Origin of the sequence: Rouxiella sp. T17, assembly GCF_036663475.1 — a bacterium.
In the GTDB taxonomy this organism is placed as follows: domain Bacteria; phylum Pseudomonadota; class Gammaproteobacteria; order Enterobacterales; family Enterobacteriaceae; genus Rouxiella.
The window spans coordinates 1-115,343 of the sequence record NZ_JAWUEA010000040.1 but is presented as its reverse complement, the minus strand read 5'-3'; the positions used below and the strand labels follow the sequence as shown (position 1 = coordinate 115,343).

At 51.6% G+C, this 115,343-nt stretch carries 109 protein-coding genes, 3 tRNA genes and 1 pseudogene (1 of these 113 running past the window's edge); 43 read left to right on the top strand and 70 right to left on the bottom strand.

Going from position 1 to position 115,343, the window contains the following annotated elements; translation table 11 throughout:
• A pseudogene (locus SC206_RS18215) lies at window positions 1-730 on the top strand (phage integrase Arm DNA-binding domain-containing protein) (it extends 394 nt beyond the left edge of the window).
• A 123-nt stretch (window positions 731-853) separates the two neighbouring features.
• On the opposite strand, the gene icd reads toward SC206_RS18215, so the two are convergent.
• Window positions 854-2,107, bottom strand: coding sequence for an NADP-dependent isocitrate dehydrogenase (gene icd, locus SC206_RS18210; protein WP_332739431.1), 1,254 nt, complete (start codon window positions 2,105-2,107; stop codon window positions 854-856).
• A gap of 132 nt (window positions 2,108-2,239) precedes the next feature.
• Here icd and rluE point away from each other — a divergent pair, with 132 nt between their 5' ends.
• The 3 genes from rluE to mnmA all read left to right on the top strand — a co-directional run bounded on the left by rluE (window position 2,240) and on the right by mnmA (window position 4,658).
• Complete coding sequence (gene rluE / locus SC206_RS18205) at window positions 2,240-2,866, top strand: 23S rRNA pseudouridine(2457) synthase RluE (RefSeq protein WP_332739429.1); 627 nt, start codon at window positions 2,240-2,242, stop codon at window positions 2,864-2,866.
• Window positions 2,859-3,317: an NUDIX hydrolase gene (locus SC206_RS18200; RefSeq protein WP_332739427.1), complete on the top strand. Its 459-nt coding sequence runs from the start codon at window positions 2,859-2,861 to the stop codon at window positions 3,315-3,317. Before rluE ends, SC206_RS18200 begins: the two co-directional genes overlap by 8 nt.
• Window positions 3,318-3,548: 231 nt before the next feature.
• On the top strand, window positions 3,549-4,658 hold the full coding sequence (mnmA, locus tag SC206_RS18195; protein WP_332739425.1) for a tRNA 2-thiouridine(34) synthase MnmA: 1,110 nt from the start codon (window positions 3,549-3,551) through the stop codon (window positions 4,656-4,658).
• A gap of 123 nt (window positions 4,659-4,781) precedes the next feature.
• Here mnmA and SC206_RS18190 read toward each other — a convergent pair whose 3' ends face one another.
• Window positions 4,782-5,213 carry a lysozyme inhibitor LprI family protein gene (locus SC206_RS18190; RefSeq protein WP_332739423.1) on the bottom strand — a complete coding sequence of 144 codons (432 nt, stop codon included), beginning with the start codon at window positions 5,211-5,213 and terminating at the stop codon, window positions 4,782-4,784.
• A gap of 312 nt (window positions 5,214-5,525) precedes the next feature.
• On the opposite strand from SC206_RS18190, the gene hflD reads away from it, so the two are divergent.
• From hflD to SC206_RS18165, 5 genes are all read left to right on the top strand, one after another.
• On the top strand, window positions 5,526-6,152 hold the full coding sequence (gene hflD / locus SC206_RS18185; protein ID WP_332739421.1) for a high frequency lysogenization protein HflD: 627 nt from the start codon (window positions 5,526-5,528) through the stop codon (window positions 6,150-6,152).
• A 75-nt stretch (window positions 6,153-6,227) separates the two neighbouring features.
• The gene (gene purB, locus SC206_RS18180) at window positions 6,228-7,598 is read left to right on the top strand and encodes an adenylosuccinate lyase (protein WP_332739419.1); all 1,371 of its coding nucleotides are present in this window, start codon (window positions 6,228-6,230) and stop codon (window positions 7,596-7,598) included.
• A gap of 279 nt (window positions 7,599-7,877) precedes the next feature.
• Complete coding sequence (gene phoP / locus SC206_RS18175) at window positions 7,878-8,552, top strand: two-component system response regulator PhoP (RefSeq protein ID WP_332739417.1); 675 nt, start codon at window positions 7,878-7,880, stop codon at window positions 8,550-8,552.
• A gap of 5 nt (window positions 8,553-8,557) precedes the next feature.
• Window positions 8,558-10,012 carry a two-component system sensor histidine kinase PhoQ gene (phoQ, locus tag SC206_RS18170; protein ID WP_332739415.1) on the top strand — a complete coding sequence of 485 codons (1,455 nt, stop codon included), beginning with the start codon at window positions 8,558-8,560 and terminating at the stop codon, window positions 10,010-10,012.
• Between the two features lie 112 nt (window positions 10,013-10,124).
• The gene (locus tag SC206_RS18165; protein ID WP_332739413.1) at window positions 10,125-11,246 is read left to right on the top strand and encodes a ribosomal protein uL16 3-hydroxylase; all 1,122 of its coding nucleotides are present in this window, start codon (window positions 10,125-10,127) and stop codon (window positions 11,244-11,246) included.
• A 44-nt stretch (window positions 11,247-11,290) separates the two neighbouring features.
• Here the strand turns inward: SC206_RS18165 and pepT are convergent, their stop codons facing one another.
• The 5 genes from pepT to lolC form a co-directional block, all read right to left on the bottom strand.
• Window positions 11,291-12,523: a peptidase T gene (gene pepT, locus SC206_RS18160; protein ID WP_332739411.1), complete on the bottom strand. Its 1,233-nt coding sequence runs from the start codon at window positions 12,521-12,523 to the stop codon at window positions 11,291-11,293.
• A 133-nt stretch (window positions 12,524-12,656) separates the two neighbouring features.
• Window positions 12,657-13,487, bottom strand: a complete 831-nt coding sequence (cobB, locus tag SC206_RS18155; protein WP_332739409.1) for a Sir2 family NAD+-dependent deacetylase — start codon at window positions 13,485-13,487, stop codon at window positions 12,657-12,659.
• Between the two features lie 44 nt (window positions 13,488-13,531).
• Window positions 13,532-14,773 carry a lipoprotein-releasing ABC transporter permease subunit LolE gene (gene lolE, locus SC206_RS18150; protein WP_332739847.1) on the bottom strand — a complete coding sequence of 414 codons (1,242 nt, stop codon included), beginning with the start codon at window positions 14,771-14,773 and terminating at the stop codon, window positions 13,532-13,534.
• 8 nt (window positions 14,774-14,781) lie between these two features.
• Window positions 14,782-15,486, bottom strand: coding sequence for a lipoprotein-releasing ABC transporter ATP-binding protein LolD (gene lolD, locus SC206_RS18145; protein WP_332739407.1), 705 nt, complete (start codon window positions 15,484-15,486; stop codon window positions 14,782-14,784).
• Complete coding sequence (gene lolC, locus SC206_RS18140; RefSeq protein WP_332739405.1) at window positions 15,479-16,681, bottom strand: lipoprotein-releasing ABC transporter permease subunit LolC; 1,203 nt, start codon at window positions 16,679-16,681, stop codon at window positions 15,479-15,481. Before lolC ends, lolD begins: the two co-directional genes overlap by 8 nt.
• A 223-nt stretch (window positions 16,682-16,904) precedes the next feature.
• Here lolC and mfd point away from each other — a divergent pair, with 223 nt between their 5' ends.
• On the top strand, window positions 16,905-20,354 hold the full coding sequence (gene mfd / locus SC206_RS18135) for a transcription-repair coupling factor (protein WP_332739845.1): 3,450 nt from the start codon (window positions 16,905-16,907) through the stop codon (window positions 20,352-20,354).
• Between the two features lie 109 nt (window positions 20,355-20,463).
• Here the strand turns inward: mfd and SC206_RS18130 are convergent, their stop codons facing one another.
• The 22 genes from SC206_RS18130 to yceD form a co-directional block, all read right to left on the bottom strand.
• A complete protein-coding gene (locus SC206_RS18130) occupies window positions 20,464-21,006 on the bottom strand; it encodes a glycine zipper 2TM domain-containing protein (protein WP_332739403.1) in 543 nt (180 codons plus the stop codon).
• 217 nt (window positions 21,007-21,223) lie between these two features.
• Window positions 21,224-22,528 (bottom strand): NAD(P)/FAD-dependent oxidoreductase, encoded by a 1,305-nt coding sequence (locus SC206_RS18125; RefSeq protein WP_332739401.1) that lies wholly within the window; start codon window positions 22,526-22,528, stop codon window positions 21,224-21,226.
• 243 nt (window positions 22,529-22,771) lie between these two features.
• Entirely contained in the window at window positions 22,772-23,806 is a 1,035-nt protein-coding gene (nagZ, locus tag SC206_RS18120) for a beta-N-acetylhexosaminidase (RefSeq protein ID WP_332739399.1), read from the bottom strand.
• Between the two features lie 24 nt (window positions 23,807-23,830).
• Window positions 23,831-24,694, bottom strand: a complete 864-nt coding sequence (locus tag SC206_RS18115) for a phosphotransferase (RefSeq protein WP_332739397.1) — start codon at window positions 24,692-24,694, stop codon at window positions 23,831-23,833.
• Window positions 24,678-25,292, bottom strand: coding sequence for a penicillin-binding protein activator LpoB (lpoB, locus tag SC206_RS18110; RefSeq protein ID WP_332739395.1), 615 nt, complete (start codon window positions 25,290-25,292; stop codon window positions 24,678-24,680). Before lpoB ends, SC206_RS18115 begins: the two co-directional genes overlap by 17 nt.
• Window positions 25,293-25,313: 21 nt before the next feature.
• Window positions 25,314-25,682 carry a YcfL family protein gene (locus SC206_RS18105; RefSeq protein WP_332739393.1) on the bottom strand — a complete coding sequence of 123 codons (369 nt, stop codon included), beginning with the start codon at window positions 25,680-25,682 and terminating at the stop codon, window positions 25,314-25,316.
• Window positions 25,683-25,803: 121 nt separating this feature from the next.
• Window positions 25,804-26,151 carry a purine nucleoside phosphoramidase gene (gene hinT / locus SC206_RS18100; protein ID WP_332739391.1) on the bottom strand — a complete coding sequence of 116 codons (348 nt, stop codon included), beginning with the start codon at window positions 26,149-26,151 and terminating at the stop codon, window positions 25,804-25,806.
• A 185-nt stretch (window positions 26,152-26,336) separates the two neighbouring features.
• Window positions 26,337-30,248 carry an inverse autotransporter beta domain-containing protein gene (locus tag SC206_RS18095; protein WP_332739389.1) on the bottom strand — a complete coding sequence of 1,304 codons (3,912 nt, stop codon included), beginning with the start codon at window positions 30,246-30,248 and terminating at the stop codon, window positions 26,337-26,339.
• Window positions 30,249-30,662: 414 nt separating this feature from the next.
• Entirely contained in the window at window positions 30,663-32,096 is a 1,434-nt protein-coding gene (gene ptsG / locus SC206_RS18090; RefSeq protein WP_332739387.1) for a PTS glucose transporter subunit IIBC, read from the bottom strand.
• A gap of 400 nt (window positions 32,097-32,496) precedes the next feature.
• On the bottom strand, window positions 32,497-33,291 hold the full coding sequence (locus SC206_RS18085; RefSeq protein ID WP_332739385.1) for a metal-dependent hydrolase: 795 nt from the start codon (window positions 33,289-33,291) through the stop codon (window positions 32,497-32,499).
• 52 nt (window positions 33,292-33,343) lie between these two features.
• Complete coding sequence (holB, locus tag SC206_RS18080) at window positions 33,344-34,318, bottom strand: DNA polymerase III subunit delta' (protein ID WP_332739383.1); 975 nt, start codon at window positions 34,316-34,318, stop codon at window positions 33,344-33,346.
• Window positions 34,315-34,965: a dTMP kinase gene (gene tmk, locus SC206_RS18075; protein WP_332739381.1), complete on the bottom strand. Its 651-nt coding sequence runs from the start codon at window positions 34,963-34,965 to the stop codon at window positions 34,315-34,317. Before tmk ends, holB begins: the two co-directional genes overlap by 4 nt.
• Window positions 34,955-35,980 (bottom strand): endolytic transglycosylase MltG, encoded by a 1,026-nt coding sequence (mltG, locus tag SC206_RS18070; protein WP_332739379.1) that lies wholly within the window; start codon window positions 35,978-35,980, stop codon window positions 34,955-34,957. Before mltG ends, tmk begins: the two co-directional genes overlap by 11 nt.
• Window positions 35,981-36,032: 52 nt before the next feature.
• Window positions 36,033-36,836: an aminodeoxychorismate lyase gene (gene pabC / locus SC206_RS18065; RefSeq protein WP_332739377.1), complete on the bottom strand. Its 804-nt coding sequence runs from the start codon at window positions 36,834-36,836 to the stop codon at window positions 36,033-36,035.
• A 250-nt stretch (window positions 36,837-37,086) separates the two neighbouring features.
• Window positions 37,087-38,328, bottom strand: coding sequence for a beta-ketoacyl-ACP synthase II (fabF, locus tag SC206_RS18060; RefSeq protein ID WP_332739374.1), 1,242 nt, complete (start codon window positions 38,326-38,328; stop codon window positions 37,087-37,089).
• 102 nt (window positions 38,329-38,430) lie between these two features.
• Window positions 38,431-38,667: an acyl carrier protein gene (gene acpP, locus SC206_RS18055; protein ID WP_332739372.1), complete on the bottom strand. Its 237-nt coding sequence runs from the start codon at window positions 38,665-38,667 to the stop codon at window positions 38,431-38,433.
• Window positions 38,668-38,819: 152 nt separating this feature from the next.
• Window positions 38,820-39,554 (bottom strand): 3-oxoacyl-ACP reductase FabG, encoded by a 735-nt coding sequence (gene fabG, locus SC206_RS18050; RefSeq protein WP_332739370.1) that lies wholly within the window; start codon window positions 39,552-39,554, stop codon window positions 38,820-38,822.
• A gap of 13 nt (window positions 39,555-39,567) precedes the next feature.
• Window positions 39,568-40,497, bottom strand: coding sequence for an ACP S-malonyltransferase (gene fabD, locus SC206_RS18045; protein ID WP_332739367.1), 930 nt, complete (start codon window positions 40,495-40,497; stop codon window positions 39,568-39,570).
• A 79-nt stretch (window positions 40,498-40,576) separates the two neighbouring features.
• The gene (locus SC206_RS18040; RefSeq protein ID WP_332739365.1) at window positions 40,577-41,530 is read right to left on the bottom strand and encodes a beta-ketoacyl-ACP synthase III; all 954 of its coding nucleotides are present in this window, start codon (window positions 41,528-41,530) and stop codon (window positions 40,577-40,579) included.
• Window positions 41,531-41,536: 6 nt separating this feature from the next.
• Window positions 41,537-42,583 (bottom strand): phosphate acyltransferase PlsX, encoded by a 1,047-nt coding sequence (gene plsX, locus SC206_RS18035; RefSeq protein ID WP_332739363.1) that lies wholly within the window; start codon window positions 42,581-42,583, stop codon window positions 41,537-41,539.
• A gap of 64 nt (window positions 42,584-42,647) precedes the next feature.
• On the bottom strand, window positions 42,648-42,815 hold the full coding sequence (gene rpmF, locus SC206_RS18030; RefSeq protein ID WP_002210931.1) for a 50S ribosomal protein L32: 168 nt from the start codon (window positions 42,813-42,815) through the stop codon (window positions 42,648-42,650).
• A gap of 12 nt (window positions 42,816-42,827) precedes the next feature.
• Window positions 42,828-43,352: a 23S rRNA accumulation protein YceD gene (gene yceD, locus SC206_RS18025; protein ID WP_332739359.1), complete on the bottom strand. Its 525-nt coding sequence runs from the start codon at window positions 43,350-43,352 to the stop codon at window positions 42,828-42,830.
• A gap of 141 nt (window positions 43,353-43,493) precedes the next feature.
• Between yceD and SC206_RS18020 the strand changes: the two genes are divergently transcribed.
• Complete coding sequence (locus SC206_RS18020) at window positions 43,494-44,099, top strand: Maf family protein (protein WP_332739357.1); 606 nt, start codon at window positions 43,494-43,496, stop codon at window positions 44,097-44,099.
• 105 nt (window positions 44,100-44,204) lie between these two features.
• Here SC206_RS18020 and rluC read toward each other — a convergent pair whose 3' ends face one another.
• Entirely contained in the window at window positions 44,205-45,161 is a 957-nt protein-coding gene (gene rluC / locus SC206_RS18015; protein ID WP_332739355.1) for a 23S rRNA pseudouridine(955/2504/2580) synthase RluC, read from the bottom strand.
• Window positions 45,162-45,782: 621 nt separating this feature from the next.
• On the opposite strand from rluC, the gene rne reads away from it, so the two are divergent.
• Window positions 45,783-49,409, top strand: coding sequence for a ribonuclease E (gene rne / locus SC206_RS18010; protein WP_332739353.1), 3,627 nt, complete (start codon window positions 45,783-45,785; stop codon window positions 49,407-49,409).
• 134 nt (window positions 49,410-49,543) lie between these two features.
• Here rne and SC206_RS18005 read toward each other — a convergent pair whose 3' ends face one another.
• Window positions 49,544-49,831: a putative quinol monooxygenase gene (locus SC206_RS18005; RefSeq protein ID WP_332739351.1), complete on the bottom strand. Its 288-nt coding sequence runs from the start codon at window positions 49,829-49,831 to the stop codon at window positions 49,544-49,546.
• Between the two features lie 246 nt (window positions 49,832-50,077).
• On the opposite strand from SC206_RS18005, the gene pyrC reads away from it, so the two are divergent.
• The 5 genes from pyrC to SC206_RS17980 all read left to right on the top strand — a co-directional run bounded on the left by pyrC (window position 50,078) and on the right by SC206_RS17980 (window position 54,178).
• The gene (gene pyrC / locus SC206_RS18000) at window positions 50,078-51,127 is read left to right on the top strand and encodes a dihydroorotase (RefSeq protein ID WP_332739349.1); all 1,050 of its coding nucleotides are present in this window, start codon (window positions 50,078-50,080) and stop codon (window positions 51,125-51,127) included.
• Between the two features lie 118 nt (window positions 51,128-51,245).
• Window positions 51,246-51,503: a DNA damage-inducible protein I gene (dinI, locus tag SC206_RS17995; RefSeq protein WP_332739347.1), complete on the top strand. Its 258-nt coding sequence runs from the start codon at window positions 51,246-51,248 to the stop codon at window positions 51,501-51,503.
• A gap of 268 nt (window positions 51,504-51,771) precedes the next feature.
• Window positions 51,772-52,026 (top strand): biofilm formation regulator BssS, encoded by a 255-nt coding sequence (gene bssS, locus SC206_RS17990; RefSeq protein ID WP_332739344.1) that lies wholly within the window; start codon window positions 51,772-51,774, stop codon window positions 52,024-52,026.
• 139 nt (window positions 52,027-52,165) lie between these two features.
• Complete coding sequence (gene solA / locus SC206_RS17985) at window positions 52,166-53,287, top strand: N-methyl-L-tryptophan oxidase (RefSeq protein ID WP_332739342.1); 1,122 nt, start codon at window positions 52,166-52,168, stop codon at window positions 53,285-53,287.
• A gap of 231 nt (window positions 53,288-53,518) precedes the next feature.
• Complete coding sequence (locus SC206_RS17980; protein WP_332739340.1) at window positions 53,519-54,178, top strand: response regulator transcription factor; 660 nt, start codon at window positions 53,519-53,521, stop codon at window positions 54,176-54,178.
• Between the two features lie 118 nt (window positions 54,179-54,296).
• Here the strand turns inward: SC206_RS17980 and proP are convergent, their stop codons facing one another.
• Both proP and trhO read right to left on the bottom strand, forming a co-directional pair.
• Entirely contained in the window at window positions 54,297-55,772 is a 1,476-nt protein-coding gene (gene proP / locus SC206_RS17975) for a glycine betaine/L-proline transporter ProP (protein WP_332739338.1), read from the bottom strand.
• Between the two features lie 520 nt (window positions 55,773-56,292).
• Complete coding sequence (trhO, locus tag SC206_RS17970; RefSeq protein ID WP_332739336.1) at window positions 56,293-57,360, bottom strand: oxygen-dependent tRNA uridine(34) hydroxylase TrhO; 1,068 nt, start codon at window positions 57,358-57,360, stop codon at window positions 56,293-56,295.
• Window positions 57,361-57,551: 191 nt separating this feature from the next.
• On the opposite strand from trhO, the gene SC206_RS17965 reads away from it, so the two are divergent.
• From SC206_RS17965 to mdtG, 3 genes are all read left to right on the top strand, one after another.
• A complete protein-coding gene (locus SC206_RS17965; RefSeq protein ID WP_332739843.1) occupies window positions 57,552-58,649 on the top strand; it encodes an NADH:flavin oxidoreductase/NADH oxidase in 1,098 nt (365 codons plus the stop codon).
• A 563-nt stretch (window positions 58,650-59,212) separates the two neighbouring features.
• Window positions 59,213-60,133: a Kdo(2)-lipid IV(A) acyltransferase gene (locus SC206_RS17960; protein ID WP_332739334.1), complete on the top strand. Its 921-nt coding sequence runs from the start codon at window positions 59,213-59,215 to the stop codon at window positions 60,131-60,133.
• A 247-nt stretch (window positions 60,134-60,380) separates the two neighbouring features.
• Window positions 60,381-61,619: a multidrug efflux MFS transporter MdtG gene (mdtG, locus tag SC206_RS17955; RefSeq protein WP_332739332.1), complete on the top strand. Its 1,239-nt coding sequence runs from the start codon at window positions 60,381-60,383 to the stop codon at window positions 61,617-61,619.
• Window positions 61,620-61,678: 59 nt separating this feature from the next.
• On the opposite strand, the gene SC206_RS17950 is transcribed toward mdtG, so the two are convergent.
• The gene (locus SC206_RS17950; RefSeq protein WP_332739330.1) at window positions 61,679-62,083 is read right to left on the bottom strand and encodes a hypothetical protein; all 405 of its coding nucleotides are present in this window, start codon (window positions 62,081-62,083) and stop codon (window positions 61,679-61,681) included.
• Between the two features lie 269 nt (window positions 62,084-62,352).
• On the opposite strand from SC206_RS17950, the gene SC206_RS17945 reads away from it, so the two are divergent.
• A complete protein-coding gene (locus SC206_RS17945) occupies window positions 62,353-62,760 on the top strand; it encodes a MysB family protein (protein ID WP_332739328.1) in 408 nt (135 codons plus the stop codon).
• A 158-nt stretch (window positions 62,761-62,918) separates the two neighbouring features.
• Here the strand turns inward: SC206_RS17945 and SC206_RS17940 are convergent, their stop codons facing one another.
• Complete coding sequence (locus SC206_RS17940) at window positions 62,919-63,137, bottom strand: YceK/YidQ family lipoprotein (RefSeq protein WP_332739841.1); 219 nt, start codon at window positions 63,135-63,137, stop codon at window positions 62,919-62,921.
• Window positions 63,138-63,491: 354 nt separating this feature from the next.
• Between SC206_RS17940 and opgB the strand changes: the two genes are divergently transcribed.
• Window positions 63,492-65,390, top strand: coding sequence for a phosphatidylglycerol--membrane-oligosaccharide glycerophosphotransferase (gene opgB, locus SC206_RS17935; protein WP_332739326.1), 1,899 nt, complete (start codon window positions 63,492-63,494; stop codon window positions 65,388-65,390).
• Window positions 65,391-65,646: 256 nt separating this feature from the next.
• Here the strand turns inward: opgB and mdoH are convergent, their stop codons facing one another.
• Both mdoH and SC206_RS17925 read right to left on the bottom strand, forming a co-directional pair.
• A complete protein-coding gene (gene mdoH / locus SC206_RS17930) occupies window positions 65,647-68,229 on the bottom strand; it encodes a glucans biosynthesis glucosyltransferase MdoH (RefSeq protein WP_332739324.1) in 2,583 nt (860 codons plus the stop codon).
• Complete coding sequence (locus tag SC206_RS17925) at window positions 68,222-69,757, bottom strand: glucan biosynthesis protein G (RefSeq protein WP_332739322.1); 1,536 nt, start codon at window positions 69,755-69,757, stop codon at window positions 68,222-68,224. Before SC206_RS17925 ends, mdoH begins: the two co-directional genes overlap by 8 nt.
• 323 nt (window positions 69,758-70,080) lie before the next feature.
• On the opposite strand from SC206_RS17925, the gene mdoC reads away from it, so the two are divergent.
• Window positions 70,081-71,271 (top strand): glucans biosynthesis protein MdoC, encoded by a 1,191-nt coding sequence (gene mdoC, locus SC206_RS17920; RefSeq protein WP_332739320.1) that lies wholly within the window; start codon window positions 70,081-70,083, stop codon window positions 71,269-71,271.
• A gap of 171 nt (window positions 71,272-71,442) precedes the next feature.
• Here the strand turns inward: mdoC and SC206_RS17915 are convergent, their stop codons facing one another.
• Together SC206_RS17915 and SC206_RS17910 are read right to left on the bottom strand one after the other, a co-directional pair.
• Window positions 71,443-72,471: an HlyD family secretion protein gene (locus SC206_RS17915; RefSeq protein ID WP_332739318.1), complete on the bottom strand. Its 1,029-nt coding sequence runs from the start codon at window positions 72,469-72,471 to the stop codon at window positions 71,443-71,445.
• A 90-nt stretch (window positions 72,472-72,561) separates the two neighbouring features.
• Window positions 72,562-74,178, bottom strand: a complete 1,617-nt coding sequence (locus tag SC206_RS17910) for an MFS transporter (RefSeq protein ID WP_332739316.1) — start codon at window positions 74,176-74,178, stop codon at window positions 72,562-72,564.
• A gap of 175 nt (window positions 74,179-74,353) precedes the next feature.
• Here SC206_RS17910 and SC206_RS17905 point away from each other — a divergent pair, with 175 nt between their 5' ends.
• Window positions 74,354-75,133, top strand: coding sequence for an IclR family transcriptional regulator (locus tag SC206_RS17905; RefSeq protein ID WP_332739314.1), 780 nt, complete (start codon window positions 74,354-74,356; stop codon window positions 75,131-75,133).
• Window positions 75,134-75,179: 46 nt separating this feature from the next.
• Entirely contained in the window at window positions 75,180-75,626 is a 447-nt protein-coding gene (locus tag SC206_RS17900) for a universal stress protein (protein ID WP_332739312.1), read from the top strand.
• Window positions 75,627-75,749: 123 nt separating this feature from the next.
• Here the strand turns inward: SC206_RS17900 and SC206_RS17895 are convergent, their stop codons facing one another.
• Window positions 75,750-76,085, bottom strand: a complete 336-nt coding sequence (locus SC206_RS17895; protein ID WP_332739310.1) for a DUF2502 domain-containing protein — start codon at window positions 76,083-76,085, stop codon at window positions 75,750-75,752.
• Between the two features lie 327 nt (window positions 76,086-76,412).
• Window positions 76,413-76,544, bottom strand: coding sequence for a hypothetical protein (locus tag SC206_RS17890; RefSeq protein WP_332739307.1), 132 nt, complete (start codon window positions 76,542-76,544; stop codon window positions 76,413-76,415).
• 227 nt (window positions 76,545-76,771) lie between these two features.
• Here SC206_RS17890 and SC206_RS17885 point away from each other — a divergent pair, with 227 nt between their 5' ends.
• Window positions 76,772-76,984: a YccJ family protein gene (locus SC206_RS17885; protein ID WP_332739305.1), complete on the top strand. Its 213-nt coding sequence runs from the start codon at window positions 76,772-76,774 to the stop codon at window positions 76,982-76,984.
• An 88-nt stretch (window positions 76,985-77,072) separates the two neighbouring features.
• Here SC206_RS17885 and SC206_RS17880 read toward each other — a convergent pair whose 3' ends face one another.
• From SC206_RS17880 to SC206_RS17870, 3 genes are all read right to left on the bottom strand, one after another.
• Complete coding sequence (locus SC206_RS17880) at window positions 77,073-77,333, bottom strand: hypothetical protein (RefSeq protein ID WP_332739303.1); 261 nt, start codon at window positions 77,331-77,333, stop codon at window positions 77,073-77,075.
• Window positions 77,334-77,401: 68 nt separating this feature from the next.
• Entirely contained in the window at window positions 77,402-77,680 is a 279-nt protein-coding gene (locus SC206_RS17875) for a hypothetical protein (RefSeq protein ID WP_332739301.1), read from the bottom strand.
• 177 nt (window positions 77,681-77,857) lie between these two features.
• On the bottom strand, window positions 77,858-78,361 hold the full coding sequence (locus SC206_RS17870) for a YlaC family protein (protein WP_332739299.1): 504 nt from the start codon (window positions 78,359-78,361) through the stop codon (window positions 77,858-77,860).
• Between the two features lie 151 nt (window positions 78,362-78,512).
• On the opposite strand from SC206_RS17870, the gene SC206_RS17865 reads away from it, so the two are divergent.
• Window positions 78,513-78,971, top strand: coding sequence for a GyrI-like domain-containing protein (locus tag SC206_RS17865; RefSeq protein WP_332739839.1), 459 nt, complete (start codon window positions 78,513-78,515; stop codon window positions 78,969-78,971).
• On the opposite strand, the gene deoR is transcribed toward SC206_RS17865, so the two are convergent.
• Entirely contained in the window at window positions 78,965-79,732 is a 768-nt protein-coding gene (deoR, locus tag SC206_RS17860) for a DNA-binding transcriptional repressor DeoR (RefSeq protein ID WP_332739297.1), read from the bottom strand. The two genes, SC206_RS17865 and deoR, sit on opposite strands and share 7 nt — an antisense overlap.
• Before the next feature lie 60 nt (window positions 79,733-79,792).
• Window positions 79,793-80,629 carry a metallophosphoesterase gene (locus SC206_RS17855; RefSeq protein WP_332739295.1) on the bottom strand — a complete coding sequence of 279 codons (837 nt, stop codon included), beginning with the start codon at window positions 80,627-80,629 and terminating at the stop codon, window positions 79,793-79,795.
• A 208-nt stretch (window positions 80,630-80,837) separates the two neighbouring features.
• Here SC206_RS17855 and SC206_RS17850 point away from each other — a divergent pair, with 208 nt between their 5' ends.
• The 3 genes from SC206_RS17850 (at window position 80,838) to SC206_RS17840 (ending at window position 83,808) form a co-directional block, all read left to right on the top strand.
• A complete protein-coding gene (locus SC206_RS17850; RefSeq protein ID WP_332739293.1) occupies window positions 80,838-81,110 on the top strand; it encodes a hypothetical protein in 273 nt (90 codons plus the stop codon).
• Between the two features lie 329 nt (window positions 81,111-81,439).
• Window positions 81,440-82,057: a cupin domain-containing protein gene (locus tag SC206_RS17845; RefSeq protein WP_332739291.1), complete on the top strand. Its 618-nt coding sequence runs from the start codon at window positions 81,440-81,442 to the stop codon at window positions 82,055-82,057.
• Between the two features lie 332 nt (window positions 82,058-82,389).
• Window positions 82,390-83,808: an MFS transporter gene (locus SC206_RS17840; RefSeq protein ID WP_442976123.1), complete on the top strand. Its 1,419-nt coding sequence runs from the start codon at window positions 82,390-82,392 to the stop codon at window positions 83,806-83,808.
• A gap of 64 nt (window positions 83,809-83,872) precedes the next feature.
• Here SC206_RS17840 and SC206_RS17835 read toward each other — a convergent pair whose 3' ends face one another.
• The 12 genes from SC206_RS17835 to SC206_RS17785 all read right to left on the bottom strand — a co-directional run bounded on the left by SC206_RS17835 (window position 83,873) and on the right by SC206_RS17785 (window position 96,077).
• Window positions 83,873-85,921 carry an FUSC family protein gene (locus SC206_RS17835; protein WP_332739289.1) on the bottom strand — a complete coding sequence of 683 codons (2,049 nt, stop codon included), beginning with the start codon at window positions 85,919-85,921 and terminating at the stop codon, window positions 83,873-83,875.
• A gap of 249 nt (window positions 85,922-86,170) precedes the next feature.
• Entirely contained in the window at window positions 86,171-88,243 is a 2,073-nt protein-coding gene (locus SC206_RS17830; protein WP_332739287.1) for an FUSC family protein, read from the bottom strand.
• 211 nt (window positions 88,244-88,454) lie between these two features.
• Entirely contained in the window at window positions 88,455-90,458 is a 2,004-nt protein-coding gene (locus tag SC206_RS17825) for an Ig-like domain-containing protein (protein WP_332739285.1), read from the bottom strand.
• A gap of 58 nt (window positions 90,459-90,516) precedes the next feature.
• Window positions 90,517-90,735 (bottom strand): Rz1-like lysis system protein LysC, encoded by a 219-nt coding sequence (gene lysC / locus SC206_RS22100; protein ID WP_442976122.1) that lies wholly within the window; start codon window positions 90,733-90,735, stop codon window positions 90,517-90,519.
• Window positions 90,632-91,051 carry a hypothetical protein gene (locus tag SC206_RS17820; protein WP_332739283.1) on the bottom strand — a complete coding sequence of 140 codons (420 nt, stop codon included), beginning with the start codon at window positions 91,049-91,051 and terminating at the stop codon, window positions 90,632-90,634. The genes lysC and SC206_RS17820 overlap by 104 nt, the downstream gene beginning before the upstream one ends.
• A complete protein-coding gene (locus SC206_RS17815) occupies window positions 91,048-91,542 on the bottom strand; it encodes a lysozyme (RefSeq protein WP_332739281.1) in 495 nt (164 codons plus the stop codon). The genes SC206_RS17820 and SC206_RS17815 overlap by 4 nt, the downstream gene beginning before the upstream one ends.
• A gap of 202 nt (window positions 91,543-91,744) precedes the next feature.
• Complete coding sequence (locus SC206_RS17810; RefSeq protein WP_332739279.1) at window positions 91,745-92,137, bottom strand: hypothetical protein; 393 nt, start codon at window positions 92,135-92,137, stop codon at window positions 91,745-91,747.
• Window positions 92,138-92,246: 109 nt separating this feature from the next.
• A complete protein-coding gene (locus SC206_RS17805) occupies window positions 92,247-93,455 on the bottom strand; it encodes an Ig-like domain-containing protein (RefSeq protein WP_332739277.1) in 1,209 nt (402 codons plus the stop codon).
• Between the two features lie 134 nt (window positions 93,456-93,589).
• On the bottom strand, window positions 93,590-93,913 hold the full coding sequence (locus tag SC206_RS17800; RefSeq protein ID WP_332739275.1) for an Ig-like domain-containing protein: 324 nt from the start codon (window positions 93,911-93,913) through the stop codon (window positions 93,590-93,592).
• Between the two features lie 182 nt (window positions 93,914-94,095).
• Complete coding sequence (locus tag SC206_RS17795; RefSeq protein WP_332739273.1) at window positions 94,096-94,527, bottom strand: antiterminator Q family protein; 432 nt, start codon at window positions 94,525-94,527, stop codon at window positions 94,096-94,098.
• Between the two features lie 25 nt (window positions 94,528-94,552).
• A complete protein-coding gene (locus tag SC206_RS17790; RefSeq protein ID WP_332739272.1) occupies window positions 94,553-95,326 on the bottom strand; it encodes an ATP-binding protein in 774 nt (257 codons plus the stop codon).
• Window positions 95,310-96,077: a helix-turn-helix domain-containing protein gene (locus SC206_RS17785; RefSeq protein ID WP_332739271.1), complete on the bottom strand. Its 768-nt coding sequence runs from the start codon at window positions 96,075-96,077 to the stop codon at window positions 95,310-95,312. The genes SC206_RS17790 and SC206_RS17785 overlap by 17 nt, the downstream gene beginning before the upstream one ends.
• A gap of 144 nt (window positions 96,078-96,221) precedes the next feature.
• Here SC206_RS17785 and SC206_RS17780 point away from each other — a divergent pair, with 144 nt between their 5' ends.
• The gene (locus SC206_RS17780) at window positions 96,222-96,854 is read left to right on the top strand and encodes a LexA family protein (protein WP_332739269.1); all 633 of its coding nucleotides are present in this window, start codon (window positions 96,222-96,224) and stop codon (window positions 96,852-96,854) included.
• A gap of 72 nt (window positions 96,855-96,926) precedes the next feature.
• Here SC206_RS17780 and nadS read toward each other — a convergent pair whose 3' ends face one another.
• The 3 genes from nadS to SC206_RS17765 form a co-directional block, all read right to left on the bottom strand.
• Window positions 96,927-97,220, bottom strand: a complete 294-nt coding sequence (nadS, locus tag SC206_RS17775) for a NadS family protein (protein ID WP_332739267.1) — start codon at window positions 97,218-97,220, stop codon at window positions 96,927-96,929.
• A gap of 3 nt (window positions 97,221-97,223) precedes the next feature.
• Window positions 97,224-97,499, bottom strand: a complete 276-nt coding sequence (locus SC206_RS17770; protein ID WP_332739265.1) for a type II toxin-antitoxin system RelE/ParE family toxin — start codon at window positions 97,497-97,499, stop codon at window positions 97,224-97,226.
• Between the two features lie 157 nt (window positions 97,500-97,656).
• Entirely contained in the window at window positions 97,657-97,860 is a 204-nt protein-coding gene (locus tag SC206_RS17765; protein WP_332739263.1) for a hypothetical protein, read from the bottom strand.
• A 342-nt stretch (window positions 97,861-98,202) separates the two neighbouring features.
• On the opposite strand from SC206_RS17765, the gene SC206_RS22095 reads away from it, so the two are divergent.
• Complete coding sequence (locus SC206_RS22095) at window positions 98,203-98,421, top strand: Hok/Gef family protein (protein WP_442976121.1); 219 nt, start codon at window positions 98,203-98,205, stop codon at window positions 98,419-98,421.
• 285 nt (window positions 98,422-98,706) lie between these two features.
• Here the strand turns inward: SC206_RS22095 and SC206_RS17760 are convergent.
• The 6 genes from SC206_RS17760 to uvrY form a co-directional block, all read right to left on the bottom strand.
• Window positions 98,707-98,793 (bottom strand) — tRNA-Leu (locus SC206_RS17760).
• An 11-nt stretch (window positions 98,794-98,804) separates the two neighbouring features.
• Window positions 98,805-98,878: transfer RNA gene (locus tag SC206_RS17755), tRNA-Cys, on the bottom strand.
• A gap of 84 nt (window positions 98,879-98,962) precedes the next feature.
• Window positions 98,963-99,038: transfer RNA gene (locus tag SC206_RS17750), tRNA-Gly, on the bottom strand.
• A 147-nt stretch (window positions 99,039-99,185) separates the two neighbouring features.
• On the bottom strand, window positions 99,186-99,734 hold the full coding sequence (gene pgsA, locus SC206_RS17745; RefSeq protein ID WP_332739261.1) for a CDP-diacylglycerol--glycerol-3-phosphate 3-phosphatidyltransferase: 549 nt from the start codon (window positions 99,732-99,734) through the stop codon (window positions 99,186-99,188).
• 57 nt (window positions 99,735-99,791) lie between these two features.
• Window positions 99,792-101,627 (bottom strand): excinuclease ABC subunit UvrC, encoded by a 1,836-nt coding sequence (gene uvrC, locus SC206_RS17740; RefSeq protein ID WP_332739260.1) that lies wholly within the window; start codon window positions 101,625-101,627, stop codon window positions 99,792-99,794.
• The gene (gene uvrY, locus SC206_RS17735) at window positions 101,620-102,276 is read right to left on the bottom strand and encodes a UvrY/SirA/GacA family response regulator transcription factor (protein WP_332739259.1); all 657 of its coding nucleotides are present in this window, start codon (window positions 102,274-102,276) and stop codon (window positions 101,620-101,622) included. The genes uvrC and uvrY overlap by 8 nt, the downstream gene beginning before the upstream one ends.
• Before the next feature lie 760 nt (window positions 102,277-103,036).
• Here uvrY and SC206_RS17730 point away from each other — a divergent pair.
• From SC206_RS17730 to SC206_RS17720, 3 genes are all read left to right on the top strand, one after another.
• Complete coding sequence (locus SC206_RS17730; RefSeq protein WP_332739258.1) at window positions 103,037-103,261, top strand: DUF2594 family protein; 225 nt, start codon at window positions 103,037-103,039, stop codon at window positions 103,259-103,261.
• A 166-nt stretch (window positions 103,262-103,427) separates the two neighbouring features.
• Window positions 103,428-103,598: a hypothetical protein gene (locus tag SC206_RS17725; RefSeq protein ID WP_332739257.1), complete on the top strand. Its 171-nt coding sequence runs from the start codon at window positions 103,428-103,430 to the stop codon at window positions 103,596-103,598.
• Between the two features lie 41 nt (window positions 103,599-103,639).
• Window positions 103,640-104,434: an AraC family transcriptional regulator gene (locus tag SC206_RS17720; RefSeq protein WP_332739256.1), complete on the top strand. Its 795-nt coding sequence runs from the start codon at window positions 103,640-103,642 to the stop codon at window positions 104,432-104,434.
• A 25-nt stretch (window positions 104,435-104,459) separates the two neighbouring features.
• On the opposite strand, the gene leuA is transcribed toward SC206_RS17720, so the two are convergent.
• Entirely contained in the window at window positions 104,460-106,127 is a 1,668-nt protein-coding gene (gene leuA, locus SC206_RS17715; protein ID WP_332739255.1) for a 2-isopropylmalate synthase, read from the bottom strand.
• Window positions 106,128-106,520: 393 nt separating this feature from the next.
• On the opposite strand from leuA, the gene cycA reads away from it, so the two are divergent.
• Window positions 106,521-107,936, top strand: coding sequence for a D-serine/D-alanine/glycine transporter (gene cycA / locus SC206_RS17710; protein WP_332739254.1), 1,416 nt, complete (start codon window positions 106,521-106,523; stop codon window positions 107,934-107,936).
• 6 nt (window positions 107,937-107,942) lie between these two features.
• On the opposite strand, the gene rutR is transcribed toward cycA, so the two are convergent.
• The gene (gene rutR / locus SC206_RS17705; protein WP_442976120.1) at window positions 107,943-108,611 is read right to left on the bottom strand and encodes an HTH-type transcriptional regulator RutR; all 669 of its coding nucleotides are present in this window, start codon (window positions 108,609-108,611) and stop codon (window positions 107,943-107,945) included.
• 261 nt (window positions 108,612-108,872) lie between these two features.
• On the opposite strand from rutR, the gene rutA reads away from it, so the two are divergent.
• Genes rutA through rutG form a run of 7 tightly spaced genes read left to right on the top strand, consistent with a single transcriptional unit; the run spans window position 108,873 to window position 114,540 of the window.
• Window positions 108,873-109,973: a pyrimidine utilization protein A gene (rutA, locus tag SC206_RS17700; RefSeq protein WP_332739252.1), complete on the top strand. Its 1,101-nt coding sequence runs from the start codon at window positions 108,873-108,875 to the stop codon at window positions 109,971-109,973.
• Window positions 109,970-110,725, top strand: a complete 756-nt coding sequence (gene rutB / locus SC206_RS17695) for a pyrimidine utilization protein B (protein ID WP_332739835.1) — start codon at window positions 109,970-109,972, stop codon at window positions 110,723-110,725. The genes rutA and rutB overlap by 4 nt, the downstream gene beginning before the upstream one ends.
• A 30-nt stretch (window positions 110,726-110,755) precedes the next feature.
• Window positions 110,756-111,142 (top strand): pyrimidine utilization protein C, encoded by a 387-nt coding sequence (gene rutC, locus SC206_RS17690; RefSeq protein WP_332739251.1) that lies wholly within the window; start codon window positions 110,756-110,758, stop codon window positions 111,140-111,142.
• 43 nt (window positions 111,143-111,185) lie between these two features.
• Entirely contained in the window at window positions 111,186-112,025 is an 840-nt protein-coding gene (gene rutD / locus SC206_RS17685) for a pyrimidine utilization protein D (RefSeq protein ID WP_332739833.1), read from the top strand.
• Window positions 112,010-112,600 (top strand): malonic semialdehyde reductase, encoded by a 591-nt coding sequence (locus tag SC206_RS17680; RefSeq protein ID WP_332739250.1) that lies wholly within the window; start codon window positions 112,010-112,012, stop codon window positions 112,598-112,600. The genes rutD and SC206_RS17680 overlap by 16 nt, the downstream gene beginning before the upstream one ends.
• Window positions 112,601-112,619: 19 nt before the next feature.
• Entirely contained in the window at window positions 112,620-113,159 is a 540-nt protein-coding gene (gene rutF, locus SC206_RS17675; protein WP_332739249.1) for an NADH-dependent FMN reductase RutF, read from the top strand.
• 52 nt (window positions 113,160-113,211) lie between these two features.
• A complete protein-coding gene (gene rutG / locus SC206_RS17670) occupies window positions 113,212-114,540 on the top strand; it encodes a pyrimidine utilization transport protein G (protein WP_332739831.1) in 1,329 nt (442 codons plus the stop codon).
• A 119-nt stretch (window positions 114,541-114,659) separates the two neighbouring features.
• Here the strand turns inward: rutG and SC206_RS17665 are convergent, their stop codons facing one another.
• Window positions 114,660-114,923 (bottom strand): hypothetical protein, encoded by a 264-nt coding sequence (locus SC206_RS17665; protein WP_332739248.1) that lies wholly within the window; start codon window positions 114,921-114,923, stop codon window positions 114,660-114,662.
• Between the last annotated feature and the right edge of the window lie 420 nt (window positions 114,924-115,343).

The window sequence follows — 115,343 nt, the reverse complement described above, 5'->3', positions numbered from 1 at the left end:
CTAAAGATATTGCAGCACTTATTGACGTGTACAAAGAAAAAGGCCAAAGGAGAATGGCGCAAATAGTCAGAATGGTTTTAATTGATGTTTATAAAGAGGCTCAACATGCGGGCGAGGTCCACCCCGGATATAACCCCGCATTGGCCACTAAACAACCGGTTAACAAAGTTCAAAGGGAGCGATTTAATTTAGAGGAATGGAGAACGGTATTTAATACGGCTGAGAGCAGTCAACGATACGTTCAAAACTCTATGCTTTTGGCTATAGTTACCGGACAGCGTTTAGGCGATATTGCCAAAATGAAGTTTTCGGATATTTGGGATAATCATTTACACGTTGAGCAGCAAAAGACAGGGATGAAACTCGCTATTCCACTCGCCTTGCGTTGCAATGAGCTAAATATGACGTTGAAAGATGTCATTACACGATGCCGAGATAGGATTGTAAGCCCACATATATTGCATATCCATCACACCACGGGAAAGGCCAAACGTGGCGGCCCTGTGTCGAGCTGTTCTATTACGATGGCCTTTAGCCAGGCTCGAGATAAAAGCGGATTGAAATGGACTGACGGCACACCACCTACCTTCCATGAACAGCGCTCATTATCTGAAAGAATCTATCGCGCTCAGGGAATAGATACTCAAAAACGTCTCGGACATAAAAATAAATAATGACGGATAAATATAATGACGATAGGGGGAAAGATTGGGTCACCTTGGTGGTCTAAATGCGTTCACTTTTCATACAGTTTTGCAGAAGAGTTTTGCAGGGGTTTTGCAGGAGTAACGGTTCGCTTAATAAAAACAGGAGCCATTTCGGCTCCCGTCTTCTTATCTCGAAATTCCCGAGATTACATATTTTCGATCATCGCGTCGCCGAACTCTGAGCATTTCAACAACTTAGCGCCGTCCATCAGACGTTCGAAATCGTAGGTCACGGTTTTCTTGGCGATCGCCGCTTCCATTCCTTTAACGATCAGGTCGGCCGCTTCGAACCATTCCATGTGACGCAGCATCATTTCTGCGGACAGAATAACCGAGCCCGGGTTTACCTTGTCCTGACCGGCGTATTTTGGCGCCGTGCCGTGCGTGGCTTCAAACAGCGCGCACTCGGAACCAATGTTGGCGCCCGGTGCGATACCAATACCACCAACCTGTGCCGCCAACGCGTCGGAAATATAGTCGCCGTTGAGGTTCATACAGGCAATCACGTCATATTCGGCCGGGCGCAGCAGGATTTGTTGCAGGAAGGCGTCGGCGATCACATCTTTAATGATGATATCTTTGCCATTGTTTGGATTCTTGATTTTGACCCAAGGTCCGCCGTCGATAAGCTCGCCGCCGAACTCTTCGCGCGCCAGCTGATAGCCCCAATCCTTGAAAGCACCTTCGGTGAATTTCATGATGTTGCCTTTGTGAACCAAAGTCAGCGAATCACGATCGTTGGTGATGGTGTATTCAATCGCCGCGCGAACCAGACGCTTGGTGCCTTCTTCGGAGCAAGGCTTCACGCCGATACCGCAATCCTGCGGGAAGCGAATCTTGTTCACGCCCATCTCGTCTTGCAGGAATTTAATCACTTTGTCAGCTTCAGCAGAACCGGCTTTCCACTCGATACCCGCATAGATATCTTCGGAGTTTTCGCGGAAAATCACCATGTCGATATCTTCCGGACGTTTTACCGGGCTTGGCGTGCCGGTGTAATAACGTACCGGACGCAGACAGATATAGAGGTCAAGCTGTTGACGCAGCGCCACGTTCAGCGAGCGAATACCGCCACCGACCGGCGTAGTCAGCGGGCCTTTAATCGCCACGCGATACTCGCGGATCAGGTCCAGCGTTTCCTGCGGCAGCCACACGTCGTCGCCATAAAGCTCAACAGACTTTTCGCCGGTGTAGATTTCCATCCAGGAAATTTTGCGTTCGCCGTTGTAAGCCTTTTGCACGGCGGCATCGACCACCTTCAGCATGGCAGGCGTTACGTCTACGCCGATACCGTCACCCTCGATATAAGGAATGACAGGATTATTAGGAACGACCAGCTTACCCTTGGCATCAACGGTAATTTTGGTACCCTCAGTAGGAACAACTACTTTGCTTTCCATCAATCTCTCCTTGAGCGCATTATTTGTTAATGATTTGTAAGATGCTTGTAGATAGTACTTGAATATTTTGCTGACGCCAATCCGAAACCGATATGAAGTATAATGCGTTGATTATTTGCCACGTTGAAAATTATGACCAAATTACCCGTTAAAAATCACAAGGTTAAACGATTCAGCTCGCGCCCTGCCCGCGAAATTCCCGCTGTGAAATCGCCGCGTAAAGTGCTGTTATTCAACAAGCCTTTCGACGTCCTGCCGCAGTTCACCGACGAGGCCGGGCGCACGACATTAAAGGACTATATTTCGGTTACGGACGTTTACGCCGCGGGCCGGCTTGATAGAGACAGCGAAGGGTTGCTGGTGCTCACCAATGACGGACCATTGCAGGCCAAATTGACCCAACCCGGCAAGCGCACGGCTAAAATTTATTATGCGCAGGTTGAGGGCGAGCCGGATGAGCAGGCGCTAAAAGCCTTTCGTCTTGGATTGGAATTGAAAGATGGTCAAACGCTGCCGGCCGGCATTGAACGTGTCGCCGAACCTGACTGGCTGTGGGAACGGGTGCCGCCGATTCGCGAACGGAAAAGCATTCCGACCAGCTGGCTGAAAATCACCCTTTATGAAGGCAAAAATCGTCAGGTTCGCCGCATGACCGCGCATATCGGCTATCCTACTTTACGGCTGGTCCGCTACAGCATGGGCGAGTTAACTCTGGGCGATTTGGCCCCGGGACAATGGAAGGAGATTACCTATGAGTGAAGCGCAGTTTAAACCAAACGTCACCGTGGCCTGCGTAGTTCAGGCAGAGGGCCGATTTTTGCTGGTGGAAGAGATAATTAACGGCAGATTAACGTTAAACCAGCCCGCCGGACATCTTGAAGCCAATGAAACGTTGCTCGCGGCAGTCGAGCGCGAACTGTTCGAAGAGACCGGCGTTCATGCCTCGCCGCAGGCTTTTTTAGGCTTGCATCAGTGGCAGGCGCCCGATCAGACGGCGTTTCTGCGCTTCTCGTTTGTTATCGATTTGCATGAAATGGTGCCGACGCAGCCGCAGGACAGCGATATTTCGGGCTGTCGCTGGTTGAGCGCCGAAGAAATTTATCGTTCCACGCACCTGCGTTCGCCGCTGGTGGCTGAAAGTATCCGCCTGTATGAACAGCAGGTGCGTTATCCGCTCTCACTGTTCGGTAATTTTAATTTACCTTCTTGAACGTATCTTCTTGAATTGGCCGTCCTGCATTGACTCTGCCGGCGCTAGCGTCCACATCGACGCCCTTTGCTTTAGTGCAGCAGGCCCTTTGCTTTAGTGCAGCCAGATAGGCAACGTGATAAAATTCGGCCTGCAATTTTTATGCTCCCGCAAAAAACGTCCTTGGCGCGCGGCCTTCATCCTCGTGTTGACGGCGTTTTACGGGTTATGACTCTATGTTTTGGAACTGCTATGTCAGACAACAGCCAGAAAAAAGTGATCGTCGGAATGTCCGGCGGCGTCGATTCCTCAGTATCTGCTTACCTGCTATTACAGCAAGGTTATCAGGTCGAGGGACTCTTTATGAAGAATTGGGAAGAGGACGACGATGAAGAGTATTGCTCCGCAGCCACCGATCTTGCCGATGCGCAGGCGGTCAGCGACAAGCTGGGCATCAAGCTGCACACCATTAATTTTGCCGCAGAATATTGGGACAACGTGTTTGAACATTTCCTGCAGGAGTACAAGGCAGGACGCACGCCAAATCCCGACATCCTGTGTAACAAAGAGATAAAATTCAAGGCCTTCCTTGAATTTGCCGCCGAAGACTTGGGCGCGGATTACATCGCCACGGGTCACTACGTGCGTCGTCAGGACAAAGACGGTCAAAGCCTGCTGCTGCGCGGTTTGGACGGCAATAAAGATCAGAGTTACTTCCTTTATACGTTGGGCAGTAACCAGATTGCCAAGAGTCTGTTCCCGGTCGGCGAGCTCGAAAAACCCGAGGTGCGCCGCATCGCCGAAGAGCAGGAGCTGGTGACCGCCAAGAAGAAAGATTCCACGGGCATCTGTTTTATTGGCGAACGTAAATTCCGCGACTTTTTGGGCCGTTATCTGCCTGCTCAACCGGGTCCAATCAAGAGCATCGACGGACAGGACATGGGCCAGCATCAGGGCCTGATGTATCACACGCTCGGCCAGCGCAAAGGGCTGGGCATTGGCGGCCAGAAAGATGGTGGCGAAGAGCCGTGGTACACCGTCGACAAAGACGTTGCCAACAACATTTTGTACGTTGCGCAAGGTCACGAGCATCCGCGTTTGATGTCCGTCGGGTTGATTGCACAACAGCTGGACTGGGTCGACAGAAAGCCAATTACTGCGCCGGTGAGCTGCGTGGTGAAAACCCGCTATCGTCAGGAAGACATTCCGTGCGTGATTACGCCGCTGGATGACAACCGTATTGAAGTGCGTTTCGACGCGCCGGTAGCGGCCGTAACACCGGGTCAGTCAGCCGTGTTTTATCAGGGCGAAATATGCCTCGGCGGCGGCGTTATCGAGCAGCGTATTCCACTGACTCAGTAATTCTTGTTTGTAAAACCTGTCAGTAAGCCAAACCAGTTGCGCTCAGCCGTATTCAACCCCGTCTATTTGACGGGGTTTTTATTTCAATTATTTGATTAATCTGACTTTTTACTCATCTTAGCCTTAGCCATTGCCCCCGCTGACATCCAGACTGCCCGCCATAGTATTTAACTCAATCGCCTTGGCACGAATAAAATCGAGCTTAGCCTGTAAGTCCACCAGCCCCCAAACTGTGCCCTGCTGCTGTTGATAAAAGCTATCCAGCGCCGAAAAATAGGATTTTTGATAGGTCAGCCAATCACGTTGCGACTGCACAATCGCCTTTTTCACTTTCGCGGGCTGCTCCTTTAGCAGCGCCTGATATTGACTATTCAGCTCTTTATCCCAATCGGTATAGCCCTGCTGCAAGCAACCCTGCGAGTCTATCGTCGAAACGGCTTTTGCCGAACAATCCTGAATTTTTTGGTCGATGGCTTTACCCGTCGTCGCGGCCTGCGCGCTCAGGGAAAACAGAATAACGCCGGTCGCTGTCACAAATTTCGCTAACGTGTTCATCTATGCTCTCTTTTCTATTTATATCAAATTATTCACTTTTGAATTATTGACTCTTAAAATCTGCGGTATGAGTCATTTTCAACGTTCTCCATAAGGGCTTTTAACGTGACGTTCAAAGGTACTTTTGAGGGTAAAAGGGGCAATTAAAGCCTAGTTTAGGTCATTGAAGGGAGTTTATCGGCTTTGAAGCGAGATTCCCTGCTTTTCGGCGCTGTGTTTAGCCGCCGTTTTATGGCATGATCTGTCGCCATTGGCAGGACCCTTAAAAAGAGTCGCAAACGTTGCCGTCAAAAAACGCTTACAGGAGTAACCGTGGCCAAAAATTATTATGACATTACGCTTGCGCTGGCGGGAATGTGCCAGTCTGCGCGTTTGGTTCAGCAATTGGCCCACGATGGTACCTGTGGCAAAGAAGAGATGACCGTTTCACTGAATAGCCTGCTCGAAATGAATCCTGCTTCGACGCTGGCGGTTTTTGGCAATAATGAAGCCAATTTGAAAATGGGTCTCGAAACGCTGCTTGGCGTGTTGAATGCTAATCGTCAAGGATTAGGTGCCGAGCTTACGCGTTATACGCTGAGCCTGATGGTGCTGGAGCGCAAGCTTCACGCCAAAAAATCGTCGATGGACAAGCTCGGCCAGCGCATCGACCAGCTCGATCGCCAGTTGGCGCATTTTGAGCTTGAGTCCGAGCAGATGATAAGCTCGCTGGCGTCGATTTATGTTGATATCGTCAGCCCGGCGGGTCCAAGAATTCAGGTCGTGGGTTCACCGGCTATCTTGGCGAATACGCAAATACAGGCTAAAGTCCGCGCCTTACTGCTCGCGGGAATTCGCGCGGCGGTGTTGTGGCAGCAGGTAGGCGGTGGCCGTCTACAGCTTATGTTTTCTCGTAACCGATTGTTCGAACAGGCGAAAGCGATTCTCGCCCGTTGCTGAAAAATCAGATTTGCCATTCCTGTCGCCAGACGGGAATGAAATTCTACTGTTAATAAGATCCTGGAGTTGCTACCGATGGAATTATCCTCACTGACAGCCGTTTCCCCCGTTGACGGACGCTACGGTGATAAAGTCAGCGCGCTGCGCACAATTTTCAGCGAATTTGGTCTGCTGAAATTCCGCGTGCAGGTTGAAGTACGTTGGCTGCAAAAATTGGCCACCTGTGCAGAAATCAAAGAAGTCCCTGCTTTTGACGCCGACGCAAACGCTTTCCTTGACCAGTTAGTGGCCAATTTCGATGAAAAAGACGCTCAGCGTATTAAAGACATCGAAAAAACCACTAACCACGACGTGAAAGCCGTGGAATATTTCCTGAAAGAAAAGGTAGCCGCCATCCCGGCTCTGCACGCCGTTTCAGAGTTCATTCACTTTGCCTGTACTTCGGAAGACATTAACAACCTGTCTCACGCACTGATGCTGCAAACCGCGCGTCAAGACGTGGTGCTGCCTTACTGGTTGAAAATTGTTGACTCCATCAAGGCGCTGGCGCTGCAATATCGCGACATTCCGCTGCTGTCTCGTACCCATGGCCAGCCTGCGACGCCGTCGACTGTTGGTAAAGAGCTGGCTAACGTCGCCTACCGTATGGATCGCCAGGTCAAGCAGCTGCAACAGGTTGAAATTCTGGGTAAAATCAACGGCGCCGTAGGTAACTACAACGCCCACATCGTGGCTTATCCAGAGGTTGACTGGCACCAGTTCAGTGAAGAATTTGTCACTTCGCTGGGAATTAACTGGAACCCGTACACCACGCAGATCGAACCTCACGACTACATTGCCGAGCTGTTTGACTGCGTTGCGCGCTTTAACACCATCCTGATCGATTTCGATCGTGATATCTGGGGTTACATCGCACTGAATCACTTCAAGCAGAAAACCATTGCCGGCGAAATTGGCTCTTCAACCATGCCGCACAAGGTTAACCCGATTGACTTCGAAAACTCCGAAGGCAACCTGGGTCTGGCGAACGCCGTGCTGGGCCACTTGGCGAGCAAATTGCCGGTTTCTCGCTGGCAGCGTGACCTGACTGACTCCACCGTGCTGCGTAATCTGGGCGTCGGTCTGGGCTACGCGCTGATCGCCTATCAGGCGACCATGAAAGGCATCAGCAAGCTGGAAGTTAACGAAGCTAATCTGGTTGGCGAGCTGGATCGCAACTGGGAAGTGCTGGCTGAGCCGATTCAAACCGTGATGCGTCGTTACGGCATCGAAAAGCCTTACGAGAAGCTGAAAGAGCTGACGCGCGGCAAGCGTGTTGACGCAGAAGGCATGAAAGTCTTCATCGACAGCCTTGAGCTGCCGGAAGAAGAAAAAGTCCGTCTGAAAGCCATGACGCCAGCAAACTACATCGGTCGCGCCGCGACTATGGTTGATGAACTGAAGTAGTGGTTGATGAACTGAAATAGTGGTTGATGAACTGAAGTAGTGGTTGATCAACTGAAGTAATCGTCCGACTATAGATCTCTATAAGGGAAGAGAACGCCTGTTTTCTTCCCTTTTTTTAGCGCGTTAATCACCGCTTTCATTAATCCTTTCTTAACTGAACAATTTCCTGCCGTGACTTCCCTCGCTCGTTTATATTTCGTTTATAATTTACTGCTTACGGTTGATAGCAGGTTTATCTTTTAGCACGGATAATGTGCCCAGCCGAAACCGGAGAAAATTATGCGAATTTTAGTCGTTGAAGATAATGCGTTATTGCGCCATCACCTGTCCGTGCAGCTGCGCGAGATGGGAAATCAGGTAGATTCCGCCGAAGATGCCAAAGAGGCCGACTATTTTTTGCAGGAGCACGCGCCTGATATTGCCATCGTCGACCTTGGCCTGCCGGGTGAAGACGGCCTGAGCATGATCCAGCGCTGGCGTAATCATCAGGTTAAACTGCCAATTTTAGTGCTTACCGCGCGTGAAAGCTGGCAAGACAAGGTGGCCGTGCTTGAAGCCGGCGCCGACGATTACGTCACCAAACCTTTTCATCTCGAAGAAGTGATTGCGCGGATGCAGGCCCTGATGCGTCGCAATAGCGGGCTGGCGTCGCAGATTATCGCGCTGCCGCCGTTTATCATCGACCTCTCCCGCCGTGAATTAACCGTTAACGAACAGCCGGTTAAGCTCACCGCTTTCGAATACACCATCATTGAAACGCTGATCCGCAACGCCGGAAAAGTGGTCAGCAAAGATAGCCTGATGCTCCAGCTTTACCCAGACGCCGAGCTGCGCGAAAGCCACACCGTCGATGTTTTAATGGGGCGTTTGCGCAAGAAATTGCAGGTCGAACATCCGCACGAAGTGATTACCACCGTGCGCGGCCAAGGCTATCGTTTCGACATTCGGACGTGAAACCAATGTCGCCACGGGGTAAAAATCCCTTTTCCCTTCGCTCTCGCTATATGATGGCGACGGCCGCCGTGGTGCTGGCGCTGTCGCTGGCTTACGGGCTGGTGGCGGTAGTCGGTTACATGGTGAGTTTCGATAAAACGGCCTATCGCCTGCTGCGCGGTGAAAGTAATCTGTTTTTCAGCCTCGCCCAGTGGCGTGACAATAAACTCACCATCAACGTGCCGCCCGACCTGGACATCAACTTTCCGACGCTGGTCTTTATCTACGATACGCAAGGCAAACTGCTGTGGGCCCAGCGTCGCGTGCCCGACCTTGAGGCGCAGATTAACAAATCCTGGCTGAATAAAGCCGGTTTTTATGATCTCGATACCAATACCCTGACCTCAAGCGAGGTCGTCGGCAATAATCCGCACGCGCAAGACCAGCTCAAAAATTACGATGGCAACAATGCTACCGCCATGACGCACTCCGTTGCGGTCAATACCTACGCCGCGACCTCGCGTTTGCCCGAAATGAACATCGTGGTGATCGACAGTATTCCGCAAGAATTACAGCATTCGGATTTGGTATGGGAATGGTTCAGCTACGTGCTGCTCGCCAACCTTTTACTGGTGGTACCGCTGCTGTGGCTGGTCGCGTACTGGAGTTTACGGCCAATTAAGGCGCTAATTGGTCAGGTTGCCGAGCTCGAAACCAAAGAGCGCGAGCTGCTCGACGAACACACGCCGCACGAGCTGCGCGGTCTGGTGCGAAATCTGAATATCCTGCTCAGCAGCGAGCGCGGCCGCTACGACCGTTATCGCACCACGCTGGCCGATTTGACTCACAGCCTCAAAACGCCGCTGGCGGTGCTGCAAACCACGCTTCGTTCGTTGCGTAATAGCCAACAAATGACCATCGATAAAGCCGAGCCGATTATGCTCGAGCAGATAAGCCGCATCTCGCAGCAGATTGGCTATTATCTGCATCGCGCAACCTTGCGCTCCGAGCATCTTATTCTCGTGCGCGAAATTCACTCCGTTCCCGCCCTGCTCGACGGACTGTGCTCCGCTTTAAATAAGGTTTATCAGCGTAAAGGCGTGGTATTAACCGTCGATATTTCGCCTGAAATCACTTTTATCGGCGAAAAAAATGACTTTATGGAAATTCTGGGCAATATTATTGATAACGCCTGCAAATATTGTCTGGAATTTGTAGAAATCAGCGCCGTACACACTGAAAACGAACTGGTGATTCTGGTAGAAGATGATGGTCCCGGCATTGCCGAACATCAGCGCGAGCTTATCTTTAAACGCGGGCAGCGCGCCGATACGCTGCGTCCCGGACAAGGCCTTGGCCTGTCGCTGGCGAGTGAAATTATCGAGCAGTATGACGGCAAAATCCTAATTGGTGAAAGCGAGCTGGGCGGCGCGAGCATGCGTATCTGCTTTGGTCAGCAGCACGACAGCGATCCCACCTAGTTTTCCCTCATTCTGCGAGGCCTATCGACGAATTCAGCCGAGATTGCCTGCGCCAGCGGCTTGATGTTCCGTTATAATCTCTTTCAGACATTAGCAATCCGTGGAATAAAAAATGGATTATCAACTTGATTTAGACTGGGACGATTTCCTTGCGCGTTACTGGCAGAAGCGTCCGGTCCTGCTGAAACGCGGCTTCAAAAACTTTATCGACCCGATTTCTCCTGACGAGCTTGCAGGGCTTGCGATGGAAAACGAGGTCGATAGCCGCCTGGTGAGCCATGATAAAGGTCGCTGGCAGGTAAGCCACGGGCCGTTTGAAAGCTACGACCACCTTGGCGAAAACAACTGGTCGATTCTGGTTCAGGCCGTCGATCACTGGCACGAGCCTTCCTCGCACCTGATGCGCCCTTTCCGTCAGATCCCTGATTGGCGCATGGACGACCTGATGATTTCGTTCTCTGTTCCCGGCGGCGGCGTAGGCCCTCACCTCGACCAGTACGACGTATTCATTATTCAGGGTACGGGCCGCCGTCGCTGGCGCGTTGGGGAAAAAATCCCGATGAAACAGCACACGCCGCACCCCGATCTGCTGCAGGTTGAGCCATTCGACGCGATTATCGACGAAGAGATGGAGCCCGGCGACATTATCTATATTCCGCCTGGCTTCCCGCACGAAGGTTATTCGCTCGAAAACGCGCTTAACTATTCGGTCGGTTTCCGCGCGCCAAGCTCTCGCGAAATGGTCAGCGGTTTTGCCGATTACGTGCTCTCTCGCGAACTCGGTGGCAAGCGTTATAGCGATCCTGAACTGGTCACCCGCGAAAATCCTGCTGAAATTCAGCAGCACGAGCTGGACGGCCTGCGCACGATGATGCTTGATTTAGTGGGTAATCCGGCGCATTTCAACAGCTGGCTTGGTGAGTTTATTACCCAATCGCGCCACGAGCTGGATGTCGCGCCGCCGGAGCCGCCTTATCAGCCAGGTGAAATTTACGAGCTGCTGGAGTCGGGTGAAACGCTGCAACGTCTGGGTGGTTTGCGCGTGCTGCACGTAGGCGATCGCTGTTACGTTAACGGCGAGCCAATGGTAACCGAGCATCTGCACGCCGCCGATGCCCTGAGCCGAAGTCTGATTGTGACGCACGATATGCTCGGCGATGCGCTGGAAGATCCCTCTTTCCTCGCCATGCTCTGCGCATTTATCAATAACGGCTACTGGTATTTCAACGACTAAGCTGCCGCTGTTTAATGCCTCCCTCTTGCAGGGAGGCATGTCATTTAGCCTTTCGCCCGCGCGGCCGTTAATTCGGCAATACGCATAACCACGGCGACGGCGCTTTCCATTCCTTCAAGCGTGATAAATTCGTGCTTGCCGTGGAAGTTGTATCCGCCCGCAAAAATATTGGGGCATGGCAAACCGCGAAAAGACAGCTGTGAACCGTCGGTGCCACCGCGAATCGGTTTAATGATCGGCTTGATATCACAGTCTTTCATCGCCTGTTCTGCCAACGCGATAATGTGCGGATGCGGTACCACTTTTTCGCGCATGTTGAAGTAAGAATCGCTTAAAGTCACCTCAATCGAACAGTCTCGATGCAAACCGTTACCGAGCTCCTCGGCTATCGCCAACATTTTTTGCTTGCGGGCTGCAAACTGCGCCGTGTCGAAATCACGAATGATGTAGTGCATTTCCGCGCGTTCAACATTGCCCTTCATGCCCGTCAGATGATAAAAACCTTCGTAACCTTCGGTATGTTCTGGGGTTTCCTGCGCCGGTAGCGCCGAGTGGAAACGCGTTGCCAGCGTCATGGCATTGACCATCACGCCTTTTGCACTGCCCGGATGCACATTATTGCCCACGATCTTGACCGTCGCCGACGCGGCATTAAAGTTTTCAAATTCAAGCTCACCCACGGCGCTGCCGTCTACGGTGTAAGCCCATTCAGCTGCAAAGCCTTCAACATCAAACGATTGTGCACCCGTGCCGATCTCTTCATCCGGCGAGAATGCGATGCGTACCTTGCCGTGCGCCTTTTCACTGTTTTTCAGACGCACCATCGCGGTGACGATTTCGGCGATCCCGGCTTTATCATCCGCGCCGAGCAGCGTTTTGCCGTCGGTGGTAATCAGCGTTTTACCCAGCATACTGTGCAGCACGGGGAACATGACCGGCGAGAGGCAATCTTCGCCGTCGCCTAGCGCAATGTCACCGCCGCGATAGTTTTCGACAATCTGCGGCTTGACGTTTCGCCCGGTGAAATCAGGCGCGGTATCGAGATGCGAGATAAAACCAATCGTCGGCACCGGCCAGCTCACATTTGAAGGCAGCGTAGCTACCACACAGCCTTTTGGCGTGATGATCACTTCACTCAGCCCGAGCGCAATCAGCTCGTCGCGCAGCAGCTCGGCAAAGTGAAGCTGCCCTTCGGTGCTAGGAATGGTTTTGGCGTTGGGTTTTGATTGGGTATCGATGGAAACATACTGAAGGAAGCGTTCTAGCAACTTATCCATAATCGGGCATCCTCGAAAAACAGAAGTGTATTATGCGCAGTTTGAAAGGAGTTAATGTTGCGTCAGGTCATGCTAAATCGCAATGCCTGACGCCGTGTGATTGGTAAACGATTAAGTCTTTAACGCGGTCAAATTAGCGCCAACCGTCGCTTTTTCCAGAGAGGAAGGCGTGGACAAATTCGGGCACCACCCTGCTGGCGGGGCCGTAAATACGCTCGTCAAACTGGCTTTCGACCTGACTCGGCTCGAGATTTAGCTCAAAAGTGTGGGCGCCCTGCACGCGCGCTTCATGCACAAACCCGGCGGCGGGATAAACGTGGCCGGACGTACCGATGGCAATAAAGAAATCGGCTTTTTCCAGCGCGCTGTAAATCTCGTCCATGCGCACCGGCATTTCACCAAACCACACAATGTGCGGACGCAGCACCGCAGGGAACTGACAGCAGTGACACCGATCGTTTACGGATAAATCCGTTGTCCAATCAAACACCTGGCCGGACTCGACACAGCGCACTTTCATCAATTCGCCGTGCATGTGCAATACCCGCGAGCTGCCCGCGCGTTCGTGCAGGTTATCAATATTTTGCGTTACCAGCAGGAAGTTATCGCCGAGCGCCTCTTCCAGCACCGCCAGCGCGTAATGTGCCGCGTTGGGTTTAATCTCTTCCTGCTGCAACTGCTGGCGGCGAGCGTTGTAAAACGCCTGCACCAGCTCGGGATCGCGACGAAAACCTTCCGGCGTCGCCACGTCTTCGACTTTATGCTCTTCCCACAGCCCGTCCGCCGCGCGGAAGGTGCGGATGCCTGATTCGGCCGAAATACCGGCGCCGGTGAGCACCACCACGTAAGGCCTTTTTAATTCCGCCGCGGCCATGCTGTCACGATGGAAAATATTCGACCGAAAACGCTGATGGCGTATGCGCTTATTTTTGCGAAATCGTCGCAGACGATGGTGTGTGCGCATATTCACCGCTCCTTGTTATTCAATCGTTTAGGTAAAAAGAGGGCTTACTGCCCTCCGCTCAGCACGCGGGCCGGATCGATACGGCTGGCGCGTCGTGCCGGATACCAGCTGGCGATCAGGCTTAATACCAGCGCTGTCGCCAATACGCTCACGACGTCAATCCAGTGAAGTTCCGACGGTAGAAAATCGATGAAGTAAATGTCGCCCGACAGGAATTTATGCCCCGTCAGTTTCTGCAACGCATTGATAATGTTGGTCAGTTGCAAAGAGGCAATCACGCCGATTACCACGCCGCAGACGCTGCCGACCAGCCCCGCCATTAATCCGTACCAGATAAATATCGCGCGAATCAGGCCATCTTTGGCCCCTAGCGTACGCAGCACGGCAATATCGCTGCTTTTATCTTTCACTGCCATGACCAGCGTCGAGACAATGTTAAAACAGGCCACGCCGATCACCAGAATCATCGCCAGATACATAATGGCGCGGATCATCTGAATATCACGGTACATATAACCGTAAGTGCCTACCCAACTGCTAATGTAAACATAGGCTTTTGTGACCTCTCCCGCATCACGCACCAGCTTTTGCGCAGCAAAAACATCATTAACTTTGATGTCGATTCCGGTAATGCTGGTTCCCATCTCCTGATATTGCTGGGCATCGGCCAGCGGCACCAGCGCCATGCTGTGATCAAGCTGGCCGCTGAGCTGCAAAATACCGGTAACGTGCAAACGAATGCGTTTAGGCTGCAACAGTTTCATTTCGGGGTCACTGTTCGGGATCATCACCGTAACATAGCCGCCCTGCTTAACGTTCAACGCGTCGGCCACGCCTTTACCCAAAATTATCTGCTGTTCGCCCGCCTTGAAATTCTGCCACGCGTTGCCCTGTACAAACTTCGGCACTGCGCTGATGCGACCTTCCTGAGCGGGATCAACGCCTTTAACCTGCAAGGCGCGCAGCTTGGCGCCGTTTTCGACCAATCCGCTAAACTGAATATAAGGCGCGGCGGCAACAATGCCCGGCACCTTTTCAACGCGATCGATAACGCCCTGCCAGCCGTTAAACGGTTGATGAACCGGACTAATTTGGCCGTGCGGTACTACCGCCAATACGCGATCTTTAAGCTCGCGCTCGAAGCCGTTCATCGCGCTCAGGCCAACGATTAATACCGCAACGCCCAGCGCAATGCCGAGCGTAGAGATAACCGAAATCAGCGAAACCATGCTGCCGCCGCGACGGCCACGGCTAAAACGTAGGCCGATGAGGAGAGAAAAAGGCATGGCTGACATTAACGCGCTCCCAGCAGGGTTGAATCTGGCTGAAGCTTGCCGTCGCGCATTTCGAGCTGGCGGCTGAGACGATTAGCCAGATGCAAATCGTGGGTCACCACCAGAAACGCCGTGCCCTGACGCACGTTCAGCTCGCCGAGCAGCTCGAAAATACTGTCGGCATTTTTCTGGTCGAGGTTACCGGTTGGCTCGTCGGCCAGCACCAGCGCGGGGTTGTTCACCAGCGCGCGAGCAATGGCGACACGCTGACGTTCGCCGCCAGAAAGCTCCGAAGGACGGTGCTTGCTGCGATGCTCAAGCCCGACGGCGGCCAGCATTTCGCGAGCCTTGTCCTGCACCTCGGCGGCCTTGTTTTTCCCAATCAGCAGCGGCATCGCCACGTTTTCAAGCGCGGTGAAATCCGGCAGCAGATGGTGAAACTGATAGATAAATCCAAGTTGGCGATTACGGAGCTCGGCTTTGGCCGAAGATGACATTGAATTCAGCGATTTACCTTTGAAAATGACTTCACCGGAGGTGGGCGAATCCAGACCGCCGAGCAGGTGCAGCAAGGTACTTTTACCCGAGCCCGAACTGCCGACGATCGCCATCATTTCGCCCGGCTTAATCGCAAACGAGACGTCGCGCAGCACGTCGGTATTCAGTTTGCCTTCCTGATAGGTCTTGCAGAGGTTTTCGCACTGCAACAACAAAGAATCATTCATAACGTAAAGCCTCTGCGGGTTGGGCGGCGGCGGCGCGCCATGAAGGGTAAAACGTAGACAACAGCGCGATGGCCATAGCAACCAGCGCGATAATTACGACTTGCAGCGGCTCGATGTCAACGGGCAACGTCGCGCCGTCGAGCATCACGCCGATCGCCGGCATAATAGTGTTTAACTGGGTCGCCAGCAGCACGCCGAGCAGCGCGCCAAGCAGTGCGCCAATCACGCCCGCGCTGGCACCTTGCACCATGAATATCGCCATAATCTGGCGACGAGTCAGGCCCTGCGTTTTTAGAATCGCGACCTCGCCCTGTTTCTCCATGACCAGCAAGCCAAGCGAGGTAATAATGTTAAACGCCGCCACGGCAACGATCAGGCTGAGCAGCAGCCCCATCATATTTTTCTCCATGCGCACGGCCTGGAACAGTTCGCCGCGACGCTCGCGCCAGTCTTTCCATTGAGTGCCTTTCGGCAGCGTCTGGGTGGCGAGCGTATCGACGTCGAGCGGATTATGCAGATAAAGCCGCCAGCCGGTAACGTTGCCCTGCGGGTAAAGCATCATCCGCGAGGCGTCCTGCACGTTAACCAGCATTTCATAGCCATCAACCTCGCTATTGGCGGCAAAGGTGCCCGCCACGGTAAACAGGCGCTGGCTCGGAATACGGCCCATCGGCGTGAACTGGCTGACGCTGGTGACCATCAAACGCAGGCGATCGCCACGTTTGACTTTCAGCTGCTGGGCAAGCTGGTCGCCTAGAATTACCTGATACTGGCCCGGTTGCAGCACCTGCTGGCTTACGCCAACCAGCGTGCTGGAGAGCTGATCCTGCTCGTTGGGATCAACCCCGAGCATCACGCCCACCGCCACGCTGGCCGGGCTTTGCAGCACGACGTCACCCGTGGTGAAAGGCACGGCGCGCCGGACGCCCTGCAGCTTAGCCGCATCGTCGTGAGTGATTTGTTGAGGATTTAGCGACCCTTGCGGCGTGGTGATATAGGCTTGAGGCATCAATCCCAAAATATTACCTTCGAGATCTTTCTCAAAACCGTTCATCACCGACAGCACGGTGACCAGCGCCATTACCCCAAGTGTAATGCCGATGGTGGATAGCCAGGAGACAAACCGCCCAAAGCGGTCTGAAGCTCGCCCACGCATATAGCGCAGGCCAATAAATAGCGCGACAGGTTGATACATGAAATCCGTTATGTGCAGTAGCTCAATCCAAAGTGATCAACGATAATAAAGGCTACCTCCGCTTTATGGAACCATTAACGGTGTAACTCGACGGCTTTTATTTATGTAGAGTCGTGTACAAATCGGATTGACCTGATAGTAAACCCCATCGCAAGATACAGTTTATAAATCGGGCCCTTACCCGCCGACAAGAGAGATAGTGAAACTGCTTATGCTTCAAAAAATACTTCAAGGAAAGCGCTACTCACTGCCAGAACGTGCTGGTGACACTCGTCAGCTCGGCCAGCTCACCGGTTCGGCCTGCGCGCTGGAATGTGCGCAAATCAGTGAACGTCACCCGGGTCCGGTGATGCTTGTCGCGCCGGATATGCAAAACGCGCTGCGCCTGCGCGATGAAATCCAGCAGTTTACCGAACATAAAGTCATCAGCCTGTCGGATTGGGAGACGTTGCCTTACGACAGTTTTTCGCCGCATCAGGAGATTATCTCCTCTCGTCTGTCGAGCCTTTATCAGCTTCCAACCATGGAACGCGGCATTATTATTTTGCCGGTGAATACGTTGATGCAGCGCGTTTGCCCGCATGAGTTTCTGCACGGCCACGCGTTGGTGATGAAAAAAGGCCAGCGGCTGTCGCGCGACAAGCTGCGATCCCAGCTGGAACAGGCGGGTTATCGCAGCGTCGATCAGGTGATGGAACACGGCGAATTCGCCACCCGCGGCGCGCTGCTCGACCTCTATCCGATGGGCAGCGACGAGCCGTTCCGCATTGACTTTTTCGATGACGAAATCGACAGCCTGCGCCTGTTTGACGTCGATACCCAGCGCACGCTGAGCGAAGTCGAGTCAATTAACCTGTTGCCTGCGCACGAATTTCCGACCGATAAAAACGCCATCGAGCTGTTCCGCAGCCAGTTCCGCGAAAAATTCGAGGTGCGCCGCGACGCCGAGCACATCTATCAGCAGGTCAGTAAGGGCACCTTCCCCGCCGGTATCGAATACTGGCAGCCGCTGTTTTTCAGCCAGCCGCTGAGCACGCTGTTTAGCTATTTGCCGAAAAATACCTTGCTACTCAACACGGGTGACCTCGAGCACGCCGCCGAGCGTTTCTGGCTCGACGTGGTGCAACGTTACGAAAATCGTCGTGTGGATCCGATGCGTCCGCTGGTCGAACCTGACCTGCTGTGGCTAAGAGTCGACAGCCTGTTTGCCGAGCTCAAGCAGTGGCCGCGCATGCAGCTGAAAACCGAGGAGCTGCCCGAGAAAAGCGCCAATACCAACCTCGATTATCAGCCGTTGCCCGACCTTGCCGTGTTGCCGCAAAATAAGACGCCGATGGACAACGTGCGCCGCTTCAACGAATCCTTTGAAGGCAGCATCGTATTTTCGGTCGAAAGCGAAGGCCGTCGCGAAACGTTGCAAGACCTGCTTGGCCGCATCAAGCTGAATCCGACGCTGATTACGCGAATTGAAGAAGCCGTCGCGCCGGGTCGCTACATCATGATTGGCGCGTGCGAAAAAGGTTTTCTGGACAACGAACGGCTGCTGGCACTGATCTGCGAAAGCGACATGCTGGGCGAGCGCGTGGCGCGTCGTCGTCAGGATACCCGTCGCGCTATTAATACCGACACGCTGATCCGCAACCTTGCCGAGCTGCGGCCGGGCCAGCCGGTGGTGCATCTCGAGCACGGCGTGGGCCGTTATCTGGGCCTCACCACGCTGGAAACGGGCGGCATTAAAGCTGAATACCTGATTCTGACCTACGCCGGTGAAGACAAACTTTATGTGCCGGTCTCCTCGTTGCATCTGATCAGCCGTTACGCGGGCGGTGCCGACGAAACTGCGCCGCTGCACAAGCTGGGTGGAGAAGCCTGGTCGAAGGCGCGTCAAAAAGCCGCCGAGAAAGTGCGCGACGTCGCCGCCGAGTTGCTCGATATCTATGCCCAGCGCGAGGCCAAATCCGGTTTCGCCTTCAAGCACGACAAAGAGCAGTATCAGCTGTTCTGCCAGACTTTCCCGTTTGAAACTACGCCGGATCAGTCGCAGGCCATTAACGCCGTGCTGACTGACATGACTCAGCCGCTGGCGATGGATCGTCTGGTCTGTGGCGACGTGGGCTTTGGTAAAACCGAAGTCGCGATGCGCGCCGCGTTTCTGGCCGTCTCCAACAACAAGCAGGTCGCGGTGTTAGTGCCTACTACGCTTCTAGCCCAGCAGCACTTTGATAACTTCCGCGACCGTTTCGCCAACTGGCCGATTCGTATCGAAATGATGTCGCGTTTTCGAAGCGCCAAAGAGCAGCAGGTAGTGCTTGAAGAGGCCATCGAGGGCAAGGTTGATATTATTATCGGCACCCATAAATTGCTGCAAAGCGACCTGCGCTGGAAGGATTTGGGGCTGTTAATTGTCGACGAAGAGCACCGTTTTGGCGTGCGCCACAAAGAGCGAATCAAGGCGATGCGCGCCGACGTCGATATCCTGACGCTGACCGCGACGCCCATTCCGCGTACGCTAAACATGGCGATGAGCGGCATGCGCGACCTGTCGATCATTGCTACGCCGCCCGCGCGCCGACTGGCCGTTAAAACTTTCGTGCGCGAATATGACAGTCTGGTGGTGCGCGAGGCGATTCTGCGCGAAGTGCTGCGCGGCGGACAGGTTTACTACCTTTATAATGACGTTGCCAATATCGACAAGGCCGCGGCTCGCCTTGCCGAGCTGGTGCCCGAGGCGCGAATCGCTATCGGCCACGGCCAGATGCGCGAGCGTGACCTCGAGCGGGTGATGAACGATTTCCACCACCAGCGTTTTAACGTGTTGGTTTGTACCACCATTATTGAAACCGGTATCGATATTCCGAGCGCCAACACCATTATCATCGAGCGCGCCGATCACTTTGGTTTAGCTCAGTTACACCAGCTGCGCGGTCGCGTGGGGCGTTCGCATCATCAGGCTTACGCCTATCTGCTGACGCCGAATCCGAAAGCGATGTCCGCCGACGCCCATAAACGGTTGGAAGCTATCGCCTCGCTCGAAGATTTGGGTGCCGGTTTTGCGCTGGCCACTCATGACCTCGAAATTCGCGGCGCGGGCGAGCTGCTCGGCGAAGGCCAGAGTGGACAGATGACCACCGTCGGCTTCTCGCTGTATATGGAGCTGCTGGAAAACGCCGTCGAGGCATTGAAAGAGGGCCGCGAGCCGTCGCTGGAAGATTTAACCACCAGCCAGACGGAGGTCGAGATGCGCATGCCGGCGCTGTTGCCGGAAGAGTTTATTCCCGACGTCAACACGCGCCTTTCGCTGTACAAACGCATCGCCAGCGCGCGCACCACGCAGGAAGTCGACGAGCTGCGAGTTGAACTTATCGACCGTTTTGGCACCCTGCCCGACGGCGCGCGTAATCTGCTGAGCATCGCGGTGCTGCGTCTCAAGGCGAAAGTTCTGGGGATCAAACGTATCGAAGGCAACGATCGCGGCGGATTTATCGAGTTTAGCGAGAAGAATCGCGTGAATCCGGGCTACTTGATTGGCCTGCTGCAAAAACAGCCGCAGGTTTATCGTCTCGACGGGCCAAGCAAGCTGAAGTTTATGCTGGATCTCACCGATCGCCCTGAGCGCCTCAAGTTTATCGACGATCTGCTCGAAGCCTTCACCGAGAACCTGCTTCCGGCCTGATTTTTGAGCGCATGATTTTGAGCGCAATAGATTTCTAAATTGAAGCCATAAAAAAGCCCGAGCTTAAAAATTCGGGCTTTTCTTTGCGTGGTACTTTTAATTCGGGAGACTACGAGCGAGTCGGTGTTAACTGTAGCTGACCGCTTTTATCGATCGGGATCTGCGTGCCGGGGTCGTGATCCATTCTGACTTTGCCCTGCTGATCGCCAATTTTATAGGTCACGTCGTAACCCAGCATCTTCTCCGATTTGTCGTAAACCGTGGTGCAGCGCTGTTTTTGCGTGGTGTAGGTGTCATTATCTTGCATGCTGCTCTGCACGCGATTTCCGGCGTAACCGCCACCCAATGCACCCGCGACTGTCGCAACATCTCGTCCTCGACCGCCGCCAAACTGGTGTCCAATCACCCCGCCCGCGACCGCACCCAGTACGGAACCGACCACCTGATTTTCGTCCTGAACCGGACGGCGATGGGTGACGGTAATATTACGGCACTCTTTCCGCGGCGTTTTGATGGTTTCCTTGATAGGAGAGGCGCTGACAACTTGCGCATACTGCGGACCCGATGAGAAAACGTTCATACCCGCTACGGCCGCGACCCCTAAGGCCGAGGCGACGCCAATTCCGACGCCAGCTAACATTGACTTGTTCACAGGAGATCCTCCCTAAAATGAATAAGGTAAGTTTGCGTAAAGGAGGTGAGTGAAACAATCAGATTAACGGACAAAAAAGAGGCGAAACGGGGTTATGCAGTGGGTTTGAGAAGATTCTTATGAAGGGCGATTCGAGGAGGCGATTCGAGAAAAAGAGAGCGTCAATTCCTCGAATCGATTCAGCCTGCATCTAAAAAAATGCAGGCGGTACAGAAAGTTAGTGCAATTTCAGGCGCGGACGCAGAACGCGGTTAATGCTGCCGACAAACATCATTAAACCCGTCTTAACATAGCCGTGCAGCGCAATCTGGTGCATACGATACAGCGACACGTAAACCATGCGGGCCAGACGCCCTTCGACCATCATCGAGCCTTTGGTCAGGTTCCCCATCAGACTGCCGACGGTGCTAAAGCGCGACAGCGAAACCAGCGAACCGTGGTCTTTATAGACATAAGGTTTCAGGCTGCGGCCATTGCGTTGCGCCATGATGTTGTCAAAGCAGCGCGAGGCCATTTGGTGCGCCGACTGGGCACGCGGCGGCACAAAACCACCCGCAGGCAGCGCGCAGGAAGCACAGTCGCCGATGGCATAAATGTCGGCATCGCGGGTAGTTTGCAACGTCGGTTCGACCACCAGCTGATTGATACGGTTAGTCTCAAGACCCGCAATATCTTTCATGAAATCAGGCGCTTTGATCCCCGCAGCCCACACCATCAAATCAGCTTCGATAAAGCCGCCGTCTTTGGTATTCAGGCCTTTTTTATCGGCGCTGGTGACCATGGTTTTGGTCAATACTTTAACGCCGATTTTAGTGAGCTCCTGATGCGCCGCCGCTGAAATGCGCGGTGGCAAGGCAGGTAAAATACGTTCACCGGCTTCAACCAGCGTCACGTTTAGCGCACTGCTTTGCAGGCCTTCAAAACCGTAGCTGTGCAGCTCTTTTACCGCGTTGTGCAGCTCGGCCGAAAGTTCAACACCCGTTGCGCCGCCGCCCACGATTGCGATATTTACCGTGCCGGTCTTATCCGAATTGGCCGAATATTTCAGGAACAGGTTGAGCATTTCATTGTGGAAACGGTGCGCCTGATGCGGATTATCGAGGAAAATGCAGTTTTCCTTAACGCCCGGCGTGCCGAAATCGTTGGAGGTGCTGCCCAGCGCCATCACGAGCTGGTCATAATTCAGGTCACGTTCGGCCACCAGCAGCTCGCCGTTGGTATCACGGATTTCAGCTAGTTTGATGGTTTTGTTGTCGCGATCAATATCGGTCAAAGAACCGATTTGGAAGGTAAAGCCGTGATTGCGCGCATGAGCGAGGTAGCTCAGTGCGTCAACGCCGTCATCAAGACTTCCGGTGGCGACTTCGTGCAGCAGAGGCTTCCACAGATGGCTGTGGTTGCGATCGACCAGAATAATCTCGGCTTTTTTACTGCGGCCAAGTTTGTGACCCAGACTGGTGGCAAGCTCAAGACCGCCCGCACCGCCGCCGATAATCACAATTTTTTTCTTTGCTTCAGTCACTATGACTCCCTCAAATGTAAACCAAATGTTATCTAAGGGTAACGCTATTATCCTTAGATAACATAGGGTTGCTCAAGTTAAATCATCTTGAATGATGAGAATAGCATGCGAGAGTCAGTTGATTATACCAAAATTGATCTACATCAATTCTTTTTAACGCGGCAAGACGCCAACTGATTTTTTGCCTGTTGCGATTCAATCAGTTAGCGTCAAAACGTTTGAGAGGAGTAAAAAAGCGGAAACTTAACCCTGCTTATGGGCCTGCCAGCGAGCATCCAGCGCGGTGAGCTCACGATTGGATTGCTGCCAGCGCGCAGTGTCGCGTAGATCTTGACGGCTCGATTTACCATGCCAGCCGCCGCCGTGATAAAGCGATTTCACATTATCAGCCTGGGTCGGGGAGAGATTATCCAGCACGCTAACTGCGCCGTCGCGATTGTTGCAGACCAGAATCATGTCACAGCCGGCATCGAGCGAAGCCTGCCCGCGTTCGGCGTAGCTGCCCATTACCGCTGCGCCTTCCATCGAGAGATCGTCAGAGAAAATAACGCCGGTGAAGCCAAGCTCCTGACGCAAAATCTGCTTTAACCAATACGGCGAGCCGCTGGCAGGCCGCGAATCGGCCTGGGTATAAATCACGTGCGCGGGCATGACGGCGTCGAGCAGTTTACGCTCATTCAACTGGCGGAAAATCGCCATATCATGCTGGCGAATAACCTCGAGCGGACGATCGTCGCGCGGCGTTTCTTTATGCGAATCAGCGGTTACCGCGCCATGGCCCGGGAAATGCTTGCCGGTGACTTTCATGCCCGCTTCGTGCATGCCGTTGATATAACGCTCGGCGATAGTTAACGCAATTTGTGGATCGGCATGGAAAGAACGCTCGCCAATCGCGGCGCTGATGTGGCCGATATCCAGCACTGGCGCAAAGCTGATATCAATATCCATGGCGATCATTTCTGCCGCCATCAGCCAACCGGCCTCTTCGGCCAGACGTCCGGCTTCGCGCTCATCGTTTAAAGCCGCAAAAGATTGCGCCGCAGGAATGCGGGTAAAGCCTTCGCGAAAACGCTGCACTCGGCCCCCTTCCTGATCGACGGCCAGCACCAGCCGCTCACGAGAGGCCGCGCGGATCTGACGGATAAGCTCTTGCAACTGCTCAACGTCATGGTAGTTACGGGTAAATAAAATCAGCCCGCCCACCAGCGGATGCTGCAAAATCTCACGTTCTTCTGCGTCCAGCTCGAAGCTGGCAACGTCTAACATTACTGGACCCAAGACCCTACTCTCCTGTGATATGACTCATTTTATGTTTTTAAATAATTTATCGTGCAGCGGCTGCGCCCATTCGATATACCGCGCGTCACCCGTCTGTTGCCAACGGACCTCAAACCACATCAGCATCAGGTATTCCAGCCAGGGCCGCCACTGGTGAATTCTACGTGCCAGCAAGTTGTCATCGCGATAACCGCCACGTTGTACATAATGCTGCAACGTAGATTTTTGCTGCTCGACGCTGTAATCATTGCCGGCAAACAGCGCAGCAAATTCCAGTGCGATATCCGTGGCGATTGCGTATTCCCAGTCGATCAGTCGCGCGCCGTGCGGGCTATCAACCCAGTTTTGCGGATGAATATCCATGTGGGCGACGGCAATTTTCACCGTTTTTGGCAATCTAGCCTTCAGCATTCTTTTATGCAGCCGAAGCCAGGCGGGTGTCAGCCTTTTGCTATCAATCGACTGCCAGTAATTCTCGAACCGCCGCTTGATTACCAGCATTTCACCCAGTGGTCGCTGGTGATGCAGGCTAACAAGCATCGCGGCCAACTGCTGCTGGGAAGCTGAAGCAAAAAATTTATCCTGCGCCAGCGTTTCGCCTTCAACCCAATTTACCACCAGCCACGGCGCGGCCCAACATTTCACTTCAGGCGCAATTTCTGTCTGCGCAAGATGCCGTAGCAGCCGATATTCCCGTCGCCGGTCGATGCCGAGCCGCTGCTTTTCGGACGACGAAAGGCGGGCCAGCCACTGATGCTTGCCTGCCGAAATGTGCCAGCTTTCGCTACTCAGACCTTCCACCGGCCTGAAAACACAACCGGCGGAAAGATCCGCCGGAAGTTGTTGGTCAATCAGTGATGTCAAACTGAGATTAATGTTGAACGGCACCGCTACCTGACCAGACTATTTCACCACTTGGCACGGTCATAAGCTGCATGTCCAGCGTTGGCGATTTAACGTTGCCACTGGCGTCGCTGTACAACACGTATTGAGCATTAACCTGACGGGCCAACGCGATGGCCTTGCTGCGCGAGACCAGATTATCGTCGGGTGAAAGGCCCATCGCCTGCTTGGCGGTTGCGAGCTGTGAAGCCGGAACGACGGTGAAGGTATTGTTCGACGCCAACGCCGTGTGCATCGCGGAAGTAATCTTACCGGTTTGCAACGAACCGTTGGTGCTGTTCTTCACGTTGTCGAGCAGCAACACGCTTCCGGCCTGCACGCCGTCAGCTTGCAGCATCTTGGCAACTAGCGGCTGAACCGTCGCGCTCCAGTCTATAGACTGAAACTTGGGCGGCTGAGGAATGTTTTGCACCGGCGGCTGTCCGGCAGACTCAGGCGTACCAATGTTTGGCACCGGAGTCACTGGAGTAATAGGCGCCGTGGTCGGCGGGGTCTGCGTCTGCTGCTGCTCTTGTTGCTGCTGTGTAATTTCACAACCGCTAAGTGCCAAAACTGCCAAGGCTACGGCTAAATACTTTTTCATCAACCCTCTCCGTACGGGATATTAAAGATAAAGATGTACGCGCACGCTGTACGCATCAAGATTACCGTTAAGTGAATAGATATCGACGTCCGAGTTTGCCGGAACGGTGATGGTCCGTGGTGCGGCAAACGGCAGGAGATCTAAACCCTGCTTGTCATACCAATAGAAAACATAGTGAATTTGAATAGGTTTAGGCTGATTGTTGCTGAGCGACAAGGTGGCTTTTTTCCGCCCTAACTCTGACGACAACGACGGCGAACCCGGAATAATGCCGGCTGTCAGCACGGGTGATTCCATAATGACCGTTTGCTGATTATTTAACGCAATACCCGGCGCGCTGCTGCATCCTGCCAAGCATAGCAACACAGCACAGGCCATCAGAAATCGCATACCTTTACCCTCATCAAAAAACAAGCGCCTGCGGTACGAGCGTATTGCTCACTCGTAACCTTAAATCGAAACTTTATAATCGTAACTTTAAAATCGTAACTTCATAGATAGAAGACAACGGTTATGCCAGCAGAGGACCAAGATTACGGCCGCCTACTAAATGCATATGTATATGATACACCACCTGACCGGCATGTTTGTTGCAGTTAACAATTAAACGATAACCGTCTTCGGCGATCCCTTCCTGCTCGGCAATTTTTGCTCCAACCGTCATCATGCGGCCCAGCGCGGCTTCGTGTTCGGCGGTGACGTTATTCATGGTAGGAATCAGAATGTTGGGAATAATCAAAATATGCGTGGGAGCCTGAGGGGCGATATCGCGAAAAGCAGTGACCAGTTCATCTTGATAGACGATGTCAGCCGGAATTTCGCGGCGGATAATTTTACTGAAAATCGTTTCTTCGGCCATGATATCTCTCCATTTCAAAAAATGCTGTGCCCGCAGTATGAGTGAGCTATTCGGCTCTTTTCAAGTTTATTAGGGCGTTTGCTGCTCATTTGTGGAATATCTCAACAAAATGGCAGATAACCGCTGGGGTGCTGTTATCTGCCATTTGTTAGTAAAAAGCTCTGTTACTTCTTGTTAGCCGGTTTTTACTCGGAACCATAGTGTTTCTCTATATAAGGATCTCCCCAAACGCCCTCAGAGTTAATGGGTATTATTTTCAATTCAGTGATTTTGATATAATCATCAAGAAAAATATCCTTGCCTTTCCAGACATTCACACCATCAGACCACTCAACGATAGTAGCGCCTTCACTCGCGCCACCATTAGCCATAAAGTCATATCTGACGGTGTAATTTTTCTTGTTGCCAGGATATTGATCGCCCCATACAGGTTTTACATTCTCTACTGTAGGTAATATTTCTGGCTTATCTATATCTTCAACTGGACCTACTTTAGTTGCAGTTCCCATTACTCCAGCAACCCCCTCATCATTAGTTGGTGTCACGGTAAAATAGATATTTTCATTCACATCTTTTGCCGTTAGCTCATACTCAGCATTACCTTGTTTAACAACGCCACGACTAGTAATCCATTGAATTGTGTTTAATGTTTTACTGTAATTCCCATTACTTAAATAATATTTAGCGGTTAGCTTTTCTCCAACCTTTGGCTTACCATCAATAGAAACTCTGTTTACTTGGGGAAATAACTTAACTTTATCCGTACCAATAGACTCTCTTAACTCCCCTTTATCAGAAGATATATTCACAGCTTGAACACTAAAATATATTTTACTGCCAACATCGCCTTGTGTTGGAACATATCTATTTTTGGTCGCATTAGGTATTAAATACCCCCCTTCTCTATACCATTGAAAAGTTGAGATCCCTTCAGCAACCTGACCAAGATAACTATAAGACGCAGTGAGGGTTTCCCCCACGACTGGGTTTCCAGTAATAACCACATTTTTTAATTTCGGTAAATCACGGATTGCCTGAGTTGTTTTTGAGATGACTTCATCTCCCATCATGCCTAACGCATCTCTAGGTATAACTTTTACGGAGATTTTTTTGCCAAAGTCACTGTTTATTGAAATTTTATATTCTCGGCTAATAGCACCATTAATAGGTACTCCATTACTTAACCACTGAAATTCTGTTACGCCTTCATTATTGCCGTTGTCAACATATTCATAACTTAGAGTGAGTATGGCGTTTTCAATAGGCTCACCCGTTATTTTTACATTCTTCACTGTGGGTTTGATTGCTGACACCTTAATACCCGCAGATTTAACAGCAGGACCGTATTCCCCTAAGACATTTTTAGGAATGACCTCAAGAAATATTTCATGGCCTACATCCGTACTCTTTATTCTGTAATTCTTACCGGTTGCTCCTGAAATCCATTCATTTTCATGCATCCACTGGAAAGTTGATTTACCCTCTACCGCCCCATTACCCACATAAGCATAAGATGAGTTTAATTGACTTCCTACAGACGCATTACCTAATATTTTAAGATTATTAATAACAGGCAGGCCATTGTTGACTGTTACGGAAACTTCGATATCTTTCGGCGCTGCAAGACTATCTGTGGCCGCCTGACTGACTTTAATCGTAGTTTTTCCTGTAGCCAAAAAGGTCATTTCACCTTTATCCGTTACCTTAACAATTTTTACATCATTAGAGAGATAACTGAGCACGCCCTCGTTTCCGCCCGTCACTACCAGCAGTTGTTTAATTGCGCCAAAAATCACATTAACAGGATTGGCATGGAGCTCAGTTGATAGCGCTTTATTCACACTCACTTTAAACGTGACAGGCACGGGCGCATTTACTATTTCAGTCGCCTTTTGAGAAACTGTTATCTCAGCCTCACCCGTTTTGATTGCCACTAGCTTGCCTTGCTCGATGGCAACAACTTTGGGGGCATTAGAGGTAAAAATAAACGGTTGACCGGGAATTCCGCCTTTTGGACCAATCGCTTTACCTTCGCCAACTTTTAACGTTATTGAAGGAAGAGGTTCAATCGTACTAGCAGAAAACTCGACGCTAAAACTACGCGATACAGATTTTACTGCTGAAGTTTTCGTACTCTTTCCGAACGTCGCGGCAGGCTGCAAACTGATGGAAACAGTCTCCTTGCCGGGTGACGTTATTCCTTCATAGTCAACACTCAGTTTCCCGTCTGTATTAGTGAGGCCTGTCGATGAGCTGAAGCTGCCGAGCTTGGGATTCAATTGACTCAAATACACCTTAATATTGGGAACCGGCTTACTCTGCGCATCTTTTACGGACACGCTTAGCGTCAGCTTGCCCTGAATCCCCTGCGGGAATACCACGACGTCGCCCTCATTAACAGGGGCACTACCATGGGTAACGAGAAACTCACTGAGCGCAATACCAGGGACAGTAATTTTTGCCTGCACTGCCTTGCCGGTTAGCTTGTCTTTATTGACCGGCGTAACCTGAAATACAATCTCTTGTCCGTGATCGGTAGGCTGTATTTTATAAGTATTTTTTGTACTTATCGGTGTTAACAAATCGTTGGCATAAAACCAAGAAATGGGGGAACCGCCTTCAACTTCATCATTGCCTTCATTATTGGTAAACACGTAGCTGCCGGTAAGCGTTTGGCCAACTTCGGGCTTGCCCGTTATAACGACCTGTTCAGCCGAAGGTGCAATATCACCCGCTACTACTGTGAGTCGATAAAAGGCGCTATTAATAGGTGCTTCCGAAATATTTTTTTGAAACTCCTGCGCGCGAATAAAGGTCTCCCCTCGTCTTAATGGCTGAACAACGCCGCTGTTTGCATCCACTAATGCAGTTGCCAGATCGTCAGAGGTATATTTTATTACGCCACCATAACCGCCCTGCGCGGGATGCATGACATTTTGCTGACCTGCTTTCAAGACTAAATTATCGGGGTTAAAGAAAAGAGGGAGCGTTCTATTTTCTGTTTTGTAATTTAAAACAATATTATTATTGCGGGTTACAAAATCATATCTGGACAGCGGTAACGTTGCCATTGCCCTGCCTCTTTCGGGATCAAGCTGTTGTTGCAAATTAGCATTGAAATTCCAGGTAAAATTAAGCCCTAACTTGATATCGTTAGATTTGTCATTCATTAACGTATGATCGAGACTGAACCCAAATAACGGAAGAGGCTGCCACTTAAGTCCGAATGTTAAGCCATAAGGGTTTGAAGTTGTTTTGTTGCGGTAACCCAGTACATCAACCTTATCGCCGAACCAGTGAAACCAGGTCATTTTTGCCGACAAAGGCTGGGCAATCAACGCCTCAAAATTAATGTCCCATCCTCTTGCGGCTCTTTCAAACAGCGTGTAGTGAACAGGATCTGGATTCAACTGGTTATCTCTGGAGGATTTCCAGCCACTTAATGGCAGATAGTAGTTTGCCGAGCTTCTTACTTTTTCACCCCACGCTTCAACGCCAATTCCAAGGCGATTATGCTTGCGGGTCAGGTCCTGATCGAAAAATAGATTCCCCCCTATAATCATGTTGTTCTGAAGGCTGTAACGATAGCCAAAGCCTACATTAAGCAAATCGCGTTCGTTCCATCGATGCATGCTAGTTTGCGTAAACAGCGTATAGTTTTCATCGTCAATCCACGGGAAAAAATAGTCCAGTTGGTAATCAAAATGTTCTCTGTTACCTATTCCGGGATTAATGCTCGCCTTAGCTCGGCTATTGCGAAACGATAAAAGATTTTCAATTTTTCGAGACGCTTGGCCACTTAACAGTTCGGTCGCTTTTGAACTCACTTGGGGACTAAGTGGGCCAGAACTGAAGTGGGTAAAAAGTGGCTCGCTAAAAGGCGCGGGTTCAACAATTTCTTTTGCTGATACCCGTGTAAGGGCCGTAAAGCCCCAGACCAATAGAATAAGATATTTTAATATAAGAGCACAGTGAGGTTGCGGTATTTTAAATATTTTTAAAAACCGGAGGTCTTGACTATTAATTTTCACTTCAGCCGTCCTTGTTAATAAAACATAAAGATTAATTTCTTTTATAAAGATGCGAGGAAATTTCATTGCAAATACGGGAGTTTCAGAAAGATGACACTTTATTACACACCCAATAAAAAGGCTTCTGAAAATCAGTAAGTTAAAAAACTTAAAAATTACGCGCAAAGTTTGCTCATAAAAAAATATTCGATAAAATTAATAGAATATTGTCCGCATTTATTTGCAGCAGTTAGCGAATTTATCATTAAAGGGATATTATTTGTCATGCATAAAAACAGATTTGGAATAGTCCTCGAGATATTGGATGAAAATCGATGTAAGCAGCAATGATGTTTTAATAAAAGGAATTTTTAAAGATATAATCGACACATTAATTAAGTAATTAAATCACTAAGTTTAATCAATAAAAAAGCCGGTCAGCGTTACCTGACCGGCTTAGGATTTAATAGTGTCTAAACATGTAGACAAGTCATTCAATCATTAATTGTTACGGATATAATCATCCATATCGGTTTTCAAGTTATCAGATTTAGTACCGAAAATGGCTTGCACACCCGAACCTGCAACGACGACGCCCGCGGCACCTAACTGTTTGAGCCCAGCCTGATCGACCTTGGCAATATCCGCCACGCTGACACGCAGTCGAGTGATGCAGGCATCAAGGTTGGTAATGTTCTCTTTACCGCCGAAAGCTTTAACTAGCGAAGCTGACATTTCACTGCCGCCCTGCGCGCTTTGCGTGGTTGTCGTGGTTTCACGGCCAGGAGTTTTAAGGTTCAGCTTAACAATCAGCACGCGGAATATTGTGTAATAAACCACACCGTAAATCACGCCGACAACCGGGAATAACCAGATACGGCTACTGTTACCACTTAGTACCACAAAGTCGATAAGTCCGTGCGAGAAGCTGGTTCCGTCGCGCATACCCAGCAAGATACAAATCGGGAATGCCAGACCGGCCAGAATCATATGAATCACGTAAAGAATCGGGGCTACGAACATAAACGCAAATTCAATAGGCTCGGTGATACCGGTCAGAAACGCGGTCAGAGCAGCGGAAATCATGATGCCGCCCACTTTGGCGCGGTTTTCAGGTTTGGCAGAGTGCCAAATAGCAATCGCCGCTGCAGGCAAGCCATACATTTTGAACAGGAAGCCGCCCGAAAGTTTACCCGCGGTAGCGTCACCGGCCATGTAGCGCGGAATGTCGCCGTGGAATACTTGGCCTGCCGAGTTGATGTATTCGCCAACCTGCATTTGGAAAGGCACGTTCCAAATATGGTGCAGGCCAAACGGCACTAACGCACGTTCAACAAGGCCATAAATACCAAACGCCACGACCGGATTCTGATAAGCCGCCCATTGGGAGAAGGTTTGAATGGCGCTGCCAATCGGCGGCCAGATAAAGGAGAGCAGCACGCCAAGAACAATCGCCGCCAGTCCGGAAATAATCGGCACGAAGCGTTTACCGGCAAAGAAGCCGAGATATTCCGGCAGCTTGATGCGATAAAAGCGGTTAAACATGTAGGCGGCTATGACGCCCGAGATGATACCGCCAAGCACGCCGGTATCGGCCAGATGCTTGCTGGCTATCTCTTCGGCAGGCAAATGCAGGACCAACGGGGCGACCACGGCCATGGTTTTAACCATGATGCCATAGGCGACAACCGCCGCCAGCGCGGAAACGCCGTCATTGTTAGTGAAGCCAAGTGCGACACCGATGGCGAAAATCAGCGGCATATTGGCGAAAACTGATCCTCCCGCTTCGGCCATCACATGAGAGACGACGACGGGAAGCCAACTAAAGTTTGCGGAACCGACACCCAGCAGTATTCCTGCGATAGGTAAGACGGAAACGGGCAGCATTAGCGATTTACCGACCTTTTGAAGGTTTGCAAACGCGTTTTTGAACATAGTGAGAGTGCTCCTGAGTAATGGTTTTGTATCTTTTCCACTCGTAAAACGCGTGGCAGATACCGACTTCTCAGGGTCTTTAGCGATGGCCTGAACCCTGTTGCAACGGGTTTTAGGCCTGTCGCTGGCGGAGCATATATTTGCCCCTTTTAATTTTTACGAAGGGTAAAATAAATCCCTTTTACAATAGTTGATGGTAATCACGTTTTATTAAAAAAGCGTCTAAAAGAAACTGAATTGTTTCTGAAAATCATCAATTCGTACAGATTTTGGCAAACACTGTCATAAAAAAAGCTCGAAGGCACGTTGATGAGTGCGGCTTCGAGCCTTTTATTACGACAACCGAAATAATGCGTTAATTAGCGTTGGTTGTTTCTAAATTTAGGTCTCTGCTTTCCGTTTAGACCAAACGCGCAGCGTCAACATGAAACAGTTTTGAAAAGTTAGCAGTAGTGGCTTCGGCGAGGGTTTCGAGACTCACACCTTTAAGTACGGCCAGATATTCAGCGACGTCACGCACATAGGCGGGCTGATTCTCTTTGCCACGATGAGGCACTGGCGCGAGGTACGGCGAATCGGTCTCAATCAACAGTCGGTCCAGCGGCACGTAGCGCGCCGCTTCACGCAGCTGCTCGGCGTTACGGAAGGTCACAATTCCGGAAAAAGAGATGTAAAAGCCTAAATCCAGCAGCACTTCTGCCGTAGCGCGATCTTCGGTGAAGCAGTGCAGCACGCCGCCGCATTCGCCGGCCTTCTCTTCATGCAGAATATCGAGTGTATCCTGACGCGCATCGCGAGTATGCACGATCACCGGTTTATTCAGTTCACGACCTACGCGAATATGATGACGGAAAGAGTCTTGCTGCAATTTTAACTGGGCCGCTTCTTTCTGATAAAAGTAATCCAGCCCGGTTTCGCCCATCGCGACGACGCGGGGATCGGCTGCCAGAGTACGCAGCTCGTCAAAGTCGTAGCCCTCTTCAATGTTTAGCGGATGCACGCCGCAGGAGAAGGCAACTTCTGGGCGATCGCCAATCATCTCTGCCATTGCGCGGTAGCCTGGCAGCGTAGTAGCGACCGCCAGCATGAATTTCACGTCACGCTCACGGGCTTTTATCAGCACGTTATCGAGGTTGCCGTGCAGCGTCTGGTAATCAAGGCTGTCGAGATGACAGTGGGAATCGACTAAAAACATAGGTTAACTCTTTATCTTTTATGAAAGGCTTTAACAAAGGACAGGGGAAAGGTTAGAGGTCGCTTTCCCATTCCAGCAAATATTCGGTTAATAGCAGCTCGCGATTAACGCCAACCACGCTAAGCAGTTGCTGACGACAGCGCATCCAGCCCTGAAGGTTTTTCTGTAAGGCGGCATTGGTCAGCCCGTCGGCCAACAGCGTAATCAGAGGCTGCTGGTCGAGATTTATCACGAAGTGTTCTGCGCCTTGCTGGGTTTTCAATACGTCGAGCAGCAGCGAACAGAGCCAAAACAGGCGATCGGCCGCGTCGTCGTGATTCAGCTGTGGCAGCAAGGATAGCAAATCGCGCTGCTGCCAGCTGGTAGAAAGTTGCTGACATAGCTGCTCGCGCTGTTTCCAGCGTTCAGGTTGAAGCAAGGCCAGCGCCGCGAGTGGCGTGCCGTCACCGATGCGTAACGCGGTCTGAATAGCGAGCGGATCGGCGGGAAGCTGGCGTGCAATCCACTGACTTGCCAACGCAGCATCGGGCGTGACTAGGTGCCAATAAAAACAGCGGCTGCGCAGGGTCGGCAGTAGTCTTGAAGGCTCATGACAGCCCAGCAAGAAATAGGTGCGCTCGGGTGGTTCTTCAAGCGTTTTCAACAATGCGTTGGCAGCCGCTTCGGTAAGCAGCTCGGCATGAGGCAACCACACGACTTTTGCACCGCCCTGCTGGGAATAATTATAAAGCGTTTCAATAAGCTGGCGAATAGGTTCGACGCCCAGACTGTTTTTGCCTTTTTCAGGCGTTAACACGTGCCAGTCTGGATGGTTACCGGCAATCATCAGATTGCAGCTGTGGCATTTCCCACAGCTTTTTTCCCCTTCTGGATGCTGACATAGCAACCAGCGGCTCAGGCCGTAAATCAGCGCGTCGTCGCCCATGCCTTTTGCGGCATGCATTAACAGCGCGTGATGGCCCCGCCCGCCCTGATACTGCGCGATCAGTTGCCGATATGGGCCGTTTAGCCACGGATACCAATTCATCCGCGCGCGACCTGCTCACGCTGGTGAGCAATCCAGTCAATCAGCGTCTGGCGAATTGACGCGCTAACCTGCTCGAGCGTTTGCGAAGCATCGATAGTTTTGATGCTCTCATCTTCTGCTGCGAGGCTCAGATAGCGCTCGCGAGTCCGTTGGAAAAAGGCCAATGACTCTTGCTCGATGCGATCCAGCTCGCCGCGTGCGCGGGCACGTTGCAGACCGATTTCAGGCGAGATGTCGAGATACAGGGTCAGATCTGGACGAAAATCGCCGAGCACGGTATCGCGCAGCGAGGTCATGAGGCGACTGTCGATGCCGCGTCCGCCGCCTTGATAAGCCTGCGAAGAGAGGTCGTGACGATCGCCCACGACCCACGCGCCACGCGCCAGTGCAGGCTTGATAACGTTTTCGACCAGCTGCACGCGCGCCGCATAGAGCATTAGTACTTCGGCCTTGTCGGTCAGTTGCTCACCTTCAATACCCTGTTTAATCAGGTCACGCAGTTTTTCGGCCAGCGGCGTACCGCCCGGCTCCCGGGTAAACTGAATATCTTCGATGCCCTGCTCGCGCAAAGTATTGACCACCACGTCGCGCGCGGTGGTTTTTCCGGCCCCTTCCAGACCTTCGATAACAATAAAACTACTGTTCATTCTTGTTTTTCATCAGGTCGCGATAGGCGCGCACTGCCTTGTTATGGCTGTCGAGATTGGTCGTAAAGGTGTGTCCACCCTTGCCATCGGCGACAAAATAGAGGAAATCGGTTTTCGCTGGATGTGCGGCCGCGTCAATAGATGCCTCACTCGGCATGGCGATCGGTGACGGCGGCAGGCCATCGATAACATAGGTATTATACGGCGTTGGCGTCTCAAGATCTTTCTTGCCGATCGCCCCTTTGTAGCTATCACCCATGCCATAAATCACGGTTGGGTCAGTTTGCAGACGCATCCCGATACGTAAGCGATTGATAAATACCGACGCCACTTCTTTGCGCTCGTCTTTCAGCGCGGTCTCTTTTTCGATAATTGACGCCATGGTCAGCATGTCAGTCGGCGTTTTATACAGCAAACCTGTTTCGCGATCTTGCCAGATTTGCGCGACGGTTTTTTCCATCCGCGTATGGGCGCGTTTCAGCAATGAGAGATCAGTGGTGCCTGCCGTGTAGGCGTAAGTGTCTGGATAGAGCCAGCCTTCCGCATTTTTTGCGTCTTTCATGTCGAGCGCCGTGGCAATCTCGTCGTCGCTCTTGCCAGTCAGTTCATGCTTGAGATAGCCCGCTTTTTGCAGCACCTGCATCCAGTCTTGCAGACGGAAACCCTCTACAAAGCGCACGGTAAACTGCGCCTCTTTGCCACTTCTTAGCAGCTCGAGCATCTGACGCACGGTCATTCCCGCCGGAAAACGATAGGTGCCGGCTTTAAATTCACTGAGTTCTGGCTCAACGTGCAGTAACAAAGTGAACAGTTTTGGCGAGGCGATCAGTTTTTGTTTGACCAGCATATCTTCCAGCACCACGCGGCCGGTTCCGGCTGGCAGAGTAAAGATTTTCTCGTTAACAACGTTAATTTTACGGTCGGCAAAGCGCTCGACTTTAAAATAGGTCAGGGCCGCTAGCGCCAGCAGCACAACAACAATCAGGCCTAAAATTCTGGTTTTTTTGATTTTCATGACTTTTCACTTAACAACAAAGCGGCTTTTCCCTAAAACAATGCACAAGCTTTTACTGACAATGAGCCTGCAAAAAGGACAATAATTTCGAGCCGTTATAATGCCAGTTTTCTATCTTTCTAACTGGAAGAATTGGCATCAGGGCATTGCAAACGATGATTTCTTCAGCATTTTCCAACGTAGCCAGTTTTTCGGCAACGATTTCGAGCGAAAATTCAGCCGATTGCGAAAGCACCTCGATAATATGCTGACGCATCAGGCCGTTGACACCCGCAAAGGTGAGATCTGGCGTATAAACCTTCGCGCCTTTGCGCCAGAACAGATTGGCCGCGCAGCATTCAACTATCGCGCCAGACGTGTCCGTTACCAGCGCTTCATGGCAGGATGTTTTATCCAGATGGGCGCGTATCATCACCTGTTCAAGACGATTAAGATGCTTGATGCCTGCGAGTAAAGAGCTTCGCGCTAATGTCACGGGACTCAAGCCAAGTTCAATGCCCTGCTCGCGACACGCGTGATAATGTTGCGGATAGTCGCTTAACGACATAATGCGCGTTGGGCCAACCGTACCATGACTGCTGTACCCGCGACCGCCCTGCCCGCGTGACAAAATTACCTTGAGCACGCCTTCGGAGCAGTGAATCGCCGCTTCCTGCATCTCTGCCTTAAGCTGTTGCCAGTCGCATTCGGGCATCAGCAACGCCGCCACCGCCTGCTGCAGGCGATTTAGGTGCGCGTCCAAGCGCTGCACCTGACCCTGTTTAACCCAGGCCGTGGTAAAGCAGCCGTCGCCAAACTGCACGGCGCGGTCGGCAACAGAAATCATGTTTTGCGCGCTACCGTTGATCCAATACATCGTCGTCTCCCTTTTTCGGCTTTCAGACTGGCGTAATCATCGCGTCGTTGCCACGAGATCTTTCTGACTTTCCGCGACGTCTCGCAAACTTTTTATATCGCTGCGTTGTGGCTTGCAAACAGACAGCGCAAGGCGGAGGGTAGTAAAAATGATTAGCGGTAAAATAACTGAAATCAAAAAGATAACGGGTTAACACTAAAAAACAAAAAGGCCCGAAGATCGGGCCTTTGCAAGCATTACCTAGAGACGACTACAGCTTGCGGAATACCAGCGAGCCGTTAGTGCCGCCGAAACCGAAAGAGTTACACAGGGTATATTCCATGCCGCTAACCTGACGCGCTTCGTGTGGTACGAAGTCGAGGTCGCAACCCTCGTCTGGATTATCCAGATTCAAGGTTGGAGGAACAGCCTGATCGCGCAGTGCCAGCAGAGTAAAGATAGACTCTACCGCGCCCGCCGCGCCCAGCAGGTGACCGGTCATGGATTTGGTCGAGCTCACTAGTACACGGCCTGCATCGGCACCGAAAATAGATTTCACGGCCTGAGCTTCGGCAATATCGCCCGCAGGAGTCGAGGTGCCGTGCGCATTGATGTAACCGATTTTCGCCGCAGAAATGCCAGCGTCACGCAGGGCATTTTCCATCGCTAGCGCCGCGCCTGAACCGTTATCCGGTGGCGAAGTCATGTGGAAGGCATCGCTGCTCATACCAAAACCGACGATCTCGGCATAAATTTTGGCACCACGCTTTTTGGCGTGTTCGTACTCTTCGAGCACCATGATACCGGCACCGTCACCGAGCACAAAACCGTCACGGTCTTTGTCCCACGGACGACTTGCAGCCTGTGGATTGTCGTTGCGCGTTGACAGCGCGCGTGCTGCACCGAATCCGCCGACGCCCAGAGGTGTACTGGCTTTTTCGGCACCGCCGGCCAGCATCACGTCTGCATCATCATAGGCGATGATACGCGCCGCGTGTCCGATGTTATGAACGCCAGAGGTACAAGCTGTTGCGATGGAAATACTCGGTCCACGCAGGCCAAACATAATGCTCAGATGACCGGCAATCATGTTGACGATAGTAGAAGGCACAAAGAATGGGCTGATTTTACGCGGGCCGCCGTTAACCAGTAACGTGTGGTTTTCTTCGATAAGACCCAGACCGCCGATGCCAGAACCAATGGCGGCACCAAAGCGCGGGGCATTTTCTTCGGTTACTTCAAGGCCGCTGTCTTTCATGGCCTGAATACCGGCGGCAACGCCGTACTGAATGAAGGGATCCATCTTGCGCGCATCTTTACGCGAGATGTAGTCTTCACAGTTAAAATCTTTTACTAAGCCAGCAAATCGCGTTGCAAAGGCACTAGTATCAAAATGGTCGATAAGGCCAATACCACTCTTACCGGCCAGGAGAGCGTTCCAAGTAGACTCTACTGTATTGCCGACGGGAGAAAGCATGCCAAGTCCAGTCACAACAACTCGACGTTTAGACACGTGTGTCCTCCAGGGAGGGAAAAAAATTACCGAGGAATGAAAAAAACTTAGGCGGTCATATGACCGCCTAACTATCAAAACTTATCAGAAGAAAAGTTTCGATTAACCCTGAGCTTGATTGATGAAATCAATAGCTGCCTGAACAGTAGTGATTTTCTCAGCTTCTTCGTCAGGGATCTCGGTATCAAACTCTTCTTCCAGAGCCATAACCAGCTCAACGGTGTCGAGAGAATCTGCGCCAAGGTCGTCTACGAAAGAGGCAGAGTTAACTACTTCTTCCTGTTTAACACCCAGCTGTTCAACGATGATTTTCTTAACGCGTTCTTCGATAGTGCTCATACTATTAAATTTCCTATCAAAACTCGCTTTCGCGATGGTTTTCGTAGTGTATAAAATGTTGGAAAAGATGCAACTAAATCCCGGCTGGTCAAACCACTATTTTGCTTTATTTGCCTATTTTTAAAGCCAAAAAAGCAAAAGTGGGATGATCATTAGATCATGTACATGCCGCCATTGACATGTAAAGTCTCACCAGTGATGTAGCTGGCCTCATCAGAGGCTAAAAATGCAACAGCGCTGGCAATTTCTTTTGCATCGCCCAACCGGTTGGCTGGAACTGATGACAAAATGCCTGCACGTTGATCATCTGTCAACGCCCTTGTCATGTCCGTCTCAATAAAGCCAGGAGCGACGACGTTGACAGTAATGCCGCGTGAAGCAACTTCACGCGCCAAAGACTTGCTAAAACCGATCAGACCGGCTTTAGCTGCCGCGTAGTTCGCCTGTCCTGCGTTACCCATGGTTCCAACTACAGAACCAATGGTGATGATTCGGCCAAACCGCTTTTTCATCATAGCTCGCATTACCGCTTTTGACAGCTTAAACACAGAAGTCAGATTAGTGTCCAGAATATCCTGCCACTCGTCGTCTTTCATGCGCATAAGAAGGTTATCACGGGTAATACCAGCATTATTAACTAAAATGTCGATTTCACCAAATTCAGCACGAATCGTCGTCAATAGTTGTTCAATTGACGAAGAATCAGTCACATTGAGAGCAATACCTTTGCCGTTTTCGCCTAAATAGGCGCTGATAGCTTCAGCACCCTTTTCGCTGGTCGCGGTGCCAATAACGCGTGCGCCACCGGCAACCAGTTTCTCTGCAATAGCCCGGCCAATACCACGGCTTGCGCCGGTGACCAGAACAATTTTTCCGTCGAAGCTCATTTTCTTCCTCTTCTTATTTTTCAAGCGCCGCAGACAGGCTGGCAGAATCGTTCACTGCCACCGCCGTCAGGGTATCAACAATGCGCTTGGTCAAGCCGGTCAGGACTTTGCCCGGACCCACTTCAACCAGCTGTTCTACGCCTTGCTGAGCCATATATTCGACACTTTCAGTCCAGCGTACCGGATTGTAAAGCTGACGAACAAGGGCGCTGCGAATTTCTTCGGCAGACGTCTCAACCTTCACGTCCACGTTGTTGACAACGGGGTAACGTGGCTGGCTGAAACTGACTTTCTCGAGAGCCACGGCCATTTTATCTGCCGCAGGTTTCATTAATGCACAGTGTGAAGGCACGCTGACAGGCAGCGGCAGTGCGCGTTTGGCACCGGCTTCTTTACAGGCTGCGCCCGCGCGTTCAACCGCTTCTTTATTGCCGGCGATAACCACCTGACCCGGTGAGTTGAAGTTGACCGGAGAGACGACTTGTCCCTCAGCCGCTTCTTCACAGGCTTTAGCGATGGAGGCGTTGTCCAGACCAATAATGGCGTACATGGCGCCAGTGCCTTCAGGCACAGCTTCCTGCATCAGTTTGCCGCGCAGTTCAACCAGGCTTATCGCCTGTTTGAAATCCAGAACACCGGCACAAACCAACGCAGAATATTCACCCAGGCTGTGGCCTGCCATCAGAACCGGCTCGGCGCCCTGTTCTTGCTGCCACACGCGCCAGATAGCGACGGAAGCGGCCAGCAAGGCAGGTTGAGTCTGCCAGGTTTTATTTAACTCTTCGGCAGGACCCTGCTGCACCAGCTGCCATAAATCGTAGCCCAGCACGGAAGAGGCTTCCGCAAAGGTCGATTCAACAATCGGATGTGCAGCGGCGAGGTCAGAAAGCATCCCTAACGCCTGCGAGCCTTGCCCAGGAAAAACAACTGCGATCTTGGTCATTTAACTATCCTGTAATTCGAAAACGCCCTGAAATCCGTAGCGCTCTGTGAGTCAAAAAATCAAAAAAGAGTCCGAAAAATTAGAATCGAACCAATGCCGAGCCCCAGGTGAAACCGCCACCGAAAGCTTCGAGCAGAACAAGTTGTCCGCGTTGAATGCGGCCATCACGCACAGCTTCATCAAACGCAGTCGGTACGGAAGCCGCCGAGGTGTTGCCGTGGCGATCGAGGGTAACCACCACTTTATCCATGCCCATGCCCAATTTCTTGGCCGTGGCACTGATAATGCGCAGGTTAGCCTGATGCGGCACCAGCCAGTCGAGCTGCTCGCGATCCATATTATTGGCTTGAAGCGTTTCTTCAACGATGTGCGCCAGCTCGGTGACCGCAACCTTAAACACTTCGTTACCGGCCATCTTGACGTAAGGTGGCTGTTCAGAGGTTTTCTGGTTTGGATATTCGAGGCTCAACAGGTTGCCGTAGCTACCGTCGGCGTGCATGTGAGTAGAGATGATGCCCTGCTCTTCAGATGCGCCCAGCAGGACTGCGCCCGCGCCGTCACCAAACAGGATAACGGTGCCGCGGTCTTCATCGTCGATTTTGCGCGACAGGACGTCGGAGCCGATAACCAGTGCGTGACGCACGGCACCGCTCTTAACGTATTGATCGGCAACGCTAAGTGCATAGGTAAAACCTGCGCAAGCAGCAGCAAGGTCAAACGACGCGGCGTCCTTTATGCCCAGCAGGTTTTGAATCTGGCAGGCAGAACTTGGAAACGCGTGCGAGGACGAGGTTGTGGCAACAATAATGAGTCCGACGTCTTTTGCTTCGACGCCTGCCATTTCCAACGCCTTTTGAGCGGCGGTCAGGCCCATTGTTGCTACAGTCTCATCCGGCGCGGCAATGCGACGTTCGCGGATACCGGTACGGGTGACAATCCACTCGTCGGTCGTTTCAACCATTTTTTCTAAGTCGGCATTAGTCCGAACTTGTACGGGCAAGTAGCTCCCCGTACCGAGAATCTTTGTATACATGTACAGTCAGTCACTCTTGGGTAAGACAGCCTCAAGGCGCGCGGCGATCCGCTCGGGAACCTGCCGCTGCACCGCCTGAACAGCCTGTTCGATAGCAACAGCAAACGCCCGCTGATTTGCACCGCCATGGCTTTTAATCACGATGCCGCGTAATCCTAACAAACTCGCGCCATTATACTGGTCTGGGTGTAAATGACTGAAACGCTTTGCTAATTTTTTCTGTACTATTTTTTGCAAAGTCGGCCCGAACCATTTCATCCACCAGGATTTCTTGCCATTCTCCCCAGAGGATTTAAGCAATGACAAAAACATCCTGATCACACCTTCCATAGTTTTCAGTGTGACATTTCCGACAAAACCATCACATACCATGACGTCAGTTTTACCGGTTAGGAGGTCATTGCCTTCAAGATAACCGATATAATTGATTACGGGTATTTTTTTTAGAATCGAAGCAGCTTCTCGGATATTGTCCAGTCCCTTCGATTCTTCCTCGCCGATATTCAGCAAGGCTACGCGTGGGTTATCGATACCGACAACCTCTTCTGCCATGACGGAACCCATCACGGCAAACTGCACCAGCATATTGCTGTCGCATTCAACATTTGCCCCTAAATCAAGCACAACGGTCTTGCCGCGCTGCTGATTTGGCAACACGGTCATCAATGCCGGGCGCTCGATGCCTTCCAGCGGCTTGATAACCAGCTTTGCCAATCCCATCAATGCGCCGGTATTTCCAGCGCTGACGCAGGCCTGCGCCTCTCCACTCTTGACGAATTCCAACGCCATGCGCATTGAGCTTCCGCGACTGGCGCGAATGGCTTGCGAGGCTCTGGCATCGTTCGCAATCACTGACTCAGAGGCAATAACTTTTATCCGCTCCAATAAGGAAGGATCGGTTTTGGCCAAATAAGAGGTGATTTCGTCGGGATTGCCGACCAGAAGAAGATTGAGTTCGGGATTAGAGGTCAGTGCCTGCAATGAAGCAGGCACTGTGACGGAAGGACCGAAGTCCCCGCCCATAACGTCTAACGCGAGGGTTAGACGTTTCAAGGTATCGCCTTGCTATTACTTAACAAGTTTAATGTTATCAAGTAAATAGTTAGCAAGTAAGAAATCAGCCGATAACCTTGCGACCGCGGTAGAAACCGTCGGCAGTGATATGGTGACGCAGGTGAGTCTCGCCAGAAGTTTTGTCCACAGACAAAGTGGCGGTGGTCAGCGCATCGTGTGAACGACGCATGCCACGTTTAGAACGGGTTGGTTTATTCTGTTGTACGGCCATGGACCTTACTCCTTAATTACTTTTCTTTAAACTCGCTAATACGGAGAACGGATTCGGTTTCTCGGCCTCTGGAGGCAGTTTACCAAATACCATTTCCGCGTCGGACACTTCACAGTGTTCAGAATCATGTACCGGAACCACAGGCAGTGAAAGAATAATTTCGTCTTCAATCATTGCCAGCAAATCGACTTCGCCAAAGGAGTCAACTTCGATCGGCTCGTAAGCTTCCGGTAATGCTTCAGCCTGCTCATCATTCTTAACAGGACTAAAACAATATGTTGTGTGAACCTGATGCTCGAACGTCTTGCCACATCTCTGGCATTCCAGAGTTACAGTGACTTCAGACTGACCTTTAATAACGGCCAGCTTTTGATTGTCGATATCAAACGACAAAGAGGTTTGAACATCTGAATCCACACTGACCACCGATGCAGCAACTCGCGTCACTTGTTCGGCGTCGTAGACTCCAATGTAGTCTAAACGCTTCTGAGCGGTGCGAACACCATCAACGGTCAGGGGTAATTTTACTTTTTGCATAGGGCGCGCATATTAACTTTGTAACGACGTAGAGTCAAAGAAAAAGGGCATTTTATAGCGCCTTTCACCAATATTCGCTTCCTCAGCGGCGGACAGTTTAAAATGGGTAATTCAATAACGCCATGCTTTGTGAAAAAAATTATGCAAACAATAAGAGAAAAAAGGATCCTTCTGGCTTCCACATCCGCCTATCGCCGCGCCATTCTTGAAAAAACCACCTTAAAATTCAGCTGCGACGCGCCAGACATCGATGAAACGGCGCTTGCCGGTGAATCGGCGATTTCTCTGGTCAAGCGTTTGGCCGAGCAAAAAGCGCGCGCGCTGGCGGCAAAATATCCGGGATATCTGATTATTGGATCTGATCAGGTCTGTGTGATCGACGAAACGATCCTCGGCAAACCTCACACGTTCGAAAATGCCGAGCGTCAATTAACAATGGCGAGCGGTAAAAAAGTCAGCTTTTATACCGGCCTGTGCCTGCTCGACAGCGACAGCGGCAATGCCAAGGTATTATGCGAGCCTTTCGACGTGCATTTTAGAGCGCTTGAGCCGCAGGAGATTGTTGGTTATCTCAATCTGGAGCAGCCCTACGACTGCGCGGGAAGTTTCAAATGCGAAGGATTAGGCATCAGCCTGTTTGAAAAACTTGAAGGACGCGATCCGAATACCTTGATTGGCCTGCCGCTTATCGCCCTGCTCGGCCTGCTGCGCGAGCACGGTATTAATCCGCTCACGGCGCAGGCATAAAAAAAGCGCCCTATTTCCTTTTTCTTCCTTTTGTAGAGGGATGAAAAAGAGAAGGGGCGCGATTTGCCTGGCACATTTAACGAAACCAACTCGCGACTAAAAAGCTTATTTAGCCGTTTTACGCAGTTTGGTTAACGCATTACGCAGTTTCGGCTCCAGCGGGGCTTCGATACGCATGGTTTCGCCGGTGCCCGGATGTTCGAAACGCAGCGCGGCGGCGTGCAGGAACAGGCGATTAATGCCGCTGCCCGCCAGCTGGGCGTCAAATTCGCGGTCGCCATAGCGATCGTCGAAGGCAATCGGGTGGCCGGCATGCAGCGTGTGTACGCGGATCTGGTGGGTGCGTCCGGTAACCGGGCTACATTTTACCAGCGTCGCGAACGCATATTTCTCTTCGATTTTGAAACGCGTTTCTGAAGGCTTGCCTTCGCTGTTCACCCGAACGATACGTTCGCCGCTCTGCAAAATATTTTTCAGCAGCGGCGCCTGCACCACTTTACAGTGCGACTGCCATTCGCCGCGCACCAGCGCCAGGTAATCTTTTTGCATGGTTTTCAAACGCAGCTGCTCGTGGAGCGAACGCAGTGCAGAACGTTTTTTGGCGACCAGCAGCACGCCGGAGGTATCGCGGTCGAGGCGATGAACCAGCTCGAGGAAACGGGCATCGGGGCGCAGCGCGCGCAGGCCTTCAATCACGCCAAAACTTAATCCGCTGCCACCGTGCACGGCGGTTCCGGAAGGTTTGTTCAAAATAAGCAGGTGATCGTCTTCATAAAGAATGCAGTGTTCGAGCGCCGCCACTTTATCGAGCTTGGCCGACACCGGCGCATCTTCACGTTCAGCCACACGCACCGGCGGCACGCGCACTTCATCACCGGCCAGTAATTTATATTCCGGCTTGATTCGCTTCTTATTTACCCGCACTTCGCCTTTTCGCAAAATACGATAAATCATGCTTTTCGGCACGCCTTTCAAAAAGGTGCGCAAAAAGTTATCAATTCGCTGTCCGGCTTCTTCTTCGGTAATGGGGATTAATTGTACAGTTGGATTCTCAGTTTTCATTGGCCATGATTCTAGATGATTCTAAATATTGAAGCGGGGATCGCGCCGCGGAATTTTATGTGCTTAACTCTAATCTTACCAGTAACCGAGGAGGATTACTTAAAAGCGGCAATTTATTCAGCCAATAATGGCGGTGTGAGGCCGTTCAAAGGTGTTAAATAAACTTTACCAACAGTTAAAAGTCACCTTGCTATATCAGTACGAGCAATGGAATAATGAACTCACTTCCGCGTTGATTCTCTTGAACTTAGGGAAAACGCTGGAATGATAGATTTGCTGATAGCACAAAAACGCAGCAATGGCGTAAGACGTAATGTGAAATCAAGCAATTAGCGGGCTGCGGGTTGCAGCTTGGCCGACAAATGGAATGTGATCTGGCTACCTATAATCAGAAGCGATTCCCCAATAAAAGTCCTGCTTTCGTTCAGCTGCAGTTATATATCTTTTAAAGATTAACGCGGCAGAAGCAGGCTTACCGAAAATAATGCGCCCCTATGCAGGCGACAACCGGGAGGTTGACGACTATGCGAGAAGACTCGGGGCCAACGGTTCTTATTTGGCCATAGCGATTATTTTGCCCGCAGTTCTGACAATAATGCAAAAATAACGAGTAAGTTAAAGATGAAAAGAATGTTGATTAACGCAACTCAGCAAGAAGAGTTGCGCGTTGCTCTTGTTGATGGACAGCGACTGTATGATCTGGATATTGAAAGTCCTGGCCACGAGCAGAAAAAAGCCAATATTTACAAAGGTAAAATCACCCGCATAGAACCAAGCCTAGAAGCAGCATTTGTTGATTATGGTGCGGAAAGACATGGTTTTCTCCCTCTCAAAGAAATCGCCCGCGAATACTTTCCCAGCAATTATTCCAATCATGGCCGTCCAAACATCAAAGATGTTCTGCGTGAAGGTCAGGAAGTTATTGTTCAGGTAGATAAAGAAGAACGTGGAAATAAAGGCGCAGCACTGACGACGTTTATCAGTCTGGCCGGCAGCTATTTAGTGTTAATGCCTAACAACCCGCGCGCTGGGGGAATTTCCCGCCGGATTGAAGGTGATGACCGTACCGAATTAAAAGAAGCGCTTTCTTCCCTGCAACTGCCAGATGGCATGGGTCTTATCGTCCGTACCGCCGGTGTTGGCAAGTCTGCCGACGCGCTGCAATGGGACCTGAGCTTCCGTATGAAGCACTGGGATGCCATCAAGAAAGCCGCTGAAGGCCGCCCTGCTCCGTTCCTGATCCACCAGGAAAGCAACGTGATTGTCCGCGCCTTCCGCGACTATCTGCGTCCTGACATCGGCGAAATCCTGATCGACAACCCGAAAGTGCTTGAGCTCGCAAAAGAGCACATCGCGGCGCTGGGTCGTCCGGATTTCAGCAGCAAAATCAAGCCGTACGTCGGCGAAATCCCGCTGTTCAGCCATTATCAAATCGAATCGCAGATCGAATCCGCTTTCCAGCGTGAAGTTCGCCTGCCTTCCGGTGGTTCAATTGTTATCGATACCACCGAAGCCCTGACCGCTATCGACATCAACTCGGCGCGCGCTACCCGCGGCGGCGACATTGAAGAGACCGCGTTTAACACCAACCTTGAAGCGGCCGACGAAATTGCCCGTCAGCTGCGTCTGCGCGACCTTGGCGGCCTGATCGTTATCGATTACATCGATATGACCCCGGTTCGTCACCAGCGCGAAGTTGAAAACCGCCTGCGTGATGCCGTGCGCCAAGACCGTGCGCGCATCCAGATTGGCCGTATTTCACGCTTTGGCCTGCTGGAGATGTCCCGTCAGCGCCTGAGCCCGTCACTGGGTGAATCGACTCACCACGTCTGCCCACGCTGTGGCGGTACCGGCACCGTGCGTGACAACGAATCGCTGTCGCTCTCTATTCTGCGTCTGATTGAAGAAGAAGCGCTGAAAGAGAACACCAAAGAAGTTCACGCTATCGTGCCAGTGCCGATCGCCTCTTACCTGCTGAACGAAAAACGTGAAGCGGTTAACGCCATCGAGAAACGTCAGGGCGGTGTGCGCGCGGTTATCGTGCCTAACGACCAGATGCAGACTCCGCACTATCACGTGCTGCGCGTGCGTAAAGGCGAAGAGTCTTCAACGCTGAGCTACCTGTTGCCACAGGTTCACGAAGCCGAAATGCTGCAACCTTCCGAAGAGTTGCCTGCCGAGCGTAAACGTCCCGAGCAGCCTGCTCTGGCGACTTTCGCCCTGCCAGCCGAAGCACCGCCGGTTTACGAACAACCTGTTGCCGCTGCTCAGCCAGTGCAAACGCGTACTGCCTCTGTGAATGCTGCTCCAGCCGCTGCCGCTCCGGCGAAAACCGGCTTTATGAGCAAACTGCTTGGCGGCCTGAAAAATCTGTTTGCTTCCGAGCCAGCGCCAGAAGCCAAACCGGTTGAAACGGTTAAAGAAGTTCAGCCAGAAACGCCAGCCGAAACGGAAACTCGTCGCAGCAATGAGCGTCGCAACCAGCGTCGTCAAGGCACGCGTCGTGATCGCAATGGCGAACGTGGCGAGCGCACGGATACCCGTAATGGTGAGCGTGGTGAAGGTCGTAGTAGTGATCGTGGCGAACGTACCGATACACGTGGTGAAGGGCGTGGCGAACGTTCTAATGGTAGATCTGATCGTTCCGACCGTTCTAATGGTAGATCTGATCGTTCCGAACGGAACGATGGTCGTACCGACGGTCGTACCGACAGCCGTACCGACAGCACTAATGGTAGATCTGACCGCTCCTCGCGGAGCGATGGTCGTACCGACCGTACCGACCGTACCGACCGTACCGACCGTACCGACGTAGTTGTTGATTCAGTCGCACAAGATATCGACACCACGGGTGCTCGTGAAGAGCAGCAGCAACAGCCTCGTCGCGAACGTGGCGATCGTTCTCGTCGTCGCAACGATGACCGTCGTAAACCTCAGCAGGAAGAAAAACCGGCTGAAGTGGCTATCGTTGAAGAAGCCGTTGCAGCCCCTGTTGCCGCGCCGGTCGAAGATGAAGATCGTATGCCGTCGCAGCGTCGCCAGCGTCGTCCGTTGAATCAGAAGATTCGTTTCGAATCCGAAGTCGTGGACCAGGATGTTGAAGATGCCGCGCAAATGCTGATCACTGGCGTGAAGCCAGCTGAACGTGCGCCAGAGCCGAAAGCCGTTGAAGCACCGACCTACGAACCTGCTCAACACGCCGAAGCCAGCAACGAAGCCGAAGCTGAAGATGCGCAGAGCGACAACCGTGAAAACGGTATGCCGCGTCGTTCACGTCGTTCCCCGCGTCATCTGCGTGTGAGCGGTCAGCGTCGTCGTCGCTATCGTGACGAGCGTTACCCGACTCAGTCGCCAATGCCGCTGGCTGGTGCGTTTGTTTCACCGGAAATGGCGTCAGGCAAAGTGTGGATCTCTTATCCAGTTGCTCAGCCAACCGAGCAGGTTCAGCCTCAAGTTGAACAGACTCAGCCACAGGCAGAACCCGCTGTTGAGGCCGCCGTATTGACCGAGCAAGTTGCTATTGCCCAGGCTAATACGCCAGCTGCGACAGAAGTTAAACCTGTCGTTGAAGCTGCACCGGCGGTTCAGCAGGCTGCGCCAGTCGAAGCGCCTCGCGTTGCGACCAACACCGTGACCTTCCAGGAAGCACAGGAAGTTATCGAGCAGGAAGTGGAAGCCATCAAGGCTGAAAATCCCGTTGCCGCCCAGCCACACGTGGTTGAGCCAACGACGCTCGAAGCGACCAATGCAGAAGTGCCTGCGCCACAGCCTACCGAGCCAACGATTGTTGCACCGGTAGAACCTGTTACCGCAGTTGCCGAGCCGAAAGCTGTTGAAGCTGCTGTAGAACCTGTAGCAGAACCAAAAGCTGTCGAGCCGGTCGTTGAAGCCGAGCATAAAGTTGAAGCAGTGAAAACGCCGGAACCGGCCGTTGAGCTACAGGTTGCGGGTATTCAGGCAACCGAAGCTGAAGCGCCGTCTATCGACATTCCAGCTTCTCCAGCGCCTGTTGCCCCCGTGCAGCAGCCTGTTGCGCCAGTGAATGCCGAGCCGTCTTCGACCGTTCAGCCTCGCTTCAAGCATCACGCTACGGCGCCAATGACCAAAGCACCGGCACCGGCCTACGTTGCCGAAGCGCCACGCTTCAGTGATTGGGTTCGTCCAGCGTATGATTTCGAAGGGAAAGGTTCTGCTGGCGGTCATTCCGCAGCGGCAACTGCAACGGCTCCGGCAACCAAGCCAGAATAACGTCGCATGACCTTTGAAAATAAAAGCGTTTGTAATTAAACGCTTTTATAACTAAAAACCCGCCAATGGCGGGTTTTTTTATGGCTCTTATTTATCGAGGTCTCGGATAGAATGTCTCTGAGAACTAAAATAAATCAGGCAAAGAGCTTCATCTTTTTAATTTCGATTTTTTCCAGCTTGCCTTCAAGCTGACTCACAAAGTGCTGGAAATGCGCGCTTTGCTCATGCTGCTCGACGGCCTCTTGCGAACGCCAGCGCTCATAAAACACAAAGCTGTTTTCGCTGTCGATTTCACGATGCAGATCATACTGTAAGCAGCCCAACTCTTCGCGGCTGGCGGCAACGATTGCCAGCAGCGCTTGAGTCACTTCTGCAACGAATTCAGGCTTTACGGTAAGTGGGGCAACGATTCTGACTTCCATGATTTCACTCCTGTTAGATAGCATTTAATACGCTAGCGAATAAATCTCTCTTCTATTCGACGCGCTGAATTAAGTATCCCTAATAATTGGGCCTAACCCGGCGCGCCAATCGGCACTGTTTTCAATGTTAGCTTAACAAAGTGATGCATCCTTTACATTTTGCGCTTATCCTTGTTCCCCGCCGTTAATGCTCCCATTACCGCACCTGATTCGACCGTCCTGTCTCTCAATGCCGGAGTTTGTAACATGACCGCCACACCGCAAGTTTTGAAAATACGCCGCCCAGACGACTGGCACATTCACCTTCGTGACGACGTCGTGCTAAATAGCGTGCTGCCGTACACCAGCGAAGTTTTTGGCCGTGCCATTGTGATGCCAAACCTGACGCCGCCGGTGACCACTGTCGAAGCCGCTATCGCCTATCGCACCCGTATCGAAGCCGCCATTCCTGCCAGCCACAAATTCAGCCCGTTAATGACCTGCTACCTGACCGATTCACTGGATCCGGACGAGCTGTCACGCGGTTTCGAGCAGGGGGTGTTTACCGCGGCGAAACTCTATCCGGCCAATGCGACCACCAACTCCAGCCACGGCGTAACTGACGTTAAAGGCATCTATCCGGTGTTGGAACGCATGCAGAAAATCGGCATGCCTTTGCTGATTCACGGCGAAGTGACGCATCAGGACGTGGATATTTTTGACCGCGAAGCGCGTTTCATCGATGAAGTGATGGATCCGGTTCGTCGTCAGTTCCCAGAGCTGAAAGTGGTGTTCGAGCACATCACCACCAAAGAAGCCGCGCAGTACGTGCTGGCCGGTAATGATTATCTGGGCGCTACTATTACGCCACAGCACCTGATGTTCAACCGCAACCACATGCTGGTTGGCGGCGTGCGCCCTCACCTGTTCTGCCTGCCGATTCTGAAGCGCAACATCCACCAGCAGGCGCTGCGTGAAGTTATCGCCAGCGGTAACTCGCGCTTCTTCCTCGGTACGGATTCCGCGCCACACGCCAAGCATCTGAAAGAGTCCAGCTGTGGCTGTGCGGGCTGTTTTAATGCGCCGTTGGCCCTGTCGGCCTACGCGACCGTGTTTGAAGAGATGAACGCGCTGCAACACTTCGAAGCGTTCTGTTCCGAGAACGGCCCGAATTTCTATGGCTTGCCATTGAACGAAGGCACCGTCGAGCTGACCCGCACTCAGGTTACCCAGCCTGAAACTTTGCCGTTGGGCGATGATGTCATCGTGCCATTCCTGGCCGGTCAGACGCTGAACTGGAAAGTGACCGCTTTCTAAAATCCCTCTCTTACTTCAACGGGAAGGTCATCGCCTTCCCGTTATTTCTGCGTTGCTCTCTTGCTCTCGTTAAAATAACTGTATATATTCACAGTAAGAATTATACGGAGGGACAGTTATGCGTATTGAAGTCTGTGTCGACAAGCGAAAACCTTTACCGACGGGGGCATTGGAAGCCTTGTCAGGTGAATTAAGCAAACGTATTGGTAAAAAATTCCCCGATGGCGAGCACAGCGTTCAAGTGCGTTACGCCAGCGCCAACAGTTTAACGGTGTTGGGTGGTGCCAAACCCGACAAAGATATTATTGAAGAGATCCTGCAAGAAACCTGGGAGAGCGCCGATGACTGGTTCTCCGTAGAGATGCCGGACAGCTAACCTTATAAATCGATAACAATCAGGCTTTAAAAGCCAAGTACCAGTTTTTGCCGGGCGTCGCTGTCCGGCTTTTTTTTAGATTTTTTTTACTGCCCGCCGCCTACGTTTCTCGCCTACATTTTGTACCGCGCTAAATATTTACAACTAAATACGCGATTTTTATGCCATAAAGTCCATAAATGCTTATACTTAATTTGCTCACTTGATGATGAGCCGCATTGATCCTCGATAGTCACTCACGCTAGTCACTACAAGATAAGGGGTCTATATGGACAGAAATGACGAAGTAATCCAGACCCATCCGCTTGTTGGTTGGGATATTAGTACCGTCGATTCCTACGATGCCATGATGATACGTCTTCATTACCTGTCTTCAAAAGACCAACCGACCGCAGACGCTCAGGTAGATAGAACTTTATGGTTAACTACCGATGTTGCGCGGCAACTGATTAATATCCTTGAAGCCGGCATTGAAAAGATCGAATCAAATGAGTACGAGTACATTGAACAGCGTAAACACTAAGCTTGAACTGCTAGACTAAGGCACCTTCGAACCCCTCGAGGTGCCTTTTTTAATGCCCTTTTCTGCCTTGCTATCCTCCCGCAAACATCACTATCATGCCTGATACCCTTCTTTAATTTTATCGAGGAGCCGTCGACTGATGGATTATGACCTTATTGTGGTGGGCAGCGGATCGGTAGGCGCCGCCGCCGGCTTTTATGCTACTCGCGCCGGACTCAAGGTGTTGATGATCGACAGCGCCATGCCGCCGCACAAGGAAGGCAGTCACCACGGCGAAACGCGGATTATTCGTCACGCCTATGGCGAAGGCGCGCGCTACGTGCCGCTGGTCTTACGCGCGCAGGCGCTGTGGAATGAGCTGACGGTACTGACCGGCGAAGAGATATTTCGCTCGTGCGGCGTGATCAATATTGGGCCTCAAGGCTCCGAATTTATCGCCAACGTGAAATCCAGCGCCCGCGAATTCAATCTTAATACTCAGGCATTGAATGCCGAGCAAATCCGCCACAAATGGCCGCAGCTTACCGTGCCCGACGGCTACAGCGGCGTGTTTGAACCTGATTCCGGCTATCTTTATTGCGAAAAAGCGATCGAAGGTTATATTCGATTGGCCCGTGAAGCAGGCTGCGCGCAACTGTTCAACTGCCCTGTCGACAGCATTTACTATGAAGGTGATGTTGCCGTGGTGGTTACCAGCGAAGGGGAATATCGCGCGCCGAAATTAGCGTTGACCGCCGGAACCTGGGTGAAAAAATTCCTGCCTGACCTGCCAATGACGCCGATGCGCAAAGTTTTTGCCTGGCATCAGGCCGACGGGCGCTACAGCGAAGAGAATCATTTCCCCGCCTTTACCGTCGAAACCGAGGCGGGCGATCAGTTTTACGGTTTTCCGTCGGTCAAAGACAGCCTTAAACTCGGCAAGCACAACGGCGGCCAGCCAATTAATTCGCAAAAAGAGCGCAAACCGTTTGGCAGCGTGGCGGAAGATGGTCGCGAAGTGTTTGGCTTCCTGCGCCAATTTCTGCCGGGCGTCGGCGTTTGTCTGCATGGCGCGGCCTGCACCTACGACGTTACCGCCGATGAAGATTTTATTATTGACCGCGTTCCACAACACGCTAATACGCTGGTAATTTCAGGGCTTAGCGGCCACGGTTTCAAATTTGCCAGCGCGCTGGGCGAAACCGTCGCGCTGTTTGCGCAAGATCTGCCGCCTAAGGCGGATATGACGCCGTTTTCGCTGTCTCGCTTTACCCCTAATTAACTAACTCATTAAATAAAGCTAGCCGGCTAAAATTTAATTAATTAAATAATCATTCGCCAATTAATATTGTTGGTGAATGATTTTGTATCTTTATATTTACCGTATTTATAATAAATGCCATTTTATTGCATTTATTTGACTTTCACTGTTATCAACCTCTATTCTCCGTCTAGCCGATCACTGGAGTGGTCATCTCCTTTCTCTAAAAAAATAATTACAAGGATGTCATCCATGAAGATCCTTATTGTAGAACCCTGTGGCTTTATGCGGCTCGGCATGATTTCAATGCTCATCGATACGCCGAAAATTGACGTACTAGACGTTATTAACCTTCAACAAGCATTGATTAACGTGCCTTTATATAAGCCAGATATAATATTGATAAATATGACCCAACATTGTCACTGCGCGCATATCAATCCCGACATCAATGCCTTTTTGAAATTTAGACGGACAAGTAAAATATATTGTTATCTCGATGCCAACTATCCTGATAATGACGAGCCCATTATGGTAGCCGAGAACTTCTTGATGCTGCGTAAACAGCGCGTAGAGGCGGTCTTTGAGGAGATTATTGCTCAGGTTACCTTTTGTCGCACCCTGCAGGTCTGTACTCAGCCTTTCTCAATCTATAGCGATCAGGAACTGCTGGTACTGAATGACTGGATGGCCGAAGTCCCCAATTATCGTATCGCCCGAAAGCTTAATATCAGTAATAGAACCGTTTACGTGCATAAAAGGCATATCACGCAAAAAATTAAAGTCAGAAACAGGCTGGAGTTTTGTTTTATTTATAACATTATCAAATATTTCTACTGGCCGATTAATCCGTCGGCGCAACGTCCACTAAGTCGACAAACTAAAGAGGATATCCTCGCGCTTATTCGCTAATAATTTATAACTGTTACGGGTTAAGCTAATCAATCTCACGCTGTTTGATGCTAATTATTATTCGGCTATCCGCGCTATACATAAAAAAGGCTACCAAACGGTAGCCTTTTTTATTGTCTTAATGACTGACGGCTTTATCTGCTTCCTTTTTCTTGCGACGCAGTTGCAGCTTCTTAAGCAGCGTTTTCGCCTCTTCTTTACTGGCGACGGCCGGAGCCGAGCCGATTAATGGCTTACGCGCCGTCTCTTTCAACGAGAAGACGGTAATCGCGCCAATCACGGCGGCACCCATCAGGTAGTAGGCAGGGACCATAATATTGCCCGTTTCGGAAACCAGCCAGGAGGTCAGCAGCGGTGTCGTGCCTCCGAATAGCGAAACAGAGATGTTAAAACCAATCGCCAGCGAGCTGTAACGCGTGTTGGTGGTGAACAGCGACGGCAGCGCAGAAGGCATAGTACCGGTGAAACAGGTATGCACCAGACCCAGCAGCATCAAGCCGCCAAATACGCCCCACATCGAGCCATTACCAATCAGCATGAGCGCCGGAATCGAGAACAGAATCAGGCCCATCGCACCGGCCAGCAGCACAGGTTTACGGCCTAGACGGTCGTTCGAATAACCCAGCAGCAGCGTCAGCGGCATCATGATAAACATCACCACAATGATCAGCATCAGTCCGCTAAGCTCGCTCATCCCCAGCACGCTGGTCAGATAACTCGGCATGTAAGAGGTCAGCATATAGTTGGAAACGTTAAACAGCAGCACCAAACCAATACATTGCAGCATCGGACGCCAGTACTGACGCAGCATCTCGAACAGCGTTTGACGCGGCTTGCTGTCCTCAATCTGGTCCTGTTTCTCCATATGTTTCTTAAACGCTGGCGTTTCTTCAAGCTTCAAGCGGATATAAAGACCAAACAGGCCCAGCGGCGCGGCGATAAAGAACGGAATACGCCAGCCCCAATTCAGCAGCTGATCGGCCGACATTAACGCCGTCAGGCCGGTAACCAGACCTGCACCCAGCAGATAGCCGCCGAGAGTACCAAATTCCAGCCAGCTGCCCATAAAACCACGACGCTTGTCGGTGGAGTATTCAGCAATAAAGGTCGCCGCTCCGCCGTACTCGCCGCCGGTCGAGAAGCCCTGCACCAGTCGCGCCACCAGCAGCAAAATAGGCGCCGCGATACCGATACGCTCATAGCTTGGGATCAAACCGATACTGAAAGTCCCGGCTGCCATCATGATCATGGTGAAGGCGAGCACTTTCTGACGACCAATTCGGTCACCCAGCGGGCCGAATACCAGACCACCCAACGGACGCACTAAAAACGCCGCGGCAAAGGTGGCAAAGGCGGCGATAAGCTGGGCGGACGCGCTACCGCTCGGGAAAAAGACGTGGCCGATAGTGACGGCTAAAAAGCTGTATACGCCAAAGTCGAACCACTCCATCGCATTACCGAGTGCCGCAGCGCCAACGGCGCGGTGCAGCATTTTGCGGTCTACGATGGTGATGTCGTCCAGAGTCAGTTCCGGCTTGTTTCTTTTGCGCCAAAATTTGATGTGTGAAGTATGAGATTCGCTGGAATCTTTCATAAATTACCTCAATGTTGCTACTCATTATTATCAGTGCAGCATCATAGCTTTCGCTTCCCGGCAGAGTGGTTTATTCAAGGCAATATTAAATCAGCCCAGATAAACATGACGCGAGAGCTATGCAGCAGCGTTTTACTTTCCACTAAAAAAGTCGATAAATGCAGAATTAAATTTCGTGCCACTTTCGACCATAAAGCGCAAATTTACAGATCTTTAACCTATACAAAATTGTGATAAGGGTCAAGTTTTGGGGGTTTATCGGCGTTTTTAGATGATTTTCACCCTAAATCTTGACTAATAGACAAAGTATAGACCTCAAATCATCAATATTTGAGAAAGTTATTAGGGTGAAAATTTATACTTTAAGTAGAAAATTCAGGAAGTGTCAGTCGAGGAAAGCGCTGTGGAGTTGAGTAAATACAGGATAAAAGAGCGAGGAGAGAATCAAGATAGAAAGGTCATTGAGCAAGCCCGCGAGACGGCAGGCCTGCTCAATTTTTAACTTAACACGTTGCGCGCATCACTCTTGCGCAGCGGCATCTTTTGGTTCGGGAATGTGCATCGTGGTCTGCAACAGGCCTTTAGACTTGTTGAAGATTTTATTGCCATTCTCGCGGCCCGCACGCAGCGCGCGCTGCTGTTCAGGCGGCAATTTCAGCTCGGTTTGGCAAATCTCGCTGCAACAGCCGTCAAACTTGGCCGCGCAGCTCGGGCACTGAATAAACAGCAGGTGACAGCCGTCATTCAGGCAGTTGGTGTGATTATCACACTCCGCGCCGCACTGGTGACAGTTGGCAATCACGTCATCGGAGATTCGCTCGCCCATTCGCTCGTCAAACACAAAGTTCTTGCCCTTGAACTTGACCGGCAGGCCCTGCTCATTGGCACGACGCGCGTACTCGATAATCCCGCCTTCAACGTGATACACATTTTTGAAGCCGTTATGCAGCATGTAGGCGCTGGCTTTTTCGCAGCGGATCCCGCCGGTGCAGTACATGACGATTTTTTTGTCTTTATCTTCTTTCAGCATGTCAACGGCCATCGGCAGCTGATCGCGGAAAGTGTCGGACGGCACTTCAATCGCCTGGTCAAAATGCCCCACTTCGTATTCGTAGTGGTTACGCATATCCACAAACAGCGCATCGGGATCGTCAATCATTGCATTGACCTGTTCCGCCTTGAGGTATTCGCCCACGTTGGAAGGATCAAAAGTCTCGTCGTCGATACCATCGGCTACAATACGTTCACGCACTTTAAAACGCAGCACCCAGAAGGACTTGCCGTCATCTTCCAGCGCAACGTTGAGACGAATGTTGTCGAAAGCCGGATGGCAGGCGAAAAGGTGCGTTTTAAAGGCCTCGTACTGGCTTTGGGGAACGCTAATTTGGGCATTGATGCCTTCTTTAGCCACATAAATGCGCCCAAAAACATTTAACTTAACCAGATCGAGGTAGAGCCGATCGCGAAACGCTTTCGGATCATCGAGATGAAAGTATTTATAAAAAGAAACTGTCGTGCGCGGCTCGGTTTCGGCCAGCATGCGCGCCTTCAGTTCCTCGTTGGAAATTCGGTTATGTAACACTGGCATGGTGTACTTTCCTGTCTTTCGTTGAGGCTATTCTAAGCAGAGTAAAAATTAAAGCGGCGCTATCATACCTGAAACCGCCACCGGGATTAAAGCTTCACAAACGCAAATTGCGTTTGGCAAAGGTATTGCCTCGATGGGCATTTTCCTTTTGCTATTCTTATTTTGTTATCAAAAACGCATTCGAGGTCATGATGAGCAAGTTATTTGAAGGCATTAAACTAGGTTCACTTTCGTTAGAAAACCGTATTGTTATCGCGCCGATGTGCCAATACTCGGCGGATAACGGCAAAGCAACCTCCTGGCACCATGCCCATTTGGGTCAACTCTCCTTCTCGGGCGCGGGTTTATTGATTCTCGAAGCTACCGCCGTAGAAGCCGTGGGCCGTATCTCGCCGGGAGATTTGGGGCTGTGGAACGATGAAACCGAAAAGGCGCTGCATGATGTCGTGACTTCTCTTCGCGAGAACAGCCACATTGCGCTGGGCATTCAGCTTGGCCACGCGGGCCGTAAAGCCTCCTGTCAGGTGCCGTGGGAAGGCGGCAAGCAAATTAGTATCGAAAACGGCGGTTGGCAAACCGTAGCACCTTCTGACGTCGCCTTTGCCGATACCGACGCTGCGCCAGAAGCGATGTCGCTCGAACGCATTGCCGAATTCAAAAAGGCTTTCGTTGAAAGCGCCAAACGTGCCGAAAGGCTGGGCTTTGACCTGATCGAACTCCACGGCGCGCACGGCTACCTGCTGCACCAGTTCCTCTCTCCGCTGGCCAATAAACGTCAGGACCAATATGGCGGTTCATTCGAAAATCGTATTCGTTTGTTGCTGGAGATTTATCAGGAAGTTCGCGAAGTATTTTCGAATGATAAACCGATCGGCGTCCGTATATCTGCCAGCGACTGGGTGGAAGGCGGCTGGGACGTCGAGCAATCGGCCGAATTGGCGAAGGTGCTGGAGAAACTGGGTTGCAGCTATATCCACGTTTCGAGCGGCGGCCTTTCCACCGAACAGCAAATCTCTGTCGGCCCTAACTATCAGGTGCCTTTCGCGCACACGATCAAGCAGGCCGTCAAGATGCCGGTTATTGCAGTAGGTCTGATAACCGAACCTGAGCAGGCAGAGGCGGTGATTGCCACCGGTGAAGCCGATATGGTGGCACTGGCGCGCGGTATTCTCTACGATCCGCGCTGGCCGTGGCATGCCGCTGCCAAGCTGGGTGTGAAAGTCAGTGCACCAAAACAGTACTGGCGCTGCGAGCCGCATGATGTGAAAGGCCTGTTTAAATCTGAATAAGCATTTTTCGATTACATAAATTTCATATCACTTAATTTTCGAGGACGCCTGCTTATGGCGTCCTTTTTTATGGATTTAAGCCTAAAAATGGCCATTTACTGGCAGTTTTCTGCTTTATCACTGCATATTCGCTTCATGAGATTGACAAATGAAGGTTGTTTAACAATATTCAATTCGCTAGCGTTGCATAGCCAGAACCTGATGAGGAATTTGAGATAGGGAAAAGGTTAATCAAGCTAATGAGATCTCAACTTTTAGGGTGAATTTTAAACGTTATACGCCATTTTCGTGACCTAACTCCTGATAAATGAGGTTTTAATGCCGTCGGTTTTCACCTTGTTTAAAAAAAATGTCACAATATGCGTCTTTGCCGGAAACCATTAACCCCTGTAACTCTTCATTTGTTGTAAAAACGATAATTCAGAGCATCAGACACTTTCTCCGGCGGGCTGCTAGCAGAAGGCGGGCAACTAACAGGCGGTAGTTTTCAGAACCGCGTTGCCGAATACCTTCTGAAAAGAGCTTATATTTTCTTACTTCAATACTGATGACGCAGAGATTTTATGACTCAGGTTCCAACCTTTAACCGTTCGTTATTGCATCCTCGTTACTGGCCTACCTGGATGGGGCTGGGGCTATTGTATTTGCTGGTGCTGTTACCTTATCCCATGATTTATCGCCTAGGTTGCGGCATTGGCCGTTTTTCCATGCGTTTTCTGAAACGCCGCAGTCGTATTGCGCAGCGAAATCTGGAACTTTGCTTTCCGGATATGCCGCAAAACCAGCGCGACCAGCTTGTTCTCAAGAATTTTGAATCCGTTGGCATGGGGCTATTTGAAACCGGCATGGCGTGGTTTTGGCCCGACTGGCGGATCGAGCGCTGGTTTAAAGTCAGCGGCCTTGAGCACATTCAGCAGGCGCGTGATAACCAGCAGGGCGTTTTGCTGATTGGCGTACACTTCCTGACGCTGGAACTTGGCGCGCGAATCTTCGGCATTCATAACCCGGGCATTGGTGTTTATCGTCCGCATGACAATAAACTAATGGATTGGGTGCAGACCAAAGGCCGTATGCGCTCGAACAAGGCGATGCTGGATCGCAAAGACCTTAAAGGGATGATTCGCAGCCTGAAACAGGGCGACATTATCTGGTATGCGCCGGATCATGATTACGGCCCGCGTGCCAGCGTGTTTGTGCCCTTCTTTGCCGTCGATAAAGCCGCAACGACTACAGGCACGTACCTGCTCGCGCGGATGGGTAAACCGGCGATAATTCCGTTTACCCCGCGTCGTTTGCCGGGGGGTAAAGGCTACGAGCTGTTACTGCATCCGGCGGTTGAAAACTTCCCGCTGGAAGATGAAGTGGTGGCCGCAACCTACATGAACAAGGTCGTCGAGGATGAAATCAAACTCGCGCCGGAGCAATACATGTGGCTGCATCGCCGGTTCAAAACCCGTCCAAAGGGTGAACCTTCGCTCTACTAGCTTTTTTGAAAACAAAACCTGCCGATGGCGGGTTTTTTTCTGCATTTCCCTTTCCGAAAATTGTTTTCCTCCTTTCTGATACTTTGCTAAAGAATCCCCTCCTTACTCTCCTTAAATTTTGTTAATAATTTAGCCTCTTGATTGAAGTGGGTAATAATTCGGCGCATAATTATTACGCTAATCAACACTTGTGGCGCTCTGTTCTGCCCTTTTTGCAGAGTAAATGGACCTCACTCATTGGTAATTTATGACCTCGGAACCCGCATCGGATCAAGCACCAGCGCCTATCAACTGGAAGCGTAATCTTTTTGTCGCCTGGATCGGCTGCTTTCTTACCGGTGCCGCTTTCAGTCTTATCATGCCCTTCCTGCCTCTTTATATAGAAACGCTCGGCGTTACCGGCCACGAATCCCTCAACATGTGGTCCGGACTGGTTTTCAGTATCACCTTCCTGTTCTCAGCTATTGCGTCACCGTTCTGGGGCGGCCTTGCCGATCGCAAAGGGCGAAAGCTTATGCTGCTGCGTTCCGCGCTTGGCATGGCTGTCGTGATGGTGCTGATGGGCCTGGCGCAAAATATCTGGCAGTTCCTTATCCTGCGCGCGTTGCTTGGCCTGCTCGGCGGATTTGTGCCGAATGCCAATGCGCTGATCGCTACCCAAATTCCGCGAAATAAAAGCGGCTGGGCGCTGGGAACGCTCTCGACCGGTGCCGTCAGCGGCGCGCTAATCGGCCCGCTGGTGGGCGGTATTCTCGCCGACAGCTACGGCCTGCGCCCCGTGTTCTTTATTACCGCCGCCGTGCTGTTTGTCTGCTTCCTGATGACGCTGTACATGATCCGCGAGCAGTTTGTGCCGGTGAACAAAAAAGACATGCTCAATCGCAAGCAGGTTTTTGCTTCGCTGAAAGATCCGAAACTGGTGCTCTGCCTCTTTATTACCACCATGATTATTCAGGTCGCGACAGGTTCGATAGCGCCGATTTTGACGCTTTACGTGCGCGAACTGGCCGGACACACGCAAAGCCTGGCCTTTATCAGCGGGATGATTGCCTCGGTGCCGGGGGTCGCTGCACTGATTAGTGCGCCGCGGCTTGGCAAATTAGGAGACCGGATCGGGCCGGAGCGAATTTTAGTGGCGATGCTGGGCGTGTCGGTGCTGCTGCTGATCCCGATGGCGTTTGTGCAAAATCCGTGGCAGCTCGGCATTCTGCGTTTCCTGCTCGGGGCAGCCGACGGCGCGCTGTTACCGGCCGTGCAAACCTTGCTTATCTATAACTGTACCAATCAGGTTGCGGGGCGAGTATTTAGCTACAATCAGTCGTTTCGCGATGTCGGCAACGTGACGGGTCCGCTGCTTGGCGCGTCGGTGTCGGCGGGTTATGGTTTTCGGGCGGTGTTCTGCGTGACGGCCTGCGTCGTGTTATTCAATGCTTTTTATTCTTACTGGAGTTTGCAGCGCCGGCCACGTCAGGCAATGGTCGAGTAACCGGCCCTGCAGACGACGCTGATGATCATTTCCCGTTCATTTTTAGCGTAGAAAAACGCTTACTTCTTCTCTTCCGGTTGTCCGTCGTGCGGGCCGTGATGCTGGAAATCAGGCACTTCGACCACGGAAACGCGAACCTCGTAATGTTTGCCCGCCGTCGCTGCCGGAATTACGCCGTTGAGTTTTTGTAACGTATCGGTCGGATTATCGCTGGCAACAGATGCACAGAACAGCTCACCTCCGTGACAAAATGCGTGCATTGGCGGGGGTGGCATCATCATGCCCATTGGTGGAAAGTGCGGCATGCCTTCGCCTTCGCCGTGGAACGGCGGCATTTCGCGAGACGAGCTCGGCGGCGCATTTTGCGGAGTTTTTTGTGTTGATTCTGCCGCCTGGCTACCGACACTCATTAAAGCAGCAAGACCGCACAGTGGAAGAAGAAGAGTACGCAGAGACGTGTTCATGATAATGGCCTTTTCGAATGAAGATGAAGGCACTTTGAACCACAGCCCTGCGCGAATAAACCCCGTTTGCGAAACCTTTACCCTATCGTCTCGTCCCCTTTGCAATGCTGAATATGATTGACAAAATCGCGCTAAAAAACGGCCTATTTCCCTGAACGGATAAGGGTTTTCCTAAAGTCGGCGATTTTTTTTGCCCCTCCCTCGCTTGACAGCCAAATCTTCTACTATGATTTGCTACATCACTGCAAATCTGTGCAAATGGAGGAATTATGTCACTTTATGCAACGCTGGAAGAGGCTATTGACGCAGCCCGCGAAGAGTTTCTTGAACAAAATACCGAAGTGGTGGATAACGATGAAACCCCGTCGGTTAGCCAATTTAATCTGCAAAAGTACATCATGCAGGATGGCGACATCATGTGGGAAGCCGAGTTCGGCGCCAACGAGGGTGAAGAAACCGAAGGGTTAAGCTTCCTGAGTGGCGAAGCGGCGCAGGCTATTTTCGATGAAGACTTCGATAAACAAGAATTGCTGGAAGAGTGGCAAGACGAAAATACGCTTTACGAATGGGATGAGGGCGAATATCAGCTCCAGCCGCCTCTCGATACTGAAGAAGGCGCTGCGGCGGCGGAAGAGTGGGATGATGAAGACCCGTATCCAGGCCGTGACGACGAATAATTTTCCCGCAAGCTATTAGATCTAAACCAATAAAAAGTCGGGCGCACGTCGCCTGACTTTTTATTGGCGTTATCGCTTCACACTTTTTGCGAAAATCACTGATAGGGTTGCGAAAATAACTGATGGAGTTTCGAAAATAATTGATAAAGTTTCGAAAATCACTGATAGGGTCCGTGACGGGCGTCAATCGGCAGCATAAAGGTATCGACAATCATCGATAGCGGCACGTCAATAACCGTTACATAGCGCCACGGCCCATCGCGCAAATCCCACTGCACGCCCGGATAATATTGATTACTGTGGCCCTGCCCCGGCACCGTGCGGCTAATAATGCTGCCACAGCCCGACAGAGTGACTATCGCCACTCCCGCAATCATCGCTTTCGCCAATCGTGCTTTGCTGACTGCTTTGAAAGCTTTTCGTATAAAAGTCATGCGTTGGAAATCCACGCCGCCCATCCTCATTATTGCTGCTCATCACATAAAGCTTACCATAGCTGCCCTTTCGCCCAACGTTAAGCTAATGTAAAGGACAGCCCTCACTTGTTCGTGCTTTCCGACTTTATGCACTATAAAATACTGACCCTCAGTGCCGTATATGAACTGTTTATTAAATAAATATTAAAATAAGCCGAGCGGGAAAAATGGTCGCAATCATCTTTTTAAAAAAAAGATGCTTTGTATTCATGACGTTACGACGCATTCGGTCACTCTTATACCTTAGGAATTTGTATGGCCCCAGAATTGCTTTCCGTTTTGTTCTTCATTACCTCGATTATCCTTTGTGCTTTAAAAGCGAAACGAAACTCCTTCTGGATTTCTCTGATTCTGCTGTTGTCGGCACTTTTCCTGCTGCTCAGCGCAATCTGGACCGCCAGTAACTACTTTACCGGCGAAGGTCTTAACGACGAGGTACTGTTTACCATCACCAGCAGCCTGACCGGCGCGGACATGGGCAAATACGTGCTGCCTGCGGTCGGACTGTTTGCGTTTATCTTACTGGTGTTTGGCCTGCTGGCATGGCTCATCGTCCACAATAAAAACAGCAATCGCAGCATAACCTACAACTATATGGCGCTGCTTTTTGCGCTATTGGCGATTGGGACTGCCCCGGCGACGGCACAGCTGGTCAGCCTGACCACCTCGCAATTCGGTGATGACAAGTCTGACTTTAATGAAAATTATCAACAGCCTACCAAGCTGATTACCGGCAACAAGCCGAATCTGGTCTATATTTTTGGCGAAAGTCTTGAGCGCACCTATTTCGATAATCAGGTCTTTCCCGAGTTGACGCCGGAGCTTGGCGCCATCAAAAAAGAGTCGATCGATTTCAGCAATACGGTGCAAATTCCGGGGGCGGAAAATACCGTGTCGGGCATGGTCTCTGCGCTGTGTGGCATCCCGCTGTTCGCGCCTTTTGACAGCAATGCCTCAAGCTCGCTGTCGACCTTCTATCCGCACAGCGTGTGCCTCGGCGATATCCTTAAGAAATCGGGTTACACCAACTATTTCTATCAGGGCGCGAATCTGGCCTTCGCTGGTAAAGAGCTGCTGCTGAAATCGCACGGTATTGATAATCTTTATGGTTATTACGAACTTAAACCTGACGTTAAAGATCCTAACTATAAAAATGGTTGGGGCTGGTATGACGACACGACGCTCGATTTCGTTTACGACAAGTTTGTTGCGCTTTCGAAAGAAGGCAAGCCGTTTTCATTGTTCGCATTGACCGTCGACACTCATCATCCTGACGGCTTTATCGATGCCACCTGCAAACGCAACAGCTATTCGTACAACAACAAGCCGAATCAGTCGCTTAGCGCCGTAGCATGCAGTCAGGAACAGGTTGCCAAGCTGATTAACAAGATTAAGGCGTCACCTTATTTCAAAAATACGGTCATCGTTGTCTCTTCCGATCATCTGGCAATGAATAACACCGCCTACTCGATTTTGACCAAGCAGGAACGTCGCGACTTGTTCTTCATGCTGCGCGGCACGGGTGATAATAATCAGGTGATCGACCAGAAACGCACCACGCTCGACAACGGCGCGACGGTGCTGGATGCGCTTGGCGGTGACAACTTTATCGGCTTGGGTCGTAGCTCGCTGACCAGCGAATCACTGGCTAATAATTATCGCGACATCCGTAAACACACGCTGCGCTGGAAACCGGCCATCATCAAAATGTGGGATTTCCCGAAAAGCATTTCTGATTACGTGCTGCACACCGACTCTAAAATGATGACCTTCTCGGGCGTGTCGTTTAAATTCCCGCTAATACTTCGGGTGAGCGACGGCAGAATTGATCCGATGTTTGACGTGTATATGTCTGATCCGCTTGAAAAACAGCTCTCGACGCTGGATGCTGACCAGAAATTTGTCTGGGTCGATAACTGTAGCAAAATGGGGGATATCTGGGACCCTGCGCTGAAACAGGTCAACAACGTGTGTATCGCCAGCGGAAGCCTTAATACCAAGCCGCACATTGTTGAAGCCGATCGCGACCTGTATCGCGGCAAGGTGGTGTTTGACGGGTTGCCTACGCTCGACGAAGATACCTTCCACGCGACGGTTGAGAAGCTGAGTGCCGTTAAAGATTTAACCCCGGCCAATAACTCGACGGTGCATTAACGTTTAGACAGTTTATTAACTCGTAGACAGTACATTAACTCAGGTTGGTTATCGTTATGGGTTATAGGATGACGAAACGAAAATAAAAAGGGCAGGTTGCGTAATGCGACCTGCCCTTTTTTATTGTTTACTCGATGATTCTCTTACGTTTAATACTTAGCGTTAACGGCTACGTTTCAACGTCATGGTTGTCGTTTCAACGTAATGGCTATCGTTTCAACGTAATGGCTATCATTTCAACGTAATGAATGTCGAATCACGCTTTCACGCCCAGCGTTTGCGTCTCTGGGAAGGCTTCTGCATTGCGCGGCAACTCTGCGTAATACTCTTTCCATTCCTTAAGCTCAGGCTGAGTCCAGACGGCGGTATGCAGTCGGGCCATGATAACCGGATCGCTCAACAGAATCAGACGGTCGGCTTTACCCAGCCCTTTCGGCCCGCTTTGCAGCGCTTTTTCAAGCATCTGCTGACGGCCATTTTCAATGGTGCCGCGCAGCAGGTGACGAGAAGTCGCCATGCCCGTTGCCAACGCATTGAAGGTCGGGTTAAACACCGCGTGCATAAAGCCGTTTTTCAACATCCGCTCACGATTCAGCTGCAAGTACTCTTCTGTCGCCACCAGCTCGCGCGGCGGCTGATACTCTTCCGGGATCAGGAACAGCTTGGCGCGCTTGCTCTTGATACCTAGCGTTGCGCGGCTAGAGAGCACCGACACGATTGGCGAGAGGATCAATGAGAAGACGATCGGCGCGAGCCACCACAGGAAACGCAGATCAAGCCACGCCATGCCGCTTGCCCAAACCAGACCCAGCAGCAGCTGCGAGCCGTGACGTTTGAAGGCTTCGCCCCAAGGGGTGTCATCGTCGTCACGCTGCGGCGAATTCCAGACCACTTCCCAGCCGAGGAACGCACTGACCACGAACACGGTGTGGAACAGCATGCGAACCGGTGCGAGCAGCACGGAGAAGAGCATTTCCAGCAGCATAGAGAGCAGCAGACGGATTGCGCCGCCGTACTCTTTCGCGCCTTTGGCCCAAATCAGCACTACGCTCAGCAGTTTCGGCAGGAACAGCAGCACCATGGTGGTAGAGAACAGCGCAATCGCCAACTCTGGACGCCACTGCGGCCACACCGGGAACAGCTGCCTCGGTTGCAGGAAGTACTGCGGTTCCATCAGGGTATGCACGACCTGAAGCGCGGTAGACAACGCCAGGAACATAAACCACAGCGGCGCAGAGAGATAAGACATCACGCCGGTCAGGAACACCGCGCGGTGAACCGGGTGCATACCTTTCACCAGGAACAGGCGGAAGTTCATCAGGTTACCGTGACACCAGCGACGGTCGCGTTTCAGCTCGTCGAGCAGGTTTGGCGGTAACTCTTCATAACTGCCCGGCAAGTCATAGGCAATCCACACGCCCCAGCCGGCACGACGCATCAACGCGGCTTCAACGAAGTCGTGCGACAGAATCGAGCCTGCAAAGGAGCCTTCACCCGGCAACGGTGCCAGGGCACAGTGCTCGATAAACGGCTTCACGCGGATAATGGCGTTGTGGCCCCAATAGTGCGATTCACCTAGCTGCCAGAAGTGCAGACCGGCGGTAAAAAGCGGACCATAAACGCGGGTCGCAAACTGCTGGCAGCGTGCGTAAAGGGTGTCCATGCCCGACGCTTTTGGCGCAGACTGGATAATACCGGCGTTCGGGTTGGCATCCATCAGGCGCGCAAGACCGGTCAAACATTCGCCGCTCATGACGCTGTCGGCGTCGAGAATCACCATGTAGGCGTATTCCCCACCCCAACGACGACACCAGTCATCGATGTTGCCGCTCTTACGTTTTACGCGACGGCGACGGCGACGATAGAAGATACGGCCATGGCCGTCGACATCGCGGCAGACTTCCATCCACGCTTTTTGCTCGGCGACACAAATATCAGGGTCGTAGCTGTCGCTCAGCACGTAAATGTCGAACTGATCCAGATCGCCCGTAGCTTTTACTGATTCATACGTAGCACGTAAACCCGCAAATACGCGTTCAACGTCTTCGTTACAAATCGGCATGATAAGCGCGGTACGGTTGTTCTTGTTCAGCGGCTCCAAACCGGTGGTCGACGCCGTGATGCTGTACTTGTCACGGCCGATCATCAGCTGCAGGAAGCCCATCAGCGCGGTCCAGAAACCGGCCGAGACCCAACAGAACAGAATCGCAAACAGGATCAGAATGCCGGTCTGCAACACGTAAGGCAGCAGTTGCAGCACGGATTGCAGCAGGTCCTGATTCAGCATGTCGGACGGGTCGATCAACGCCCAGCCCTGATACGGCAGAATAGTTTTCATATACCAGGTGGCGATGGCGGTTTGCACCAGCATCAGCGCCAACAGGATATAACGACGAATCGAACCGGCGGCGCGCCATCTCTTCTCGGATTCAGGCATCTGTGAAGAGGTGTAACGGCGCGCGATTGCGCTGCGTCCCATCAGAGAATCCCAAAAACGGCCCACCGGGTTGGTGCGCCAGATTTCAGGGAACATGCTGGAACGTTTGATTGGCGGCATCGCTTTAACCACGGCGCGCCCTTCGTTATCGACGTCGGCCAAGGTGCCGTGCTGTTCGGCATCGGGCCAGCCTTCGCCAATACGTGCGCGAACAGACGCAAGCGGAGCCTGCGCGTCTGCCGTTTCAATGACCGTCACGGGATCACCGCCGAGGCGATGATGTAGAGACGTGAAAGCAAGCTCATCAGCAGCCGGAAGCTGCTGAGTAAGGTCCCCTTTCTGAGTCTCAGTCAGGGGCAATGCTTCTACGTACTCTTGAGTAGAGTGCGTTGTCTTATTCATTGGCAGGTAACTGGTTGCTCCAGGTTTCGCTCAGCGATTTGTCGCCATTAACCAGAGAAGCGCGCATTTCAACCGGCTTCTTCGGATCCTTCACTTTCAGACGCAGCGTTAAACGCCAGCCCTTGGTGACTGAATTATAGCGGACATTGTTTTCAAGCAGATCGGCGTTGTCGCCCATGCTGACCTGAGACGCGACCGGCGTGTCGGGCTTGAGGGATTTCAGGGCCGGGCCGACGAAGTCAACCACGTAAGCCACGCTGCCATCCTGCTCGCGCACCAGATTGGACTGTTTCACGTCACCGGCTGAACGCATAGTTTGCGCCACCCAAGACGAGTCAGGCGAGTGCAGCTTGTCTTCATCACGGGTGAAGTGAACGCGATAGTTAATATCGATAGGCGTACCGGCCGCTGGGAGTTGATCCGGCGTCCAGAAGGCAACGATATTGTCGTTGGTTTCATCGGCAGTTGGAATTTCTACCAGCTCGACTTTACCTTTACCCCAATCCCCTTTCGGCTCTACCCACGCGCTTGGGCGCAGATCGTAGCGATCGTCTAGATCTTCGTATTCGGAGAAGTTACGACCCCGTTGCAGCAGGCCAAAACCTTTCGGGTTTTCCATCGAGAACTGGCTAACCGACAGGTGACGAGGATTGTTCAGCGGACGCCAAATCCACTCACCGTTTCCGGCGTGAATAGACAGACCGTCGGAATCATGCAGCGAAGGACGGAAATTCATCACCTGCGAAGGCTGATTCTGACCAAACAGGAACATACTGGTCAGCGGCGCCAGACCCAGTTTGCCCACTTTATCGCGCAGGAAGACTTTCGCCTGAATGTCTACGCTGGCTTCTTTGCCAGGATAAACGTCGAGACGATAGGCACCGGTTGCACGCGGCGAATCCAGCAAGGCGTAAATAACTAAATGTTTTTCATCAGGATTAGGGCGTTCAATCCAGAATTCGCGGAAACGCGGGAACTCTTCGCCAGAGGAGAGCGCGGTATCGATAGCCAAGCCACGCGCCGACAGGCCGTAAACCTGACCTTTACCAATCAGACGGAAATAGCTCGCGCCCAGCAGGCTCATGATCTCATCGTCTTTATCGGCTTTGTTAATTGGATAAAGGACTTTGAAACCGGCAAAGCCGAGATTTTTAACCGAATCGGCGTCGTGTTTCACGTTACCGAAATTAAACAGGTCAGGATTGTATTTGATCTCTTTGACACTGTTGGCGGTCACTTCATTAATTTTGACCGGCGTGTCGAAATACATGCCTTGGTGATAAAACTCAAGCTTGAACGGCGTGTTTAGATTATTCCAATACGCTTTATCATGGTTGAATTGAATTTGTTGGTAGTCCGCAAATTTCATGTCGCGGAATTGAGATGGCAGATTACTTTTTGGTGCTTCGTAACCTTTATCAGCCAGCGCTTTCGCCTGCTTGGCAACATCATCAATTGAAAAAGCAAAGGCAGATGATGAGAACAAGGTCATCAACACTGCAGCACTCAGCAAACGGACTTTAGTCATATCTGGCCCTTTGGAAAAATTTTTACCCGGCACGTCCCCTCCTTTAAATGCGCTTAACTCAATGGCTCCATTTTAAGGAATAGTCGGAAATCCGACAACATGAGAGATGATTGGTCCATCACGTTGATGAACCGTTTAAGCACATAGTTAAGCAAGGATAACAATTTGCCGAAAGTCCCGCTATGGAAAGTTATCTGAGTCTAGCCTGAATCAAGACCCTATGGGCACTATAGCTTTACAAAAAGCAGACATTTCTTAACAGCAGCCAAATTAATTATAAAGTAGACTATTTTTTAACTAAACTTTTCCTGAAATGAAACTTCATGCAAACACAACGTCCGCCAAGAGAGTTTTTTTTGGACTCAATCCGGGCTTATTTGATGCTGCTCGGTATTCCATTTCATATCTCGTTGATTTATTCCAGCCACATCTGGGCGGTCAATAGCGTGACGCCGTCCGAAGGCTTAACAATATTCAACGACACCATTCACGCCTTCCGTATGCAGGTGTTCTTTGTCATTTCCGGCTACTTCTCCTACATGCTGTTTGAGCGGTACGAGCGGCAGAAGTGGCTGAAAGTGCGCCTTGAGCGGGTGGCGATTCCGCTGGCTGCGGCGTTCCCGCTGATCACTATTCCTCAGCTGGCTTTCCTTTATTACTTCACCGACAAGTTTGCCGACTGGAGTAACATGGACCTTTACCAGAAAGTAAATATTACCGTCTGGGAATTAGTGTCGCATTTATGGTTCCTGCTGACGCTGGTAATATTAACCAGCGTTTCCTTCTATTTATTCCGCGCGTTAAAAGAGAATAAGAATAGTCGTATTTTAAAAATAATTAGTGAAGCCGATTCAATGGGCAAAATTACCGTGCTGTTTTTGTTCTTCGGATTAATTTATGCCGCATTCAATCGCGCACTGTATCTTTTTGCACCTGATTTACTCGGCAATGGCGCATTCAACTTTATTGTGATGCAGACTTTATTTTATCTGCCCTTTTTCTTTATTGGTGCCTGCGCCTTTAAATTCGCCAACCTGAAAAAAGTGTTTTTAAAATCGTCGGTCACCAACTGTTTGCTGTGTATTCCCCTGTTTGCGGCTTACATGATTAACCAGCACATTAATACGCCACAGCTCTACTCGATGGAGCTGGATGCCATCATCACCAGTCTGCTAGGTATTTTGATGGTGAACGTGGTGTTCTCTTTCAGCCACTACGTGCTGAATTTCCAGTCGCCGTTTGTGACTTATCTGGTTAATGCATCGCTGTTTGTTTACCTGATCCACCACCCATTGACGTTGATTTATGGGGCATTTATCACGCCACTGATTAAAAGCGACTGGGTTGGATTCTGGCTGGGACTGGTGTTTGTCTTTGGTATCGCCTTTGTGCTGTACGAGGTGCATAAACGTATTCCGCTGTTGCGCTTCCTGTTCTCGGGCAAATGGCAGTTTGTGCAGAAAGATAAAGAGCTGGACGCGGTCGCCAATGAACGACCACAGCAGGCCAAATAGGATAATCTTTAGCTCAATCTACGGATTACGCGTTAGGCAATAAAACTAAAAAGGGCGTTAACCCGCGGGAAAAGATGACCCGACGGATTAGCGCCCTTTTTGCTGCCTGCTTTCTGGTTTCTGCTTTCTGGTTGCTTATGCTGACAATCCGAAAACAGGAAAGCAGAATAATTAATGAATATTGATGGTCGGCACGACCGACATTCCCACGCGTAGTCGCGCCAAATCCGGCTGATTGGCATCGAGTAAAATCTTCACCGCCAAACGCTGCGTCACTTTGGTGTAATTGCCGGTGGCGTTATCAGGCGTAATCGGCGAAAAAGTAACGCCGGTAGCTGGCGCGACGCTGTCCACCCTGCCCTGCAACGTAACATCCGGAAGCGCATCGACTTTGATGCTCACCGTTTGATTAGGTTGAACATGTGCCAGCTGGGTTTCGAGATAATTGGCCACCACGTAGGCTTTATTAATCGGCACCAGCGCCAGTACGCGCGTTCCGGCACTGACGTACGCACCAACTCGAAGTGAGCGCACGCCAACCATGCCATCAATCGGCGCCTTGATTTCGGTATAAGAAAGATTAAGTTTTGCCTGCTCAAGCGCCGTGGCGGCGGAATCAATCGCGGCCTTGGCCTCTGCCTGCTCGGCATTCAGTACGTCCAGCTGCTTTTCGGCGGCATGAACGGCGGCAATGTCACTCTGCTGGCTCGCCAGCTTCTGGCGATAATTGGCATCGGAATCGTCACGTAAATCCAGCGAGCTGGAGCCATTCTGCGCCAGACTTTTGTAGCGCTCGGCGCTCTTGCGGGCGTAGACCAGCGCGGCGGAATCGGCCTGAACCATGGCGCGCGCCTGTTCAATCGTCGGCTGCTGTTTGGCAATTTGCGCCTGCAAACTTTGCATCTGCGCCTGCGCGGTTTCCAGCGCGGCCTGCGCCGTATGCACCGAATTGACGTAATCGCGGTCGTCGATTTTCGCCAGCAGTTGGCCCGCTTTTACCTGCTGATTGTCTTCGACCCGCACGTCCTGAATGGTGCCGGAAATTCGCGGAGCCACCAGCGTTGAGTCGGCGGAGATCACCGCGTCATCGGTAGTCGGCGACGTTTGGCCACTCAGCAGATACCAGCCCAGCACGATTAACAAGGCAATAATCACGATAACGATCAGCCATATTGAGCGAAATGAGGATTTGTTGGACATAAATTCGATTCTCTCGTGTTCTACTTTTTTAAAATAAGAGTTTTAAAAGCAATAAGTCTCTTCAACAAATAAGACTTCTTAATCAGTAAATTAGTCAGGTTTCTTCACCACTGACTGCGGCGGATAAGTGCGTTTGGGCAGCAATATTGTCAGCAACGCCAACGCAATCGCTACGTCGATAATCATCAAATAGCTGTCTGCCAATCCGAGCACCGTGGCCTGGCGTTTAACCAGCGACGAAAAGGCGCTGAGGGCCTCCGTCGATACCGCCGATCCGTTTGAATTCAGCGGCGCAAGATAGGTGCCGTCACCGTCGTAAGGTTGCGACAGCAGCGAACTCACGCTGCCAACATGATTGAGCAGCACGCTGGAGTGAAACTGTTCGCGCTGGCTCGAGAATTCGCCGACCACCGCCGTGCCAATTACGCTGCCTAATCCGCGCACGGTATTAAACATCGCCGAGGCAAACGGCCCTTCCGGCGGCTGCACCACGCTGGTTGCGCCCATCAACACGGGCAAAATTGCCATCGGCTGCCCGAACGCCTGCATCATTTGCAGGGTGTAAAAATTCTCGCGCGCCCACCCTTCGGTCAGATGACTGCCGCCGTAACAGGAGAGGCCGATAAGCGCCAATCCAAGAATCAAAATCAGCCGGCTATCAACCCAACGAAAATTCAGCACCGCCGCGACCAGCGGAGCCAAAATCAGCTGCGGCAGGCCAATGGTCAGCGCCAGCGGCCCGACCTGCACGGCGCGAAATCCCTGCACGCCTTCCATATAACTCGACGGCAGCGCGGAGCCGGAGAGCACCAAAATCATCAGCCCGCCCAGCGTCAGCAGGCCATGAGTTAAATTATGGCGTTTCAACATCTGTAACTTGAATAACGGCAGCGGATGCGACCATTCGTTGACCAGAAAAACGGTCAGCAAGGCTATCGACGATAGCAACATCACCACAATCAGCGGCGAATTCAGCCAGTCGAGACGCTCTCCCTGCTGGAGCGATAACACCAGCAGCGCAATGCCGCTGCTGCCGGTCAGCATGCCGAAAATATCCATCTGTTTGAAACGCTCGAAACGGGTGGGATCCTGCGGAATTCCGTAGCCAATCATCGACGCGGCAAGCAAACACGGCGGAATAACCTGCCAAAACACCCAATGCCAGCCGACATCGTCAGTCCAAAACGCCGCCAGCGTGGTGGCGATATTCGGGCCAAAGGTCGCGGTCAGCGCGTAGGCACTCAGGCCGTAAAGCTTAAAGGCCGGAGGCAGAAAACGCAGCGCGGCGGTCATTAACAGCGGCGGTAAAGCGCCGCCAAAGATGCCCTGAATTACGCGCAAGGCGATGAAAACGGGAATATTTGGCGCAAACGGCAGTACCACGGCCACCAGCGCGAAGCCCAAAGAGACGGCGATGGCAAAACGGCGCAGTGAAAACGTCATCGCAAACCACGGCGCGAGCATCATCGCCGCAACCTCGGCGGCCTGATAGGCGCCGATCACCCACGTGCCCGGATCGCTACTGATATTTAGCGCGCCACGCACGTCGGCCAGCGCGATATCCGTCACGCGATCGTTAAGACCGGAACACAGTGAGGCGATAAGTATGCCGATCAGCCCCATCACTAACCGAAAAGTAAACGGTTGTGGCACTGGCGGCGCGACAGATCCGCCCATAGGCAAGCCTGGAGAAATTTGCTGGGTCATAAGTTGCTCTTATAATAATGATGCATTGCACCGCTATACGGTACAGCGCGCAAATACTATAATACGATGCACTGTATTGCAATGTGATTAGTGTTGGTTTTTCAGGCAGCGTGCGATTACTTTAGTGAGGCGTTACAATGCGCAAGAAAGCGATAATCAGGGATAAATCAACGTTATGAATAACGAAGTTTCGGGTGAAGAAGAGCGCAGCGGTGGGATTCAGGTTATTTCGCGCGCGGCCGCCATTTTGAATGCGTTGGGGAGTCATCCGGAAGGATTGAGCCTCGGCGCGATCGCCAATGAGGTTCAGCTGCCGCGTTCGACGGTGCAGCGGATTGTCGCGGCGCTGACGGAAGAAGGCATCGTGCGCACCGAAGGCGCGGGCGGCGTGCGTCTCGGCCCGATGCTGCTGCGACTGGTTTCTACTATTCACACCGACGTTATCGCTATCGCCTCGCCTTATCTTCAACAGCTGTGCCATGAAACGCAGGAAACGGTGGCGCTAGGCCGGGCGAGTGGTCGCCAGATTGCCAATATTCATCACATTGTGGCCGAACGCGAGCTGCGAGTGGTGCCGAAATTTGGTTTGAATCTGCCGATTTACAGCACCTCCGCCGGACGCGCCCTGCTCTCGCTGAAAAGCGATCAGGAGATTCGCCATCTGGTGGGCGATACGCTCGAGCCCGCCACGGAAAACACGGTAAAAGATATCGATGCGCTGCTGAAAAAAGTGGCGCAGGTGCGATCCAGCGGTATTTCGATGGAGAGCGGCGAAACCGTGCTCGGCATCTCCTCGATGGCGACGGCGATCGACACGATTTTGGGACACTATTCTATTTCTGTACTGATGCCGACCGAACGTCATCCCGCCAAACAGGCCAGCGTGCAGCAGGCGATTTTACGCTGCAAAGAGTCGCTGGCCGGCGAGATTGGCAAGCTCGGCAACAGCAAATAACTCGGTTCTCCCCTCTTTTCAACATGACGCTTAAAAGGAATTGCCAATGTTTGATGTCATTCTTGTTGCAGTCGATGGCTCCAGCCAAACCTCGCAGGTTGTCGCGCTGGCGGCGAAAATTGCCCAGCACGGCGCGCCAACCGTTTACGTAACCTGTTGTGTTGATGAGGCTTATGCCTTTGCTAACCAGCAGGAACAGCCGGGCGATGTGATTGAATATCCGGCGGCTACTGCCGAACAGGATTCCGCTACGGCGGTGGTTACCAGAGCGTTGCAGCAGCTTTCTGCCGCCGGGATTCAGGCAAAAGGCAATCTGGTTGTCGGCTCTGCGGGCGAAACGCTGGTGTCGGAGGCAAAAAGCAAAGGGGCGTCGGTGATTGTCATGGGGCATCGCCAGCTGTCGGCGTTTGGCAGGATATTTAAGGGTTCGGTGAGTGCCGAAGTGGTCGCCAATGCGCCTTGTCCGGTACTGGTTGAAGTGCGAGGCAATTAGCTCGCTGGGTAAAAAAAGTAAGTCAGGAAGATATATTAAGTTGAAGCACTAAAAAGTACAGAATTGACGTTGGGGATGCTTTCGCATAGCCAGCGCCAACCCTGTACTTAACAGCTTTTTAAGTTACCAACGTCCCGGAGGTGGACCTTCATGCCATCTTCCCGGAGGCGGACCGCCGTGCCAATGACGCGGTGGCGGACCTTCTCGCCAGCGGTGGTCGTGATGATAATGACGCGGCGGCTCGTAATAAACCCAGCGGCCTCTTTCATGGCGGTGATGGCTCCACCAGCTTTGTGGACGCCAGCGCCCTCCGTCCCAGTAATTACCGCGCGGATCGCGGTCACCAATACGCAGTGAAATTCCCGGGGCATTCAAACCTATTGACACATTTGCGTGAGCTATCTCGGGCAAGGCGGATAAAGCTGTTATCACCGCGAGTAGCGCTATTATTTTTTTCATATTTTAACTCCAGGATCTGTCCGATCTGATGTTGCTGAGTTTACCGAAGCTATCTTCCTGTTCTATAGGAATTTATCCCATTTACGTAGCCTCACGATTTCCTCACAATTGCTGCAATTTCGCCCCACTTACCTCATTCGGGTAACGCCTTGGCGGTAAAGGAAAATTTAACGCTGCTTATGTTTCGTCGTTTAAAACATCTACAAAGCTTTACGAAAGCTGATGTAAAAATTCTTTGGCGGAGGCCATTAACCCACCAAAATCCGCCCATAAAAAAACCGCCGTAGCGGTTTTCATGTCAGAAAATCGACCCATTAACAACGCAAATCAGATTTTGCAGCCTTCACAATCTGCTTCGTCTTCCAGAATTTCGGGTACGGCGTTAGCTTTTTGTGCCGCTTTTTGTTCAGCGGTTTCCAGCGCAGCATCTATATCGAAATCAAAAATATCGTCGCTCATATTACTCACCTTATACTTTTTGTTTAGTATCGCTTTTTTAGTTCGCTTGCCAGCGTGATTGGCCAGCAGCGTTGAACAAGTATAAACGACCATGCCAAAAGCTTGCCATTAATCTGTGCTCTCTTTCACTGACTCTCAGGATGATTGCTCAAGCTTTGGTCAGTCAGATTTGCGTCCCGCCGATCCAGCTACCATAGTTAAGGGGAGCCAAATTAAAGGAGAAGCACATGACAAGTTCCAACATTAAAGCCTGGGCCAACGTGCGTGAAACCTCACACGAAATCGCTGAGGCAATTTTCGAACTGGCCAATAATGACGAAGTTTTAGCCCAGAAAATCTGGGAAGAAGGCAGCGATGAAGTGTTACCGGTCGCCTTTGCAAAGACCAAAGAGGATTATCTTTTTTGGGGTGAAGAGAAGATAGATCGCAAAAACGTCTGACTTCACGCAGAACTGCGTAACTGTGATATCTCGGATTAGTAAAACTTTTCCAACACGCTGTCTGGCCCTGAAGCCGTTGCTTCAGGGCTTAACTGTCAAAGCCAAATCCCATCTGATGCGCCCACTCAAACACCTGCTCTTTATAGACAAAGCGCGGTTCACACACGCCTGGCTGGCCGGGAGTCTGGATCATGACGGCGATACACGGATAGGCAACCGGACGGGCATCGAAGATAAAATCGTCGATTTCCTGATCGGCAAAATCGGTGGTTTCACCCACCACGCTCGCCTGGAAAATTTCACCCATTATCCAGCTGCGGTACTCAAATTCGTTGTTTATAAATTTCATTTTCGCTCCTGCTTTCGATAGGGATAACGCGCGCTGTCGTTACAGCAGACCACTATGCTAAACATTCACTAACGGTGCAAACTTTCATCGCCGCCACAGCAGGCGCAGACTTCGACCCGCGAGACATCCATGCTGGCTTCACCATCACAGTCCCACTCGACGCGCAACGGCTGACCATTATCGTCTTTGGCGTGAATAAAGCGATCGTACCAAGCAGCCTGACCCTGCATCGTTTCGGTCAAGATAAGCTTGTCGCCGGCATAAATACGCGCCGTTGCCTGAGCGCTCTGTTTCTCGCCCGCAACCTGTTTATGAAGATGATGAATGGTGAGTTTGATACGTTCCACGGCGGCTCCTGATGCGGCAAAGATTATTTTATCACCTCTTTGCGTACTTTTCATTGCGTTCAACTTATCGTGTGGGCGATGAACCGTACTTAGCATTAAGTTTAACAGAGCCGCCGTGGAAGCGGGATAGCAGGAGCAAAAGTTATTACTGCTTTTAGGGCAAAAATGGGATAAAAACTAAGCAAGTTGTGCGTTGTGTATCATTGTCGGCGCAGGCTGATACTGACGATCCAGATCGTAGACGTCGTAAAAGTCGATCGCACCTTTGTTCTGCACAATGCGTTGCACGTGCGATTTGAAACGGCTGTCGACCTCATTGCTGGCCAGCAGCTTAGCCACCGCCTCGGCGGAGATTTCGCGAATAAAGAACCATTCGCCGCTATAACAGACGCGCAAGTCCAGCACGCCAATATCTTCGTAACGGTAGGTCGGCTTGATCTCTAATAAAAGCATTGCCGACATGAATATCAGGAAGAAGGTAAAGCCGGCAAACCAGCCTAATCCCATATAAGGCGACGCGTACATGACGATGCCGACGGCGATATACCCCACCAGCATGGCGAGGCACAACCACGGGTGATTAATGAAAAACTCGCTATTAATTCTCGGTTTACCGTCTCGGCCTTCCGCACGATTAATGCGCTCTATCTCACTATTCAGAATTTTTTTAACGACATCCATTGATAACCTCACTACATTCAGTCAGGACAATACTGCGATTTGATAAGATGATTTTATCACCGCCACTGTTATAGCGCGTAGAGCAGTTAATAAATAAATATCGGCAATCTGTTATAGATTGAGACTAAAAGAGGAACGCATCGTGGCATTTATGATACTGGAAAAACCGACCAAAACCGTCGCCAGCTACCGCGTGGTTGGCCCTTATGAACAAAGCGTTAAGCAGGGATTTGCGGCGCTGACTCCGTGGGCAGAAAAAAATGGCCTAGGCGAAAACGAATGGTTGACGATTTTTTGGGATAATCCGCTGGCAACCGCGCCAGAAGCCCGCCGCGCCGATGCGTCAGTCAGCGTCGATGAACACTTCACCTTGGGCGAAAACGCCGAAGGCATCGAGCTTCAAACTCTTCCGGCGGGTACTTATGCCGCTTTTCACACCACCGTCGACAGCGAAAACTTTGCTCAAGCCTGGACCGATTTCATCGAGGTCCATCTCGCCAGCAGCGGTTATCGCCCCGATGGTCGCGCCTGTTATGAACAGTATTTAAATGATGGCCGACAAACCGGCGTATTTGAAGTGGTGTTCTATTTATCGGTAACGGCTCAATAAAGCAGAGAAATAGCATTATCGCGGCAATAATCGCCGTACGACTGAGGCGGCGCTGAATCAGTAATTAACTGGGTAAACTGATTCAGCGGCGCGATAGCGGCGGGCCTCACCTTGTCAAATTTACTGCTGTCGGCAACCAGAATCTTTTCCCGCGCGCGTTGCATCGCCTGATGCTTCATTAATAACTCATCGAAGTTAAAACAGCTGACGCCATAATCCAGGCTAATTCCCGCCGCCGAAATAAACGCTTTATCAGGCAGAACGTTCATTAATTCGCTGCTGCTGTGACCAAACGGAATAAAAATATTGTTGCTGGCGCGATATTTGCCGCCACACATAATGACCTCACAGTGCGGTTTGTCCTGCAACGCTAAAAAGGTGTTCAGCGAATAACAGATGGCGCGGAATACCCGCGGATCGGGAATATGCTCGATAATATAGGGCGTGGTGGTGCCACAATCGAAAAACACCAGATCGTCGTCGGCAATCAGTTCGGCAGCGAGCGCGCCTAGCCGCTGTTTTTCGGCTGTCTGGCGATTTTTTTGTTCGCTGACGAAATAGTGCGTCGCCGGATTATTTTTCGGATCGATAACAATGTAGCCGCCCAGCAGAATCAACGGCGAATCCGCGACATTAAGGTCGCGGCGCACGGTCATTTCGGACACGTCGAGCAGCTGCGCCGCCTCTTTGAGATGGATTTTATCGTTTTTCTTGAGGCTGGCGAGCAGCCGTTGCAGCCGCTCTTCGCGCTTGTGTTCCATTATCGTTTTCCGTTCCCGCTTTTCATTTTTTTCTTTTTTTATTCCAGCTCAATTTTTGGCTTACTGGATCTTTTCCAACGTCAACCAGCCACCGAAAACGGCACCCGTATCGATATAAAACTGGTTGCCGTACTGCTGGACTTTTTCTACCGGCGTATGACCGAAATAGAAACGCTGCGCGCCCTCAATGTCTTGAACCTCTCCTTCGCGCGATTTGCCGAGACGCTGACGGCTCCACATAATTTCATGCGCACTTAACGGCACGCCGCTGATATAGCGCGTGGCCGGATAATCGGCGTGCGCAATAATAACCAGCCCTTTCGCCGTGCTGACCTCAATAACGTGAGGCAACGCATCGACCTTTTTAAACAGCTCGCGAACGCGAATTTCCACTTCAACCGGCAGTTTATAGAACCAGTCGCCGCCGTTACTCAGCCAGCGGCTGACGTGCTGACCTTTAAGCGCGTCAACGCCCATCTGCTCGTGGTTGCCTTTTACGCAGGCAAACCACGGCTGTTCCAGCAATTCCAGGCAGCCTAAACTGTTTTCGCCGCGATCGATAATGTCGCCGACCGAGACCAGCAAATCCTGCTCTTTGGAGAATTCATTGGCCTCGAGGATTAAATTCAACTGCTTAAGGCAGCCGTGAATATCACCAATGACATAAATGTGGCGATAGTTTGAGCCATCAATTTTCTGATAGCGCGCCATGTCGAACAGCGATTCGTTTTTTTCATTGAGGCGAGCCCCGCCCTCTTCGCTCGAACGTTTTCTCTGCACGGATTGACCTCGTCTGCTGCTCGACCTGCGCCGCTTGCCGTGAGAAATGCGGTATGAAATCAGGAAAAAGATCACCAGCAAGACAAAAATCGCGGGGATTGCCATAACAAAATCCACTACAACTCCTTAATGTGAAGGCCTGCGGGAAAATAACCCATCGGCGATACCGGCCCGGCAGGACGTCCATCCGGCCGTAATAAAACGTTTAATAGTAACGAAATTCAATTAGATCGGCTGCTGAATCGTCTATTGCACAAATAGCGTTAAGGGGTTGACCGCTTTTTGCGCTATACTACGCGCTGGCCCAGATAAAACCGGAGGTTTTATGAGCTCCACCGCTGTTCACACTCCCGATGAGTGCCCTTTATGCCAAAGTACAATCAAGACCAAAACTTCACTTAATCTAACTGAAAAAGTGGTCAACGTAACCTGTACAACCTGCGGACGTTACAGTATTTTCCGCAAAACGATGCAAGAGATTTCAATTGACCGAAGCAAGCGCGTTGCCCTGCAAGCCTTCTTCTCTAGTCAACCAAACTACCATTTGCCGTTATCTCTTAAAGCGATCAGTAATCCTGAACCCGCGGGCGATTTCTAGCCCTATAACCGCCCTTCGGGGCTGTTTTTTCTTTTGCACTTCCTTCCCTGCTTTTCTTGATTCAAATCCTTTTCAAAGTCTCAATCCCTTCAAACTTGTCTCTCAACACCCCTGTGCCTTGACAAAATTGCGATCTGCCTCACAATTTTAAGGTGGGATCGCAGCAGTTTCGTCTCGATACGGAGCTCGTTTGCGTTTGGAAAGCCTCTCTCAACTTTCGGAAATTGCTAACCTTTTTGGTTCGCCAAAAGAGTGTCGCTAAAACAATCCCGCCAAAGGGATGCTGATAGCGAATTTTAGCCGAAAGTTGAATGACTTCAGGAACGCCTATGAAGATTATCAACCATCATCAGGTCTCAAGACGAGACTTTTGCCAACTTTTGTTACTGGCTTCGGCCATGCCGTTGACCGGATTTGCTCAGGATAACCTCTCTCAGCCGTCTATCCGCGCCCTTAAATTAAATAAAACGGTAGGCGGCGTCCCTAATGATAAGCTTCCTTTACTGATTTATCAGCAGGCAGTACCGCAAAATAAAACAAATGCCGATGCTTACTTTACGGAGCTGTTCGCCCGCAACGGCTGGCCGATGCAGTGGCGTTACCAAATTTTTACTTTTACCCATTATCATTCAAACACTCACGAGCTTTTGGGTGTCAGCAGTGGCGATGCAAAAGTGCAGTTGGGAGGCGAAAACGGTCCGATTGTCCCTTTGAAAAAAGGCGACGTGGTGCTGATTCCGGCGGGCGTCGGGCACAAACAGCTGTCGGCCAGCGCCGATTTTCAGGTGTTGGGGGCCTATCCAAAAGGCTTGAGTCCCGATCTCTATCATGACGATCCGTCAACATTGCCCGAAGCGCGGCAAAATATTGCCCACGTCGCTTTACCCTCGACCGATCCGGTGACCGGCAATCAGGGCGGCCTTAAGCAACGATGGCAGCCAAGTTAAATTTTCTCTCGTTCTCAGCCTGTAGGACACCCACTTGATAACAGCAGCGGCGCTTCGCCTGCGTCGCTAACCTGCTGCTTAAGTCAAATTAATACCCTGTTTTTAAACGGCTTTTAATTAAACTTTATTTGAATTTTTACTGAATACGTTTTGTGCAAATCTCTTGCATTTATGACGCTTTCACCAACCCCATCTAAAAAGTGTTTTATCTCGCCATAATTATTTTTCCAGTGAATCAGCCTATTCTTTTACATCTTGAAATCTTATTCCGAATTTAAATCCGGTGATAAAAACTTAGCATGATTATGTTTTTTCAACGGGTAATGGGACTTATGGAATTCGCACACTCATCGGCTTTACCGAATCAGTCTGGCGCCATGACGGCACCTGAATTGATCACTAGAATAGACGCCCTGCCCTCGTCAGCGGGACTGTGGCGCTTCATTATATTATTGGCAATTGGTGGTTTCTTTGAACTCTACGATCTGTTTCAAACGGCGTACATCAGTCCAGGACTGATCGCCGAAGGCATTTTCCACACCGGCAGCGGCGGCGTGTTCGGCATCTCGGATCAGGCCGCTTTCGCCTCTTCCACCTTCCTCGGCCTGTTTGTCGGCACCAGCCTGTTAAGCCCTCTGGCCGATAAGTTTGGCCGTCGCCTGACCTTTATGTTCGCCCTGCTGTGGTACAGCTTTTTCACGCTGCTGATTGTGTTTCAGAATCAGGCGGAGTGGATTATTTTTCTGCGTTTTCTGGTCGGCGTGGGTCTTGGCATCGAGCTGGTCACCATCGACACGTATCTGGTCGAAATGGTGCCAACGCGGCTGCGCAGCAAGGCGTTTGCCTTCTCCTTCTTTATTCAATTTATGTCGGTACCTGCCGTCGCGCTTATTTCGTGGTGGTTTGTGCCGCACACCTGGTTTGGCCTCACCGGCTGGCGTTACGTGCTGCTGGTTAGCGTGGTGTTTTCGCTGTTTATCTGGGTGGTGCGTAAAAAGCTGCCGGAATCCCCGCGCTGGCTGATGCAACAGGGTCAACCGGATAAAGCGCTGCAAGTGCTTGAAGAGATGGAAAAACGCTGCGGCGTAGGCAAGGTCGAAAGGCTGGAACAGCTGGTGACGTTGCAGGATGAACAGCAGTTTGAACGCCGTGGCCGTTTTAAAGAAATCTGGACGCCACAGTTTCGCAAACGCACCATTATGCTGATGGTTTTCAATATTTTTCAGGCGATCGGCTTCTTCGGCTTTGGCAACTGGCTGCCCGCGCTGCTGGCCGGTCAAGGCAGCAGCTTCACTCACAGCCTCTCTTACTCGATTATTATCACCCTCGGTTTCCCGATTGGCTGTCTGGTGTCCGTGCTGTATGCCGATAAGTTCGAAATTAAATGGCAAGTCGTGGCGGGCGCGATGGGCGTGGTGATTTTCGGCGCGCTGTTTGGCTTCCAACGCAGCCCGTTAGGCATGATTTTCTGCGGCTTTATGGTGAGTTACTGCAACGCGTGGATGACTTACAGCTTCCACTCGTATCAAACGGAGATTTTCCCGACGCGCATTCGCGTTACCGCCGTCGGCTTCTGCTATTCGTTCAGCCGATTGTCGACGGTATTTAGCAGCATTATCATCGGCTTATTCCTGCAATACACCGGCAATGTCGGCGTGTTGGCATTTATCGTCGCCAGCATGGTGATTGTGGTGCTGGTGATTTCGCTGTTGGGGCCGAAAACCAAAGATATCGAACTCGAAAATATCTAACCCGATTTCTCGCTGCGGGCGGCTTCGAAAGAGGCATCCTCGGCCCGCAGCGAGATTTTCCGGCTTATTGAACGGTCGGCCAGCGTTCCGATGAATAAAGCCACATACGGATATTAAACAGATAAAACAGCGGCATAAACAGATGCATATCCGCACGGCAAACTTGCTCGACCTGCAACAGCAGCTGATTGAGCTCGGCCAGCAGTGAGGCAGGCGGCGCGATATAAATGTTTTTCAGCCTGAGCTTGATAAAGTTATTAATTTCAAACAGTAGCGCGTCGGTTTCAATGCCGTTTTCGCGCAGCAACGCCTCGTGACGGGCATAAAAATCAAACACGCTCACGCCAATCCAAATTTCAGTAATCAAATTGCCCCCCAGCGCCACATTAGGGATCGGGTCAATCTTGATGCGCGGCAAAATGATATTGACCTTATCCAGCATCCCCGCCACGTAATGTTGACGGCTCAGCAATGAGGCGTTGTTCATTTTTATCGCCTGAGTAAACTGCAATAACTCCTTGATGCCCCGCCGCAGCGCGCGTTTAGCGGTCCACGAAGGCCGCTTATTGCGAATAATCGCGGTGACCAGCACGGCCATCAGGATGCCGACGACGGTCGAAATCGCCGAGTTAAGAATGGAAAGCGGATCGGGGCGAAAATCGTGGCTCATGCCCATGAAGCTCGGGATTTGCGTGGCGATAATCAAACCGAAAATGTTGCTCGCCGGATTAGCGATAACGATACCCAAGGCAATCAGCCCGGGAGCCAGACAGATAATCAGCGCTTCGAAACTGGTGGCGTAGGGAATAATGACGACCGTGTAAATCAGGCTGGCGGCAATCGCGATAATCACGGCCTTGAGAAAGACCTGCAAAGAGGCGATCGGGCTGTCGTGCGCGGCAAAAAACGAGCAGGCGATGGCCGCCATAACGGGCGCGGTGCCGCCGTGTTTCCAGCCGCTGCCTATCCAGAACAGGCAGCAAAGCATAGTCACAATGAAAATGGTCAGCGACGAAAGGAAAATCAGTCCCTTATCGGCGTGCTTCTTGAACAGGGTAAATTTAGCGGGATTTCTCTCATCGCTAAAGGCGCTGACTTTCTCTTTAACGCCCAAATAGGCGTGAGCGATGCGAATAAAGTTCTGCAAACGTTCGACCAGCCCCGTCAGCAGCAGGCCCTCTTCCGCGCTCATCTCACCCGTGACATACAGCGTTTTAATTCTCTCCTGCGAGGCGACCATCTCCTCCACCAGCGTGGCGGTATTGCCAAACTGCTCGGGATTATGCAGCCAGAGAAGGAAGTGGCTAAAGGTTTCGGCCAGAAAGTCGGGAAAGGTAACCCCATGCTCGCCCAGCAGAATCAGCCGTTTTTCAATCGCCGTCAGGGTCGGGATTAGATAGGACAAATGCTGGTATTGCACCGCTACCATGCGGATGAGCGCTCGCGCCGAGTCGCCTTCATAAACGCAGTGAGTGATCAGCGCCTCGACGTTGACCGGATAATTGGCCATCTGAATCAGGATCTGTTCGTGTTCCAGGGACTTTTCTTTCGAAACTCGCGTGACCATTTCGCCACAGAGTTTTTTGGCGCTTTCGAACCAGTTATTAACGCTGATTTCCAGCAGGGTACTCATTTTCACCGGGAAAATGATCATGTGGATTAGCGTGCTGCAAACGATAGCCACGGTTATCTCTTCGATGCGCGAGATAACCGTATAAGTGATGTCCAGCGGCGAGGTGACGTCGGCAAAACCCATGATTGCCGCGCTATAGCCGGCCAGCATGAAAACGTAGCTTTTCGGTGTGCGATCGTGCAACGAAAGATAGAGGCAAAACGCTATCCAAAGCGAAACGCAGAGGCTAAACAGCAGCGGATAAAGGACGGTAATCGGGTAAATAAAGAAAATGAACGCACCGCCGAGCAGGGTTCCCATCAGTCGGAATACGGATTTTGACAGCGTCGAGGCCGAGTAAAGCTGAGAGATAATAAAGACGGAGGTCAGGGACCAGGCGGGTTTATCCAGATTAAGTTTTAAGGCGATATATAAAGCCAGAAATGCGGCGATACAGGTTTTTACCGAGAACAAAAAAGCGTTTTTTGTTAGCCACTTCATTTTCTAATTAAACAAATCACGTAGATTTTAAAGCATTATTTTATACCCCTACGAAACTTGTTATCTCTTTTTGTTTGTAACAAAGATGTTCGCAATTATGTACAAATAAAACAAAAAGTCACCCGCAGGTGACTTGTGTTGTTAACTGGAGATCTTGATGACGCGCCGCTGTTAATAGTTTCTATTTACCGAAGTTACTCATTACCGAAACTACAGATTACCGAAGCTAAAAATTACCGGCGCTACGCATTATAAGGGCTGCGCTGAAGCGAGGGAATTTAGCGCGGGCCAGCGCTGGGTCGGATAGAGCGCCATGCGGATGTTAAACAGATAAAACAGCGGGCTGAACAGCTGCATGTCGTCGCGACAGAGCTGCTCGGTGCGCACCAACAGCTGATCCAGCTCGTCGAGCAGCGTTTGCGGCGGCGCAATATAAATGTTTTTCAGCCGACGTTTAAAATAGCGGCTGATTTCGGTCATCAGCGCGTCGCTGTCGAGACGTTTATCTTTGAGAATCTCGTGATGACGGGCATAAAAATCGTAGCAGTTAACGCCAAGCCAAATCTCGGTAATCAGGTTGCCGCCCAGCGCGACGTTCGGGGTCGGATCCACCGTATTACGCGGCAGAATAATGTTGATTTTATCAATCATGCTGGCGACATACTGCTGCCGCGCCAGCAGTGAAGAAGCATTGATGCGGATTTCACCGGTGAACTGCAACAGCTCTTTGATGCCACGGCGCAGCACGCGACGCGCGGTCCAGGCAGGTCTTTTGTTGCGAATTAACGAGGTCAGCACCACCGCCATCACAATGCCGACTACCGTCGAAATCGACGCATTAATAATCGACAGCAGATCGGGATGCAGGTCGTGGGTCATGCCGATAAAACCGGGGATTTGCGTGGCGATAATCAGCCCGATAAAGTTGGTCGACGGATTAGCGATAACCAACCCCAACGCCAGCAGGCCGGGTGCCAGCACGATAATCAGCGATTCGAACGTTACCGTCAGCGGAATAAAGACCCCGACATAGATAATGCTGATGACGATGGCGACCAGCACGCCCTTAAGAAATACTTTCATCGACGCCACCGGGCTGTCGAGCGAGGCGAAAAACGAGCACACTACCGCGCCCATCATCGGCGCCGTCGAGCCATCTTTCCAACCGGTGCCAATCCAGAATAGACAGCCCAGCATGGTGGCGGCAAAGGCCGTAAAGCACGACAGCAAAATGAGTCCCCTGTCGCGGTGCTTTCTAATCAGTTTAACCTTGCCGCGCTTTTTCTCGGGCGCCAGCGAGCTGACGCGCTCTTTCGCGCCCATGTAAGATTCGGAGAGCCGAATGAAATTGAGCAGCCGCTCGAGCAGGCCAATAAACAGTAATCCCTCTTCCGCGCTCATCTCGCCGCTGGCGTAACGGGTTTTAATCCGCTCCTGCGAGGCGGCAATATCATCCTGAATCGCCTGCGCATTGCCGCTTTGCTCGGGGCTGTTGAGCCACTCCAGAAAATGGGTAAAGGATTCGGCGACGAAATCGGGGAACACAATCCCCTGCTCCGCCAGCAGGCTGAGGCGTTTTTCAATCGCGGTCAGGGTCGGAATAAGATAGGAAAGATGCTGGTACTGCGCGCTGACCAGTCGAATCAGCTTGCGGGCGGAATCGCCTTCGTAAACCAGATGGGTAATCAACCCTTCAACGTTGATGGGATAGCTCGCCATCTGCACCAGAATTTGCTCGCGCTCGGGGCTGCTGGCTTTCGATTCAACGGTCAACAGCTCATTGCAGAGTTTTTTGGCGCTTTCATACCAGTTAGCCACGCTGGTCTCGAGCAAGTTACGCATGCGCACTGGAAACACCAGCATGTGAATCAGGCTGCTGCAAATAATCGCGACCGTAATCTCTTCAATACGCGAAATAACGGTATAGGTAATTGCCGTCGGCGTGGTGACATCGGCAAAGCCCATGATCGCGGCGCTGTAACCCGCCAGCATAAAAATGTAGCTCTTTGGCGTGCGATCGTGGAGGGAAAGAAACAGGCAGCAGGCGACCCACAGCGAAACGCTGAGGCTAAACAAGAGAGGATGTGTGACCGTGACGGGATAGATAAGGAAGATAAAAACGCCGCCCAACACGGTGCCCAGGAAGCGAAACAGCGCTTTAGACAGTGTTGAGGCAGAGTAGAGCTGTGAAATGACGTACACCGACACCATCGCCCATGCGGGTTTGTCGAGATTGAGCTTTAACGCGATATACAGAGCCAAAAACGCTGCGATACAGGTTTTTACGGCAAAAAGCAGCGCATTTTTGTTCAACCATTTCATAGTGTGATTAATAGCCCGCAAATTTATAAAACAGCATTTTATACCGATCGGCATAATCGCGCTGCGTTATGCGAATTTTAAGTTTGTAACAAAATACACACAACTTTCGCTGAACAAAGCGCCAGTGATTGATAATGCGGGAAGGCGCAGGCAGCCAACTTGCACTGCCCGCGCCTTTCCGCTGGGTTAAAACTCTCTAGTTAACGGTCCGTTACACCCTGACCACGTTGGTGACGACCTGCATGTAAGTTTGCGCCGCCTGACGGAAGTTCATCTGCACCCCAGATGTGGTGTCGGTGAAGGTGACGGCAATGGCGTCGCCGACAAAGCTCGAGACCACCACGTGTGAATATGAGGTGCCCGACGCAATGACATAAACCCGGAACGAGCCGCAGGTTGAAAAGTTAGTTTTCAACGTGATGTCATACATCGTGCCTTCGCCGAGGTATTTGTTGTTGGTCGAATCCTTGAGCAGCGCCAACGCGCTGGTTGCACTGGATGACGCAGCAATAGTGTTGGCCGACCCTACGCCCTCGTACAGGTAATCCTTCATGAACAGCTTTTTATTGAAGTTAACGAAGTCGGCGGTGGTCCCCATAAACGGCGTGGTTTCGACCGTCGAGTTATACAGTGACAGCGCGCTGCCGGTATTGGTAATACTCAACCCGGTGTAGCTGTCGGTGAGCGGCGCGAAGGAGTTTTCATATTGCAGCGTCGAGGTGTAAATCAGGCCACCAATCACGCCTGACAGATAACCCGCGTTAACCTGAATTCGGGCAAACGGCGCGCGTTCGAAATCGTGCAGAATGTCGAAGAAGTTAGTCTGGCTCGCGTTGCTGCCGGCCACGGTGGAGCTGGTAAAGACCATCGCCACGCCGCTGACAGTGGTGCAACTGATGGTTGAACCCGCGGTCCACGGGAAGGTTGCCACGCCATCGGAGGCCGAAATGTCATTCGGTGAGGCCACCACAATGTAGGTATAACCCAGGCTGGTGTAATAGTAGAGGAACTCTAGCTGGTTGGTGCCGTCGGTGAGTTGCAGGCCCGTCTGGCCGACAATCGAGGTCAGGCCGGTGTTGTCACTCAGTTTCAGAATGGCGAGGCGTTTACCGTTGTAATCCCAGTCGCCGCTGAGCTGCGCATACTGCCCCGAGTTGAATAACCAGATCCCGCCCCAGAAGTTGGCCGCAATAAATTTAACGAATACTTTCCAGCCTTCGACAATCGGCGTGGTGCCCGAGGTGCCGTTAGCCAGGAAAATCCCGACGTAGTTGTTAATCCAGTAATCGCCGGTGATCCAGTTAGAGGCGTTCGGCCACTGGTGCGCGCCCATACGAATAACCGCAATACAGTTCGAGGCGTTACCGATGTGAATATGCGACAGCGAGAAGCCGTAACCCGTTGGCTGAATACCGTCGGCCTTGCTGCCGCCGTCCAGCACGTTGATAAACAGATTCAGGCCCGAGGCGTTACCGACGGTGTCGCCGATAACGATCATTGGTGTTGCGGTCCAGAAGCCGGTATTGGCCGGGAAGCTGGAGGTAACGGTCAGCTTGTGAATCGACAGATTCAGGCCGGTATTGTAGATATTACGAATCTGGATCGACCCGGAAATCGCGTAGCTGCCTGTCCCGCGCACCTCGAGAATGCCGTTGTTGGTCGCAGCATCGATAGCGCTTTGAATCGCCGTGGTCCAGTCACCGCTGGCCGACGCCGTATCGGCATAGTCTTCGATATCAATATAGCGCGCAGCCTTGTTGCCGAGCGTGGTAATACTCGCTGCGCCGCTGTTGAACGCCGCCCCGATTGTGCCGTCAGCATAGTTGACCGAGCTGTCCCAGCCGACATAGCCCGCACCGGCAGACGCGCCCAGCGAGGTTTGCATGGTATTCAGCACGCGGTTGGCGGCGGCGGTTTCCTGCGCGGTAGTAAAGGTGACCACCAGCGTGCCGGAAGTTGCGCCGGTTTGTGTTCCCGTCACGGTGAAATTGCCCGCCGTTGCACTGGCGACATCGACGTAGTTGTAGCCCGCCGCGTTGGTGGTTACAGAGCTGAGGTTAAGGTTTGCGCCCGTGCTGACGGTCAGATTGACCACCGAATTCGCTACAGCAGCGCCGGTTACGCTGTCTTTAACGTTGACTTGAACGGTGTTGATAGCGCTGTTGTTTGCCTGTGCGCCTTGGGTTACTGCGGTTAAAGTGATTACATTAGCCATGATAAATACCTCGAGTATTGAGTGAGTTGAGTGGGGTTGATAACGTTTTTGGACAGAGTTATTTCAGGTGCAGCTCTTCAAACTGGCGGATGCCATCGAGCTGGGTATTACAGTTTTCTAAATCGGTGAGTAACAGTTCATTCCACAGCACCGCATCGCCGAAGGTCAGCGGGTTATTGGGCGGTGCCGAGGGCTGGCAAAACGCCAGAAGGCTTACCGGGATCGGCGTGGCCGGTACTTTGACGAAGGTGGTGGTAGTGGCTGAGCAAGCTGTCATTAACGGGATCAGGCACAAACACCGCAGCGCACGGAATCGGCCTGAGCACGGTTTTGATAAAAGTCTGTCTTGCCAGGCTTGAGGTTCGATTGGCCAGCTGTTCATTGAGCGCCACTCCTGCTATCTGGTTATATTTCTCTATGGCAGCGGCCATCGACAGAGAGGCGAATTCAGCCTGCTCCTTTTGCTGGGTCATGCTTAACAAAGCCGTGGTCTGAGACACCGCCCTGTCGTAAAAATGAAAGGCGGTGTAAATCAGCGACATTAGGCTGGAGAGGATCAGGGTCATGGCGATAACGGTTATTTTGTTAATCAAGAGCGCCCCATCAGGCAGAGTTGCCTGTCGATTTCACGACGATTAATCAGCCCGCGATTGCGCTCTTTGTTAACGTAAACCCACTGGCGCAGGTCGTCGCAGGCGGCATCGATGTTGCCCGCGTTAAGATGCCTGAGCAGTGAGGAGCCTTTAAACGCGCTAACGCCAACGTTGTAGGCGAAAGAGTAAAGCGCCGCGCGGGTGTAGTTGTCGATCGGCACTCTGACCGCGGCGTCTACGGCCTTTTTTACCGGATTCAAATGCTTGGCGAGCAGCGCATCGCACTCTTTATCCGAATAGTATTTGCCGGAAATCACGTCGGGGCCGGTGACGCCGCTGCACACGGTCCACACGCCGCCAACGTCGCGATACGCCGTGCTTTTTTGTCCCTCGACGCCTTCGCGTCCGCCGAGCAGCGCCATCGCAATAGATAACGCGGTTGCGCCGCCTAATTTGACCACTTTGCTTCTTAGTCCTGTTGACATAGCCATTGGATACCTACCTTTTATAAGTACTGCCATAAGGACTGCCGCAGCCGTCCAGGAAAGTAAAACAGGAGGTCAGAAAACGAAAAAACCCCGCCGAAGCGAGGTTTTTATTGGGATGGGCTACGTGACTCAGTAACCACTCTATAAGACTACGCGGTAAATTGCGGACCGCGTGAGCCTCTTTTTCAATTATTTTCCGACTGCGTTACAAATACTTTTTAATCAGCGAAACCAGCTCTTCTTCCGCGGCCTGACCGAGGATTTCGAGCCCCTGCTCGACAAATCCCGAGAACAGCTGGGCCTGAGATTTGAAGTCTGACAGCGCCGACGTCGCCACGTCAGATACTGCGCTGGCGTCGGTACTGTCGACGGTCGCGGCTGACGACGTACTGTCCGCCGAAGAACTGTCCGCCGACGTACTGTCAGAAACCAAAGCCGAGGTTGCCGCCACGCGGGCGGCGGCGGCATCGACTGGCACTGCCGAGCTGTTGTTATCAACAGCAGCAGCATCGACAGTAGCGGCATCGACAGATGAAACAGCAGCATCGGATGAAACAGCGGCGTTAGCCGCGAGTGAAGCGAGAGTTAGCAGGCTCATGGTAATTTCCTCTTGGGTTGTGTTGAGCCGCCTTCATTCATGACAAGCAAATAGCAATCAGAAACAAAAGCGGCCCGGGAGACTTCAGATTGAGATAAAGGCGTGCAGGTTATTGATACTTCTGCTTTAACTGCGTATAGGCCGCGTCAACGTTTTGGATCATCGTGGCGTAAGCCGAGGCGACGTAATCGTTAAAGGTCTGATCGTCCGTCGCGAAGTTCGACACGGCGGTGGCCAAATCACTGGCGACCACCGAGGCCGAAAGCTGCGACAGCGCCGAACCCACGTTTTTCCCTACCGTATCCAGCTGCTGCTGCACATAATCGGTAAAGGTGACAACGTCGGCTTTAAAGGCCTCGAGCTCGGCGCTTTCCTGTTCATCCTGCGAGGTAAAAGTCACCACCAGCGAAGCGGACGTGCCGTCGCTCAGCGCGGCGGTCAGCGTGACGTCCGCCACCGAAGTACTAAAGATGTAGACGGTGGCTTCACCGAGACTGTCGGTTGTCGACGGATTTGGCGTCGTCGGGAAGGTTGCTCCGCTGTCGACGCTAAAGGTCACGCTCTGGCCGGAAATCGCCGCGCCCGAGGCATCTACCACCTTGGCAATCACCACGTCAGCCGTGCCGCCCGCTAGCTGATTGTCGATAAGCGGCGTGAGGCTGATGCTCAGCGGCAGTACCGGATCGGTCACCGGCGGCGTGTCGGGCTTGTCGATAAACGTCACCACGGTGGACGCGGTGGTGCCATCTGCAAGCGTCGCGGTCAGCGTGACGTCACCCGCCACATCGCTGAACACATACACCGTCGCTTCGCCCGAACTGTTGGTATAAGAAGGATTCGGCGTGGTCGGGAAAGTCGCACCCGTATCGACACTCCAGGTGATCGCCTGATTAGCGGCAACGGCTCCCGTCGAGTCAACAACGGAAACCAGCACGATATCTGCGGTACTGCCTGCCAGCTGGTTGCTGGTCATCGCGGTAAACGAAATGCTTAACGGCGGGACCGGATCGCTGCCCGGGTCGGTCGCATCACTGTCGAAACTGATAATGGTGGACGCCGTCGTATTATCGGCCAGCGTGGCGATAAGCGTGACGTCACCCGCGAGATCGCACGACACCGAAACGGTGACCTGACCGCTGGAGTTGGTAGTCAGCGGATTGGTCAAAAAAGTGGAGCCGTTATTGGCATTAAAAGTCACCACCTGGCCGACAGCCGGATTGCCACTGGCATCCAGCACGGTGACTTCTACGGTATCTGCGCCGCCACTCGCGCCAGCCAGCTGATGGTCATCAATCGTGTTAAAGCTAATGGTGTACATAATGTGTTCCTCAAATTGAAATAAAAATAACGATAAAGGGATTGGTGTAGAAAAGGCCGCCTGCGTGGCCCTGAAACGAAAAAACCCGCCTTAGCGGGTCTATCGAGTAAAAACCGAGTCCAAATTCGACGCGTCTATTGACCCAGACTCAGGAGATAATCTTTTGAAACGAAGCTCACCACCGTCGAGGCGCTGGTGCCGTCGGCAAGCGTGGCGGTCAGTGTTGCATCGCCTACCGTATTGCTGAACAACGTGACCAACGCCTCACCGGCCGCATCGGTGAGCAGCGGATTTTCGAGAATATCCAGCGTGGCGTCGTTATCTACCGCGAAGGTCACGGCCTGATCCGCTACCGCTGCGCCAGTAGCATCGACAACTTTTATGGCGACCTGAACCGGCGTGCCGTTAGGGCCGGCCATTTGCGTACCTGAGAGAGATTCAAAGCTGATGGTGTTCATGGGCGTTTCCTTTTCATTGCGTAAGATTCATTACGTTAAAATTAATAGAAGCCAACCAGTGCCCTTGCCTCACGCTCCCTGAATTCCCCTTAAAAACGCAAAAACCCCGCCGAAGCGAGGTTTTTTTATGAGGTCTTGCAGGGAGTGCTGCAAGGTGTGGCTACGTGACTCAGTAACCAGTTTTAATAGAGTAGACGGCTTTTTGCGGACCGCGTGAGCACTTTTTTCGGTTCGCGATAAATTTCTACTATTGGGTCCATATCCAGCTTCACGTCGAGCATCGACAGGCACCCTTCTACAAAGCCTTCCGCCAGTTGCAGAGTGATCCGCACCAACTTTTCATCCTTTTTCACCGCGCGGGCAATGGCGCGCTTGGGCTGATTCATGACGTAATGCAGCACCAGCAGCTGATACTCTTCCGGCTTGAGATTTTTCAACCGCGTCACGCAGCCGTCGATAAGCAGGCCGTCATCATCGCAGCAGGAGACGCGCGATTTGCTGGTCTGAGGCAGTAATCCCCGAAATCCGGCGGCCGTTTTTTGCCAGTCGAGATGGCTGTGATCCGCCGCCGCCCAACCGCCCCAGCGCGCTAAAACTTGTGCTATATCTCTCATAAGTTTTCCTCCATTGGTCGCTTTTTCATGCCCTGCCGCCCTTGCGGCTGCGGTAACTTTGCCAGGTAAACGGGATCCACAACCCGCCGTTGACCTGCCTATCCATAATCCTGTCGCCCAGCAGCGCGAGCAGCTGGTCATAGTTCAAGTTGGTCAGCATTCCCGTCGGTTTTAACTGCAACTGACGCCGGTCGATAATCTGGCTCAACAGATTGATTTCAAAGTCATTGTGACTGCTCTTTTGCACGCCCACTTCATCCAGCACCAGCAGGTCGAGCTGGCAGAGATCTTTAAGCAGCGTCGCCTCTTTCACCGGACTGTTCTTTTCATAGCTGGCACGAAACTTCTGACACAGCTCGGCCACCGTAATAATCGCCGCGACCTTGTTGTCTTTGATCAGATTTCTGACAATCGCCGTCGCCAGATGATTTTTTCCAGTACCAACATGTCCCGAGAAAATAAAGCCGCCATGACTTTGACTGCCGTTTTCAGTGACGTTTTGGCCGAAATTAAGATAGTAGGCTTGCGCCATTGCCAGCGCCTGTTGCTGCTCTTCCGTCTCGGCCAGATAATTGCGAAAGCCGCAGTCCTGATGCAGGGGCTGGATCCCCGAGCGGCCCAACACTCTTTCGAGCCGCGCCATGCGATTGAGATCTGTTACCCGTTTTGCCACTTTCTTGCCCTCTTCCTGCTGCCACGCCATCAGTTCCTGACTGGTCTTGCAATGTGCCTCGACGTGCGCCGGTTTCAGTGCCAGAAATCGCGCCAATACGTCGGCAGATTTAGATAAGCTCATCATCTTCTTCTCCCTGCTGTCGTGCTGGCAGATGGCGATTAAACCCCGCCGGGATGTCGCCGCTGGCCTGAGTTAACGCTCGCGAAGGTGCAGTCCGCTGATTCTTTTGAGAATTAAATTTTGCGGCGTTGCGCAGCCAGGTATTCAGCGCCGCGTTCCAATCCTTGAAAGTCGATCCTTTTGCCTGATGGTAATCACAAAAGATCGCAAACTCGGCGGTCAGATCCACGCTAAGTTCAGCGGCAAGTGTTTGATGTTTGGGTGATGGCGCAAAAGTTACTGGCCTCTCCGCTGCCCGCCTTTTGCTGATTGCATGAGGCGCGGCAGTTAAAGGATCTTTGATGGATTCAGGAGAGTGACTGGATCTGGTGTCATCTGCTGCCACAGGGGATGAGTCAGGCGGTGCCACAACTGAGTGATGGGATGCCATGCCCGAGTGGGATAATACCTCAGGGGCTGGACCTTCTGCTGACATAGGGCTGGAGAGGGTTAAACAGTAGAGATTTGAAGTATTTCCCTTACCATTGTTGACCCCGAGGCGATTTTCTTTTACTAACAGGCCGAGAGCGACCAGCGCGGCGATATGATTTTTTACCGCGCTCTTGCTGCATTCGCATTGATCGGCAACGTGTTGATAAGACGGCCAACATTCGCCCTTATCGTTGGCATTGTCGGCCAACTTAATCAGCACCAGTTTACGCAAATGACTGCCTACTTTGATGCCCATTGCCTTCGCCATCAGGGTCATACTCATTCTGTGCCTCCCCTTTCATCCGTTTTAGTTAAGCTGCACTTCACAATCTAAGTTAAGTTAGATAGTATATCCAAGGTTAAGTTTGATCAAATAAAACTAAGATAACTTAGTTAATTTTTTAAGAGCAAAGAGTGAGAGCGGATTATGGAATCAGTAGGAGCGCGATTAAAAAGACTTCGCAGAGTCACCAAGACAACGCAAAAAGCGCTCGGTGAATACTGCGGCGTGTCGGATGTCACGGTAGGATATTGGGAGAAGGATTTAAACGTTCCCAAAGCTGAGTCACTGTTAAAGCTTGCAAAATACTTCAATACATCAGAAGCTTATATTCTTTATGGAACTGATTTTGCAGGACTGCAACCGCTGGTGACCAGTGTCAGGAAGATCCCGATTCTTTCCTGGGTACAGGCTGGTGTGTTCACGGAGTCAGAATCGAGCGAACTTTTTGAGAGAGCAGAATATTGGATGGAAACCGGGCTACGCGTGTCTTCAGATGCTTTTGCGCTAACCGTGCGCGGTGATTCGATGACCAATCCTTCGGGGCTGCCAAGCATTCCCGAGGGCGCAACCGTCATCATTGACCCGCACATGGAGGCGACACACGGCAAAATCGTGGTAGCACGCATCGCCGGAACCAGCGAAGCGACGATGAAAAAACTGGTGATCGATGGCCCCAACAAATACTTGGTGCCACTCAATCCGCGCTACGCCAATATCCCGATTAACGGCAACTGCGAAATCATCGGCGTCGTGCGCGGCGTGCAGTACGAGATTTGATGGGTTAATTTGGCAGTGTATTAGGGAGTACAGCACTAAGCTTCACTCCCTTTTTGCTGGTGACATTGATAGTTATTTTGACGATAAAGCAGAGAGAACATGTACAGGATCGCGCTCAATCGCTTTTAACAAAGCTTTTGCCGGACCGGTGGGTTCACGACGCCCCTGCTCCCAATTCTTCAGTGTTCCAACGCTGACTGAGATTAACTGAGCAAAGCCAGATTGTGATAATCCTGTCGCCTGCCTAATATTTTTAACCTGCACGGCATTAACTTGAAACTCTCGTGAAGGCGTACGTTCACCATCAACAATTTCAGTCATTTGTTCCATGCTATCTTTCAAACGCTCAAAAAGCTTAGCGTCCATCGATCACCACCTCTCGTTTAAACCACGCAGAATTTTTTTCTCCTGCTGGCTAAGATCGTCTTTGATGCCCTTTTTATAAATTAGCAAAAGGCGAATTTGCAAATCTGACAGTAAATAGTAATAAATAATTCTGACACCACCACTCTTTCCTTTGCCTCCGGCTGCCCAGCGGATTTTTCGCAGACCCCCGGTATCTGGGATAACATCGCCAATTAGAGGGTTATCGGCAAGATATTGTTGAAACTTTCGATACTCATCGTCGTTGAGTAAAGCCAACACGTCCTATGTGAAAATCGGTGTTTCAATAAAGAGCATTATTATGCGTCAGTGGCGTATAGATAATTAAGGATAGCATAGGCTGAGAGGGAGTCAATGGCGTACCTCGGAACGATTGCAGCGCCAACTGTAAAAACTCTCAGCTGGCGGTTTTTGCAATTTAATCAGGTTTTTTAATATCGGAATGCGAGGGATGTTCTTTCTTTTTCTGCGCTTCTTTAACTTTGCGCTCCGTTGAATGCTCGGGATGGGTTGCCAGATCATCTTCTTCATAGGGATTTACAGCATCCGGCGCCGCTTCTGGCAAACTTTTACTGACATCACCTACTTTTCTGCGTTTTTCATTAGGATCATGCTCGGCCATAGTGAACTCCTTTTTTTCATGAACAGTAAGTTTAGTTCATGATGGCCCCTAACTATTTTTATCGTCCTTTTATATGACCACAACACGCTAACACATTAGTATTCGTTGATTTAAAAGGAGTCATTCCTTAAGAAAAAAAATCGCATTTATTTTGTCTATAAAGGAAGTTTAAAAATATTAAATGATTGATTTTTAATATTATTATTTGATCGAGGTAGGAAAAAGGCTGGTACACTTCGCGCGGGTGCTTAGGATCTTTCTGTCCTGAGCATGAAGAAATTTTTGTAAGGGATAGAAAGAGAAAAGCCCCGAAATGATGTTAATCAACTCGAGGCGTCCCTTATGTCCAGAAACGTAAAGGTAACGCCTCACATGCTGAAAAGCAAGGAAAAGGAGGTCGTTATGCGGTACCCATCTATAACAACTGTAGTGATAGTCGCTTTATTCTGTTTGAGTGTTTTAACGTTCACGTGGATGAAAGGAGACACGCTTTGTGAAATCAAGGTAAAACTCGGAGGGATAGAGGTATCTGCATCATCGATCTGTGAATCCGTGAGGTAGTGCAACCTAACAGGCGGGAGTTCGCTCCCGTCCGTTGGACGTTTGTAGACTGAGATCCAAAAGCGCCCGTTTTTTCTTACAATGCTATTTTTTGCAGTTCTATTTATTACGGTTCTATTTATTATGGTTCTATTGATTACAGTTATGTCGTAACGGCCAGCCTTCGGGCTGGCTTTTTTCTTGTTATGAAATGATGTTATGAAAACCCCAAAAACAAAAAAACCACCCGAAGGTGGCATAACGACATTACTACTATATTGCTTTTGATTATTCAGTAATTTTCCATGGTACCCGGGACGAGACTTGAACTCGTACAGCGCGAACGCCGAGGGATTTTAAATCCCTTGTGTCTACCGATTCCACCACCCGGGCTCCGGGAAAATTGGAGGCGCGTTCCGGAGTCGAACCGGACTAGGCGGATTTGCAATCCGCTACATAACCGCTTTGTTAACGCGCCGTAATTCTTTACTTTCTAATTTTTTAACTTCTAATTCTTCACTAAACTACTGTTATACAGAAACTTGTTCTATATAGCGATATTTGGAGCGGGAAACGAGACTCGAACTCGCGACCCCGACCTTGGCAAGGTCGTGCTCTACCAACTGAGCTATTCCCGCATTAATCAGAACTTACTGATTTTACAACTTATCTTCAAGTCAGTGACTCACTGCCTTCCGATGCGTTGCATTCTACTTGGCTGACGCGATGAGTCAATAAAATTATCTACTCATCGCGATCGATTGCCGTTTTTTAAATCAGTTCGATCAAGGTTCCAGCAAATCATTACGCGCAGCGAACAAATATTGGAACATTGACCAGAAAGTCAGCACCGCTGCGATGTACAGCGCAATCACGCCAACGCCGACAGCAATGTCATCGGGACGCCAAAGCAGCGCCACCAGCGACAGCATCTGCGCCATCGTTTTAACTTTACCAATCCACGACACCGCCACGCTGCTGCGTTTGCCAATCTCGGCCATCCACTCTCTGAGCGCAGAAATAATAATTTCACGCGCAATCATGGTCGCCGCAGGCAGCGTTATCCACCAGGCGTGGAAGTATTCGGCCACCAGCACCAACGCAATCGCCACCAGCACTTTGTCGGCGACGGGATCAAGGAATGCGCCAAATCGGGTGGTTTGCTTCCAGCGTCGAGCCAGATAACCATCAAACCAGTCGGTAATGGCCGCAACAACGAAGATTAAGGCGCATGCGGTAGGAGCCCACACGTAGGGCAAATAAAATGCCAATACGAAGAATGGGATCAAAGCAACGCGAAACAGGGTAAGGCACGTCGGTATATTAAATTGCATGTGCGTAGGTAACTATCTGTCCGATGTAGATATTATGAGTATGTTGCTACAATGAACCTAGTGTTTCAACGCATTATGGATTTTTTCTGCCAATGCGTGTGAAATACCCGGCACTTTTGCAATTTCCTCTGCGCTGGCATTCAGCAATGGCTGAATACCTCCCATGTACTTAAGCAGAACCTGACGTCTTTTCGGGCCTACGCCTTCAATCTCTTCAAGCGCACTGGTATTTCTGACTTTCGCGCGTTTCTTGCGATGTCCGGTAATGGCGTGATTATGTGATTCATCACGAATATGCTGGATAACGTGCAGCGCCGGCGAATCTGAAGGCAGCGCAATCCCCTCGCCTTCCGCCTTGAAGAACAGCGTTTCAAGACCCGCTTTACGATCCGCACCTTTCGCAATACCAATCAGCAGCGGTTTCGATTTATCCCACGTCACGTCGAGACTGGCAAACACGTCGATTGCCATGCCGAGCTGGCCTTTACCGCCATCAATAAAGATAACGTCGGGGATTTTAGCCTCTTCGATAGCTTTACCATAACGACGCGTCAACACTTGCGCCATCGCCGCGTAATCATCGCCCGGCGTAATGCCCGTGATATTATAGCGACGATATTCGGCGCGCACCGGACCATTTGCGTCAAACACTACGCAGGAAGCCACGGTTTGCTCGCCCATAGTATGGCTGATATCGAAACATTCCATCCGATTTATCTCGGCAAGATTCAACGTCTTGGTCAATTCGAGCAAACGCTGGTGGATGGTCGAGCGTTCGGAGAGGCGCGTCGTCAGCGCCGTAGTGGCGTTGGTGCGGGCAAGTTTCAGGTAGCGCGCTCGGTCACCGCGCGGCTTGCTCTGAATATTGACTTTGCGCCCCGCCATTTCGCTCAGCGATTCGGCGAGGATATCTTTTTCAGGCAGGCTGAAGTCGAGCAGAATCTCGCCCGGCAAGGTACGCATTTGGCTGCCTTGCAGATAAAACTGGCCAACAAAGGTTTGCACCACTTCCGACATATCGGTACCGCCCGGCACTTTCGGATAGTAGCTGCGACTGCCCAACACTTTGCCCTGACGAATAAACAGCACGTGCAAACAGGCCATGCCGGATTCGAAGGCAACGCCGATAACGTCGAGGTCTTCGCTGTTTCCGGAAACAAACTGTTTTTCTGTGACCCGACGCACCGCCTGAATCTGGTCGCGCACGCGGCCCGCCTCTTCGAAGCGCAGATTCTTGCTGGCATCTTCCATGCGTTCAATCAGTTGCGTGAGCACTTGCTGATCTTTACCGGCGAGGAACAGGCGCACATAGTCAACCTGCTGTTTATATTCATCTTCGCTCACCAGCCCTTTCACGCAGGGGCCGAGACAGCGCCCAATTTGATATTGGAGGCAAGGACGGGAACGGTTGCGGTAAACGCTGTTTTCGCATTGACGAATTGGAAACAGTTTTTGCAGCAGCGCCAGCGTCTCGCGCACGGCGTAGGAGTTCGGGAAAGGCCCGAAATATTCGCCTTTCGCGTGCTTGGCACCGCGGTGAACCGACAGTCGTGGATGATTGTCGGCACTCAGGAAAATCAGCGGATAAGATTTGTCATCACGCAGCAGCACGTTGTATCGCGGCTGATACAGCTTGATGTAATTATGCTCGAGCAGCAGCGCTTCGGTTTCGGTGTGGGTAACCGTCACGTCTATCTGATCGATGTTTTTGACCAGCGTCTCGGTCTTGCGGCTCGAGACCTGGACACGAAAATAACTGGAAAGCCTTTTTTTGAGATCTTTGGCTTTACCGACGTAAATGACCGTCCCGGTGACGTCGTACATTCTATAGACGCCGGGTTGGCTGGTGACCGTTTTTAAAAAGGCCTGCGGATCAAAACGTTCATTACTCACTACCAGATAATGTCTCCGAGTTGAAAAGCCCGTGGCGTATTGCCAGATGGGTCAATTCTACATCACCATTGATATTTAGTTTAGTAAACATTCTATAACGGTAACTGTTAACCGTTTTCGGACTCAGGTTGAGCTGTTCGGAAATCTCGTTAACCTTTTGTCCTTTGGTAATCATCAGCATGATTTGCAGTTCGCGCTCAGAGAGACTGTCGAACGGCGAATCAGACTGTGGCTCGAGCTGGCTAAGCGCCATCTGCTGCGCAATGTCGGAGGCGATATAACGCTGCCCGGAATCCACCAGCCTTATCGCGTTAATCACTTCCTGCGGCGCGGCGCCCTTGCTGAGATAGCCCGACGCGCCGGCCTGCATCACTTTGGCGGGCAGCGGATTCTCGGTATAAATCGTCAGCATAATGATTTTAACATCAGGGCAGAAACGCACGATTTTCTTCGTTGCTTCGAGACCGCCAATGCCGGGCATGCTCATGTCCATCAGTACAATGTCGACGGGCGTATTGCGGCACCATTTAACGGCGTCTTCTCCGCAATTCACTTCATCAACAACTTTGATGCCTTTGGCATCCTCTAAAATGCGTCGAATCCCTGCGCGCACCAGTTCGTGGTCATCTACAAGAAGAACGCTAATCAAAGAGAACTCTCCAACAATAAAAACGTCACCCGGTCATATTTTTCATTAGACAGCGGAGACAAAATAAAAGTAGCCAAGCTGTAGTTAAGACTGATCTGTAGTTAAGACTGATCTGTAGTTAAGATTGAACTAAAGTTAAGGCTGTCGTTAAGGCTATTGTTAAAGTAAGAAACACGCGCATTTTACTGCATTTTCAAGAAATTCACCAAGTCCTGATTGTAGAAACTTACTCAAATATAATGTAAAAGTTAAATTCCAAACTGTATTGCAACGCAAAAGCCATTTTACAAAAAACCATTAAAAATCATAGGATAAAATCAAACCCAATGTCACCCCGCCCTTTTTTAATCGGCAAAAATATGATTTAAATCAATGTTTGCTTGTTAACGTACAAAATAACATCAGCCATGATGAAAGGTATATTGCAAATATAGGTTCAGATTATTTTTTAATGCTTTTTAGCCCACTTAGTTTTCTTCTGAAAAAAACTCAAGCGCATGCAGAATTATTTTTATCTTTTAATCACCTTGTTAAGTCGATTTAAGTAAATTCACCAAAAACACCTTTTGATCGACAAGAGAACAGTCGTTGCTGCTCGCCTCGCTTTCGGCTCTCTCCTGCCTTTAAAGCGAATGTGCTTCTCTTTAAATTGAATGTGATAGTATGGCGGCACCTTTTCAGCAACGTGTTACTTAACACGTTGTAAAATATTGAACGCACTACCTGAAGCCGAACGGGCTGTCAGTTTTAAGGAGAGATAATGAGCACGTGTGATTTTACTACTCAGGCCAATGTTGAAACGTTGGCAACCGAAGTTGCCTGCCTGAAAGCGACCGTTACCTTTATGCTCAAAGCGATGGGTCAGGCCGATGCCGGTAAAGTGGTGCTTAATCTGGAGAAATTTATCTCCCAGCTCGAAGACCCGCAGCAGGCGGAAGTCTTCAACAGCGCGTTGCAGCAAATTAAATTTGCTTACCGTCAGTAATCGACGCCTGATAAAGTGAATAAGAGAGCCTCTGATGGCTCTCTTTTTTTGCCTCTATTTGCCCATTATCGACGCTGCGATCCCGCGCCTCTGCCCTTCGGTTGAACTCTGCTAAAATTAAAAAAAAGGGCTGACCAAGCCAACTTACTTAAACAGGAGTCTTCTCATGAGTGAAAAACAGGGCGACAATAAGACGAAAGCCGATGATGTTCATGTCAGTGACGGCCTTGCAGAGATGCATAAAGTGGCCGAGCAGCTGACCGAGGAAGAGCTGAACCGGCTGGCCGAAGAAGCGCGTGAAGCGGCGGAATACGCAAAAAAACATCCTCAGCCGTGATAGGTTTACTGTCTGTTTGATATCTGGAATTCAATGCCGCTATGCAGGACCCTTTTTTAGCTGAAAATCAATCGATTGCGGCCGTCGCCGTCGACTATCAACACGGCGATTGTGAGCCTTCGCATAGTCACGGCTGCTCTCAGCTGATTCATGCGCTTTCGGGTGTCATTCAGGTCACGACCCGCCACGGAGAGTGGATGGTGCCGCCCGGCCGCGGCGTGTGGCTGCCCGCGCACGTGCAACATACTCTGCGTTTTATCGGCGGCGTGCAGGCGCGAACCCTGTTTGTCGATTCTCTGGCGCGCGCCGATCTTCCCGCCGAATGTCAGGTGGTACAAATTTCCCCACTGTTGCGCGAGCTGATCCTTGCGTCGTTTAACGTGCCTGCAAATTATGCCGCAGGCGGACGCGACGAACGAATTATCGAACTGATTTTGGATGAGCTGCGCCTGTTGCCTATCCTTCCGCTTCATCTTCCCGAACCTCTCGACCCGCAGCTGCTGGCGCTGTGTCTGCAAATTCAGGGCGACCTGTCGGCGGCGTGGGAGCTCGAAGAAATTGCGCTGGGCTTGGGAATCAGCGGTCGTACGCTGTCGCGACGTTTTCAACGTGAGACAGGATTACGCTTTAGTGATTGGGTGAGGCGAGCAAAAATTCTTGCGGCGATGAATGCCCTCGCGTTGGGGCAATCGGTGCTGGATGTCGCGCTGGAACTGGGTTACGACAGCCCCAGCGCGTTCAGCGCCATGTTTCGCAGAACGCTGGGCGTGCCACCCAGCGAGTATTTCAACTCTGCCGCGCGTACGGCAGAAAGTAGTGCGTTATCAGTCGACTAGATAAGCCGACTGACGTGATGACCTGCTAGCCTAATAACTGCGCGCTGGCGTTAAACAGAGCCTGAAGCGAGGCGCTGGAGACGTCGCTATCAATGCCGACGCCGTAAACTCTTTCACCCTGCGGACGCTGACAGCTTACATACGCTACCGCGCGGCTGTGGCTCTGATGTCCCAACGTGTGCTCGTCGTAATCGCCAATTTCCAGCATCAAATCAAACTGACGATGCAATGCGTCGACCGCCGAGGAGAGCAATCCGTTGCCGCTGCCGGTCAACGTCATCTCCTGCCCCTGATAGTTAACCTTGGCGCTGAAATGGCGCTGATTGCTGGCATCGCTGCGAATATCGTAGCTCAGCAGCTTCATTGCGGGTTGATCCACCAAGCCGTAGCGCTGACGGAACAGACGCCACATGTCGCTGGTGCCCATCTCTTTGCCGCTGGTGTCGGTCTGCTTCTGCACGGCCTTGCTGAATTCGATTTGCAGCCCGCGCGGCAGCTTAAGCCCATGATTTTGCTCAAGCAGCCAGGCAGCACCACTTTTGCCCGACTGACTGTTGACGCGAATCACCGCCTCATAGCTACAGCCCACGTCGGCCGGGTCCAGCGGCAGATAAGGCACCTGCCAATGTTTATCTTCGCGCTGTTTCTGGGCCGCGAAGCCTTTTTTAATGGCGTCCTGATGTGATCCTGAAAACGCGGTAAACACCAGCTCGCCCGCATACGGATGGCGCGGATGCACGGGCAGCTGGTTACACTGCTCAACGATTTCGACGATACCTTTAAGGTCGCTGAAATCCAGACCCGGCGAGATGCCCTGAGTATAGAAGTTCAGCGCCAGCGTCACTAAATCGACGTTACCAGTACGTTCGCCGTTACCAAACAGGCAGCCTTCCACGCGATCGGCACCCGCCAGCATCGCTAACTCGGCACAGGCCACGCCGGTTCCACGGTCGTTGTGCGGATGCACGCTAATAGAGACCAATTCGCGGCGGCTGAAATGACGGCAGAACCACTCAATCTGGTCAGCATAAATATTTGGCGTGCTGACTTCTACGGTAGCGGGCAGGTTGAGGATCATCGGGCGCTCGGCACAAGGTTCCCACACGGCCGCGACGGCCTCACACACCTCGAGCGAGAATTCCAGCTCGGTAAAGCAGAAGGTTTCCGGCGAGTATTCGAAGGTCCATTTTGTCTGCGGATATTTTTCGCACAGCTGACGAATCTGTTTCGCGCCGCGCACGGCCAACTCCAGCGTGGCGGCCTTGTCTTGATTAAACACCACGTCGCGGAAAATCGGCGAGGTCGCGTTATATAAATGGACGATGGCGCGCGGCACGTCGATCAACGCCTCGAAAGTACGCTCGATCAAATCACTGCGTGACGGCGTAAGCACCTGAATCGCCACATCTTCCGGGATTGCCTTGTCGTTAATCAAGCCGCGAACGAAGTCAAAATCGGTTTGGGAAGCCGAAGGGAAAGCCACCTCGATTTGCTTGAAGCCGCAGCGCAGCAGCAGGTCGAAGAACAGGCGCTTGCGCTGATTGTCCATCGGCTCGGCGAGCGACTGGTTACCGTCCCGGAGATCGCTGGAACACCACTGCGGCACCTTATCAAGGGTTTTGCCCGGCCATTGGCGATCGGGCAAGTTGACCGGTGGGAAAGCAACATATTTCTGCGACGGGTCGGCTAACATAGTTTTCTCCATTCCTTTCTTTATAAGTGTGACCCCATGATGAGGCGGTCACTTCGTTAATAAAGTCAGTATGAACGAATGTGCAATTCCCCGCGCCTCGTTAAACGACATTCACCCTCGCGTAACGGACAAATTCAAGGTAAACGGTTGCTAAGCCTGCACATTGTACAGATGAGTTGAGAGTGTAAAAATAAAGGTACAATTGCTGTTAGATTATTTTTCTACGACGTTATAATGAGCCGGAATTTAACATTATGATGTGGCTCAACGCCCGACTGCCGTACATCCTCACGTGGCGTTTAAAACCAATAATGCATTAATAACTATCTTAAAAATTTTGAGAAGAGTGCCGGATAGAGCGCTTATTCCATACCTGACAGGAAGACAAAAATCATGCAACAAGACTCAGATATTATCGTGCAGAACGAGGGAGAGACGCCCGAGCATCTGCGCAGAAATCTTAGCAACCGGCACATTCAGCTGATTGCCATCGGCGGCGCCATCGGCACGGGCCTGTTTATGGGCTCGGGTAAAACCATCAGCCTCGCCGGTCCTTCCATCATCTTCGTTTATATGATCATCGGCTTCATGCTGTTTTTCGTGATGCGAGCGATGGGCGAACTGCTGCTCTCCAACCTGGAATACAAATCTTTCAGCGATTTTGCCGCCGACCTGCTCGGTCCGTGGGCTGGATATTTCACCGGCTGGACCTACTGGTTTTGCTGGGTAGTGACCGGCATTGCCGACGTGGTCGCCGTCACCTCTTACGCCCAATTCTGGTTCCCCGGCCTGTCGCAATGGGTCGCCTCGCTGATTTTCGTGCTGATCCTGTTCGCGCTGAATCTCGCCACCGTCAAAATGTTTGGTGAAACCGAATTCTGGTTCGCGATGATCAAGATTGTCGCGATCGTCGGGTTAATCATCACCGGTTTGGTGATGGTGTTAATGCACTATCAAACGCCGACCGGTTCTGTCGCGGCGTTCAGCAACCTCTGGGATAACGGCGGATTCTTCCCGAAAGGCATCAGCGGCTTCTTTGCCGGCTTCCAGATTGCGATTTTTGCCTTTGTCGGCATCGAGCTGGTGGGCACTACGGCGGCGGAAACCAAGGATCCTAAAAAATCCCTGCCGCGCGCCATTAACGCCATTCCGCTGCGCATTATCATGTTCTACGTTTTCGCGCTGATTGCCATTATGTGCGTCACGCCGTGGAGTTCTGTCGCGTCGGATAAAAGCCCGTTCGTCGAGCTGTTTGTCCTCGCGGGCCTGCCTGCGGCGGCCAGCATTATCAACTTTGTGGTGCTGACATCGGCGGCGTCTTCGGCCAACAGCGGCATTTTCTCGACCAGCCGCATGCTGTTTGGTTTGGGGCAGGAAGGCATGGCGCCGAAAGCGTTCGGTAAGCTTTCTGCACGCGCGGTGCCGTCAAACGGTTTGATCTTCTCCTGCATCTGCCTGCTGGCGGGCGTGGTGCTGATTTACCTGATCCCGAACGTGCTGACCGTATTTACGCTGGTCACCACGGTTTCGGCGATTCTGTTTATGTTCGTGTGGACCATTATTCTCTGTTCGTATCTGGTTTATCGCCGTAAACGCCCGCAGCTGCACGCCGCGTCAGACTATAAAATGCCGCTGGGTATTCTGATGTGCTGGGTCGGCATGGCGTTCTTCGCCTTCGTGCTGGTGCTGCTGACCCTGCAAGATGATACGCGTCAGGCGCTGATGGTCACGCCGCTGTGGTTTGTCATTCTCGGAATCGGTTACTGGCTGCGCAGCCGTAAAATCGCGGCCAACGCGCGTCTGCGCTAAGCCTCGTCATGACTCACTCTGCGGCCTGATGCCCTGAGTGATAATGTGCTGTAAATTGGCGACGGCCTGTTCAAAGAACACGTCGTCGCCAAGCGTTTGCCCGCTGATAGCCTCAATCTGCACCCCGAAATCGGCGTAATGCTGGGTCGTGGCCCACAGAATGAAGAGCAGATGCAGAGGTTCGATAGGCGCGATTTGCCCCGCTTTTACCCAGCCATGAATAATGGCCGATTTCTCCTCCACCAGCTGTTTCAGATGGGTACTCAACACCTGTTTAAGCAGCGGCGCACCTTGCAGCATCTCAAGACAAAACAGTCGCGAAGCCTGCGGGTGATCCCGCGAGACGCACAATTTCAAATAGATATACTCTTTAATCGCCGCCATTGGCTGCTGTTCCGGGCTCAACGCTTTCAACGGCTCAAGCCAGATATCCAGCAAATCTCTCAGCACCGCGACGTAAAGCTCTTCCTTCGACGGAAAATAGTACAGCAGATTGGTTTTAGAGACGTCCGCCCGTTCGGCCACCTGATCGAGACTGGTGCCGTGGATCCCATATAAAGAAAAAAACTCCAGGGCGGCGGCCATAATATTGCTGCGTTTTGCTGCCACGGCCCGCGAACGGCGGGTGGGCGGCTTTTTGTTGGTGCTCGTTCCCTCAGCTGCCAATGGTTTCACCCTTCTTCTGTTATTTTTCGATTAATTACGCTTCGGTCGATTTCATAAAGCATAACAAACCTGCTCGATCCGCACCATTTCCGTTCAACGCTGCCTGATTTATGTGCAGTTATTTTTTACCAATCGGTCCACTTTGGACCATTTGCTCCACACTTTTCATGAAAATAAACTTAACCTATTGATAATAAAATTCTTTTAAAAAGTGGCACCGAGTTTGCAATACCTCATGAGTGAATTCCCTAATTAACGATGAGGTGTGCCATGAAAATCGGAGTCTTTATTCCTATCGGTAACAACGGCTGGTTGATTTCAGAAACCGCGCCACAGTATCAGCCCACTTTCGAGCTGAACAAAACCATCGTGCAGAAGGCCGAGCATTACAATTTTGATTTTGCGCTGTCGATGATCAAACTGCGCGGATTTGGCGGCAAAACCGAGTTCTGGGAACACAACATGGAGTCATTCACGCTGATGGCGGGACTGGCGGCGGTAACCAGCAAAATCAAGCTCTACGCCACGGCAGCCACGCTGGTCATGCCTCCGGCTATCGTCGCGCGCATGGCTGCAACCATCGACTCCATCTCCAACGGCCGTTTTGGCGTTAACGTGGTCACCGGCTGGCAGAAACCCGAATACGAACAGATGGGCATGTGGCCCGGCGATGACTATTTTTCTCGCCGTTACGACTATCTGACCGAATATGTCACCGTGCTGCGCGACCTGTGGGGCACCGGACATTGCGACCTGAAAGGCGAATTCTTCAAGATGGATGACTGCCGCGTCAGCCCTCGCCCACAGGCCGAAATGAAAGTCATTTGCGCCGGCCAAAGCGACGCGGGCATGGCTTTCTCCGCCAAACACGCCGATTACAACTTCTGCTTCGGCAAAGGCGTCAACACGCCGACCGCCTTTTCTCCTACGGCGGCGCGTATGAAAACCGCCGCCGACGCCGAACAGCGCTCCGTCGCCTCTTACGTGCTGTTTATGGTTATTGCCGACGAGTCTGACGCCGCCGCGCGCGCCAAGTGGGACGCCTACAAGGCCGGCGCCGACAGCGAAGCGCTGGCCTGGCTGACCGATCAAAGCAGCAAAGACACTAAATCCGGTGCCGACACCAACGTTCGCCAAATGGCTGACCCGACGTCGGCGGTCAACATTAACATGGGCACGCTGGTCGGCTCTTACGCCAACGTAGCGAAAATGCTCGACGAAATCGCCACCGTGCCGGGCACCGAAGGCGTATTGCTGACCTTCGACGACTTTGTGCAGGGCATCGAAAACTTTGGTCAATATATCCAGCCGTTAATGAAAACTCGACAACACGTCCTGAATGACATATCTGCCGAAAAAGAGGTCGCATAATGAAAATTGTAGAAAACGCCGTGGTAAGACGTGCTCCGGGCGCGGTTGAAAGCGAAGTGATTTTGCCTGCTCGCCCCGAATCGCTGGCCTTTTCGCCACAGCAGACGGCGCTGATCGTCATTGATATGCAAAACGCCTACGCCTCACCGGGCGGGTATTTAGACTTGGCCGGTTTCGACGTTTCCCATACAGGTCCGGTGATCGCCAACATTAAACGCGCCATCGCCGCCGCGCGTTCGGCGGGCATTAAAGTGATCTTCTTCCAAAACGGCTGGGACAATCAGTATGTCGAAGCGGGTGGCGAAGGCTCGCCAAACTTCCATAAATCCAATGCCCTGAAAACCATGCGAAAACGTCCTGAGTTGATGGGCAAACTGCTGGCGAAAGGCGATTGGGATTACGATTTAGTTGATGAATTGCAGCCTCAGCCCGGCGACATCGTACTGCCGAAACCGCGCTACAGCGGCTTCTTTAATACCCAGCTCGACAGCCTGCTGCGCAGCTACGGCATTCATCATCTGGTGTTTACCGGCATTGCGACCAACGTTTGCGTTGAATCCACCCTGCGCGACGGCTTTTTCCTCGAGTATTTCAGCGTGGTGCTGGAAGACGCGACCCATCAGGCCGGACCGGAATTTGCACAAAAAGCGGCGATTTATAATATCGAAACCTTCTTCGGCTGGGTCTCCAACGTCGACAGTTTCTGCAATACCGTGGCCCAAACCGCTGAAAAAATGAGCCAGACGGCCTAATCAGGCGTACTTTTAACAAGGAACCGCACTATGCCAAAGAGCATTATTATTCCAGAAGGTACCGGCGTGCCGATCGCCCCATTCGTGCCCGGCACTCAGGCAGACGGCATCGTTTATGTCTCAGGCACGTTACCGTTTGATAAAGATAATAACGTGGTTTTTCCGGGCGATGCGGCGGCGCAAACTCGTCACGTTTTGGAAACGATCAAGAAAGTGATCGAAACCGCAGGCGGGACGATGGATGACGTCACCTTTAACTCCATTTTCATTACGGATTGGAGCAATTACGCGGCGGTGAATCAGGTTTATGCCGAGTATTTTCCGGGTGAAAAACCGGCGCGATTCTGCATTCAATGCGGACTGGTAAAACCCGAGGCGCTGATTGAAATCGCCTCCGTGGCGCACGTTGGCCATTAATGTGGTTACGTTCCGAGGCTTGAAAACCATGAAAAAGAGCGCGCTGTTTTACAAGATTTCAGGCAATACCTCGCCCGAGGCGCAAACCGTGGTGCTCTCATCTGGATTGGGCGGCGTACACGGTTTTTGGCAGCCACAGCTGGCGATGCTCGAAAAGTATTTTCGGGTCGTGGTTTATGACCAATTCGGCACCGGCGGCAGTAAGGGCAAGGTGCCCGCCGGTTATCGGATGGAAGATATGGCCGACGAACTGGCGGAGCTGCTCGGCATGCTGGAGGTTGAGCGTTGCCATTTCGTTGGCCACGCGCTTGGCGGGATTATCGGCCTGCATCTGGCGCAGCGCCACCCTTCGCTGCTCGACAGTCTGGTGGTAATCAACGGCTGGACAAAGCTCGACAGTCAGACCCGTCGCTGCTTTGAAGTACGACAAAACTTGTTGCTTAACAGCGGCGTCGAGGCTTACGTGCAGGCGCAGCCACTCTTTTTGTATCCGGCGGAATGGCTCTCGGCCAATGCTTCGCTGCTAAGCCAGGAACAGACTCATCAGGTGGCGCATTTTCAGGGCGTAGAAAACCTGCTGCATCGCCTGCAGGCATTAATGGCCTCGAATCTCGATAACAGCCTGAAAAATATCACCACGCCGACGCTGGCGTTTAGCTGCAAAGATGATTTGCTCGTACCTTGGCACTGTTCGGCCACGCTGGCGCACGGCCTGCCGCTCGGCGAACATCTGCAAATGAGTTACGGCGGCCATGCGATGAGCGTGACCGACAGCGAAACCTTTAATTCGCTGCTTCTCGAGTGGCTGCTGCGCTTTGCGCCTCAGACGCTTAACCCGACTGAAACCTCTTTACTCCCGGAGACTCCATGGCCGAAGCCTTGATAACCAGCGCACTGGCAACCCTTTTCACCGACGCGCGCACCCACAATGGCTGGCAGGACAAAGCCGTCAGCGACGACCTGCTGAAGCAGGCTTACGATTTAGCGCGCATGGGGCCGACCTCGGCCAACTGTTGTCCGCTGCGCATCGTGTTTGTTCGCAGCGCCGAACAGAAAGAAAAGTTGGCCCCCGCGCTGTCGAGCGGCAATTTAGCGAAAACAATGAGCGCGCCGGTAACGGCGATTCTGGCTTACGATCCTGAGTTTTACGAGCTGCTGCCCGAACTGTTCCCGCACGGCGACGCCCGGTCATGGTTTACGTCAAGCCCCGAACTGGCGCATGAAACCGCGTTTCGCAACTCAAGTTTGCAAGCCGCTTATTTGATCATTGCCCTACGTTCGCTGGGCCTCGACACGGGCCCGATGTCGGGCTTCGACGTGCAAAAGGTCAATGAAACCTTCCTTGCAGAGAGCGGCTGGAAAGCCAACTTCCTGCTTAATATCGGCTACGGCGACAGCAGCAAAATTTACCCGCGCGCGCCGCGTCTGGACTTTGATCGGGTCTGCAACATTGTCTGACCTGACTGCGGAGAATTCCATGAGCAACCCTATTATCACGACTCCGCTGGCAGAACTTGTCGGCATCGAAAAACAGGCGTTTCGCGACGCGATGGCGCATCTTGGCGCGGCGGTTCACGTCATCACCACCGATGGCGCAGCCGGACGAGCAGGTTTTACCGCCTCGGCAGTGTGCAGCGTGACCGATTCGCCGCCCACGCTTCTAGTGTGCCTTAATCGCTCGGCGTCGGTTTATCCCGTTTTCCACGAAAATCAGGTACTTTGCGTGAATACCCTTTCCGATCGCCATGAAGCGTTGTCCAACTTATTTGGCGGAAAAACGCCGATGGAGGAGCGTTTTGCGGCGGCAGAATGGGTGCCGATGGCCAGCGGATCGCCCGGCCTGCTCGGCGCCTTAACCTCGTTTGACTGCCGCGTCAGTCAGGTCACCAGCGTCGGCAGTCACGACGTGCTGTTCTGCGAGGTAGTAGATATTTTAAGTAGTGATGAGAGCCACGGATTGGTCTATTTTGACCGACGCTATCACCCTCTGATACGTCAGAAAAAACCGGCCCAATAAGGGCCTTTCCTGTTTTTTATCTTAGCGATATCAACAAGACGTGGAGAAGATGATGGCGAATAGCTGGTTTCCTCAGTGGCATAAAAGGACGGGCAGTCTTGAAGGCGCGGTAATTGCTCCCGACGAACGGCTGCCGCTCGGGCCGACGATTGTAATGGGTTTGCAGCACGCGGTTGCAATGTTTGGTGCCACGGTATTAATGCCGTTGCTGATGGGATTCGATGCCAACATGTCGATTCTGATGTCCGGCATTGGCACGCTGCTATTTTTCATCATTGTTGGCGGCCGGGTGCCGAGCTATCTGGGTTCCAGCGCCTCTTTCGTCGGGCTGGTTATCGCGGTGACGGGCTACAGCGGTCACGGCCCCAATCCGAATATTGCGCTGGCGTTGGGCGGTATCATTGCCTGCGGCGCGGTCTACACGCTGATTGGTTTCGTGGTGATGGCGGTCGGCACGCGCTGGATTGAAGCGCTGATGCCGCCCGTGGTGACCGGCGCGGTTGTGATGGCCATCGGGTTGAATCTCGCACCGATTGCGGTCGGCAGCGTTTCCGCATCGATGTTCGACAGTTGGATGGCGGTAGCGACAGTGTTATGCATCGGCGGTGTGGCGGTATTTACGCGCGGCTTGGTGCAGCGCCTGATGTTACTGCTCGGCCTTATTGCCGCGTACGCTATCTATTTTGTCATTACTAACCTGCTCGGCTGGGGCAAACCTATCGATTTTAGCGGCATCGCCAACGCCGCCTGGTTTGGTCTGCCCTCCATTACTACACCCGTTTTCGATAGCCATGCGATGTTATTGATAGCGCCGGTGGCCGTGATTCTGATTGCCGAAAACCTTGGTCATATCAAAGCGGTGGCAGGAATGACGGGCAAAAATCTTGACCCGTACCTTGGCCGCGCGTTTGTGGGCGACGGGTTGGCGACCATGCTTTCTGCTTCGGCGGGCGGCACGGGCGTGACTACCTATGCTGAAAACATCGGCGTAATGTCGGTCACTAAAATTTATTCGACGCTGATTTTTGTCGCGGCGGCCCTGGTTGCCATCTTGTTGGGCTTCTCTCCCAAATTTGGTGCATTGATCCACACCATTCCGGGCCCGGTATTGGGCGGCGCATCGATTGTTGTTTTCGGACTGATTGCGGTGGCTGGCGCGCGTATCTGGCTGCAAAACAGCGTTGATTTAAATCAGAATGGTAACCTGATTATGGTCGCGGTGACCCTTGTACTGGGGGCTGGCAACTTTTCGCTGACCTTTGGTGGCTTTACGATGGGCGGGATCGGTACGGCAACGTTTGGGGCGATTTTGCTGAATGCGCTACTTAAAAACAGAAGAGCTAGCGTAGTTGGCACGGATGCTGCATTAAAAGATAACTGACGACCTCAGTTTCTCCTTAGCTCATCAACTTTGATGAACGCCAACAATGGGTTGGTCCACCCGTCCGACCCATTGTTGGTTCTTTTCTTTTTAATCCTCAAAAATTTTTTCTTTTTAAGTCAAAATCTTTTTTTGAAGTCAAAGTCTTTAAATTCAAAGTCTTTAAATTCAAATTCAAGGGCATGCGCTTCGCTTACTGCGCGGCGGCGCAGACCGCCCAAAGGCCCGCAGTCGCTCGGGCCTTTGGAATCCGAGCTTTTTTTCCACAGTTGCAACTTGAGGACTAAAAAGTGAGATCTTTTCAGTGACTCCGACGTGTGGCGTTGGTCGCGGCGCTTCGCGCTCCCGTCACTTCCCTCAGAAGCCAAAAACGTCTTCTTCACGCCGTTCCGCGCCGCCCTGATACCGCCAATTAAAACTTAAAAAGAAAAAGCGGTAACTTTTAGGCGGTCAAAGGCCGATCGCTCAAACAATTAATTTTTGGTTGAAGGATCGGCCCTTGACCGCTTAAAAGTATCCGCCCTTGCCGTAAATGCTGTGATTGGCGGTATCAGGGCGGCGCTGAGCGAAGATGAGCAAGACGTTTTTGGCTTGTGAACGCAGCGAAGGAATGGCGAAGCCGCGCGACCTACGCCACGCGCGGTGGCATCTGGAAAAATATAAGAATGTAGTCCTCAAGTTGCAGCTGTGGAAAAAAAGGCGCGGGATTCCAAAGGGTATGCGCCTTGCACTGAACCCCAGATCCTGGACACTTCCAGAATCTGAAGGGTTACCATTATGAAGCATCCAGTCTCACTGCGGCT

Excerpts from the sequence above, each read along its gene's own strand:
- mltG (WP_332739379.1), bottom strand. The coding sequence starts at position 35,980 with ATGAAAATCAAAAAAACCAGAATTTTAGGCCTGATTGTTGTTGTGCTG.
- SC206_RS17815 (WP_332739281.1), bottom strand. The coding sequence starts at position 91,542 with ATGGCTATGTCAACAGGACTAAGAAGCAAAGTGGTCAAATTAGGCGGC.
- pyrC (WP_332739349.1), top strand. The coding sequence starts at position 50,078 with ATGACCGCCACACCGCAAGTTTTGAAAATACGCCGCCCAGACGACTGG.
- icd (WP_332739431.1), bottom strand. The coding sequence starts at position 2,107 with ATGGAAAGCAAAGTAGTTGTTCCTACTGAGGGTACCAAAATTACCGTT.
- cobB (WP_332739409.1), bottom strand. The coding sequence starts at position 13,487 with ATGCGCACACACCATCGTCTGCGACGATTTCGCAAAAATAAGCGCATA.
- SC206_RS17725 (WP_332739257.1), top strand. The coding sequence starts at position 103,428 with ATGAGTGAAAAACAGGGCGACAATAAGACGAAAGCCGATGATGTTCAT.
- phoP (WP_332739417.1), top strand. The coding sequence starts at position 7,878 with ATGCGAATTTTAGTCGTTGAAGATAATGCGTTATTGCGCCATCACCTG.
- SC206_RS18190 (WP_332739423.1), bottom strand. The coding sequence starts at position 5,213 with ATGAACACGTTAGCGAAATTTGTGACAGCGACCGGCGTTATTCTGTTT.
- mdoH (WP_332739324.1), bottom strand. The coding sequence starts at position 68,229 with ATGAATAAGACAACGCACTCTACTCAAGAGTACGTAGAAGCATTGCCC.
- rluC (WP_332739355.1), bottom strand. The coding sequence starts at position 45,161 with ATGAAAACTGAGAATCCAACTGTACAATTAATCCCCATTACCGAAGAA.
- SC206_RS17795 (WP_332739273.1), bottom strand. The coding sequence starts at position 94,527 with ATGAGAGATATAGCACAAGTTTTAGCGCGCTGGGGCGGTTGGGCGGCG.
- SC206_RS18005 (WP_332739351.1), bottom strand. The coding sequence starts at position 49,831 with ATGGAAGTCAGAATCGTTGCCCCACTTACCGTAAAGCCTGAATTCGTT.
- SC206_RS17765 (WP_332739263.1), bottom strand. The coding sequence starts at position 97,860 with ATGGCCGAGCATGATCCTAATGAAAAACGCAGAAAAGTAGGTGATGTC.
- pepT (WP_332739411.1), bottom strand. The coding sequence starts at position 12,523 with ATGGATAAGTTGCTAGAACGCTTCCTTCAGTATGTTTCCATCGATACC.
- SC206_RS17720 (WP_332739256.1), top strand. The coding sequence starts at position 103,640 with ATGCAGGACCCTTTTTTAGCTGAAAATCAATCGATTGCGGCCGTCGCC.
- rutC (WP_332739251.1), top strand. The coding sequence starts at position 110,756 with ATGCCAAAGAGCATTATTATTCCAGAAGGTACCGGCGTGCCGATCGCC.
- deoR (WP_332739297.1), bottom strand. The coding sequence starts at position 79,732 with ATGGAACACAAGCGCGAAGAGCGGCTGCAACGGCTGCTCGCCAGCCTC.
- nadS (WP_332739267.1), bottom strand. The coding sequence starts at position 97,220 with ATGGACGCTAAGCTTTTTGAGCGTTTGAAAGATAGCATGGAACAAATG.
- SC206_RS17730 (WP_332739258.1), top strand. The coding sequence starts at position 103,037 with ATGAGCACGTGTGATTTTACTACTCAGGCCAATGTTGAAACGTTGGCA.
- SC206_RS18020 (WP_332739357.1), top strand. The coding sequence starts at position 43,494 with ATGCAAACAATAAGAGAAAAAAGGATCCTTCTGGCTTCCACATCCGCC.
- SC206_RS18085 (WP_332739385.1), bottom strand. The coding sequence starts at position 33,291 with ATGTTTTTAGTCGATTCCCACTGTCATCTCGACAGCCTTGATTACCAG.
- SC206_RS17825 (WP_332739285.1), bottom strand. The coding sequence starts at position 90,458 with ATGGCTAATGTAATCACTTTAACCGCAGTAACCCAAGGCGCACAGGCA.
- SC206_RS17965 (WP_332739843.1), top strand. The coding sequence starts at position 57,552 with ATGAGCAAGTTATTTGAAGGCATTAAACTAGGTTCACTTTCGTTAGAA.
- SC206_RS17680 (WP_332739250.1), top strand. The coding sequence starts at position 112,010 with ATGGCCGAAGCCTTGATAACCAGCGCACTGGCAACCCTTTTCACCGAC.
- SC206_RS17800 (WP_332739275.1), bottom strand. The coding sequence starts at position 93,913 with ATGAACACCATCAGCTTTGAATCTCTCTCAGGTACGCAAATGGCCGGC.
- SC206_RS17785 (WP_332739271.1), bottom strand. The coding sequence starts at position 96,077 with ATGAGTATGACCCTGATGGCGAAGGCAATGGGCATCAAAGTAGGCAGT.
- dinI (WP_332739347.1), top strand. The coding sequence starts at position 51,246 with ATGCGTATTGAAGTCTGTGTCGACAAGCGAAAACCTTTACCGACGGGG.
- fabG (WP_332739370.1), bottom strand. The coding sequence starts at position 39,554 with ATGAGCTTCGACGGAAAAATTGTTCTGGTCACCGGCGCAAGCCGTGGT.
- SC206_RS17940 (WP_332739841.1), bottom strand. The coding sequence starts at position 63,137 with ATGATTGCGGGAGTGGCGATAGTCACTCTGTCGGGCTGTGGCAGCATT.
- SC206_RS18105 (WP_332739393.1), bottom strand. The coding sequence starts at position 25,682 with ATGCGATTTCTGATGGCCTGTGCTGTGTTGCTATGCTTGGCAGGATGC.
- SC206_RS17950 (WP_332739330.1), bottom strand. The coding sequence starts at position 62,083 with ATGAACACGTCTCTGCGTACTCTTCTTCTTCCACTGTGCGGTCTTGCT.
- SC206_RS17830 (WP_332739287.1), bottom strand. The coding sequence starts at position 88,243 with ATGAAATGGTTGAACAAAAATGCGCTGCTTTTTGCCGTAAAAACCTGT.
- rpmF (WP_002210931.1), bottom strand. The coding sequence starts at position 42,815 with ATGGCCGTACAACAGAATAAACCAACCCGTTCTAAACGTGGCATGCGT.
- SC206_RS17880 (WP_332739303.1), bottom strand. The coding sequence starts at position 77,333 with ATGAAATTTATAAACAACGAATTTGAGTACCGCAGCTGGATAATGGGT.
- lolC (WP_332739405.1), bottom strand. The coding sequence starts at position 16,681 with ATGTATCAACCTGTCGCGCTATTTATTGGCCTGCGCTATATGCGTGGG.
- lysC (WP_442976122.1), bottom strand. The coding sequence starts at position 90,735 with ATGACAGCTTGCTCAGCCACTACCACCACCTTCGTCAAAGTACCGGCC.
- SC206_RS22095 (WP_442976121.1), top strand. The coding sequence starts at position 98,203 with ATGTCCAGAAACGTAAAGGTAACGCCTCACATGCTGAAAAGCAAGGAA.
- trhO (WP_332739336.1), bottom strand. The coding sequence starts at position 57,360 with ATGCCAGTGTTACATAACCGAATTTCCAACGAGGAACTGAAGGCGCGC.
- SC206_RS17840 (WP_442976123.1), top strand. The coding sequence starts at position 82,390 with ATGGAATTCGCACACTCATCGGCTTTACCGAATCAGTCTGGCGCCATG.
- yceD (WP_332739359.1), bottom strand. The coding sequence starts at position 43,352 with ATGCAAAAAGTAAAATTACCCCTGACCGTTGATGGTGTTCGCACCGCT.
- SC206_RS17915 (WP_332739318.1), bottom strand. The coding sequence starts at position 72,471 with ATGTCCAACAAATCCTCATTTCGCTCAATATGGCTGATCGTTATCGTG.
- SC206_RS18095 (WP_332739389.1), bottom strand. The coding sequence starts at position 30,248 with ATGAAATTTCCTCGCATCTTTATAAAAGAAATTAATCTTTATGTTTTA.
- hinT (WP_332739391.1), bottom strand. The coding sequence starts at position 26,151 with ATGGCCGAAGAAACGATTTTCAGTAAAATTATCCGCCGCGAAATTCCG.
- SC206_RS17845 (WP_332739291.1), top strand. The coding sequence starts at position 81,440 with ATGAAGATTATCAACCATCATCAGGTCTCAAGACGAGACTTTTGCCAA.
- rutA (WP_332739252.1), top strand. The coding sequence starts at position 108,873 with ATGAAAATCGGAGTCTTTATTCCTATCGGTAACAACGGCTGGTTGATT.
- SC206_RS18165 (WP_332739413.1), top strand. The coding sequence starts at position 10,125 with ATGGATTATCAACTTGATTTAGACTGGGACGATTTCCTTGCGCGTTAC.
- solA (WP_332739342.1), top strand. The coding sequence starts at position 52,166 with ATGGATTATGACCTTATTGTGGTGGGCAGCGGATCGGTAGGCGCCGCC.
- SC206_RS17850 (WP_332739293.1), top strand. The coding sequence starts at position 80,838 with ATGAGCTCCACCGCTGTTCACACTCCCGATGAGTGCCCTTTATGCCAA.
- opgB (WP_332739326.1), top strand. The coding sequence starts at position 63,492 with ATGGCCCCAGAATTGCTTTCCGTTTTGTTCTTCATTACCTCGATTATC.
- leuA (WP_332739255.1), bottom strand. The coding sequence starts at position 106,127 with ATGTTAGCCGACCCGTCGCAGAAATATGTTGCTTTCCCACCGGTCAAC.
- SC206_RS17925 (WP_332739322.1), bottom strand. The coding sequence starts at position 69,757 with ATGACTAAAGTCCGTTTGCTGAGTGCTGCAGTGTTGATGACCTTGTTC.
- SC206_RS17890 (WP_332739307.1), bottom strand. The coding sequence starts at position 76,544 with ATGAGCGACGATATTTTTGATTTCGATATAGATGCTGCGCTGGAAACC.
- fabD (WP_332739367.1), bottom strand. The coding sequence starts at position 40,497 with ATGACCAAGATCGCAGTTGTTTTTCCTGGGCAAGGCTCGCAGGCGTTA.
- phoQ (WP_332739415.1), top strand. The coding sequence starts at position 8,558 with ATGTCGCCACGGGGTAAAAATCCCTTTTCCCTTCGCTCTCGCTATATG.
- SC206_RS17960 (WP_332739334.1), top strand. The coding sequence starts at position 59,213 with ATGACTCAGGTTCCAACCTTTAACCGTTCGTTATTGCATCCTCGTTAC.
- lpoB (WP_332739395.1), bottom strand. The coding sequence starts at position 25,292 with ATGAAAAAGTATTTAGCCGTAGCCTTGGCAGTTTTGGCACTTAGCGGT.
- SC206_RS17870 (WP_332739299.1), bottom strand. The coding sequence starts at position 78,361 with ATGGATGTCGTTAAAAAAATTCTGAATAGTGAGATAGAGCGCATTAAT.
- SC206_RS17865 (WP_332739839.1), top strand. The coding sequence starts at position 78,513 with ATGATACTGGAAAAACCGACCAAAACCGTCGCCAGCTACCGCGTGGTT.
- SC206_RS17780 (WP_332739269.1), top strand. The coding sequence starts at position 96,222 with ATGGAATCAGTAGGAGCGCGATTAAAAAGACTTCGCAGAGTCACCAAG.
- mdoC (WP_332739320.1), top strand. The coding sequence starts at position 70,081 with ATGCAAACACAACGTCCGCCAAGAGAGTTTTTTTTGGACTCAATCCGG.
- rutF (WP_332739249.1), top strand. The coding sequence starts at position 112,620 with ATGAGCAACCCTATTATCACGACTCCGCTGGCAGAACTTGTCGGCATC.
- SC206_RS17910 (WP_332739316.1), bottom strand. The coding sequence starts at position 74,178 with ATGACCCAGCAAATTTCTCCAGGCTTGCCTATGGGCGGATCTGTCGCG.
- pgsA (WP_332739261.1), bottom strand. The coding sequence starts at position 99,734 with ATGCAATTTAATATACCGACGTGCCTTACCCTGTTTCGCGTTGCTTTG.
- mdtG (WP_332739332.1), top strand. The coding sequence starts at position 60,381 with ATGACCTCGGAACCCGCATCGGATCAAGCACCAGCGCCTATCAACTGG.
- SC206_RS18200 (WP_332739427.1), top strand. The coding sequence starts at position 2,859 with ATGAGTGAAGCGCAGTTTAAACCAAACGTCACCGTGGCCTGCGTAGTT.
- rutG (WP_332739831.1), top strand. The coding sequence starts at position 113,212 with ATGGCGAATAGCTGGTTTCCTCAGTGGCATAAAAGGACGGGCAGTCTT.
- cycA (WP_332739254.1), top strand. The coding sequence starts at position 106,521 with ATGCAACAAGACTCAGATATTATCGTGCAGAACGAGGGAGAGACGCCC.
- SC206_RS17895 (WP_332739310.1), bottom strand. The coding sequence starts at position 76,085 with ATGAAAAAAATAATAGCGCTACTCGCGGTGATAACAGCTTTATCCGCC.
- SC206_RS17805 (WP_332739277.1), bottom strand. The coding sequence starts at position 93,455 with ATGTACACCATTAGCTTTAACACGATTGATGACCATCAGCTGGCTGGC.
- proP (WP_332739338.1), bottom strand. The coding sequence starts at position 55,772 with ATGAAAGATTCCAGCGAATCTCATACTTCACACATCAAATTTTGGCGC.
- SC206_RS17900 (WP_332739312.1), top strand. The coding sequence starts at position 75,180 with ATGTTTGATGTCATTCTTGTTGCAGTCGATGGCTCCAGCCAAACCTCG.
- lolE (WP_332739847.1), bottom strand. The coding sequence starts at position 14,773 with ATGCCTTTTTCTCTCCTCATCGGCCTACGTTTTAGCCGTGGCCGTCGC.
- SC206_RS17980 (WP_332739340.1), top strand. The coding sequence starts at position 53,519 with ATGAAGATCCTTATTGTAGAACCCTGTGGCTTTATGCGGCTCGGCATG.
- pabC (WP_332739377.1), bottom strand. The coding sequence starts at position 36,836 with ATGTATTGGATCAACGGTAGCGCGCAAAACATGATTTCTGTTGCCGAC.
- SC206_RS17790 (WP_332739272.1), bottom strand. The coding sequence starts at position 95,326 with ATGATGAGCTTATCTAAATCTGCCGACGTATTGGCGCGATTTCTGGCA.
- rluE (WP_332739429.1), top strand. The coding sequence starts at position 2,240 with ATGACCAAATTACCCGTTAAAAATCACAAGGTTAAACGATTCAGCTCG.
- lolD (WP_332739407.1), bottom strand. The coding sequence starts at position 15,486 with ATGAATGATTCTTTGTTGTTGCAGTGCGAAAACCTCTGCAAGACCTAT.
- SC206_RS17905 (WP_332739314.1), top strand. The coding sequence starts at position 74,354 with ATGAATAACGAAGTTTCGGGTGAAGAAGAGCGCAGCGGTGGGATTCAG.
- SC206_RS17810 (WP_332739279.1), bottom strand. The coding sequence starts at position 92,137 with ATGAGCCTGCTAACTCTCGCTTCACTCGCGGCTAACGCCGCTGTTTCA.
- tmk (WP_332739381.1), bottom strand. The coding sequence starts at position 34,965 with ATGAACAGTAGTTTTATTGTTATCGAAGGTCTGGAAGGGGCCGGAAAA.
- ptsG (WP_332739387.1), bottom strand. The coding sequence starts at position 32,096 with ATGTTCAAAAACGCGTTTGCAAACCTTCAAAAGGTCGGTAAATCGCTA.
- SC206_RS17885 (WP_332739305.1), top strand. The coding sequence starts at position 76,772 with ATGACAAGTTCCAACATTAAAGCCTGGGCCAACGTGCGTGAAACCTCA.
- SC206_RS18040 (WP_332739365.1), bottom strand. The coding sequence starts at position 41,530 with ATGTATACAAAGATTCTCGGTACGGGGAGCTACTTGCCCGTACAAGTT.
- holB (WP_332739383.1), bottom strand. The coding sequence starts at position 34,318 with ATGAATTGGTATCCGTGGCTAAACGGCCCATATCGGCAACTGATCGCG.
- rne (WP_332739353.1), top strand. The coding sequence starts at position 45,783 with ATGAAAAGAATGTTGATTAACGCAACTCAGCAAGAAGAGTTGCGCGTT.
- mnmA (WP_332739425.1), top strand. The coding sequence starts at position 3,549 with ATGTCAGACAACAGCCAGAAAAAAGTGATCGTCGGAATGTCCGGCGGC.
- SC206_RS17835 (WP_332739289.1), bottom strand. The coding sequence starts at position 85,921 with ATGAAGTGGCTAACAAAAAACGCTTTTTTGTTCTCGGTAAAAACCTGT.
- acpP (WP_332739372.1), bottom strand. The coding sequence starts at position 38,667 with ATGAGCACTATCGAAGAACGCGTTAAGAAAATCATCGTTGAACAGCTG.
- purB (WP_332739419.1), top strand. The coding sequence starts at position 6,228 with ATGGAATTATCCTCACTGACAGCCGTTTCCCCCGTTGACGGACGCTAC.
- SC206_RS17945 (WP_332739328.1), top strand. The coding sequence starts at position 62,353 with ATGTCACTTTATGCAACGCTGGAAGAGGCTATTGACGCAGCCCGCGAA.
- bssS (WP_332739344.1), top strand. The coding sequence starts at position 51,772 with ATGGACAGAAATGACGAAGTAATCCAGACCCATCCGCTTGTTGGTTGG.